The 115,343-nt window shown below is 46.3% G+C and carries 92 protein-coding genes, 3 pseudogenes and 1 riboswitch (1 of these 96 running past the window's edge); of the genes and pseudogenes, 72 read left to right on the plus strand and 23 right to left on the minus strand.

Annotated elements, in window-relative coordinates; all coding sequences use genetic code 11:
• The first annotated feature begins 432 nt into the window (after positions 1 to 432).
• From ACFPQ4_RS13350 to ACFPQ4_RS13390, 9 genes are all read left to right on the plus strand, one after another.
• Positions 433 to 759, plus strand: a complete 327-nt coding sequence (locus ACFPQ4_RS13350) for a helix-turn-helix domain-containing protein (protein WP_378112364.1) — start codon at positions 433 to 435, stop codon at positions 757 to 759.
• Between the two features lie 397 nt (positions 760 to 1,156).
• Entirely contained in the window at positions 1,157 to 2,110 is a 954-nt protein-coding gene (locus tag ACFPQ4_RS13355; protein WP_378112365.1) for a hypothetical protein, read from the plus strand.
• 26 nt (positions 2,111 to 2,136) lie between these two features.
• Positions 2,137 to 5,235, plus strand: a complete 3,099-nt coding sequence (locus ACFPQ4_RS13360) for a sacsin N-terminal ATP-binding-like domain-containing protein (protein WP_378112366.1) — start codon at positions 2,137 to 2,139, stop codon at positions 5,233 to 5,235.
• The gene (locus tag ACFPQ4_RS13365) at positions 5,232 to 6,146 is read left to right on the plus strand and encodes a hypothetical protein (protein WP_378112367.1); all 915 of its coding nucleotides are present in this window, start codon (positions 5,232 to 5,234) and stop codon (positions 6,144 to 6,146) included. The genes ACFPQ4_RS13360 and ACFPQ4_RS13365 overlap by 4 nt, the downstream gene beginning before the upstream one ends.
• A gap of 348 nt (positions 6,147 to 6,494) precedes the next feature.
• The gene (locus tag ACFPQ4_RS13370; RefSeq protein ID WP_378112368.1) at positions 6,495 to 9,242 is read left to right on the plus strand and encodes a type I restriction-modification system subunit M; all 2,748 of its coding nucleotides are present in this window, start codon (positions 6,495 to 6,497) and stop codon (positions 9,240 to 9,242) included.
• Between the two features lies 1 nt (position 9,243).
• Positions 9,244 to 10,488, plus strand: a complete 1,245-nt coding sequence (locus ACFPQ4_RS13375; protein WP_378112369.1) for a restriction endonuclease subunit S — start codon at positions 9,244 to 9,246, stop codon at positions 10,486 to 10,488.
• A gap of 16 nt (positions 10,489 to 10,504) precedes the next feature.
• Positions 10,505 to 13,657, plus strand: a complete 3,153-nt coding sequence (locus ACFPQ4_RS13380; protein WP_378112465.1) for a type I restriction endonuclease subunit R, EcoR124 family — start codon at positions 10,505 to 10,507, stop codon at positions 13,655 to 13,657.
• Between the two features lie 206 nt (positions 13,658 to 13,863).
• Positions 13,864 to 16,590, plus strand: a complete 2,727-nt coding sequence (locus tag ACFPQ4_RS13385; RefSeq protein WP_378112370.1) for a hypothetical protein — start codon at positions 13,864 to 13,866, stop codon at positions 16,588 to 16,590.
• A 19-nt stretch (positions 16,591 to 16,609) separates the two neighbouring features.
• Positions 16,610 to 18,151, plus strand: a complete 1,542-nt coding sequence (locus ACFPQ4_RS13390) for a DUF2357 domain-containing protein (RefSeq protein ID WP_378112371.1) — start codon at positions 16,610 to 16,612, stop codon at positions 18,149 to 18,151.
• Between the two features lie 836 nt (positions 18,152 to 18,987).
• On the opposite strand, the gene ACFPQ4_RS13395 is transcribed toward ACFPQ4_RS13390, so the two are convergent.
• The 4 genes from ACFPQ4_RS13395 to ACFPQ4_RS13410 form a co-directional block, all read right to left on the minus strand.
• Positions 18,988 to 19,362 carry a PilZ domain-containing protein gene (locus tag ACFPQ4_RS13395; RefSeq protein WP_378112372.1) on the minus strand — a complete coding sequence of 125 codons (375 nt, stop codon included), beginning with the start codon at positions 19,360 to 19,362 and terminating at the stop codon, positions 18,988 to 18,990.
• 33 nt (positions 19,363 to 19,395) lie between these two features.
• Complete coding sequence (locus tag ACFPQ4_RS13400) at positions 19,396 to 20,667, minus strand: diguanylate cyclase (RefSeq protein ID WP_378112373.1); 1,272 nt, start codon at positions 20,665 to 20,667, stop codon at positions 19,396 to 19,398.
• Between the two features lie 79 nt (positions 20,668 to 20,746).
• Positions 20,747 to 21,808 (minus strand): HD-GYP domain-containing protein, encoded by a 1,062-nt coding sequence (locus ACFPQ4_RS13405; protein WP_378112374.1) that lies wholly within the window; start codon positions 21,806 to 21,808, stop codon positions 20,747 to 20,749.
• Positions 21,762 to 23,627 carry a DUF342 domain-containing protein gene (locus ACFPQ4_RS13410; RefSeq protein ID WP_378112375.1) on the minus strand — a complete coding sequence of 622 codons (1,866 nt, stop codon included), beginning with the start codon at positions 23,625 to 23,627 and terminating at the stop codon, positions 21,762 to 21,764. Before ACFPQ4_RS13410 ends, ACFPQ4_RS13405 begins: the two co-directional genes overlap by 47 nt.
• A gap of 126 nt (positions 23,628 to 23,753) precedes the next feature.
• Positions 23,754 to 23,839: riboswitch (cyclic di-GMP riboswitch) on the minus strand.
• A gap of 275 nt (positions 23,840 to 24,114) precedes the next feature.
• Here ACFPQ4_RS13410 and ACFPQ4_RS13415 point away from each other — a divergent pair.
• The 4 genes from ACFPQ4_RS13415 to ACFPQ4_RS13430 all read left to right on the plus strand — a co-directional run bounded on the left by ACFPQ4_RS13415 (position 24,115) and on the right by ACFPQ4_RS13430 (position 27,906).
• The gene (locus ACFPQ4_RS13415) at positions 24,115 to 24,288 is read left to right on the plus strand and encodes a helix-turn-helix domain-containing protein (RefSeq protein ID WP_378112466.1); all 174 of its coding nucleotides are present in this window, start codon (positions 24,115 to 24,117) and stop codon (positions 24,286 to 24,288) included.
• Positions 24,289 to 24,880: 592 nt separating this feature from the next.
• Complete coding sequence (locus ACFPQ4_RS13420) at positions 24,881 to 25,813, plus strand: TOTE conflict system archaeo-eukaryotic primase domain-containing protein (protein ID WP_378112467.1); 933 nt, start codon at positions 24,881 to 24,883, stop codon at positions 25,811 to 25,813.
• Positions 25,814 to 25,916: 103 nt separating this feature from the next.
• Entirely contained in the window at positions 25,917 to 26,120 is a 204-nt protein-coding gene (locus ACFPQ4_RS13425; RefSeq protein ID WP_378112376.1) for a hypothetical protein, read from the plus strand.
• Positions 26,121 to 26,253: 133 nt separating this feature from the next.
• A complete protein-coding gene (locus ACFPQ4_RS13430) occupies positions 26,254 to 27,906 on the plus strand; it encodes an SCO family protein (protein ID WP_378112468.1) in 1,653 nt (550 codons plus the stop codon).
• 107 nt (positions 27,907 to 28,013) lie between these two features.
• Here ACFPQ4_RS13430 and ACFPQ4_RS13435 read toward each other — a convergent pair whose 3' ends face one another.
• A complete protein-coding gene (locus tag ACFPQ4_RS13435) occupies positions 28,014 to 28,817 on the minus strand; it encodes a class I SAM-dependent methyltransferase (protein ID WP_378112377.1) in 804 nt (267 codons plus the stop codon).
• A 453-nt stretch (positions 28,818 to 29,270) separates the two neighbouring features.
• On the opposite strand from ACFPQ4_RS13435, the gene ACFPQ4_RS13440 reads away from it, so the two are divergent.
• The gene (locus ACFPQ4_RS13440; protein ID WP_378112469.1) at positions 29,271 to 29,375 is read left to right on the plus strand and encodes a hypothetical protein; all 105 of its coding nucleotides are present in this window, start codon (positions 29,271 to 29,273) and stop codon (positions 29,373 to 29,375) included.
• Between the two features lie 224 nt (positions 29,376 to 29,599).
• On the opposite strand, the gene ACFPQ4_RS13445 is transcribed toward ACFPQ4_RS13440, so the two are convergent.
• Positions 29,600 to 30,016 (minus strand): OsmC family protein, encoded by a 417-nt coding sequence (locus ACFPQ4_RS13445; RefSeq protein WP_378112378.1) that lies wholly within the window; start codon positions 30,014 to 30,016, stop codon positions 29,600 to 29,602.
• A gap of 113 nt (positions 30,017 to 30,129) precedes the next feature.
• Here ACFPQ4_RS13445 and ACFPQ4_RS13450 point away from each other — a divergent pair.
• Together ACFPQ4_RS13450 and ACFPQ4_RS13455 are read left to right on the plus strand one after the other, a co-directional pair.
• Positions 30,130 to 30,519, plus strand: a pseudogene (locus tag ACFPQ4_RS13450) (Fic family protein); the annotation flags it as partial.
• A gap of 189 nt (positions 30,520 to 30,708) precedes the next feature.
• Entirely contained in the window at positions 30,709 to 31,848 is a 1,140-nt protein-coding gene (locus ACFPQ4_RS13455; protein WP_378112380.1) for a zinc-dependent alcohol dehydrogenase, read from the plus strand.
• 127 nt (positions 31,849 to 31,975) lie between these two features.
• Here ACFPQ4_RS13455 and ACFPQ4_RS13460 read toward each other — a convergent pair whose 3' ends face one another.
• The gene (locus ACFPQ4_RS13460) at positions 31,976 to 32,422 is read right to left on the minus strand and encodes a GlcG/HbpS family heme-binding protein (RefSeq protein ID WP_378112381.1); all 447 of its coding nucleotides are present in this window, start codon (positions 32,420 to 32,422) and stop codon (positions 31,976 to 31,978) included.
• Positions 32,423 to 32,535: 113 nt separating this feature from the next.
• Between ACFPQ4_RS13460 and ACFPQ4_RS13465 the strand changes: the two are divergent.
• Positions 32,536 to 32,820, plus strand: a pseudogene (locus tag ACFPQ4_RS13465) (DEAD/DEAH box helicase); the annotation flags it as partial.
• 258 nt (positions 32,821 to 33,078) lie between these two features.
• Here the strand turns inward: ACFPQ4_RS13465 and ACFPQ4_RS13470 are convergent.
• Both ACFPQ4_RS13470 and ACFPQ4_RS13475 read right to left on the minus strand, forming a co-directional pair.
• Entirely contained in the window at positions 33,079 to 33,321 is a 243-nt protein-coding gene (locus ACFPQ4_RS13470) for a GlcG/HbpS family heme-binding protein (protein WP_378112470.1), read from the minus strand.
• 42 nt (positions 33,322 to 33,363) lie between these two features.
• A complete protein-coding gene (locus ACFPQ4_RS13475; protein WP_378112382.1) occupies positions 33,364 to 34,206 on the minus strand; it encodes an aldo/keto reductase in 843 nt (280 codons plus the stop codon).
• Positions 34,207 to 34,359: 153 nt separating this feature from the next.
• Between ACFPQ4_RS13475 and ACFPQ4_RS13480 the strand changes: the two genes are divergently transcribed.
• Both ACFPQ4_RS13480 and ACFPQ4_RS13485 read left to right on the plus strand, forming a co-directional pair.
• Positions 34,360 to 34,593, plus strand: coding sequence for a hypothetical protein (locus ACFPQ4_RS13480; protein WP_378112383.1), 234 nt, complete (start codon positions 34,360 to 34,362; stop codon positions 34,591 to 34,593).
• Positions 34,594 to 34,731: 138 nt separating this feature from the next.
• Positions 34,732 to 34,857 (plus strand): annotated as a pseudogene (locus ACFPQ4_RS13485) (type II toxin-antitoxin system VapC family toxin); the annotation flags it as partial.
• A gap of 514 nt (positions 34,858 to 35,371) precedes the next feature.
• Here ACFPQ4_RS13485 and ACFPQ4_RS13490 read toward each other — a convergent pair.
• From ACFPQ4_RS13490 to ACFPQ4_RS13510, 5 genes are read right to left on the minus strand one after another with little or no spacing between them, the layout of a single operon-like run.
• Positions 35,372 to 36,427, minus strand: a complete 1,056-nt coding sequence (locus ACFPQ4_RS13490; RefSeq protein WP_378112384.1) for an aliphatic sulfonate ABC transporter substrate-binding protein — start codon at positions 36,425 to 36,427, stop codon at positions 35,372 to 35,374.
• Positions 36,428 to 36,457: 30 nt separating this feature from the next.
• Entirely contained in the window at positions 36,458 to 37,804 is a 1,347-nt protein-coding gene (locus ACFPQ4_RS13495; protein ID WP_378112471.1) for an LLM class flavin-dependent oxidoreductase, read from the minus strand.
• Between the two features lie 24 nt (positions 37,805 to 37,828).
• Positions 37,829 to 39,028, minus strand: coding sequence for an aminotransferase-like domain-containing protein (locus ACFPQ4_RS13500; protein WP_378112385.1), 1,200 nt, complete (start codon positions 39,026 to 39,028; stop codon positions 37,829 to 37,831).
• Between the two features lie 24 nt (positions 39,029 to 39,052).
• Positions 39,053 to 39,817 carry an ABC transporter permease gene (locus ACFPQ4_RS13505; RefSeq protein ID WP_378112386.1) on the minus strand — a complete coding sequence of 255 codons (765 nt, stop codon included), beginning with the start codon at positions 39,815 to 39,817 and terminating at the stop codon, positions 39,053 to 39,055.
• Positions 39,814 to 40,590, minus strand: coding sequence for an ABC transporter ATP-binding protein (locus tag ACFPQ4_RS13510; protein WP_378112387.1), 777 nt, complete (start codon positions 40,588 to 40,590; stop codon positions 39,814 to 39,816). Before ACFPQ4_RS13510 ends, ACFPQ4_RS13505 begins: the two co-directional genes overlap by 4 nt.
• A 142-nt stretch (positions 40,591 to 40,732) precedes the next feature.
• Here ACFPQ4_RS13510 and ACFPQ4_RS13515 point away from each other — a divergent pair, with 142 nt between their 5' ends.
• The 4 genes from ACFPQ4_RS13515 (at position 40,733) to ACFPQ4_RS13530 (ending at position 45,058) form a co-directional block, all read left to right on the plus strand.
• Positions 40,733 to 41,626, plus strand: coding sequence for a LysR family transcriptional regulator (locus ACFPQ4_RS13515; protein WP_378112388.1), 894 nt, complete (start codon positions 40,733 to 40,735; stop codon positions 41,624 to 41,626).
• Between the two features lie 480 nt (positions 41,627 to 42,106).
• Positions 42,107 to 42,973 (plus strand): SDR family oxidoreductase, encoded by an 867-nt coding sequence (locus tag ACFPQ4_RS13520; protein WP_378112389.1) that lies wholly within the window; start codon positions 42,107 to 42,109, stop codon positions 42,971 to 42,973.
• A gap of 82 nt (positions 42,974 to 43,055) precedes the next feature.
• Complete coding sequence (locus tag ACFPQ4_RS13525) at positions 43,056 to 43,772, plus strand: SDR family oxidoreductase (RefSeq protein WP_378112390.1); 717 nt, start codon at positions 43,056 to 43,058, stop codon at positions 43,770 to 43,772.
• Positions 43,773 to 43,948: 176 nt separating this feature from the next.
• Positions 43,949 to 45,058 carry an LLM class flavin-dependent oxidoreductase gene (locus ACFPQ4_RS13530; RefSeq protein ID WP_378112391.1) on the plus strand — a complete coding sequence of 370 codons (1,110 nt, stop codon included), beginning with the start codon at positions 43,949 to 43,951 and terminating at the stop codon, positions 45,056 to 45,058.
• Positions 45,059 to 45,159: 101 nt separating this feature from the next.
• Here the strand turns inward: ACFPQ4_RS13530 and ACFPQ4_RS13535 are convergent, their stop codons facing one another.
• On the minus strand, positions 45,160 to 45,348 hold the full coding sequence (locus ACFPQ4_RS13535) for a cupin domain-containing protein (RefSeq protein ID WP_378112392.1): 189 nt from the start codon (positions 45,346 to 45,348) through the stop codon (positions 45,160 to 45,162).
• 63 nt (positions 45,349 to 45,411) lie between these two features.
• Between ACFPQ4_RS13535 and ACFPQ4_RS13540 the strand changes: the two genes are divergently transcribed.
• Both ACFPQ4_RS13540 and ACFPQ4_RS13545 read left to right on the plus strand, forming a co-directional pair.
• A complete protein-coding gene (locus ACFPQ4_RS13540) occupies positions 45,412 to 46,185 on the plus strand; it encodes a DODA-type extradiol aromatic ring-opening family dioxygenase (RefSeq protein ID WP_378112393.1) in 774 nt (257 codons plus the stop codon).
• 1 nt (position 46,186) lies between these two features.
• Complete coding sequence (locus ACFPQ4_RS13545; RefSeq protein WP_378112394.1) at positions 46,187 to 46,972, plus strand: SDR family oxidoreductase; 786 nt, start codon at positions 46,187 to 46,189, stop codon at positions 46,970 to 46,972.
• A gap of 139 nt (positions 46,973 to 47,111) precedes the next feature.
• On the opposite strand, the gene ACFPQ4_RS13550 is transcribed toward ACFPQ4_RS13545, so the two are convergent.
• The gene (locus ACFPQ4_RS13550; protein WP_378112395.1) at positions 47,112 to 47,546 is read right to left on the minus strand and encodes an OsmC family protein; all 435 of its coding nucleotides are present in this window, start codon (positions 47,544 to 47,546) and stop codon (positions 47,112 to 47,114) included.
• A gap of 242 nt (positions 47,547 to 47,788) precedes the next feature.
• Here ACFPQ4_RS13550 and ACFPQ4_RS13555 point away from each other — a divergent pair, with 242 nt between their 5' ends.
• From ACFPQ4_RS13555 to ACFPQ4_RS13595, 9 genes are all read left to right on the plus strand, one after another.
• On the plus strand, positions 47,789 to 48,085 hold the full coding sequence (locus ACFPQ4_RS13555; protein WP_378112396.1) for a putative quinol monooxygenase: 297 nt from the start codon (positions 47,789 to 47,791) through the stop codon (positions 48,083 to 48,085).
• A 79-nt stretch (positions 48,086 to 48,164) separates the two neighbouring features.
• Positions 48,165 to 48,608 carry an ASCH domain-containing protein gene (locus tag ACFPQ4_RS13560; protein WP_378112397.1) on the plus strand — a complete coding sequence of 148 codons (444 nt, stop codon included), beginning with the start codon at positions 48,165 to 48,167 and terminating at the stop codon, positions 48,606 to 48,608.
• Between the two features lie 34 nt (positions 48,609 to 48,642).
• Positions 48,643 to 49,674 carry an NADH:flavin oxidoreductase/NADH oxidase gene (locus ACFPQ4_RS13565; RefSeq protein WP_378112398.1) on the plus strand — a complete coding sequence of 344 codons (1,032 nt, stop codon included), beginning with the start codon at positions 48,643 to 48,645 and terminating at the stop codon, positions 49,672 to 49,674.
• A gap of 210 nt (positions 49,675 to 49,884) precedes the next feature.
• The gene (locus ACFPQ4_RS13570; protein WP_378112399.1) at positions 49,885 to 50,820 is read left to right on the plus strand and encodes a DMT family transporter; all 936 of its coding nucleotides are present in this window, start codon (positions 49,885 to 49,887) and stop codon (positions 50,818 to 50,820) included.
• Positions 50,817 to 52,022 (plus strand): CynX/NimT family MFS transporter, encoded by a 1,206-nt coding sequence (locus ACFPQ4_RS13575; protein ID WP_378112400.1) that lies wholly within the window; start codon positions 50,817 to 50,819, stop codon positions 52,020 to 52,022. The genes ACFPQ4_RS13570 and ACFPQ4_RS13575 overlap by 4 nt, the downstream gene beginning before the upstream one ends.
• 40 nt (positions 52,023 to 52,062) lie before the next feature.
• On the plus strand, positions 52,063 to 52,212 hold the full coding sequence (locus ACFPQ4_RS13580) for an IS3 family transposase (protein ID WP_378112472.1): 150 nt from the start codon (positions 52,063 to 52,065) through the stop codon (positions 52,210 to 52,212).
• Positions 52,213 to 52,928: 716 nt separating this feature from the next.
• Positions 52,929 to 53,285: an ArsR/SmtB family transcription factor gene (locus tag ACFPQ4_RS13585; RefSeq protein WP_378112401.1), complete on the plus strand. Its 357-nt coding sequence runs from the start codon at positions 52,929 to 52,931 to the stop codon at positions 53,283 to 53,285.
• Positions 53,272 to 53,769, plus strand: a complete 498-nt coding sequence (locus ACFPQ4_RS13590; protein WP_378112402.1) for an SRPBCC family protein — start codon at positions 53,272 to 53,274, stop codon at positions 53,767 to 53,769. Before ACFPQ4_RS13585 ends, ACFPQ4_RS13590 begins: the two co-directional genes overlap by 14 nt.
• Before the next feature lie 27 nt (positions 53,770 to 53,796).
• Complete coding sequence (locus tag ACFPQ4_RS13595) at positions 53,797 to 54,219, plus strand: VOC family protein (RefSeq protein WP_378112403.1); 423 nt, start codon at positions 53,797 to 53,799, stop codon at positions 54,217 to 54,219.
• A 214-nt stretch (positions 54,220 to 54,433) separates the two neighbouring features.
• Here the strand turns inward: ACFPQ4_RS13595 and ACFPQ4_RS13600 are convergent, their stop codons facing one another.
• Genes ACFPQ4_RS13600 through ACFPQ4_RS13610 form a run of 3 tightly spaced genes read right to left on the minus strand, consistent with a single transcriptional unit; the run spans position 54,434 to position 58,254 of the window.
• Entirely contained in the window at positions 54,434 to 57,019 is a 2,586-nt protein-coding gene (locus ACFPQ4_RS13600; RefSeq protein ID WP_378112404.1) for a S8 family peptidase, read from the minus strand.
• Positions 57,012 to 58,028: an AAA family ATPase gene (locus tag ACFPQ4_RS13605; protein WP_378112405.1), complete on the minus strand. Its 1,017-nt coding sequence runs from the start codon at positions 58,026 to 58,028 to the stop codon at positions 57,012 to 57,014. Before ACFPQ4_RS13605 ends, ACFPQ4_RS13600 begins: the two co-directional genes overlap by 8 nt.
• Positions 58,015 to 58,254 carry a helix-turn-helix transcriptional regulator gene (locus ACFPQ4_RS13610; protein ID WP_378112406.1) on the minus strand — a complete coding sequence of 80 codons (240 nt, stop codon included), beginning with the start codon at positions 58,252 to 58,254 and terminating at the stop codon, positions 58,015 to 58,017. The genes ACFPQ4_RS13605 and ACFPQ4_RS13610 overlap by 14 nt, the downstream gene beginning before the upstream one ends.
• A gap of 139 nt (positions 58,255 to 58,393) precedes the next feature.
• On the opposite strand from ACFPQ4_RS13610, the gene ACFPQ4_RS13615 reads away from it, so the two are divergent.
• Positions 58,394 to 58,588, plus strand: coding sequence for a hypothetical protein (locus tag ACFPQ4_RS13615; protein WP_378112407.1), 195 nt, complete (start codon positions 58,394 to 58,396; stop codon positions 58,586 to 58,588).
• Positions 58,589 to 58,657: 69 nt separating this feature from the next.
• On the plus strand, positions 58,658 to 58,948 hold the full coding sequence (locus tag ACFPQ4_RS13620) for a hypothetical protein (RefSeq protein WP_378112408.1): 291 nt from the start codon (positions 58,658 to 58,660) through the stop codon (positions 58,946 to 58,948).
• A gap of 64 nt (positions 58,949 to 59,012) precedes the next feature.
• Here the strand turns inward: ACFPQ4_RS13620 and ACFPQ4_RS13625 are convergent, their stop codons facing one another.
• Positions 59,013 to 59,267 carry a helix-turn-helix domain-containing protein gene (locus tag ACFPQ4_RS13625; RefSeq protein WP_378112409.1) on the minus strand — a complete coding sequence of 85 codons (255 nt, stop codon included), beginning with the start codon at positions 59,265 to 59,267 and terminating at the stop codon, positions 59,013 to 59,015.
• Between the two features lie 126 nt (positions 59,268 to 59,393).
• On the opposite strand from ACFPQ4_RS13625, the gene ACFPQ4_RS13630 reads away from it, so the two are divergent.
• The 17 genes from ACFPQ4_RS13630 to ACFPQ4_RS13710 all read left to right on the plus strand — a co-directional run bounded on the left by ACFPQ4_RS13630 (position 59,394) and on the right by ACFPQ4_RS13710 (position 82,805).
• The gene (locus ACFPQ4_RS13630) at positions 59,394 to 60,557 is read left to right on the plus strand and encodes a copper amine oxidase N-terminal domain-containing protein (RefSeq protein ID WP_378112410.1); all 1,164 of its coding nucleotides are present in this window, start codon (positions 59,394 to 59,396) and stop codon (positions 60,555 to 60,557) included.
• 1,773 nt (positions 60,558 to 62,330) lie between these two features.
• Positions 62,331 to 63,257, plus strand: coding sequence for a hypothetical protein (locus ACFPQ4_RS13635; protein ID WP_378112411.1), 927 nt, complete (start codon positions 62,331 to 62,333; stop codon positions 63,255 to 63,257).
• Positions 63,229 to 64,497: a toprim domain-containing protein gene (locus ACFPQ4_RS13640; protein WP_378112412.1), complete on the plus strand. Its 1,269-nt coding sequence runs from the start codon at positions 63,229 to 63,231 to the stop codon at positions 64,495 to 64,497. Before ACFPQ4_RS13635 ends, ACFPQ4_RS13640 begins: the two co-directional genes overlap by 29 nt.
• A gap of 13 nt (positions 64,498 to 64,510) precedes the next feature.
• On the plus strand, positions 64,511 to 65,521 hold the full coding sequence (locus tag ACFPQ4_RS13645) for a DnaB-like helicase C-terminal domain-containing protein (protein WP_378112413.1): 1,011 nt from the start codon (positions 64,511 to 64,513) through the stop codon (positions 65,519 to 65,521).
• Between the two features lie 61 nt (positions 65,522 to 65,582).
• Positions 65,583 to 66,272, plus strand: coding sequence for a hypothetical protein (locus ACFPQ4_RS13650; RefSeq protein WP_378112414.1), 690 nt, complete (start codon positions 65,583 to 65,585; stop codon positions 66,270 to 66,272).
• 344 nt (positions 66,273 to 66,616) lie between these two features.
• Complete coding sequence (locus tag ACFPQ4_RS13655; protein WP_378112415.1) at positions 66,617 to 67,285, plus strand: hypothetical protein; 669 nt, start codon at positions 66,617 to 66,619, stop codon at positions 67,283 to 67,285.
• Between the two features lie 116 nt (positions 67,286 to 67,401).
• The gene (locus ACFPQ4_RS13660) at positions 67,402 to 68,298 is read left to right on the plus strand and encodes a hypothetical protein (RefSeq protein ID WP_378112416.1); all 897 of its coding nucleotides are present in this window, start codon (positions 67,402 to 67,404) and stop codon (positions 68,296 to 68,298) included.
• A 272-nt stretch (positions 68,299 to 68,570) separates the two neighbouring features.
• Positions 68,571 to 69,173 (plus strand): recombinase family protein, encoded by a 603-nt coding sequence (locus ACFPQ4_RS13665; RefSeq protein ID WP_378112417.1) that lies wholly within the window; start codon positions 68,571 to 68,573, stop codon positions 69,171 to 69,173.
• Between the two features lie 190 nt (positions 69,174 to 69,363).
• On the plus strand, positions 69,364 to 69,561 hold the full coding sequence (locus ACFPQ4_RS13670) for a hypothetical protein (RefSeq protein WP_378112418.1): 198 nt from the start codon (positions 69,364 to 69,366) through the stop codon (positions 69,559 to 69,561).
• Between the two features lies 1 nt (position 69,562).
• Positions 69,563 to 71,095: a recombinase family protein gene (locus ACFPQ4_RS13675; RefSeq protein ID WP_378112419.1), complete on the plus strand. Its 1,533-nt coding sequence runs from the start codon at positions 69,563 to 69,565 to the stop codon at positions 71,093 to 71,095.
• A 349-nt stretch (positions 71,096 to 71,444) separates the two neighbouring features.
• Positions 71,445 to 72,161: a nuclease-related domain-containing protein gene (locus ACFPQ4_RS13680; RefSeq protein WP_378112420.1), complete on the plus strand. Its 717-nt coding sequence runs from the start codon at positions 71,445 to 71,447 to the stop codon at positions 72,159 to 72,161.
• A 172-nt stretch (positions 72,162 to 72,333) separates the two neighbouring features.
• Complete coding sequence (locus ACFPQ4_RS13685) at positions 72,334 to 72,735, plus strand: (deoxy)nucleoside triphosphate pyrophosphohydrolase (RefSeq protein ID WP_378112421.1); 402 nt, start codon at positions 72,334 to 72,336, stop codon at positions 72,733 to 72,735.
• Between the two features lie 37 nt (positions 72,736 to 72,772).
• Positions 72,773 to 75,646, plus strand: coding sequence for a DEAD/DEAH box helicase (locus tag ACFPQ4_RS13690; protein ID WP_378112473.1), 2,874 nt, complete (start codon positions 72,773 to 72,775; stop codon positions 75,644 to 75,646).
• 211 nt (positions 75,647 to 75,857) lie between these two features.
• Positions 75,858 to 77,120, plus strand: coding sequence for a hypothetical protein (locus ACFPQ4_RS13695; protein ID WP_378112422.1), 1,263 nt, complete (start codon positions 75,858 to 75,860; stop codon positions 77,118 to 77,120).
• A 226-nt stretch (positions 77,121 to 77,346) separates the two neighbouring features.
• The gene (locus ACFPQ4_RS13700; protein WP_378112423.1) at positions 77,347 to 80,220 is read left to right on the plus strand and encodes a glycosyl hydrolase 115 family protein; all 2,874 of its coding nucleotides are present in this window, start codon (positions 77,347 to 77,349) and stop codon (positions 80,218 to 80,220) included.
• A gap of 110 nt (positions 80,221 to 80,330) precedes the next feature.
• Positions 80,331 to 81,878, plus strand: a complete 1,548-nt coding sequence (locus ACFPQ4_RS13705; RefSeq protein ID WP_378112424.1) for a glycoside hydrolase family 43 protein — start codon at positions 80,331 to 80,333, stop codon at positions 81,876 to 81,878.
• Between the two features lie 72 nt (positions 81,879 to 81,950).
• A complete protein-coding gene (locus ACFPQ4_RS13710) occupies positions 81,951 to 82,805 on the plus strand; it encodes an AraC family transcriptional regulator (RefSeq protein ID WP_378112425.1) in 855 nt (284 codons plus the stop codon).
• Here ACFPQ4_RS13710 and ACFPQ4_RS13715 read toward each other — a convergent pair.
• Positions 82,742 to 84,019, minus strand: a complete 1,278-nt coding sequence (locus ACFPQ4_RS13715) for a glycoside hydrolase family 27 protein (protein WP_378112426.1) — start codon at positions 84,017 to 84,019, stop codon at positions 82,742 to 82,744. The two genes, ACFPQ4_RS13710 and ACFPQ4_RS13715, sit on opposite strands and share 64 nt — an antisense overlap.
• Positions 84,020 to 84,190: 171 nt before the next feature.
• Between ACFPQ4_RS13715 and ACFPQ4_RS13720 the strand changes: the two genes are divergently transcribed.
• The 6 genes from ACFPQ4_RS13720 (at position 84,191) to ACFPQ4_RS13745 (ending at position 89,885) form a co-directional block, all read left to right on the plus strand.
• Positions 84,191 to 84,919 (plus strand): C40 family peptidase, encoded by a 729-nt coding sequence (locus tag ACFPQ4_RS13720; RefSeq protein WP_378112427.1) that lies wholly within the window; start codon positions 84,191 to 84,193, stop codon positions 84,917 to 84,919.
• A 206-nt stretch (positions 84,920 to 85,125) separates the two neighbouring features.
• Entirely contained in the window at positions 85,126 to 85,569 is a 444-nt protein-coding gene (locus ACFPQ4_RS13725; protein ID WP_378112428.1) for a HEAT repeat domain-containing protein, read from the plus strand.
• 235 nt (positions 85,570 to 85,804) lie between these two features.
• Positions 85,805 to 86,779, plus strand: a complete 975-nt coding sequence (locus tag ACFPQ4_RS13730) for a glycosyltransferase family 2 protein (RefSeq protein WP_378112429.1) — start codon at positions 85,805 to 85,807, stop codon at positions 86,777 to 86,779.
• A gap of 293 nt (positions 86,780 to 87,072) precedes the next feature.
• Positions 87,073 to 87,708, plus strand: coding sequence for a glycoside hydrolase family 11 protein (locus ACFPQ4_RS13735; protein ID WP_378112430.1), 636 nt, complete (start codon positions 87,073 to 87,075; stop codon positions 87,706 to 87,708).
• Between the two features lie 92 nt (positions 87,709 to 87,800).
• Positions 87,801 to 88,643, plus strand: coding sequence for a formylglycine-generating enzyme family protein (locus tag ACFPQ4_RS13740; protein WP_378112431.1), 843 nt, complete (start codon positions 87,801 to 87,803; stop codon positions 88,641 to 88,643).
• A 162-nt stretch (positions 88,644 to 88,805) separates the two neighbouring features.
• Positions 88,806 to 89,885: an AI-2E family transporter gene (locus tag ACFPQ4_RS13745; protein ID WP_378112432.1), complete on the plus strand. Its 1,080-nt coding sequence runs from the start codon at positions 88,806 to 88,808 to the stop codon at positions 89,883 to 89,885.
• 146 nt (positions 89,886 to 90,031) lie between these two features.
• Here the strand turns inward: ACFPQ4_RS13745 and ACFPQ4_RS13750 are convergent, their stop codons facing one another.
• A complete protein-coding gene (locus ACFPQ4_RS13750; RefSeq protein WP_378112433.1) occupies positions 90,032 to 93,880 on the minus strand; it encodes a TIM-barrel domain-containing protein in 3,849 nt (1,282 codons plus the stop codon).
• 36 nt (positions 93,881 to 93,916) lie between these two features.
• A complete protein-coding gene (locus tag ACFPQ4_RS13755; RefSeq protein ID WP_378112434.1) occupies positions 93,917 to 96,817 on the minus strand; it encodes a glycoside hydrolase family 66 protein in 2,901 nt (966 codons plus the stop codon).
• Positions 96,818 to 97,072: 255 nt separating this feature from the next.
• Here ACFPQ4_RS13755 and ACFPQ4_RS13760 point away from each other — a divergent pair, with 255 nt between their 5' ends.
• The 13 genes from ACFPQ4_RS13760 to ACFPQ4_RS13820 form a co-directional block, all read left to right on the plus strand.
• Entirely contained in the window at positions 97,073 to 98,719 is a 1,647-nt protein-coding gene (locus tag ACFPQ4_RS13760; RefSeq protein ID WP_378112435.1) for a response regulator transcription factor, read from the plus strand.
• A 206-nt stretch (positions 98,720 to 98,925) separates the two neighbouring features.
• Positions 98,926 to 100,296 carry an ABC transporter substrate-binding protein gene (locus tag ACFPQ4_RS13765; protein WP_378112436.1) on the plus strand — a complete coding sequence of 457 codons (1,371 nt, stop codon included), beginning with the start codon at positions 98,926 to 98,928 and terminating at the stop codon, positions 100,294 to 100,296.
• A 20-nt stretch (positions 100,297 to 100,316) separates the two neighbouring features.
• Positions 100,317 to 101,435 carry an ABC transporter ATP-binding protein gene (locus ACFPQ4_RS13770; protein ID WP_378112437.1) on the plus strand — a complete coding sequence of 373 codons (1,119 nt, stop codon included), beginning with the start codon at positions 100,317 to 100,319 and terminating at the stop codon, positions 101,433 to 101,435.
• A gap of 12 nt (positions 101,436 to 101,447) precedes the next feature.
• Positions 101,448 to 104,477, plus strand: a complete 3,030-nt coding sequence (locus ACFPQ4_RS13775) for an extracellular solute-binding protein (RefSeq protein WP_378112438.1) — start codon at positions 101,448 to 101,450, stop codon at positions 104,475 to 104,477.
• Positions 104,458 to 105,384, plus strand: a complete 927-nt coding sequence (locus tag ACFPQ4_RS13780; RefSeq protein ID WP_378112439.1) for a carbohydrate ABC transporter permease — start codon at positions 104,458 to 104,460, stop codon at positions 105,382 to 105,384. Before ACFPQ4_RS13775 ends, ACFPQ4_RS13780 begins: the two co-directional genes overlap by 20 nt.
• Entirely contained in the window at positions 105,374 to 106,276 is a 903-nt protein-coding gene (locus ACFPQ4_RS13785; protein ID WP_378112474.1) for a carbohydrate ABC transporter permease, read from the plus strand. Before ACFPQ4_RS13780 ends, ACFPQ4_RS13785 begins: the two co-directional genes overlap by 11 nt.
• An 8-nt stretch (positions 106,277 to 106,284) precedes the next feature.
• Positions 106,285 to 108,384 carry a YIP1 family protein gene (locus ACFPQ4_RS13790; RefSeq protein WP_378112440.1) on the plus strand — a complete coding sequence of 700 codons (2,100 nt, stop codon included), beginning with the start codon at positions 106,285 to 106,287 and terminating at the stop codon, positions 108,382 to 108,384.
• Positions 108,381 to 110,774 (plus strand): DUF5696 domain-containing protein, encoded by a 2,394-nt coding sequence (locus tag ACFPQ4_RS13795; RefSeq protein WP_378112441.1) that lies wholly within the window; start codon positions 108,381 to 108,383, stop codon positions 110,772 to 110,774. The genes ACFPQ4_RS13790 and ACFPQ4_RS13795 overlap by 4 nt, the downstream gene beginning before the upstream one ends.
• On the plus strand, positions 110,771 to 111,631 hold the full coding sequence (locus ACFPQ4_RS13800; RefSeq protein WP_378112442.1) for a carbohydrate ABC transporter permease: 861 nt from the start codon (positions 110,771 to 110,773) through the stop codon (positions 111,629 to 111,631). Before ACFPQ4_RS13795 ends, ACFPQ4_RS13800 begins: the two co-directional genes overlap by 4 nt.
• 21 nt (positions 111,632 to 111,652) lie before the next feature.
• Positions 111,653 to 112,570, plus strand: coding sequence for a carbohydrate ABC transporter permease (locus ACFPQ4_RS13805; protein ID WP_378112443.1), 918 nt, complete (start codon positions 111,653 to 111,655; stop codon positions 112,568 to 112,570).
• Entirely contained in the window at positions 112,567 to 113,334 is a 768-nt protein-coding gene (locus ACFPQ4_RS13810) for a hypothetical protein (protein WP_378112444.1), read from the plus strand. The genes ACFPQ4_RS13805 and ACFPQ4_RS13810 overlap by 4 nt, the downstream gene beginning before the upstream one ends.
• Positions 113,335 to 113,541: 207 nt before the next feature.
• Positions 113,542 to 114,153 (plus strand): CBM35 domain-containing protein, encoded by a 612-nt coding sequence (locus tag ACFPQ4_RS13815; RefSeq protein ID WP_378112445.1) that lies wholly within the window; start codon positions 113,542 to 113,544, stop codon positions 114,151 to 114,153.
• A 126-nt stretch (positions 114,154 to 114,279) separates the two neighbouring features.
• Positions 114,280 to 115,343, plus strand: the 5' portion of a protein-coding gene (locus tag ACFPQ4_RS13820) for a sensor histidine kinase (protein WP_378112446.1). It continues 760 nt past the right edge of the window; the window shows 1,064 of its 1,824 coding nt (coding positions 1–1,064); the start codon lies at positions 114,280 to 114,282; its stop codon lies beyond the right edge, outside the window.

The following is a 115,343-nucleotide window of genomic DNA, read 5'->3' on the forward strand; positions in this document are numbered from 1 at the left end:
TATATCGGTCTATGTTTGGACATCTTTTACCGGCTAATTTCGGTCATGGTAGGTTAGCGGAAACAACTTCTCATAAACTTTGTGAACAGCTAGACGATGCATATTATAAATATCTTCATTAAATTCTATTTGTTCCATTACACATCACCATTAATCATAATATCGCTTTGATGCAGGTTGGTTTAAATTCTTAATTGTGAGTTAAGTGGCGAAATTCGATGATTAGATTGGTGAAACTGATATTGAGGTTCACGATTGATACTTTCAGGCCAGTAGCTCAAAAATTTAGATACCGGTGATATCACCTCCTTAAAGAAATCAGAAATCAATCCAAGGTTGATCTTGTATTTTCAATGATTAAAGTGGGTGCCCCATAATTTTTTGGCACTATTTCTTAATAGCTGCAATGAGCTAAATCATGAGGTGATCAATATGAAAGAGTATGATTTGTTGCGAATTCAATTTCTCAAAACGCTATTGCAAATGGAAGAGAAGCTACTTACTGATTCCAAGAGTGAAAATGCTCAGACACATCCTGTTAAAAGTAGCGGACAGCTCATAAGTTATCCAAAAGATGAGGCCGAAACCAGAGCTGTGTTTTCTGTATCAGAGTTGTCGGATTATCTTGGTGTTTCGACTGACTCTATCTATACAATGGTGCGTGAAAATCAAATTCCTTTTGTAAGAATTCGAAGAAGAATATTATTTAATAGAGACTCGATCAATTCATGGATTCTCACTAACACACAAAAGACATGAGTAATAAAAGTCATTTCTTTCTAATAGGTTTCGCTAAATAGAAAAAACCACCACAAACTACTCCTTAGAAAAGGAGTGGGTTGTGGTGGTTGACTAGTTATGATTAAGAATACAATAAAGCTAGCGTAATAAACAAACGGTAAATAATTACTGTGTATCGGTTGAATAATAATACTCCAGTACAGGATTTATTATCTTGTACTGGAGTATTATTATTCTTAAATTTTGAAGGAGATTACTATGTGTTCATCGAACGTAATTCATGTAGGGATTTGTTGGAAAAGGAAAAAATATGTCAGAATCCTATGTGCTGAATAATTACATAATCTTTCTATAAATAAGAAGTAGGATTTTTATTAAAAGTGTAAAGCATTTAACGTTGAGGTGAAGTCCCTTGTTGAGGAAGTTGTTTTGGAGGCTAAAATTATATAAGAGTTATTTGCTTTATATTATTTTGATTGCGTTAATTGCTTGGGCACTATTTATGGTCTATAAACAGGAGGACAAAACACTTATTGGTGTATTTGGGACTATGATTGGTGTATTAATAAGTGGTTTTATGTCTATGTTGAATAACCGAAGCAATAAAGATTTTGATATTAATCGTGAGAATTCATTATATAGAAAAAATAATATTTATATTCCTATGTTTGATGAGCTTAATGCGTTATACAGAAAATCACTTCAACAAAGCGAGTTCAGCAAAATATTTGACTTCTTATTTATTCAGAAAACTGAAGAAATTGTTAATAGAAGCTTTGACATTCCAAATAAATCCTTAAACAAAAAGTTGCTCAAACTTGTAGAAGAACTTCGCGAATTATCGTTGATGAATTACAGAGCATTATTTCGTAACCTCGCGGATAAGTATATGGATACCATTCTTAATGAAATTTATGGAATACAAGGGAAGTATGAAGTGCGTGAGAGAGATGACGGTGTGGATATAGATCTTCGAGAAGGTGTGACGGAAGAGGAGTCATATTTACATGATGAAGTTATAAAGATCTTCAGAGATGAGATTGAAAATGACTTTATCTTTGAAAATTTATATGAGAATAAATATCCAGGTAATAACATGGATTTATATATCAAATTGATAGATGCTTTGACAGAATTGAAGCCGAATATTGAAGCAGTTCAAGAATACAAAGAATTGAAATCAAAGTATCAAATTGCTGATTTCATCTTGAATAAATTCTCCTTCAAGGAAAAGATAAACGAGAAAGTAGATATTAGTTCAAAATTGGAGCAACATCAGAAAATTATGAAATTGCTTCAAGAATGTCTCAATGAGATTCAAACTATAATCGTCTATATTAACAAAAAATATGATTTTTCGGATGTATGAAATATTAGAAATAAGGGAGGATAAAGATGGAGTTTTCACAAAAAATACAAAAACTACGAAATAAAGCTCAAGAAGCGCAAGCTGCAAATAAAATTATCGATATGTTGACTCAGTTAAAGTTGAAAAATGATGATACAACTTCTTATAGATGGATTTGGGAGCTTATTCAAAATGCAAAAGATGTTGTTAACTCTAGCGGTATGGTTGACATTATTATCAATTTCGATGAGAGCAGAAAAACTGTTGAATTTAAACATAACGGCAAACTTTTCTCAACGAAAAATATAGTTTTTCTTATAGAACAAGTTTCCACAAAAGATCGCACAGTAACCGATGCAAAAAATAAGAAGACTACAGGAAAATTTGGAACAGGGTTCTTAACTACGCATTTGCTTTCAGAAAAAGTGAAGGTTTCTGGATATTTGCAGGATGTTGGCGAACCGCCGTGTTCTTTTAGTGTTGTTTTAGACCGGTCTGGTACGGATCAACAGTCAATAATAAACGCGATACAAGAGAGTTGCTCTCAGTTAGATAAAAACACTACAATGACTAATGATAACACAATTAATGAGGATGATTTCAATACCTGCTTCAATTACGTTTTGGATGAATCTGGTGTATTAACTGCAAAGAAAGGTCTGAAAAATCTAGTTATTTCCGCACCTTACGTATTTGCTTTTGTTCCGGAGATAAATTCGATTACAGTCACAAGCGGTCATTTCATCCAGAAAATAAGTCGCGGGGAAACAATGGCTAGTAATCTTGAAAATGCATACGAAATAGAAGTTGTTGTTGAAACAAACAATAGTGGGAACCACACCCTTAAAAATAAGCGTATCTGTATTGTTGGCACTATAGATTTGTCAATTGCTCTTGAGATACAAAAAAATGAAAAAAGCATCATTATTGTTAAATACAACGAGGGACTGCCCCGTATTTTTTGCGACTTTCCGCTCTTAGGTACAAATGATTTCTCGTTTCCTGTGGTAGTAAATAGTCCGCTGTTTAATCCAACAGAACCACGAAATGGAATCCACTTAACGGATAAAGAACATGCACAAGTATTAGAAAACAAGCAAAAGTTAAAAGCAGCTTGTCAACTATACATTGAAATGCTGGACTTCTTCACAGAAAAAAGCTATGAAGGGATTTATAACATTGTTAAAATCCCTGAACAGTCTGGGAAGGAATGGCTATCCAATGAATGGTATGAGCAAGAAGTAATTAATCCACTAAAATCTCACATCAAAGGAATCTCACTCATTTACACACATAATGCTGAGAAAAAACCTCTATACGATGAATGGGGCAATGCCTGCGTATTTATTCCAAAAGATTTGGATAAAAATGCAAGGGAAAAAGTGTGGTCACTGTCAAGCAAAATCATTCCTAGTATGATCACAAAGCGCGAAGAACTAGAGCTATGGTACGATTCTCTATGGGATGAGTGTCGCAACTATGGCTTATTGGATTTAATAAAAAGAGTAGAAGAATTCGAAAATACTGATGCATTATCAAAAAGTGTTATTGGTGATGTAACTGATTGGCTAAATGAATTATTGGCATTATTTTATGCGAAAGAAGAATCATTCTCTAACAGCCTTGGCAGAAATCCGTGTATTTTGCCAAATCAGCATGGTGAATTATGTGCTATTGATTCAATATTGCTTGATTGCGGTATTGATGAAACTTATAAAAAAATTGCTGCTACTATAGATTTTGATTTTAAGAGGAAATTATTGGATGTAAAAATCAAACATGAACTTCTCCCTAACTTAAAAAAGTGTACGCTAGAAGATATTTTTGCAGAGATGGAAAAGAAATTGCAGAGATCGCATCCGAAAGAAGAAGAGTTTTATAAAGATATTATTTGCTTACAATCTGAACAAAGCCAAGAACAAGATGCCTTTTTAAGTCTTGTTAAGCATTTGTATTCTGATGATTCGTGGGGGAAAAGTAAAGTCTCAAGACATTCAAATGCGCTTCTTAGATCAGCATTGAAATTTTGGAGAGAAAAAATAACCAAGAACGTAAGCTCGTGTGGACGTATCGATGTATTCACTTCTCGCTATAGTTTTGCTAGTGAACACGAGGCAATTATTTGGCTGTCAGATTTTGTTCAAACTTTGGTGAAATATGAGCAAGGCCATTTATTAGATCGTATCGATATATTGCCTAATCAGCATGGTGTCTTCAAAAAAAGCGCAGAGCTGTCTATCGATTCTGGTGATATTGAAGAAACCCTTAAGGACGCATGTAATTACACAGGATATGACGTGCGTGAAACATTGTTATTAAAAGACATTTGTTTCATTCTGCCTGAAACTAGAACAGTTTACCTGGAGGGGATTTCCGAGAGGATCACAAAATATGTGAAGGAGAATAAGAACAGCTTAGGCCAATATAATGCTGATGAAAAAGAAGTCTTTAATAAGACCTACCTTTGGCTAAGAGAAAACTCGGGTAATGAAAAGGTCCTAAAGTGCTTTAAAGATTTATTAACCAATTTACATTGGTTTTATAATGACAATGACATTGCTGAAAATATGTCTATAGTGGAAGAATACAATGATGTGTTAAAGAAATATGGTGTTTCAGGGGTGCAAGAATTAGAAAAGATATTGTCTCGCTCTGATATCGAAAGTAGCTCAAGTAAAACGGTCGAGCTATCAAAAGAACTTCTTGCACAATGGGGTATTTCAACAGAAGAAGATTTAAAACGTGCTCTAGCAAACAATATACTTAACGCAGAATTTCTTCATGATTCTAAAAGTAACTTAGAGATGTTTAGTTATGTAAAAGAAATTCTTGAGCGATCCAAGAAAAAGATTATCGATTTTTTAAGTGAGCAATCGGATTATGATGTTTCAGATTTGGTAGAAATCAGCAATACTATCTTTGTAATTAAAAAATACAATACTGAAATTTATTTGATTGCTCGCCCGTCCGATTATGGTCAAATAATCTTATATTATGATTCTGAATTAGATGTTCTTGATTATGAAAAAGATTGCGAATTGTGGGTTGAAGATGGGAAAAGCGATCCGCAAAAAATAACATTTGGGAAAATGCTGAAGTTAACTGGAGTTAACAAAATTCCATTAAGGAGCATAAGAGAGAAGTGATCGACATTGATGAAGTATTACACTTACTACAATCCTCAGGCTCAAAGAATCTTATTTGTAGGGACTTAGAATTTAGACCGCAAAATTTGGCAATGTTTATCGCTGCTCTGTCAAACATGCCAGACGAGTACGGTTACATTGTAATTGGAGCTAATAAAAGTACAGATAAGTATTCTATAAATGGAGTAAGTGCTGGATTTAAGATAGATGAACCTATAAAACGGGCACTCGGTTTATTATCTGAGCAACCGATAATAGATTTTGGTCGTCTTACTATTGATGGTAAAAATATTTATGCAATCAAAGTAAAAAAGATTACAAGCTCCATTTTCTTCAAATCTACGCAGACTGTAGAATCACAGCCCGATTTATTTATTCGTGATCTTTACTTGGCTTGCATTAAGCTCCAAGCACGAAAACTGTTTGTGAATGCTACAGAAGATGAGCGTAATGACTTTATTGCAGACTTACTAGAAACAAACGGATATCGCCTTAAAGATCAAACTCGGCGCGGCAGTTCTGCCGTAGGAAAATCATCTGGCGAAGTTGATATATATATTGAAAAAAACGGCATGCCGTTTACCATTATAGAAGCTCTTAATTTAGATAGTTTGAACACTAATTATCTTAATACGCATCTTGACAAAATATATTCATATGATTCAGCAGGAAATATGTTCAATGTATGCCTGTCATACGTCAAAGTTAAAGATTTTGGTTCTTTTTGGAATAAGTATTGCTCCCATGTTAAAAACCATGAATACCCAGTAATGCTTATTTCATCAGATATGAATGCTGACAAAGATTATTCCTATTCTGACATAAGATATATGACAACAACCCATAATCGTTCGGGTAAAACTACATTCCTCTATCATATATGTGTAAAAATACAAGAAACGTTGTTCTAAAAGCGGATTTATCCTAAGGTATTGCGCAAAAGGAAAGACTTTCGACGGTACTTTGTCGACAGAATGGGATGATGTCTTAAGCATCATCTCTTTTTATTTCCGCAAGCGGCAAATACAACGCGCTTTCAATACGGCATCTAATCATGAGATCATTAAGGCATCCATACGAGAGGAGGGATGGCCTATGATCGACGGGACATTGGAAAGGGAAAAATCTTATGTTGTCTGTATATTGATGATATTATGGAGATGTTAAACAAAAACAATGTGTCTTAGTTTGAGGAACGGAAGAAAACGCCTTGTTGGTTGTTAAAATATATAAAGAGATGCAGAGAGGAAATAAAATTTATGAATAAGCAACAACTCGCCACGAAAATATGGGAATCAGCTAATAAAATGCGTTCAAAGATCGAGGCCAACGAATATAAAGATTACATTTTGGGATTCATATTTTACAAGTACCTTTCGGACAAGCAGTTAAAGTTTCTGAAAGAAAACAGCCTTACCCAGGAAGAGATCGAGGCTCTTGTTGAAGACGATGCCGAAACCGTAAAGTATGTTCGTGAACATGTCGGATACTTTATTGCCTACAAGGACTTGTTCTCAACTTGGCTCAAAATGGGCAAAGAATTTGATGTGTCTAATGTCACGGATGCCTTGTCAGCATTCAACCGTCTGATTAATCCCTCTCATAAGAAGGTGTTCGAGGGTATATTTAATACCCTTCAGACCGGTTTAAGTAAACTCGGTGATAGTTCCGGCTCGCGAACCAAAGCTATCAGCGATCTGATTCATCTGATTAAAGATATTCCTATGGATGGCAAGCAGGACTACGATATTCTTGGCTTCATATATGAATATCTGATTGGTATGTTCGCTGCCAATGCCGGAAAAAAAGCAGGCGAGTTTTACACGCCGCATGAAGTATCTCTTCTTATGTCCGAAATTGTTACAGGCTTTTTGAAGGACAGAACGGAAATCAAAATTTATGACCCTACGAGCGGTTCGGGCTCCCTCATGATAAACATCGGTCGTACTGTTGCAAAGCATATTGATGATGAAAACAACATTAAATACTATGCACAGGAGCTGAAGCAGAATACATACAACCTCACTCGTATGAATTTAGTTATGCGTGGCATCCTCCCGGATAATATCGTAACCCGCAACGCTGACACTTTGGAAGATGATTGGCCGTACTTTGATGAAGCCAACCCGGTTGAAACGTACAATCCACTTTATGTGGATGCAGTTGTTTCCAATCCTCCGTACTCTCAGAATTGGGACCCGAGTAATAAGGAAACAGACCCTCGCTACGCACGTTTCGGCCTCGCTCCGAAAACAAAAGCTGATTATGCTTTCCTGCTTCATGACTTATTCCATCTTAAGCCGGACGGTATCATGACAATAGTTCTTCCGAACGGTGTTTTATACCGTGGCGGTGAAGAGGGCGGGATTCGTAGAAATCTGATTGAAGGCAATCACATTGATGCTATCATCGGACTTCCTGCCAATATTTTCTTTGGTACGGGCATTCCGACAAACATCATGGTTTTGAAGCAAAAGCGTGCGAATACCGATGTTTTGATTGTTGATGCATCCAAAGGTTTTATTAAAGTTGGCAAGAATAATAATCTGAGAGCATCCGACATTAAAAAGATCGTTGATGCTGTTACTGCCAGAATCGATATTGAAAAATTCTCAAGAAAAGTCAGCCGTGAGGAAATCCGGCGGAATGAATACAACTTGAGCATTCCGAGATATGTTGATTCCACTGAAGGCGCAGAAAATTGGGACATTTATGCTTCTATGTTCGGCGGTATTCCCATGAGCGAAATTGCTGCACTTAGCGAATACTGGAGTGCTTTCCCGGAATTAAAAGAGTCATTGTTTACAAAAGGTGTAGGTCCTTATGTCGAGTTGGCGGTCGACAATATTGAACAGACTGTCGATGAGCATCCCACCGTAAAAGCTTTTATTTCTAATTTCATGGGAGCTTTCGGAGACTTCGACGGTTTCTTGAAAAGCGAACTTATAACGAATATGGCAAGCCTCAATATTTCAAAAGAAGAGGTTGTTTTGAGTGATGACATTTTTGCCCGCCTTGCTTACATTCCGCTTATTAACAAATATGAAGCATATCAATTGCTTGATGACGAGTGGGCAATAACATCTGTTGACTTAGAAGTAATTCAGACGGAGGGCTTCAACGCTGTTAAAAAAGTTGATCCCAACATGGTAGTCAAGAAAAAGGACGGCAAAGAGGAAGAGGTACAGGACGGTTGGATCGGTCATATTATTCCGTTTGAACTTGTTCAGCGGACGCTACTTTCAGCTGAATATGAAGCACTTAAACAAAAAGAGGGCCGCCTTGCTGAAATATCCTCTGAATATGAAGAAATACTTGACTCGCTTTCCGAAGAAGAAAAGAATTCAAGCGTGACTAACGATTCCGGCGATGCGTTTGTGGCAAAAGAAGTCGGGGATAAACTTAAAGAAATCTATGCAGATGTTAACACCCAGGAAATCAAGGCGCTGAACGCTTATGCTGCACTTTCCAGGAAAGCCGACAAACTTGCCTTTATCAGCGCACATGACGATGTAGTATGGTCCAATATGGAAGCGGGTAATGATGGCACATATTCTAAAAAAGCAGTAAATGCTTATTTAGCAGAGCTTCAATCCGCTTTTGAATTCCCTGAAGAATTCTTTGAAGCAAAAATTTTAAAAGTAAGCAATCTGATAACCGAAGAAAAAGAAGTAAAAGCACAGGTAAAAGCGGATGCCGCTGCATTGCATATGAAAACAAAGGAAACCATCGAATCGCTTTCCGACGAACAGGCGCTTGAACTGCTTGAGCAAAAATGGATTTTTCCTCTTGCGGAAAGTATTAAGCAGCTTCCCAATGCGGTAATTAATGTTCTGGTAGAGAAAATCAAAGCTCTGTCTGAAAAATACGTTGTCACCTACTCTGCTATCGAATCGGAGATACAGGAAACGGAGTCTACTCTCTCGGCGCTCATTGATGAACTCGTCGGCAACGAGTATGATATGAAAGGTCTTAGCGAGTTCCAGACGCTTTTAAAGGGTGAGTGATATGGCTGAAAAGGATAAAATACCAGAGATTCGCTTTTCCGGATTCACTGATGCTTGGGAACAGCGTAAGGTAACGGAGTTAGGTAAAGTGTTCATCGGTTTAGTAACAACAATGACCAAAAATTACTGTGATGAAGGAACATTACTCATCAGAAACTCTGATATAAAAGAAAACCATTTTGAGTTTTCGGAAACTCCTATTTTTCTTAATGAGAGTTTTGCTCAAGAAAACTCGACTCGTAGATTACATATAGGAGATGTCGTAACAATTCATACTGGTGATGTAGGAACATCAGCTATTATAGGCGAAAATCAAGAAGGTGCAATAGGTTTTGCGACCATTAACACAAGACCTAATCCTAAAATTTTGGATTCGGAATATTTGGCGACATTTCTTAATTCCGATGCACATAAGAATTTTGCTTACACAAATTCAACAGGCGATGGTCGCTCAAATTATAATTTGAAGGATTTCAATGAGGTAATTGTTCCTTTACCTTCATTGGACGAACAAAAAAAAATCGGGACCTTTTTCAAAAGTCTCGACCACCATATCACCCTTTATCAGCGTAAGTATGACAAGCTGGTAATCGTCAAAAAATCCATGCTCGTAAATATGTTCCCTAAGGATGGAGCTAATGTTCCGGAAATCCGCTTTGCCGGATTTACCGATGCTTGGGAACAGTGTGAGTTAAGCGATTATCTTGAAACATCGAGCGAAAAAAATTCAAATGATGATTTCTCCAAGAGTGATGTTCTATCTGTGTCTGGTAAACTGGGAATTATTAATCAAATTAAATTTCAGGGGCGTTCATTTGCCGGAGCGTCTGTTTCAAATTACGGGATAGTTGATAATGGAGATGTTGTTTATACGAAATCACCATTGAAGGCAAATCCATATGGAATTATCAAGACAAATAAGGGGAAACCTGGAATTGTTTCTACATTATATGCTGTTTATAAGCCTAAAAAAAACACAAATTCAAATTTTGTTCAATGCTATTTTGATTACGATTATCGCCTTAATAAATATCTTAAGCCATTGGTAAATAAAGGCGCGAAAAACGATATGAAAGTAAGTGATGATAATGCATTGACTGGTTTGGTTATATTTCCAAGCTATGAGGAACAAACTCGGATTGCTGAATTTTTAGAATGCCTTGACAAACTCATCACCCTTCATCAGTCTGAGTTAGAAAAGTTGAAAAATATCAAAAAATCAATACTCGAAAAAATGTTTGTGTAGGAGGTGTAAATTGGCAATGGTCTTTGACAAAGAATCTGACTTTGAAGAAGCCTTGATTGAGGTGCTCTGTCATAAAGGATGGGAACCTAAGGTCTTGAAATATCCCTCTGAAGAAGATTTGCTAAAAAACTGGTCGGATATTCTCTTTGAAAACAACAGAGGTATCGACCGTTTAAATGATTATCCTTTGACAAGCGGCGAGATGCAACAGATTATGGAGCAGATCAACACGCTGCGGACGCCCTTGAAACTCAACAGCTTTATCAACGGGAGAACTGTAGCCGTTACCCGTGATAATCCCGATGACACGCTGCACTTCGGGAAAGAGGTCAGCCTCAAGATTTATGACCGACGTGAAATCGCTGCCGGACAAAGCCGCTATCAAATCGCACAGCAGCCCAAATATAGGAGTAAGTCCAAAATATTAAATGATCGTCGCGGTGATTTGATACTCTTGATCAACGGTATGCCGGTTATTCACATCGAGCTGAAGCGCAGCGGCGTTTCAGTCAGCCAGGCATATAACCAGATAGAAAAATACTCCGATGAAGGGGTTTTCACCGGAATATTTTCTCTGATTCAGATTTTTGTTGCTATGGAGCCGGCAGAAACAGTTTATTTCGCCAGCCCTGGAATGGACGGAAAATTCAATAAAGATTTCTTTTTTCACTGGGCAGATTTTAATAACGAGCCTCTCAATGACTGGAATGATATTGCTTCTTCACTGCTTTCCATTCCGATGGCACACCAGCTTATCGGCTTTTACACCGTCGCCGATGACACCGACGGCGTACTGAAAGTCATGCGCAGCTATCAATACTATGCAGCAAACGCTATTTCTGACCGTGTTTCCAAAACCAACTGGGATGGTCGCGACAGGCTTGGCGGATATGTTTGGCATACCACAGGCTCCGGCAAGACTATGACAAGCTTCAAGTCGGCGCAGCTTATTGCAAACTCAAAAGATGCCGATAAGGTTATCTTCCTAATGGACAGAATTGAACTCGGAACACAGTCCTTGAAAGAGTATCGCGGTTTTGCAGATGAAAATGAGTCTATTCAGGCAACGGAAGATACCATTACTTTAATTTCAAAACTAAAAAGCGACAACCCTGCAAACACACTTATAGTCACCTCTATCCAGAAAATGAGCAATATCAAAGACGAAGAGGGAGGCGTAAATGCTCATGATATTGAGATGATGAGTTCCAAGAGAATCGTCTTTATTGTCGATGAAGCGCATCGCACTACCTTCGGAGATATGCTCAAGGGTATAAAGGACTCTTTCCCGTCTGCCGTTTTCTTTGGATTTACAGGAACGCCGATTCAGGATGAAAACCAAAAGAAAATGAACACGACATCAACTATCTTCGGTGACGAGTTGCATAGATACAGCATTGCTGATGGTATTCGTGATAAGAATGTCCTTGGATTTGATCCTTACAGAGTATCGACATACAGGGATAGAGATGTTCGGCAGGCTGTTGCCTTGGGACAGGCCAAAGCAGCTACCGTTGAAGAAGCCCTTGCTGATCCTAAAAAGAGCGAAGTCTATTATAAATACATGAATTCTTCACGTGTAAAAATGGCGGGCTACATCGGTGATGACGCAGAGTATGTCAGAGGTATAGAGAACTACGTGCCGAGATCCCAATATCAAACTGAAGAACATACGAATATGGTTGTTCAGGACATTGCTGACAACTGGGTTACATTAAGCCATAACAGCAAGTTCCATGCTATCTTTGCTACAAGCAGCATCCCAGAGGCGATCTGTTATTATCGGATGATAAAGAAAGCCATGCCTACTTTAAAGGTTACTTGCCTGTTTGACCCAAGCATCGACAATGACGGCGGAGTAGCTTTTAAAGAGGACGGTCTTGTTGAAATAATCGAGGATTACAACGCCAGATATAAACAGGATTTTAGTCTGAAGAACTATGATAAGCTGAAAAAGGACATTGCTACGCGGCTTTCTCACAAAAAGCCATATCAATTTATTGAAAGAACGCCTGAAATGCAACTCGATCTTCTGATTGTAGTCGACCAGATGCTTACAGGCTTCGATTCTAAATGGATTAACACGCTTTATATGGATAAGGTGCTTCGGTTCGAAAATATCATCCAAGCATTCTCCCGTACAAATCGTTTGTTTGGTCCGGAAAAGCCTTTTGGAACCATACGCTACTATAGGTATCCACATACGATGGAGCAAAATATCGAAAAAGCTGTGAAGCTCTATTCTGGTGATAAGCCTATTGGATTATTTGTAGAAAAGCTTGAGTACAATCTAAACAAGCTGAATTCAATATTTTATGACATCAGTGAGCTGTTCACCCGTTCCGGGATTCCGGACTTTGAAAGGCTGCCGGATGACCGTTCGGAGCGTGGGAAATTTGCTTCTCTCTTCAAATCATTCAACGACTATCTGGAAGCTGCAAAAATTCAAGGTTTTATATGGAAACAGTCTACGTACCCATTCAGTCATGGGGGTGGCAAGCCAAAGACTCAAGTCGACATGAAACTGGATGAAAACACCTATTTGGTTCTGGCGATGCGTTATAAAGAGCTTTTCGGCGGCAGCGGTGCAGGTGGCGGCGACGATATTCCTTTCGAGATTGATGGATACCTAACGGAGATTGATACCGGGAAAATCGACTCGGACTATCTGAACTCGCGTTTTGAAAAGTATCTTAAAATCCTTATACAAGCTGATGTGGATGTAGCTGAAATACGGAAGACGCTTGATGATTTGCATAAGTCATTCGCCGTGTTGACGCAGGAAGAACAAAAGTATGCAAACATCTTCCTTCACGAAGTTGAAAGCGGAAATGCTAGGATGGAAAGCGGTAAAACTTTCAGGGATTACATCACTGAATATCGATTCAAAGCAAAGAATGACCAGATCCACCGTATTTCACGATTTTTGGGGGTGGATGAAAAGAAACTCCGCAATCTCATGGCTGCAAATGTAACAGAGGCAAGCATCAATGAGTTCGGTCGCTTCGATGATTTGAAGGCTAGCGTAGACAAAGCCAAGGCAAAGGAGTATTTTGAAAAACTGGAAAACACAAAAATACCACCATTTAAGATCAACATAAGAGTACACAATTTGCTTCAGGAGTTCATTCTTAAAGGTGGGTTCGATATCGAAGAACCGAAAGAATAAAGGGGGGGACAACCGGTGAAGCCGGGCTGGCTATCGAATCGGGTTTACGATTCAAGCAAATAAAGTAGAATAATTGAATAGAAAAAGTAGAGGCACTTGTGGTTATCCATAGATGCCTCTTTTCGCGTATAATAGGGACATATTGCCAATAATAGATACTCGTGAATACAATCCAACCACCACACCTGTCCAGGAGGGCGCCTATCTTGCTCAAATTCGAAGCCGCTCGAAAAATATTTGCGAACCTGCTAGATCATCCATACGTGACAGTCGAAGTGGATCTGCTGAACGGCTGGAAGCTAAGTGCGGAAGTTGCTTCCCGGCAATCAGATACAGAAGCGCCTTATTTGGGCAGCCTTCATGTCCCCGTTACTTTCCGCAAGGAGCATGAGGAACCGATAAACTTCTTCATTCAAGTGCAATTTATTCGGAATAAGGGCATCCCTTCGCTAGAGGATCAGGACGATCAGAGGGGCGGTTACGCGATCTCGATACGTAGCTCGAAGTCGGAGCTTTTGTATAGAGCGATGCAAGCGGCTCGGTATGAAATTCAAGACGATGATATGACCGTGCATATGACGACGGATTTGAACTCGAAGAAAGGCGACGAGTCTTTCCGTCATCAGATGCTTCGATACATTCAACATTTCCTTCTTTTCTTCCAACAGCTGGGCGGAAAAAGACTAGGCGAAAATCAGTTCTTATTCGCAACTTATAATTCTACCAATGACGCATTTACCCAAGAACAACAAGGTATTTTCGAAATGTTGCTGCTCTTGTCAGTGTTCAAGGCGATCATCAAAGAAGAGCTTAAGCTGCCTATTTCCGCTCTTATTCCAGAGAAGAACGAAGATTTGCCGTCAGCGATATGGAAGGTCGCTCCCGGCAAACGGGCGGCATTCTGGGCGGATGCGTTAGAAGACGGCAATATTTTTATTGGATGGCCAGAGCTTGGCGATCTCCGGCAATACAATGACCAAACGCAACTAAAGGCTGCCTATTTTGCAGCGTACAATAATGAGCAAGAGCCAAGAAACGATATGGAATCCATTTGGAGCTTCTATCGTGAAATCAAACCCGGCGATATCGTGTTTGCCAATCAAGGGATGAAAAATTTTGTCGGGATCGGTAGAGTCACGGGTGAATATTCGCATGATCCAGACTTCGAAGACTATCCGAATACTCGATCGGTAGAATGGATCGTCACTACTCCGGTTCAGTTGAACAGCAACGCATTTCGAGTTCCGACCGTTACGAGAGTGGAACAGCGATTTTTGGAAGAAATCAAGCATGCCATTCTGGAGCAAGTGGTTGACGGTTCCGTGCTTTGGGAGCAATTATTCGGATTGAATCCACGGCAACCGCGCATCCAACTGTCCAATAATTCACTTTCGGAAAATTTTCATCTTTATTTGCGTTCGCGCCAATTTTGGTTCTCGTTCGAATTTGTTTCCCGGTTCGTGACGGCTCTTCAAGCGAAGCCTTTTGTTATCCTTTCGGGAGCTTCCGGTACCGGGAAAACCAAAATCGCACAATACTTCGCCGAGTATATGAAGGACACCGCATATGCTCAAAGCCCGGAAGTCGATTCGAAATTTAAACCTCCGGCTCGCCCCTTGCTTGGCGATACGTTTCATATTGAACTGCGCCCCTATACGTTCGATTATCAGCGAATGATGGTCACGGTCGAGATGCAGGACCGGATCGACATGGATTTGACGAGCGGCACTGAAATCGAGGTTCGCTTCGGCGGACAATCGGAACGTTCGTTGATCAAGTCGCAAGGCAATGCCGTACGACTCGGCTTCCGCAAAAACTTTATGACCTGGTTGCATGCGGAATGCAAGATCAGCGATCAGCTCCAACTTACGATAGCGGATGGAGGTCGAACGTTTCATTTTCAAAAGGAGACATCCCCTGAGATCTTAGCTCCGGACGCCTCCAACGCCGCGTTCGTATCGGTGAGACCGGATTGGCTGGACAATCGCGGCATGCTCGGCTATTACAACCCGATTACCGAAACGTATGAGCCCACGTCCTTCCTGCTCACGATGCTGCGAGCCGAGCGCCATCCGGATCAGCCTTATTTCGTGCTGTTGGATGAAATGAACTTGGCCAAAGTGGAATATTATTTTTCCGATTATCTAAGCTGCTTAGAGAGCCGTCGTATGGATGGAGACCGCCTGGTGCAGGAGTCGCTTTTCCTTCATCAACAGGCTAGACCGATCGAATATGCCGATGATCAGAATCGCGTCTGGTACATCCCGGCCAAGCTGGCGATCCCGCAGAACCTATATGTGATCGGCACTGTGAATATCGATGAAACGACATACATGTTCAGTCCTAAAGTTTTGGATCGGGCGAACGTGCTCGAATGCGGTGAAACGAATCTGTCCGGTTATTGGCACACTCGCAGTGACAGAGGTGACTTTTCAACGGCATGGACGCCGCTTCGAAACCGCCAAGTACTCTTTACGCAGGATGGCCAATATCATCTACCGCTTTATCGGAAAGATTTTCTGAAGACGGAGAACCGTTTGATTCTAAAGGCAGCTGTCGAAGAGGTGCTCAACCTTCATCGTTTGCTCGAAGAGCATGGCTACGCTTTCGGTTACCGCGTGTTCGACGAAGTCATGAGCTACTTACTCCTACGCCTTAGAACGGACGAAGAGCTACTCACGGAAGCGCTAGACGCGCAGGTCGTTCAGAAAATGCTGCCGAAACTGCATGGCAACCGCAAGCAAATCGAAGGGCTTCTTCTAAACTTGCTCGAGAAATTCGTAGGAGGTTCGATCAACGGAGATCCGCTTTCGAAAGAAAATCGAGAGAAACTGGAGACGGACGACAGCTATATTTATCCATTGAGCGGAGCAAAAGTGTACAGGATGTACAGGCAACTGATACAAACCGGCTATTCGAGCTTTATTTGTTAAAGGAGCGGAAGATCTGCCGATGTTCAGAGCACATGCGATTTACGACCAGGGCGCTCCAGTGAACGGCGTCTTGCAAGAATGGACCGATTACGTCGTAGAATTCGAAACTGAGCTTACCGAGGCGGACAAGAAGCAGATTTTGGACGACTATCGGAAAGTGCTAAAACCGCTCCGAAGAAATGTATTCTTGCTGAACTTTAGAAATTTCGTGGGACATACGAATTTTTGCGGGCAGTCGTATACTGTGAGCAGTGATAAAATGTCCGAGAAAGAGATCCTCAACATGAATCGTTTCATTAGTTCGCGAATCGCTTTGCTGCCCTATTACGACCATAATCCGGTAAGATCGTATTGGGCAGAGAAGGCCGACGAGGAAGCATATCGCCTGCATCAATGGCATTTGTTGCGAGAAGCGCTGTGTCGGGAGTGGGAAGGGGCTCCGCTAGGGGACTGGTGGAGATTGATTGACCGCGATCCGCACCATCGAATCGAAAACGAGGTCGTGAACTCGCCGATTTGGAGTGTCAGAACGGTCAATCCAGACACGCTCGAGGTGATCGCGCAACATCCGGGAACATGGGTGCCGATTCCGAAATCCAGCGGCTTGTCCCTTACCGCAATTGCAGGAAAGCTCATGATGCAGGGTCAGGCTTATTTTCCGGCTACGGCACTCGAACGGATCAACCGCCTTACTTTCGATACGGCCGAAAATCGCATGATGAAGCTGATATTGAGTCAGTCCGTGGAGATTACGGAATGGATGGCAGATCGGCTTTCAAAAGATAAAGATTCGATCCATGGAAAGTCTGCAATTCGGGAAGAAAACAAGAAAATGCAGGACGAATTGACGGAGCTGCTGATGTCCGGTTGGGTGCAAGAGACCGCTGAGCTGCATTCGATTCCACGGGCATCCACTGTCCTGCAAAGAAAAGCGGGCTATCGTCAATGGTATTCCTTTTACCAGCATTGGTTGTTGGGCGGGAAATTCCCGATGCCTGATGAATGGATTCGGACATTGGTCGATACGAGGGATATTGCTAAAATCTATGAATATTGGTGCTTCTTCATGGTGGCCGACATAGTAGAGCGGATTTGGGGGTCACCTTCCGAGATAAAGCGAATTGAAGGATGGGACGAGTCCGGACTATTGACGCAAGGCCTTCAAATGGATTTCGCCGCACCGAACAGAATGTTGTCGGTCTACTACAACAAGTGTTTCGTCGGTGGTCAGCAGTCGTATTCTCAAAACTACAGTCCGGACATCAGCGTAGAATCGGAGGGTAGATGGCATCATTTTGACGCGAAATTCAAGTTCCAACAAAGCCCTAACGGAGTGAAAGCCGCCAAGAAAGAAGACATCGATAAAATGCATGCTTATCGGGACGCCATACGGAACACGGAGACGGTATGGGTTTTGTATCCGGATTCAGTGTCATCGTCACTGCGTTTCCATTCCGTGAACGGTAGCAGCAGCTACGACGCTGGAGTGGGCTCGATCGCGTTATCTCCTAATAACGGCGCAGGGCTGACAGGAGTAATCGAGGAACTATTCAGCATCTAAATTGGAGAGACTTGCTGTGACTCGGATCGGGAAGAAAGTCATGTGATCGGACATCACAGCAGATCTAATCTTGAAGTGTAGTGGCTAACAGAGGGGGCTCGAGGTTTGAGCTGGTAGCCTCTAGGACCAATTTCCGATGTCAAAATGATAAACAAAAGCCTGAAGAAACCCTTCATACAAAGGATTTCAAAGGTTCGAGATTGATGTAAAATTGATGTAAAACATCAACAGAAGCCATCGGAATGCAGCCAAAAAGATCGGAAGCCAATTGGCAAAAAGCCCTTCAAATCAAGGTTTCTGCGGATTGTAACAGTCCAAATCCCAAGGCACTATGATCCCGCATACGGGGCATGTAGAGGCGGTCACATTGATGGTTCGAAAATGAGGCGTGGCAGGCTCGCTTAATTTATGTGTGTTATTTGTTGAGAAGAGTTTAAGTATAAAAATAAGTGCAGACGCATTTATTGCTTCTGTACTTATGCAATGGAATGATTGCTATTAATTTAGTGAGGTAAATTCGGTTTGATAGTGTTCGCCGCCTGATTATTTGGCGGGAAAAAGCCGTCTCTTCGCCAATTGGATTGGCGGAGCCAATCCGATTGGTTCACCGACATTAGCCTAATTCCTTCTGTACAATGGCGGAGGATTAGGCTATTTTCTGTGAAAATCAAATTGCACGCTTGATCTAAATTCGTCTTTAAAAGTTACAACGTGATGAAAAAGAGGCAATAAGATGCCCGACTTCGCCCTTGAGAGCGAGCCGTATCGCTAAGCTCCTGAATCCCGAAAGAGAAGTCATATCACATTCCTGTACCGCCATAATTGATGCCGTCTATTTACTTTTCCTTTACCAACTTCCAAGCGAACGCCTTTAGTTCACCTGTAATCGCCTCGCGGATCGCTTCATCTGTGTTCAAATGAATGCCGCAATCGAATCCCTGTCCATGAATCTCTTGATGGACAAGAACACCTGGAATCGAAAATTCAATAGACATGATTTGAAAATGCAAGGTCAGCTCAATTTCATTCCCGGTTATTTGAAAGTCGTATTCCGTAAATATTTTGGCTCCATGCAAACTAATATCAAGGATTTTCATGTTACCAAAATGGCTCTCCACCTCAGTACCATTTATTTTTGTGATTTGAAATTCACCCTTCAAAGGTTCGGGAAAGCAATATCGAAAGGGTTCATCACGTCTGCTGAAGTGCATTTTTGACCTCTCCTTGCTATTGATCGCAGCAATTTACTTCGACTTCCTCAAAAGTCTTGCGGTCAGCGCCTTAATCGGTTTTCGTTTTTCCCGGTATAATAAGTTATCGGCGTGTTTCAAAAGACTCTTTACGGAATCACCATGATGAGGATATATGGAATATCCAACACTCGATTTGATTTGGACGCTTTCTTCCTTATAAGGGATCGTATACGGCTCACGGAGTACTAGTTGAAACCGTCTGATGAAATGATGTATATCTTCACTCCCATTGATGGTTTTCAATATAACGGTAAATTCATCACCGCCTAAACGACCCGCGATGTCTTTTTCGCTTTTGCAGCCAAGAAGGCGGTGGGCGAATTCCTTCAATACAAGATCTCCAGTATCATGACCATACGTATCATTAATCCATTTGAATTTATCCAAGTCCATGATCAGTATAGCAAAGTGTTCGCCATTATTCGAAGATTGTTCAAGCGTCTCCTCCATTGCCATTCTCATTTTCCTTCGATTATACAGTCCTGTTAAGAAATCAAAGTACGCCATCTGTTCGAGCTCGAACTGCAACTGCTTTCTTTCCGTAATATCCCGCGATATAAGAACTATATCACGCACACTGCCATCGTCTGAAACGACAGGTGAGCATACGGTCTCAACCCAGATCCAATCGCCACTTTTCCCTTTTTTGCGCAGTTCCAATTGGCTAGATTCTCCGCTCTCTAATGTCTCGCTGATCAAACGCTTTAATCGAATCACATCCTCTGGATGGACGTAGTCAAAGACATTCGATTGATCAATATACCCCAGAACAGCTTCATGCGAAGGTGAGGCATATTCGACATTCCCTTCAGTATCCGTCACTTTGATCATATCTTTGGAATGCTCGGCAATGAGTCTGAATTGCTTTGCGCCCGTTGTGAATATTTCTTCTAGTCTTCTTTGTTCGGTCGTATCGATATACACGATCAGTGCACCCAATATTTCTTCAGATGGTTGACGCTTTAAGGATATAATTCGAATCAAAAAAGAATAATCATCATGAATGACCTTCTGACTGTAGGTCGTTTCCTTAGCCTGGAGCACGTGAGTAATACCAATTAGAAGATCTTCCTGATCCTTGTAAAACTCCAAATAGCTTTGATTCAAGTGCTTTCCTAGTTCTTGGAGATCATAAATCGGCGAGTCCAACCCAGTTCGATTGATAGATGTTATGATCCCTTCTTTGTTGATAATGACTGCGGGTTCGAGCATGGATTCAAAAACCAATTGATCCAGAGCGCTTGCATGAAAGAGGGCGTCCATAAGTGTAATTTCACCCGGTTAATCAGATTTTTTATTAAATGATACGCTCCAAAGCTATTGGTAATAGAGTGTCCATTCGTTACTCGTTGCTGGCAAAGCCCAAGATTTTATTTTTAGACAGCCGCAGATCATAATATTGTCCTTGGTACTCAACCAGTGGATTGATCAAGTCATCTGAATGGAGCATAACTATGCGAGCTACTCGACCGTCTGATAAAAGAACCAAATCCCCGATCATTCTGTTCATGACGTTGGTTATAAAGCATTGAACAATTATTGGATCGAATAATCCGAAAGCGCGTTGATAGATTTCTTGAAACACTTGGTATAAGGGAACTGGCTTCTTATACACCCGCTCGGAAACCATCGTATGGAAGACATCGGCAACCGCTACAATTTTGCTAAAGTACGTGATCTTATCACCACAGACCCCACAAGGATAACCGCTGCCATCTTCCCGTTCATGATGCTGAAGAGCAACTAAGGCTTGTTGTTCAGTCATGCCTGAAAGATTAGTAATCATTTCATACCCCAAGTAAGTATGGCGTTTCATTTCTGAATACTCTTCTGCACTGAGTTTATCTTCTTTTTTCAAGATCGAGTCACGGATCTTGGTTTTTCCAAGGTCATGTAGCAACCCCGCGACGGCGAGATCATTCAGTCCCTCATCTTTTAACCCCAACCATTGTCCAATTAAGTAGGAGATGACTGCAACACCGATACAATGTCGATAAGTATAATGATCCTTCTTGCTTAATTCCAATATGACGTTTAAAAGGTTTTTATTGAAACACAATTCTTTGATTTTCGGCATAACAATTTGACGGATAATTTGATTTGAAAGTTGACCGGAATTCTTCTGTATCTTTTCATAGATCGACTGAACCTCAGATATCGCTTCATCAACGATTACATCGGTAACTAGTTCGGTATCGTCTGCCCAGACCTCGATACCATGTTGACGTAGAAGTTCAAGATGGTGAATGTCCAAAATACTGTTTTTTGGCAGAAGCAAGCTGCCCTGCTCGGAATAGATATTGTTGTTTAATCTTCTCCCAATAAACCATGTATTATCGATAGGAATCACGTCTTTCTTATGCCATCTGTCTAATACTATTGCGGTCAAACGTTTTTTCTTCAACTGGTTCAAAGATGTCCATACTATACCGATCCACAATGATTTTTCCTTCAAACATTTTCTTCACAATAACTTTCTTAGCAGCTTTAAGGCTTGTCCATACCCCAGTCATCCCACCTACAAGCATTGCCGATATGGTATCTCCCGCCTCAAGTTTGGAACCCCGGCATACGGAATTGTCCAAAAAGAAAACAATGTTCCCCGCTGAATAGAGATCGCACTGGATCACTCCTTCTTTACGAATGAGAATGTCTCCATTCGACTTGAGGATTGATTTTTGCCCCTGATTGATGACAATTTGCACATTCGTTTCTTGACTTAATGCGACTCTCATATATGCTTCTTTCAGAATACGTAAGAAGTCTTCCATTCTTGGCGCAGTCATTATCTCAATCATTTTTGTTGGTTGCAGAAATAGTTCCAAGTAGTTGTTCAACTGTTGTAAATCATCTTTGTTGTAAGATCGAATACTAGAAATTACGCCTAACAATTCTTTAATAACGCTCTCAACTTGCTGATATTTGCTTTCCGTAATCAGTACTAAGACTTGTCCATAACGTACCTGCATATTTTTCTTGGCTAACTCATATAGCAATAGCTTCGTACTTTCCAGCATTTTTTCAAGTATTTCAATCAATTGTTTAGAACTGTTATAGAGCCGGTTGTAAAGCATTCCGAAATACCCTGAATACAAATTACTTCCTACTATGTTGCCTTTGACTGCGATACTGCCAGTCGCGGTCAATGTTGCATTGAAAACACTGCCAGCCACATAAATGTTTCCAAGTGACTCAATGATCATGTTGTCCGTGACATCGCCATACACGATCACATCACCAGCAAACACAATATTTCCTGTCTGCATATCAACGTTTCCTGGTACGATAAATGCCGTGTTGATATCAAAGTATTTGATCTGATTTCCAGTAACTTTAGGTCGACCTTCCTTTAGAGCAATGACGATGGAATCAGGCGTTACCTCGACAGTATCCTTTACTGCAATACGAATGTCCTTGACTGGTTCTGGAAGCAACACGTTTCCGAAAACGTCACACCCCGCCTGGCCTTCGACAGGAGGGGTCTTTTTGGCCATAACATCTCTGTTCTTGACGGAAGGAATGTTCATATGATTTTTATAGTCTATATAACCTCTGACCTCAGTGAATACGTTCTCGATATTTTTAGGGAAATATAGATCAAGTTGTGCATCTCGCCCTTGGACGGGGGCTTTACCCCTAGCAATGGTTACTGGTTGAAAAGAAGGTTGAAGTATTTCCGTTTGAATCGCTACAACATCAAGATTCATTTTTATCTTCATATTTTCAACTGCCGCAATAATATCTTGTAAACTCAACATTTCCAATACAATAGTTATATCTTCCTCAGCAGTCAAAGTCACTTTTAACGAAGGGGACTTCTCAGTTAATATCCAAGCATGTCTTTGTACCCGATTAATCGATAGATATGCTTCTATTTTGTCATCCGATATGGTTATCTCAAATAAAGGCTTTTCTTCAATTTCCCAGTTAATCACGCTTTCGGATGTAACCTTCGTCTCTTTAGAGACCTGTTTTCCATCCACCATTAACTTGACTGGTTGCGTTGCGTTAATAACCGGATACTTACCCCCATTGGAGGGGTTTCCAACAATAATCTTAGCTTGTTCAACCTTAATAGACCCATCAGTGACCACAGTATTTGCGTCTGCTGCTTGAGTAGTAGCTGAGAATGATCCAGCCTCTTCACGCACCTCAGAACTGGGAGCTTCGTCAAGTTTTTTCAACAAATTAATGATTTCTTGTTCACTGATATGTCCTGACATGGGAACACCTCACTACTAGTCAATTAGAATCTGGATTTTCGAATTTTCAATTATTGTACGGGTCTTGTGTAAGAGAAAATAAAAAAACATCCAAAGAAGTGATGTTTTAGATACGTTCACCTCACTTTCGGCAACTTGGCGACCGTAGAATCAACTTCCTTAGGCCCATAGTTTTGCGTCCCTATTTTTCAATAGGTTTGCCATTTCGATATGAGAAATATGGAGTTCATGTCATTTTTCAACAATTATCCGCATGACTGAACTTAATGCGACAATGCCCATAATAGTTAGTGTCATTTTGTATCGTTAGTACTAGTTGCGATTCAATATTACTACAAAGTTTTGCCAAAATAAACCCTTATTGTAGAGTATATTATGTGGAAATTTCCGACATTATGAATCATAATAAAAAATTTGGGGGGGTGTGATTTTGACTTTAGAATTATCTTTCGCCAAAATTCTTAAGTCCTTGAGAGTTAACCAAAAAATGTCCCAAGAGGAGCTTGCCTTTAAGAGTAACCTTGACCGGACATACATTTCAATGTTGGAAAGAGGCATTTGCCAACCGACCCTTAATACGATATTTTCATTGTCAAAGGCTCTTAACACTATGCCTTCAGAGATGTTCAAGCTTGTAGAAAATGAATATGAACTAGAATAACGGAGAGGACTGGCTATTCTGCTTAACTGATTCACAAATTGAATATCAGAGTCCAACATTAATCGAAGAATCCAAAATAAAGATCGCATTGATAAGGAATATCCAATATCAAAACGATCTTTTATCAAGTTGCCTCCTGACAGATTATAGTAACTCTCTCGATAACTGAACCCCATCCTTTAGTCAGCAATGTATAGCCACTGTTCTAGGAGAGTATTGCGAAAATTGATGATCTCTTCCATCTCAAGATATAATTCATAATGGGCTTGTGATAACTCACTTTTTAGTAAATTCTCAATCTCCCGCTGCATCCCACTATTAAATATTGATTCAAATTATGCTTAACCGTCTCTTCTACTATAAGTTGGAGAGTCGGTTATTCATATCAATCTTATCCCCTATGATAGAATAGAGATACGACCAAATCCTCTTATTTCTGGAGACAGTATGAGTAATGACCTGGAGCAACAATTATTTAAGGCTTTGAAAGAAATAGAAGCTCTTAAACAGGAGAATCGTTCCCTAAAGCTCCAACTTTCCAATTATACAAATCTAGAGGAAACGATACCTCCGACGCAATCTTTATCTAAAAATAGCCTTATTCCGTTCTCTATTTCGTGGGAGAGAGGATGTCTATCCCGTTCGATGGACGAACAAAGCCGGAAAATCCGGGTATTCACCAGCTTGTCAGAATGAGTGGACGGTTGTTTGCAAAAAGCTGCAAATCAAATGCTCGGAATGTGTACATCAAGCATTTGAATCTATTTCAAATGAAATTATCTCCCGGCATCTCGATGCTAAGAAAAATCGAACCATAGGTTTATATCCTATGCTTCAAGATGAGACTTGTTGGTTTCTTGCCATGGATTTCGATAAGCACAATTGGCAGCAAGATGCTGTTGCTGTATTGGAAACCTGCAAGGAATGGCAGATTCCGAGTGCACTTGAGCGGTCTCGTTCGGGAAATGGCGGGCATGTTTGGTTCTTCTTCAATCAACCGATTGAGGCCGAAATCGCAAGGAAATTGGGATGCGCCATATTAACAAAGACGATGGAACGCCGGTACCAGATTTCATTAGATTCATATGATAGATTGTTTCCGAACCAAGATACGCTGCCAAAAGGCGGCTTTGGAAACTTGATTGCGCTTCCTCTTCAGGGAGTCCCTCGCAAGGAAGGAAATAGTGTATTCGTAGACGAGACTTTCCAGCCATATGAGGATCTGTGGAGTTATCTAGCCGGAATGGAGAAGCTTCCGATAGATCGAGTTCAGCATTTAGTTTATGAAATGACAAAAGAAGGTTCTTTGCTCAGCACCGGTGCTTGGAACGAAACTGACGAGCAGGATCTGCCCTGGACAAAAACGGGGGCTAGTAAACATTCCGCTTTAATTTCGGGTGCGTTGCCGTCACAAGTAAACGTCGTCCATTCCAATATGATCTATATCGAAAAAAAAGGATCTGCCATCTGCCTTCATCAAGCAGCTTCAAAATTTGGCTACGTTTCAGAATCCGGATTTTTATAAGGCGCAAGCCATGAGGCTTCCCACGTATGGTAAGCCGAGGGTTATCGGTTGCTACGAGGATTATACAAAGTATATCGCCTTACCGAGAGGCTGTTTCGAAATAATGATGGACTTGATGAACGCCCATCGAATTGAGGTAATTATTACAGATGAACGTAACTGCGGAAATGCAATCGATGCTGCCTTCACCGGGACGCTTTCCATGCTGCAAGACGGCGTGGCGCGGTCTATGTTGGCACATAACACTGGAATACTTTCGGCAACCGCTGCCTTTGGGAAAACCGTACCACCTCTACTACAAGCGTAGAGTAGTTATAGAATGGTAATTCAGTAGTTCGGATGTAAAATTAATCATTGAATTTTACATATAAATAAAATAGATTATAGAAAAAATCATTAATTCAATGGTTTAAATCCATGAGGTGAAAGAATTGCGTAAAGTGATAGTAGGAAAGATAGTTATGGTGATGTTAGTTTTATTAAGTGTTGCTTGTTCGAATGAGAATGCGCCATCAAAAAATGGAAACAAGAGTCGTGGATTAGCTAGTGAGTTTAATGTTTATGGTATCGTTGTAGGGGCTTCTTCTGATGAACTCGTAAACAAATTAGGTGCTCCCCTTAAAAAGAAGTTAGTGAACCGAATGGGCAGTGAATATTTTGATTACATATACGAAAGCCTACAATTTGCTGTGATAGATGGGAAGGTTGCAATGGTAGGCTCTAAAGATGTAGAACTGAAGACCAATCAAGATGTGGGGGTAGGGAGTTCTGTAGAGCAAGTATCCGAGAAGTATTCTTCATATGGTAAATATGAAGATGAAGAGCACTACAGAGGGGTTGTCGTATATTTTGATTCAGAAGGTGCAATGTTCGTTGAATTTAATAACGACAAAGTATCAAAAGTAGCTGCGGCTAACATGAGATTTATTGAGGATTACTTCGAAGTTACCCAGGGCCAGCTTCGGTCGATATCTGCGTATTCGAAATATTCCGATGAAGATATTGAAGCTTTAGCACAAGATACAAAATCATTATCTAATAAGGATTTGGCTATCATAGATGATTCGTCCAGTAAGCAAATTAACATTGGTATGGAAAAGAGTAAGGTTGAAGAGATTCTAGGTCGGCCAGAGGAAGAAACTGAGTTTGGAACTAAGTATAATGGGGTCAGCATAATGTATGATGAGAATAACATCGTAGCAGCTATAACCACCCCATGGGATGATAACAGAGCTAAACGATTTCGAACAATTAGAGGAATAACGATTGGAAGTAGTGAATATGAGGTTGCTGATAAGTACGGTGTTGAAAAGAATGACGACTCAGTAAGCGATAATGAATACGGGTATTACTTTTACGTTAAAATGAGTGGAAATCAGTTAAAACGAGTTGAACAACGGGATAGTTCAGAGAATGGCTTAACGATTGGTTTTGATATGGATTATGAGAGAAAGGTTGTGAAAGGACTTACAATTGGTTACACAAAATGCCTGGTATATTTCAATTGCAAAAACACAAGTGATGAAACAGACGAACAATCTATACTATCGACCGAAACAGCAGGTAATAAGGCGTCATCATCAGAATTTAGTCCGGCACCGGATTTCTCCTTAACGGATATCGATGGGAATAAAGTAACATTGAGTGATACAAACGGAAAGGTAAGGTTAGTACAGTTTTTCTTTTCTAATAATCCTGACTTAGGCCCGCCAACGACCTTTTTGCTATCTCAGGTGCAGCAAAAACTTATAGATAAAGGTCTATTTGGAACTGACACAGAGATTTTCTCCATTACGATTGACCCGAAGCGAGACACAGCTGGGGCACTTAAGAAGTATGCCGAACAATTTGATGCTGACCTAAGTGGCTGGAAGTTTCTGCGTGGGGAAGAAAGGGCGACGGCCGAGTTGGCCAACAATTTTGGGGTTTTAGTTATGAAGGATGAGGAAGGGAATTTTTCTCAAACAAACTTAATAGCATTAGTTGATAAGGAAGATAAAATTAGAGAGTGGATAAACGCCAACGAATATATCGAGGGCGATAATAGAAAATCTGCTGATGATATCGTAACGGATATTGAGAATTTGCTTTAGTCCAATAGCGCGCAGCGCGGGCACGGAAAGAATTAAGGAGAGGCTAATGCGGCCCCTCCTTTTTAATTCAGTTTACCCTATCAATAGATACGGTGAACCCTATCATACTACCGTTTGGTAGCAACAATTTCCGCATAATCGCAAGGAAGCATAACCGACTCGTCGCCTGACTGGTTATATTTGTTTATGAGTTCAGTAAGGCCGCGAGCCATGGTTTCCTTACCATTAGAATCAAGTGATTGATAAGCCTTAAGCGTTGGGCCATAATAATTGAAAAATGTGTCCAGAAAATGCTCGGCCGATTGAAAACGGAACATCACGGTTCGACGTGTAAGCTGCAGCGATGAAATAACGTCAGAGAACAGTTCGCGCACATGTTCCTCCGATCCCCAAAGGACAACAGGCTTCAAACCTTGCGGCGGCGGCACAAGCTGGGATACAACGGTAAGCATCTGTCCAATAAAGGAATCTTTAGGCCAATTCGCCATGCCGATTATTCCGCCTGGCTTGCATACTCTGGCTAATTCTTTGGCCGTTTGCTCTTGGTTTGGAGCGAACATCGCGCCAAATGTAGAGAGCACAACGTCGAAAGAGTTGCTTTGGAAGGGCAGGTTTTCAGCGTCCTCTTCCATGAGGGTGACTCTTACACGTTCAGTCTCAGCCCTTTCCCGAGCACGACTTAGCAGTTCTGGAACATAATCAATGCCCGTTACATCACAATTGCGCCGAGCGGCGGCAAGCGCGGTGTTCCCGCTGCCTGTTGCTACATCTAATACTTTCTGGCCGGCTCGTAGCGCCACTGCTTCACAAAGTAATTCACTAACAATGTTAAGCTGAGTAGCTACGATTGCATAATCCCCCGATGCCCAAGTTTGTTGTTGACGTTGTTTGATTGCTTGGAAATCAACCATTAAATCTTCCTCCAGGTAAACCAGATTTATTATAAAAACCACATATAATTAATATTTCCAAGGTCATATTCATATTCCGGATTTGATGTGAGACTGAATCTGCCTTTAAACGCTTTATCTTGGGAGTTGGAGGCGCAAGTGAATTTATAACCGGAAATACCGGAACCCAAAAGAGCGGAAGTACTGAGAATCTTCAGCTATAGAAGGACGGTAACGGAGACGGAAATACAATGGGCAATGAATGAAACTGAGCATATTTCTAGTGGATAACATTCGGGGAATGATATGTTGACTCTGCCTATTCAACACATGTGGAGTGTGTAATATTGATGGTACTGAAAAAATAATTGAGATGTGACAGTATCGCTTAAATGGAATGTAAATGAAATTCAGGTTGTATCCGGCTGCGGAGCAGCAGACGCTGATCGACAAGACGATCGCAGCGCTCGGTTCGTGTTCAATCACTTCCTGGCTCGTCGGAAAGAGGTCTTTGAACAGGAACAGAAAACGTTGAACTACGTTGCCTGTTCTGCCGAACTGACCGAGTTGAAGGACTAAAAAGGTTGGCTGCAAGAAGTGGACAGCACCGCCTTGCAGCGCAGTCTCAGGGAGCTCTTTCGGAAGCAGAACGAGAATGTATGAGAAGCGGTTGGCCCGTTTAACTCCGTCATGATATATCAATCATTTCGGGCAGTTAAACTAACCAATGCGGGAGAGCGCATCGCTGGCAGCGATGGTGGACGGTTCCAATATTTAGCATTGCACACACGCAAAAATGCGAATCACACAGATACAGCTTCAATCTCACTCAGCGTCACTGGCGTCCCGACACGCAAAGTGTTCTGAATCTCGGCAAGGCGATCAGTCTCACTGCCAAGCAAACGGATGACTTCTTCGCTGGCATGCGCTGCAATCTTCGCGTGGTAGCGCACATTCTTTGCCGGCTCGCCATCTGATCCAAACTCACCAGCAACCTCCACCTCCACGGATTCGATACGAATGCCCTTTTTCGCCGCTTCCCTATAGATGTCATTACAGTAGCACGTGGCTAAGGCCAAAAAGAGTAACTCGCCTCCGTTGGCACTTGATCCGAACCCTGTCGACTTAGGCGAAATGGCCAGGGTATGGACGTTGTCGTTTGTACAAAGGCTGACCTGATGATTACCTTCACGGTTCTGTACGAGCGCGCTAATTATCATTTCTACTGCCTCCTTGAATTTATATACATGCATGGCGGTCGTTGATTTTCCATAAGATACCTACTGATATCCTACCATACCTATCTTTTCCCGGTAACACCTCTATAGTGGACATTGCGGAGGATCTGGTAGCTTGGGTCAATTCCCCAGAAACTTATACGATTCCAGTTACGATTAAGGCAGGCATTTTTATGTGGCAGTTTTTGATGATCCATCCCTACATGGACGGAAATGGAAGGACGGCACGCATGTTAACCACTTATCTCCTGCGCCGCGACGGGTACGGCTTAAAAGGAATGTTCGTGCTGGAGAACTTCTATGATCGAAATTTGGCAGAATACTACCGCAGACTTCAATTAGGACTGCATCACAATTATTACTTCAGGAGAAATGAGGCGGAATTGACCCCGTGGCTTGGGTTTTTTGTCGATGGTCTGGCGGAAGTATTTCAAGAAGCAGCAGCAATTGTTTCCGAGAAATCTACCCAGATGATGCGCCTGAAAAGTTTCCGCAATGGAACTACCTTCAGAATTTACTTTCACGTGAATCGTTCCGTCTTCCGTCTCCTTTCTTGTTCTTAGGCGCTCCGCTCTGTCGAAAATACCGTACATCAAATGTATGCTCCTCACTCTCCGATTCCATAATAGAATCATGCATGCAAATTCAAAGCATGTCATAACAGGAGGGCGATTATGAAGGCTGTAACTTTCCATGGCATGAAGAACATGCAAGTGACGCAGGTAGCGGATCCGACGATTCAGAAAAAAGACGGGATTATCGTCAGGATCACCTCGACCGCCATATGCGGTTCCGATCTCCATATATACCAGGGGGCGATTCAAGCCCAAACCGGATACGTGGTCGGACATGAACCGATGGGCATCGTCGAAGAAGTGGGCCCTGAGGTGACAAAGGTCAAAAAAGGGGACCGGGTCGTGCTCCCGTTCAATATCTCGTGCGGCAGCTGTCATTACTGCCAGCATGAAATGGAGAGCCAATGCGACAACTCCAACCCCAATCCCCAAGTAGATACGGGAGCTTACTTTGGGTTTACCGAACGTTACGGGAATTATTGGGGCGGACAAGCCGAATTGCTTTACGTGCCGTACGGCAATTTCATGCCGTTCGTTATTCCGGAGTCATGCGAATTGGAGGATGAGAAGCTCCTGTTCCTGTCCGACGTGCTGCCGACGGCCTACTGGAGCGTGGACAACGGCGGCGTGAAGCAGGGGGATACAGTTGTGGTGCTCGGCTGCGGCCCCGTCGGCTTGATGGCGCAAAAATTCGCCTGGATGAAAGGGGCCAAACGGGTCATCGCGATCGACAATCTCCCGTACCGGCTGAACCATGCCAAAAAAATGAATAACGTCGAAATCTTCAACTTTGAAGATTTCAATGACATGGGGCTGCATATAAAAGAAATAACGGGTGGGGGCGCGGATGTCGTCATCGATTGCGTCGGAATGGACGGCAAGAAGACGCCATTGGAGGAGGAAGAGCAGAAGGCCAAGCTGGTTGGCGGAACGCTCAGCCCGATCAACATCGCGATGAATGCGGTGCGGAAATTCGGCACGATTCAGATGACGGGGGTATACGGTTCTAAATACAACCAGTTCATGTTCGGAAACATTTGGGAAAGAAACGTGAAGCTGACCATGGGACAGGCGCCCGTGATTCATTACATGCCGATGCTGTATAAAAAAATTATGGCAGGCGAGTTCGATCCGACGGAGATCATCACGCATAAAATGCCGCTCGATCAGGCGCATAACGCGTACAACACCTTTTACAACCATGCGGACGAATGCATTAAATTCGTCCTGAAGCCTTAAATGATGGCATGAGAAGAGGGGCTGTGCCACAGGGTATTGTACCCTGAGGCACAGCCCCATGTATTTAGCCGATTTTTCGTCAATATTGGCGGGACCCAGTTTCGTTATAGGGCTAAAACCGCCAGGTTTATAGCAAGCTCCCGGAAGACCCGATCCGCGCCTTCGGATAGGTTTCGAAAGCCCGCACCGCCGCTTTCGCAACCTCAATGTCGTTTGCGACCGTACTGCCGCTTGCGCCGACCGCCCCGACGATTCTCCCTTCGAACGACAACGGAATCCCCCCTCCGAACACGACCACGCGTCCGTGGTTTGTCGTATTGATCCCGTACAGCTCCCCGCTCGGGACCGCCAACGGAGCAAGGCTCGCCGTGGGCATTTTTAGCGCGACCGCCGTCCATGCCTTATTGTGGGCGATGTCGACACTGGCCAGCCAGGCATGGTCCATCCGATGAGAAGCAACGAAATTCCCGCCATCGTCTACGATGGCGATCACTTCCGCGATCCTGAGCTCCCTTGCCCGGAGTTCCGCTGCGTGAATCAACACTTTGGCGACTTCCAGAGTGATTTTCAACATCTGCGTCCTCTCCCTCTCGACTGATTCGATACATGATATGTACGAATCATACGCTTTAGGTATGCATTCGATCCCGTCATCATAGGAATTCGTACATCCATGAATGGAGCGGGATTCCGCTTCTTTTCTTGCTCATTTTAAAAGCTTTAAGCAAAGAGAACTATACTACGCCGACCCCCATACAGGAAAAGGCGATCCCGGCTGTGTTAGCCTGCAGAGACTTATTTGGCTGCGCTCAAACGGGAACGGGGAAGACGGCCGCATTTGCCGTACCGATTGTCCAACTGATAAGCGAACAGCAAAGTAGACCCAATACACAACGCCGTATCCGCTCATTGATAACGCCGACAAGAGAACTTGCTTTTCAGATTGATGAGAACATGCCGATGCTGTATCAAAAAATTATGGCAGGCGAGTTCGATCCAACGGAGATCATCACGCATAAAGTGCCGCTCGATCAGGCGCATAACGCGTATAACACCTTTTACAACCATGCGGACGAATGCATTAAATTCGTCCTGAAGCCTTAAATGATGGCATGAGAAGAGGGGCTGTGCTACGGGGTATTGTACCCTGAGGGACAGCCCATGTGTTTGGCCGATTTTTCGTCAATATTGGCGGGACCCAGTTTCGTTATAGGGCTAAAACCGCCAGGTTTATAGCAAGCTCCCGGAAGACCCGATCCGCGCCTTCGGATAGGTTTCGAAAGCCCGCACCGCCGCTTTCGCAACCTCAATGTCGTTTGCGAACGTACTGCCGCTTGCGCCGACCGCCCCGACGATTCTCCCTTCGAACGACAACGGAATCCCCCCTCCGAACACGACCACGCGTCCGTGGTTGGTCGTATTGATCCCGTACAGCTCCCCGCTCGGGACCGCCAACGGAGCAAGGCTCGGCATCAAACAAGTCTAACCTGCGGGAACTTTCATGTGAAAGCTTTCTTAAATAATGTCGAGCGGAACCTTTCTAGTCGGTTTGGGGAACGCCTCATCCAACATACCCAAGACTTCCTCGGTAAGCTTAATCCGTTCTGCCTCCGCATTCTCTTCGACATGCGCTACTGTCGACGCCTTAGGAATGGCAATCACGTCACCGCTTCTAATGCACCAAGCCAAGAGAATCTGAAGCGGATTCACGCCATGTCGATCGGCAATCTCCTTAACCGCTGGATTCTCAACCAACCCTCTTCGTAAAGTTCCCGCCTGGGCGAGCGGACTGTAGGCCATCGTCGGGATTTTTCGCTCTCTCAACCAAGGAAGCAGGTCGTATTCTACGCCGCGGGAACCGAGATGATACAGCACCTGATCGACCATGCAATGCGTCCCTCGCGCCGCGTCGAACAGTTCTTTCATATCGTCCGTGTCCAGGTTCGAGACGCCCCATCGCAAAATTTTCCCCGCTTCGACCAACCGCTCCATCGCTTCTACCGTTTCGCTTAGAGGAATGCTTCCTCTCCAGTGAAGAAGATAAAGGTCGAGGCGGTCCGTCTTTAACCGCTTCAAGCTTTGTTCGCAGCTGCCGGCGATGCGATTCAGTCCCGCGTTGTGCGGGTACACTTTGGATACCAGAAACACTTGATCTCGTATCCCTTCGATCGCTTCTCCAACCAAGGACTCGGATCTGCCGTCGCCATACATTTCAGCCGAATCGATCAGGTTCAATCCAAGCTCCACACCGCGTCTCAACGTGCGAAGCTCTTCATTTTTCTTGGACGGCTCATCCCCCATATACCACGTACCTTGACCGATTCTGGGCAAAGAGGTCCCATCAGGAAGGGTTACCACGCTCCCACCACCTTATTTTTTTATAATATTTTTCCCGCAGCGCCCCGTCCTATTCTCCATAGAGATCTACTCGTATTGAGGGAAATGGTAATTATTGAAACAGTCTCACCTATGTTATAATTGATAATTAAGTGTGATAATGGAGGGATAACAATGATCCCCAAAAAAATGGATCAACAAGCCGCGAGTGCGATAAAATCCATCCTTCAGAAACTCAACATAGATAACCCTCGTGTATTGATTGACCTTGAAAAGCAAACTGTGGAAGCTCAAGAGGACGACTATTCCGTTGATGATCTTTTGGAAGCGGCCGGTACATTAACGCCTGAACGAGGGAAAGAGCTTCTTGAAGAAGTCAACAAATCGCGTGAGGAATGGAATGCATGAGTAAAGGGTATCTCCTGGATACGAATATTGCGATTGCGATTTGTTTACATCAAAGAGATGTATAGATATTACGTCAGAAATTGCAAAGTTGGCCGGAACGCTTCGTAGGGATCTTAAGGTAAGGGACGTAAGTTAAAAACTCCTGATGCTCTTATAATTGCGACAGCGTCCGTTCATGAACTTACATTAGTTTCTAGAGATTCCGACATGAACTTCGTCCAGAACGAATTGGATATCCCACTATTAAATATTGGTTCAAATTAAGCTTAACCGTCACTTCTACTATAAGTTGGAGAGTCGGTTTTTTCGTATCAATTTAAGCCCCTTTGATAGAATAGAGATACGACCAATTCCTTTTATTTTAGGAGATCGTATGAGTAACGACCTGTAGCAACAATTATCTAGGGCTTTGAATGAAATAGAAGCTCTTAAACAGGAGAATCGTTTCCTAAAACTCCAACTTTCCAATTATGCAAAGCTCGTGGCGCGTCCGGACAAGCTAACATCACAGGCGCAACAGGGAAATTGGGATCACTTGTAGTAGAAACTTTAAAGGCCACTTGCTGGTATTTGAGGGCGAAAGCTACAGAATGAAGCATGCGTTGATGAAGGAACGTTAAAAAATACCCATGACGATAATGGGTAAAAATGCACGATTTTTTTGGGTAAATTAGCTTGACGAAATACATACGAGCACTATGCGCGGCAGTCGTGCCGATAGTAGAAAGAGCGCCTTGCGGCGCTCTTTCGGTTATACTTTTTGAAGAAGGGAATTTACTTATTTCGCTAATACTTGTTCGATATAAGAGTTGTCAACAACCTTTGATACATCAAGCTTTTCTTTCAACTCGCCAAGCTCAAGCAGAATATCAGCTGTTGTTTGTTGGCTTGCAGTTGCTTCAGCAGAGATTGGCAGGTTGGTTGCGATGTTGTTCTTGAGAGAAACGCGAATCGTTTCAGGATCCAGTTTTTTTAGCCCTGCCAATAATGTGATTGCTTCTTCCAGGTTTTCATTTTGCCATTGCAGACCACGCTCATAGGCTTTCAGGTAGGCAACAACGAGTTCGGGATATTTCTCGGCAAATTTAGTGCGGACGATATTATAAGCAGGGGTGAAAGCGCCGATTGTTTTGCCTTCTGCAATAAGAACGGCTCCCTGAGTATTGATTTGGGTGCTGCGGAACGGCTCCCAGATGACCCAAGCATCAATGGCGCCGCTTTGGAAAGCAGGCTGAGCTTCATCCGGCTGAAGATTGATTTGTTGTACGTCGGATGCCTTTAGTCCTACGGAATCTAGTGCGCGAAGCAATAGTCCCCAGGAGCTGCTTCCCTTCGATACGCCAATCTTCTTGCCCTTCAAATCCGCTAGAGACTTAATGGTGCTGTCCTTCGGAACAATGATGCCGTCTCCACCGCCATTGCTTCCCTCGCTGATAGAGGTGAATCCGACTTTGGCGGCTTGTCCTGTTATCGTACCGATATAACCGATGCGTACAAAATCAAGACGGTCGGCAGCAATCGCCTCGAGGAACTGCGAGGAGCTTTGCAGCGTCTGATAGTTGACTGTTGCCCCAAACTTACCGAACTCTTCTTCGAAGAATCCTTTCTCCTTGGCGATCAGAAGCGGTCCAATTTGACTGGCTTCCACATTAACGACCACATCTTTATATTTGGTTGCGTCGTCTCCGTTGCTTTGTGCTGTTGCCGTGCTTTGGCTTGGTTCAGAAGTGTTTCCTGCATTCGTATTTCCGTTGTTGTTGCCGCAGCCAGCTACAATCGCAATAATCAAGATAAGAGCTGCTAGAAGAGTGCTTTTCGTAAACTTTGTCTTCATGGGTGTGTTCCTCCGTTGGTTTTTTTTATGTTAAAAGCTTGTCCTGCTGTCAGGTTGTGCGGTAAAACGGCTTACAGGCCGTGTTAGTCCAAGATGCTCTCTTAATGTATGTCCGGTATATTCGGTTCGAAATAATCCCCTTTGCTGCAGAAGGGGCACAACCTTATCAACGAATTCATCGAGGCCATCCGGCAGCAAAGGCGGCATGACATTAAAGCCATCGCAAGCGCCGCTTACGAACCAATCCTCTATACGATCCGCAATCTGCTGCGCTGTCCCGGTGATCGTCAGATGACCGCGGGCGACGGAAAAGTGTAAGCCGAGATCACGAATCGACATTTTCGTATGTTTGGCCATATCCATGATCATCAAGGCACGACTCGTATTGCCCTCCCGTGGCAGCTCAGGCAATGGACCGTCAAGGGGATAACCGGATAAATCGACATTGATCAGCTTCGAAAGATACGTTACAGCAGCATCGGGATTTATGAACGCATTGAAAGCCCGTTCTTTTTCCCTCGCATCCTCTTCTGTGTCCCCTATGAAGGTAAGCAAGCCCGGCATGATCTTCAGTTGGTCAGGCGTTCTGCCGTATTGAGGAAGCTGCTCTTTAAGCTGGCGGTAAAAACGTATCGCTTCTTCCTTGTCCTCGGTTGCTGTAAAGACGACATCGGCTGTTTGCGCGGCTAACTTCTGACCGTCAGGGGAGGTGCCTGCTTCGATAATGACAGGCCTTCCTTGCGGCGATCTCGGGATATTTAGCGGTCCATCCACTCGGAAGTTGCTTCCTTGATGGTTAATCGGATGAATGCGGCTTGTGTCTGCAAATCGAGGCAGCTGTTTGTCCACCACCGTTGCTTCATCTTCCCAGCTGTCCCACAAGCCTGTTGCGACCTCTAGGAATTCCCTAGCCCGTTCATATCGTTTACTGTGCTCCAGCAGTTTATCAGCATTGAAGTTGCGCGCCTCTGTTTCTTTGGTCCCCGTTACGACATTCCATGCCGCTCTCCCTTTGCTTAGGTGATCCAGTGTAGCGAATCTGCGAGCAAGATTGTAAGGCTCATTGAAGGTGGTCGAAACCGTTCCAGCAAGGCCAATACGCTCTGTCAAGCCAGTTAAGGCACCAAGTACGGTAAGGGCTTCTGGATAGATGAAGCTGACATTAGTTTCAGCATCCTGAATGCTTGGAACGGAGCTGCTGTCGGCTAGGAAAACCATATCGAATTTACCGCGTTCAGCTGCTTGTGCGGATTTCTTATAAAATTCAAGATCAATGACGCCGTTCACTTTCGAATCCGGATGACGCCATGCTCCATAGTGATGACCATAATTAAAGAGGAACGCGCCTAGGCTCATTTGTCGCTGATTAATTCCCATCATGTCCACGCCTTTACGATCGATTTATTTGATCTTGCTTAAATAGCTGTTATAGGAGTGAGCGAGAATCTCAACACCCTTGCGAATTTGCTCCTCGTTGCAATAGCTGAAGGAAAGTCTGGCATAACGTGCCCCCTCAGGCTTTACAAAAAATTGGTTGCCAGCGATGAAGCTGACGCCGCGCTCATTCGCATCTTGCACGAGATCAGCGGTATTTACATGGTCCGGAAACTTCAACCAGATGAAGAAGCCTCCATTCGGGATTTGAAAGGTGATTCCATCACCAAAATGTTGGCGGAGCGCCTCAACCATGATATCGCGACTTGACTTGTACCTAGTAATTAACATCTCTAGATGATCTTCGAACGACAGCTTCTGGAACAATTGGGCAACAATTTCTTGGGAGAACACGCTTGCCATGCTTCCTTGGAAAAAGGTGTTTATCCGTCTGATGACATCTGCCGATGCTATGGCCCAGCCTAGTCGAATACCTGGAGCAATAATTTTGGAGAAGGAGCTCAAATAAATCACTCGTTCTGGTGCAAAGTTATAAATGGCTGGAATATGCTCCCGTTCGAAGGCGAGCTCTGCATAAGCGTCATCCTCTAATATGAAGAAATTATATTCGTATGCAAGCTCCGCCAACCGTTTGCGCCGAGAGAGTGAGAGACTCACGCCGCCTGGATTATGGAAATTCGGCATGACGTAAACAAACTTAGGAATCGGCTGTCCGACGCGTACTGCTTCTTTCAGCGCTTCCTCGACGAGCTCAATCTGCAAGCCATTCTCATCAATCGGGAAAGAAGTAATAATAGCTTCCGCGGCTTTGAAGGTGTTGACCGCACCAAAGTAGGTTGGCGCCTCCACCCATGCATGATCGCCAGGCTCAAGCAGCGTTCTGGCTGCATAGTCAATGGCTTGCTGAGAGCCGTAAGTAACGAGAACCTGATTGGATTGAACATGAATGGAGCGAAGCTTGGAACGGTTAGCGATCCAATCCTGAACGATTTGTGGACCATCTGCTCCAGCATATTGCAGAGAGTCTCGTCCTTCTTGCAGAATCGCAGCAGACGCCGCTTCCTGCAATTCCTGGTAAGGAAACAAATCGGATGAAGGCGTCCCATAGGAGAATGGAATAAGATCAGATCGGCTTGTTGCTTGTGCAGCACCGATTGGACTCAAGGCAGGAACACGTTTAGCGAATGAATAGGGTTGCAAGGACATGATATAAATCCACCTTTCAATTAGTTATCCTTTATAGCTGTCTCGCCAGCTCAGCAGCCTGCGTTCCAGAATTTTTACGAGGGAATCAGATAGCTTGCCTACTAATGCGAAGATGAAAATACCGACAAATACAACACCGGTTCTCATAAATGATCTAGCATCTTGAATGAGATACCCAATACCTTGATCGGCGCCCATCAGCTCAGCAACGACTAGGCACAGCCATGCTGTGCTTAACGAAAGTCTAAGTCCTAGCAATACTTGAGGCATTGCCGCTGGAATAATGAGCTTCGTAAATTGCTTGTAGCGGCTGAACTCCAACACACGTGCCACATCGAAGAACTTCGCATCGACATTGCGTACACCCAGAAACGCATTCACATAAAGCGGGAAAAAAGCACCCATTGCGATTAGAAGAACTTTCGATAGCTCTCCGAATCCAAACCATAAGATAAAGAGCGGCGTGATGGCGAGCAGCGGAACGGTGCGCAGCATCTGAACGGTCGGGTCAAGCAGTTGCTCCACACGGCTGAACATTCCAACCAGCATTCCGATTAGCAGTCCGAGACCTCCTCCAATCACAAACCCAAGCGCAGCCCTCACGACGCTAATTCTTAAGTGGTGTAACAGCTCGCCAGATAGAAGCATGGAATAAAAAGCTTTAAATATGGATATCGGAGAAGGAAACAGCATCGGATTCACAAGCTCCAATAATGAAGCAAGCTGCCAAAGGATTAGAACGAGCACCGGAAGGATGAGACCAAGTAAGATGGGGGTTTTCCTAGTCATATTTCCCACCCTCCATTTACTTCTTCTGGATGGTGCTCCAGTGCTTTGAGCACAATTGTTCGAAGCTCTTGGAATGAAGCCCCAATGCGATTTCGTGGATAAGGCAGGTCAATGGAAATGGTAGCCTTGATTGTACCAGGACGCGCATCCATCACAATAATTCGATTGGAAAGAAAAACAGCTTCATCGATATCATGTGTAACAAGCAGCATCGTCGTATGGTTCTGACGCCATATCTCCAACAGAGACTCCTGCATATGAGCTCTTGTGAAAGCATCTAGCGCTCCAAATGGCTCGTCCAGCAGCAGTACTTGTGGATTGCGAAGGAGCGTTCTGGCTATAGCCACTCTTTGGGACATACCGCCGGATAACTGCTTTGGGTAAGATTTCTCGAAGCCCTTCAAGCGAACAAGCTCGATCATTTCATCTACCTTCTGGCGCACCTCTTTATTTTTTAACGAGAGGTCCGCGGCAATATTTTGCTCAACAGTTAACCATGGGAATAAACGATGCTCTTGAAAAATAAACCCTTTGTCCTGGCTTGGAGACTGAATCTCCGACCCGCTTAGCCTAACTGAACCGGAGTCGCCACGGTCAAGCCCAGCGATGACTTTGAGCAGCGTACTCTTGCCGCAGCCGCTTGGACCAATGATGGTAACGAATTCCCCTTGCTTCACTTCAAATCCGATTTCGGACAAAACAAGCTTCGCTTCACCTTCATGTTCAAATGACTTATTCAACCGTTTAATATCTAATGTGCCGGTTAATGTCACGGTATCACCTCTATTCAATCCTTTTCCGATGTGTTTTATCGGATTAGTCGTATTACTATTAACACATATAAACGATTGTGATGTAAAATATGAAATATCTATGTTATTATAAATATTATTTATGGATAGGGGTTGTGTGCACGTGCGCATAGAGCAATTACAATATATTATCGAGGTTGCTCGCACAGGTTCTTTTACATTAGCAGCGGAGAAGCTCCACATATCGCAGCCTAATATCAGTTATTCTATCTCATTGTTTGAGAAAGAAATTGGCGCAATCCTATTCACACGAACGCGTTCGGGTACCAAGACGACAGAGGTTGGCAAACAGATTATCGATCAAGCGCATGAAGTTATGGCATTAATTACCGACATGAGGGAAACAGCGCAAAGACATACGACTCTTATTCAAGAGAAGCTGATGATTGGGGCCATTTCAGGCATCTGTACAAGCTTTCTTCCTAAGGCTTTGTCGAGCTTCAGTAATAAATACCCAAACGTAGAATTGGATGTAATAGAAGATCATTCTGGAGAGATTGAGGAGGGGGTTCTGCAGGGCACGCTTGATCTCGGACTAGTCGGTATCCCCGGTGAGTACGATTTCAAGCATCTTAACGCGCACAAATTTCTGGAATGCAAAATACTCGCCTGCGTTGGAACTAGCTCGCCCTTTGCAAGCAAGAAAAGCGTATCCTTATATGATATTGTGAAATATCCCATTATCGGAACTTCCGAGTATATGCGGAAGGAATTTATGAAATATGGGGAGCCGAAAGAGATGTTCAATTCAAGCCGTTCGGAAGCAGCCAAGCGTGTCACTTCCGAAGGGTTGGCGACCAGCTTTTATTTGGACATATCACTTCGGATTGATCCGTACGTTTCTTCGGGGCAAATGATTCCGATCCCAATCGAGGAGGAGCCATCAATAAACCTGTACTGGTTGCATCCTAAAAAGGTACAGTCGGCGGCAAGCTCTGCATTTATTAAGGAGCTTCTTCTCCAGGCTTCCCATTTCCAGCGCTGGAAGTCATTTTAACCCTTTCCTTGATCCTCTCCCAGGATCCAATGGATTGATATTGATGTGAAATTGATGTAAAACATCAACGGAGTCATTGGCTAATTCGTGTTCGAAGTGTTGAAATGCTTTTTTCACTTCACGCTGAATGAAAAGCTCGAATTATTTCAAAGGTAAGTGCACACTCATAAATGCTTCGTCAACAGGATAAGCTAAAACCAGGTTCGGTCATGGGTTGACATTTCGTTGCGTAGTAACTACAATGGTTACAACTGTGGTGGTGCTAAGTGAAGCAGATTAGTAGCAGATTTTCCATTGCTGTCCATATCCTTTCCCTGATCGCCAGTCCGCGATGGAACAGAGGTTGGCTCAAGTGAACTTAAGCCAGCTGGCAGCTCAGTTCGTGTAATGAAAGCTCTTAGAGCTTTTTTATGCCATCGTTGTAACCAAAGTTATTATAACGATGGGGCAAATAGATTTGTCAAAATTGGAGGAATTACGATGAAATTTTTGGTGACAGGCGCAACAGGGAAATTGGGATCACTTGTAGTAGAAACTTTATTGGAAACCGTACCGGCTAAGGATTTGGCCGTCAGCGTTCGCAACCCGGAGAAAGCGGAAAGCCTTCGTGCACGCGGCGTGGACGTGCGACATGGGGATTTTGACCAACCGAATACACTAGACAAAGCATTCGCGGGTATCGACCGCCTCTTGATCGTGTCCTCAGACGGTGACAACGAAACGCGGATACGCCAGCATGCTGCTGCAGTAGCGGCAGCTAAGCGCGCTAATGTCGGCTTTATAGCGTATACCAGCCTAGGAAATGCAAGCGAGAACCCGATTTTCCTTGCACCGGTGCATCGTGCTACGGAGGAAGCCATTAAAAACACGGGAATTCCTTATTCCTTCCTGCGTAACAACTGGTACTTGGAGAACGAGACCAGCAGCATTCAAGCGGTCCTCGGAGGAGCGCCTTGGTTGACGTCGGCGGGATCCGGCAAAGTAGGCTGGGCAACCCGTCGCGATTATGCGCAGGCAGCGGCAGCGGTACTGGCTGGCGCAGGCCACGAGAATACTGTCTATGAGCTGTCCGGAAAGCTTGCTACGCAAGAAGAGTTGGCTTCAACTCTTGCCGGCGTCTTGGGCCGGGAAGTTCCCGTTCAACAAGTCGATGACGCCGCTTATGCCAGCATCATGAGCAGCGCAGGCGTACCTGAGCCGGTCGTTCCGATTCTGGTTGGCATTCAGAGCGCTATTCGCGAAGGCGCATTGGAAGTTGAGAGCAATGATTTTCAGAAGCTGCTGGGACGCCCGGCCACGCCGCTCGAAGAGGCTGTCCGTCAAATTGTAAACGAAATTCAGTCTTAATTAAGCGCGCAAGCACGCCAGGGTTTCAATAGCCTCTATAATGGGATTATCTGCAAAACATTCTTCTAAGGGGGGTATTTGTATGTCATTGAACGGGAAACGCGTCGTTGTAGTAGGAGGCACTTCAGGAATCGGATTGTCGACTGCCAAAGCATTTCTGGATGAAGCGGCGCAGGTGATTGTAGCCAGTCGCACTGCTGCAAAGCTTTCAGAAGCTAAGCAAACGCTTGGCGGGAATGTCGAAGCGTACGAGCTTGATTTTCGGAGTGAAGAGAAAGCAGCGGAATTTTTCAAAAAGGTGGGCCGGTTTGATCATCTGGTGATCACGGCGGGCGAAGGCGCGATGGGTGAATTCCGCGAATTGCCGGTTGAACAGGCGCAAACTGCTTTTGACAGCAAGTTCTGGGGCCAGTATGTCACCGTTAAAGCGGCGATCCCCTATTTGAACAAAGAAGGCTCCATCTCCTTGACTTCAGGTGTTTACGGCAAAAGGCCCCCGAAGGGAGCATCCACGCTGGCCGCGATCAATTCGGCGCTGGAAGGTTTGATGCGCGGATTGACGGTTGACCTTGCCCCGATACGGGTCAATGTGGTTTCTCCCGGAATCGTAGATACGCCTATCTACGCAGGCATGCCTGAAGAACATCGGAAATCCATGTTCGATGCCATTGCGAAGCAATTGCCAGTGGGACGGGTGGCACAGCCGGAAGATATCGCCGAAACCTATGTTTACCTTGCGAAAAACGGATTCACTACAGGCTCCGTTATCCTCATCGAGGGCGGGGCGCTTCTGTCCTAAACTCGGAACAATAAACACCATAATAGGTGCACCGATTAGGCCATAAACTTTTACGCGAGTAGAGTTTATGGTCTTTTTGATAAATAAACAATCATGATCTCCCGAGCGCAAACCTAGCATGAAAATAGCGGTTATTGGAACCATGCTCGTGAAATCCTTGAGGTGAGGTTTTCCATATGAGTAACGACAAGAACGGCGAGTATGTAGGGGACTTCGAGATTGGGCTGTACACGTTCGGCGATTTGGCCCCCGATTTGAATAAAGGCGGGGCGGCTAACGCCCATCAGCGCGTCAAAGAAATCGTGGCTGCTGCCAAACTGGCCGACGAAGCCGGTCTAGACGTCTTTGGCATCGGCGAGCACCACCGGCTCGATATGGCGGTTTCTTCTCCTCCGGTTGTTTTGGCCGCGATTGCCCAAGCGACCCGTAGCATCCGTTTGATTAGCGCGACAACAGTTTTGAGTACGGCGGATCCCGTTAAGGTGTTCCAAGACTTTGCCACTGTGGACCAGCTGTCGGACGGACGTGCCGAAATCATCGCCGGACGAGGAGCTTTCGTGGAATCTTTCCCGCTGTTCGGTTACGATCTAGATGACTATGAGCAGCTGTTTTCCGAGAAGATCGAACTGCTGCTTAAGCTTGGCAACAACGAGCATATTAGCTGGAACGGCCGATTCCGTACCCCGCTGGACCATGCGGAGATCGCACCACGTCCTGTTCAACAACGCCTTCCGGTATGGATCGGCGTCGGGGGAACACCGGAAAGCGCGGCTCGTGCCGGGAGGTTGGGAACGGGAATGTCGCTGGCGATCCTCGGGGGAGATCCGGCACGGTTTAAACATCTGGTCGATATTTATCGGCAAGCGGGAACTCAGGCTGGGCACGACTTACAGGACCTCAAGGTTGCCGTAGCGACCCACGGCTATATCGCGAAGACGACGGATCAAGCGTTGGATGAATTTCTTCCCCATTACATGGCTTACTTTGGGAAGCTGATGAGAGAACGCGGACGCGCGTTCACCATGTCCCGCGATGAATTAAAGCGGATGACCGGCGCCGATATGGCGCTTGCCGTGGGCAGTCCCGAGCAGATCATCGAGAAGCTCCTTTATCAGCATGAGGTGTTCGGACATTGCCGCTACATGGCTCAGATCGATATTGGCGGACAGCCTTTCGCCAAGGTTGCGGAAGCCATCGAGCTGCTAGCGAAGGAGGTCGCCCCGGTCGTAAGGAGAGAAATTCGCCGGCGGCAAGCGGGAACTCGGGATTCAAAGAACGGCGTGTAACGAATCGTCTTAACTTATCGGGGAACGGAAATAATAAAAGCAGTTGTCACGGCTCGAATTGTCCGTGACGGCTGCTTTTTCAGTTACAGCACACAAACCCCCTACAGAAAATCCTGTTCCTGGGCATCGCTAATATTGGATACCCTATGGGGAGTGCAGGCATTCCAGCTGAAGGAGTCGCCTTCTTCGCCTGTAGAAGAGCCGGGAGGAAACTCGACGAGCATCAATTTTGCGCCTTTGGCTGAGCTTAGATGCTCGACCTTGAGCTTCTCGATTCCGCTTGTCGTCACCTTGCGGTCTGCTTTGCGGACAATGATGCGCAGTTATCTACGAATAAGGAGTGAACAGACCTAATGATTCCATCCTATTTTTTCGCTCACGGAGCGCCGTCTCTTGTGCTTGAGCAGCATGACTATACGGAATTCCTGAAAAAATTCGCCGCTTCAACGCCTAAACCTAGAGCAATCGTGCTTTTCTCAGCGCATTGGGAGAGCAGGGAGCAATCGATCAGCACCGTGGATACGTACTCCACCATTTATGATTTTTCCGGTTTTCAAGATGAACTATACCAGATGACTTATCCCGCCAAAGGAGATCTGGCTATCAGTGAGGAGATTCAACAGCTTTTTGAGAAGAATGGTATCCCTAGCGTCATGAATCCGGAGAGAGGACTTGATCATGGGGCTTGGGCCGTTCTTAAGCTGATGTTTCCCGCCGCGGATATTCCGGTCGTCGCTTTGTCCGTCAACCGGTTTTTATCGAACGAGCAGCAGTACCAAATCGGGAAAGCTCTGTCGTCGCTGCGAGAGAAAGACATTCTGATCATCGGAAGCGGAGGCATCGTTCACAATTTGAGGATGCTGAATTGGCGTGGAGGAAATACACCTGAGGAGTGGGCAGTCGACTTTGACAATTGGATTCAGGAAAAACTGGAGAATTGGGACTTAGAGGCGCTGTTCAATTATGAAAAATTAGCTCCTTACGCCAGAGAGGCTGTTCCGACGAATGAGCATTTCATCCCATTGCTGCTTGCGATGGGGACCGGAGACAGCAACAGGCAAGCGAAGTTGTTGCATCGAAGTTATCAGTTGGGAACGTTAAGCCTAAGTTGCTGGGAGTTCAACTGATATGAATCTGGGCCTGACAGGGAAATCCGTGTTCGTAGCCGCATCTAGTAAAGGTCTGGGGAAAGCCGTCGCGCTCGAATTTGCCCGAGAGGGAGCGAGTCTGACGATCGCAAGCCGCAGTCGGGAGCAGCTTGAACAAACCCGAGACGAGATCCGGGCGGCGACTGGGCACGAAGCCGCGATTGTGCAGATGGATGTATTGAACAAAGAGGAGATCCGCCGCGCAATCCAGGCTGCTTCCGCAGGCGGGGGCCTGGATATCCTCGTCACCAATGCGGGAGGACCTCCAAGCGGTTACTTTTCGGTTATGGAGGACGAGGATTGGGTAGGCGGGTTTGAGCTCAGTCTTCTGAGCACCATTCGGATGATTCGAGAAGCTCTGCCCCCTATGCGGTCTGGGGGCGGCGGCAGAATTGTTAATCTCGCCTCCTCCTCCATTAAGCAGCCAATCGAAGGCCTTATTTTATCCAACGTGTTCCGGGCCGGCGTTCAAGCGTTGACCAAAAGTTTAGCATCGGAACTAGCAAATGACGGAATTCTCATTAATACGATCGCGCCGGGGAGAATCGCGACGGACCGGGTGAACGAGTTGGACAGCAAGAGGGCGGTGGACCGGAACACCTCGATCGAGGAAATTCAGGAGCAGGCAGCCTCGCTAATCCCGCTTGGCCGGATGGGCACTCCAGAGGAGTTTGCCCGTTATGTCGTATTCTATGGCTCATTTGCCAACACCTACGTAACCGGGCAAACCTTGTTAGTCGACGGCGGGATGCTGAAGGGAATTTAAATCGTATATGAATTGTATGCCCGATGTTTTTCTATAACAGAAAGAGACCCACAGACCGGTTGGTTGCGGTTGCTTTGGGTCTTAATGTTATATTAAAAAGGGAGTCACCATTCTTGAAAAAAGCGAGATAACGTTCACACTACTTGGAAGAAACTTTTCCTTGAACTTCAATTTTAACATCTGCTTTTTTCAGCATATTCCCCACTTCGCACCCCTTATCTGCAGCTTCCGTCGCTCTCTGTGCTGATTCTATCTGTTCTGGTGTTGCATTAGAAGATAAAACAATATGAGGATGATGTGTAATCTTAAACTCATTATCAGATATGTTTGCCTCAGAATGCACCGTAAGCTCCGCTACAGGCAGTTTTCTGCTTTCGAGCATGAACACAAGAGTTGCTGTATAACAAGTTGTCACAGACGAAACAAGTACCTCTTTTGGATGTGCTCCATTCCCGCTTCCCCCTAAAGGTGCAGGTATCGCAATTTTGGTGTCAATGAAATCTGTTTTAAGCGTTCCATTCCCCTTTACTCCACCATCCCAGGCACCATTCACCTTTACTTTCATGTCAGGCATCTCTATCACTCCTTCTGGAAAATAAATAACGTTCCTTATTATGCTCGTCATGTATGGTTCTTATTCGAGTCTGTCGTGAAACGTCGGCAGGAAGACCATCGTCAGCGAAAAGACAGTACATTGGTGTACCTGTTTTGGGGAAGAGTAGATACTGCAGCCTATATCAAAGCTGGCGGAAATGACTCGTTCTAGTTGTTGACCCCGGATGGGTGCATGAAATCACTGTAAAGAGGGGATTTTCTATGGAGAATGCGATTACGATAGTTGCCATTCTGAGTGCTAAAAAGGGAAGCGAACAGGTGCTACGGAATGAACTGATGAAAGTCGTCCCGCCTTCACTCGCTGAAGAGGGATGCGTTGAGTATATTCTGCATGAAAGTAAAGAAAATCCGGGGCAATTTGTATTTTATGAAACTTGGAAAGATGCAACGGCGCTTCAGGAACATCTCGCTTCTTCACACTACCAGGCGTTTCGCCAAGCTGTTGACACATTGCTGGTCAACCGGGAAGTACACCAGTTGAGTAAACTCATTAATTAAAACAAGGGAAGGGTACGGAAAGTCTGGAGAATGTTTGGGGAATAGTACTTCATTATGAACAGTAATGGAGCGTAGAGGAATGAAAGTATTATCCATGATTCAACCGTGGGCGACTTTGCTTGTCCAAGGCGAGACTCTCTATGAAACAAGATCCTGGAAGACCCGGTATCGCGGACCGTTGGCCATTCATGCAAGCCAGAAAGTCGATAAGCAGGCCTGCAAATATGAACTCATCCGTTCTTTACTCGCCAAGAATGGCTATACGGAACAAAACCTCCCTACGGGGGTTATCCTTGCAACCTGCGAGCTTACGAATTGTTATCAAGTCATCGACGCTAATCATACTTCAGCCATTCTGGATTGCGGGAAGGTCGTAACGGGGGATGACTTCCTGTTAGGCGATTACAGTCCAGGTTATTTTGCGTGGGAAATAGCGGGTTTCCGCCTGCTGAAGCCCTATATTCCAGTGAAGGGAAAACTGGGACTATGGGAATATCCGATCGGTGAAGAGTTAATGATATGACCTATGTAAACAATCAATTAATGGAGGTTCTGACTTGACCAATCACTTATTTTCTCCTTATGAAATTAAAGGTTTACAATTGAAAAATCGGGTAGTCATGGCCCCCATGTGCCAATATTCCGTAACCGCTAGGGATGGCAAACCCAACGAATGGCATTACGTTCACTACCTTAGCCGCGCAATTGGCGGTGCAGCCTTGATCATCATGGAAATGACGGACGTTGAGCCGGATGGTCGAATAACCGACTTTGATTTAGGGATTTGGTCCGATGACCATATTCCGGCATTTGCCAGAATTATTGATGGGGTTCATGCTCACGGGGCCAAGATTGGGATTCAAATTGCTCATGCCGGCCGAAAAGCGGAAGATGCTAAAGAGCCAGTGGCCCCTTCCGCTATACCATATCCGGGATCCCGCTATAAGATGCCCCGCGCACTTACAGTCGATGAGGTAAATCAGATGGTACAGCTCTACGCTGATGCAGCCCGCCGGGCTGTTCAGGCAGGCGTAGATATGATTGAGCTTCACGGGGCGCACGGATATTTAATTCATCAGTTTCAATCGCCTTTTACCAACAAACGCGAAGATGCGTATGGACAAGACCTGACCAAATTTGGGGTAGAGGTCATACAGGCGGTCAAAAAGGAAATGCCTGCAGATATGCCGTTATTTTTCCGAATCACTGCCGTAGAGTACGCGGATGGGGGCTATGGTATGGAACATGCCATTAAGTTATCTAAAGCTTACCATGCAGCAGGTGTAGATGTCTTTCATGTAAGTTCTGGCGGGGAAGGACCCGTAGGGGAAAGAAAGCCTGGCAACTACCCAGGTTATCAAGTTCCTTTTGCGCGCAAAATTCGGGAGGCTCTTGGGGTGCCCGTCGTAGCTGTAGGCATGCTTGAGGACCCGGCACTTGCTCAATCCGTCATCTGCAGCGAAGATGCGGATTTAGTGGCGATCGCCCGTGGCATGCTTCGAGATCCTTACTGGACTATCCATGCTGCTAAATCGCTTAGAAGTGAATATACCACCATTCCAAAGCAATATGAGCGGGCTTATCATTAGATATTGCCGAAGCTTATGTTTACTGCACTGAGAAGGTCATGAATATCTACGCGAGTAGAGTTCATGGCCTATTTTTCAAACAAGCTTGAACCAATATATTCAAAAATAGGGTAACTAAAAAAAAGTAATTTGATAACTAAAAAGAAGGGGCGTATGATTGATTCTTAAGATAATTTAATTAGATTAGAGAATAGGAGAATGGTAGCCAACATGAATAAATTATCACGATCCAAAACCATAAGTCTGGTCACTTTTCTTGTTATTGTATGGGGAATATCGTGGCCTATTTATAAAATCGCTCTTGAATATACGCCTCCTCTTCTATTCGCCGGATTGCGCACGTTGATCGGAGGAATATTATTAATCGTCGGCTATTGGCCCAAACGGAAAGAAATACGCTGGCAAGAAAACTGGCCGGTCTATCTGACTTCATCCCTGTTTAACGTCGCTCTGTTCTATGGGCTGCAGACCGTCGGGATGATGCATATGCCATCGGGATTGTTCTCGGTTATCGTTTATCTTCAGCCTGTCCTTGTCGGGATTTTGGCTTGGTTATGGTTAGGAGAATTGATGACGGGATTAAAGGTGACGGGCTTGATTATCGGGGTCCTTGGCGTGGCGGCTGTAAGCGCGGGAGGGTTATCGGGGCATATAGCTGTCCTGGGTATCGTATTGGCGCTTATTACGGCATTCAGTTGGGCTATCGGCACGGTGTATGTCAAAAAAGTGAGCTCGCGGATAGATTCCATTTGGCTGGTGGCCTTTCAATGTACAATCGGGGGAATCGCGCTGACTTCTGTTGGTTCGATTACGGAAAAATGGTCGGATATCGTGTGGAATGGGCATTATTTATTTGGACTTGTATTTGGGATCGTTTTTGGGATTTCGGCCTCTTGGGTTGTTTATTTTACGCTAGTGAATGCAGGCGATGCCAGCAAAGTTGCTTCTTATACGTTTCTCGTCCCGGTCATCGCCGTTATTAGCGGCGTGCTGTTTTTGAACGAAGCTTTTTCCAGCTACCTTTTGGTCGGGCTTGTTCTCATTGGAATCAGCATTTATCTGGTCAATCGCAAGCCAAAATCAAGCTTATCCCGGCCTCGTAAAGACAACTTAGCGACGGAAGATAGGAGGAGGTATTCGCTTTGATTATTGATAACGTTAATAAAGAAGTAGCCGTACGTTCCCGAGTCAGTATAGTTTTGCTGATTTTGGGGATTTTATTCATTGCAGCGAATCTTAGGGCACCCATCACTGGACTGGGTCCGTTGGTTGGATATATTCATTCCCAAACCCATTTGTCTAATACAATTACGGGCCTGCTTAGTGCTTTGCCGCTGCTCGCTTTTGCCATCCTTTCTCCGCTTGCACCCAAAATAGCGCACCGGATAGGGATGGAATTTTCCTTGATGGCAAGCTTGGTATTGTTAACGGCAGGCATCCTATTGCGATCGTTACCCTCCGTTACGGCTTTGTTTGTTGGGACTCTGGTCATTGGGCTTGCAATTGCGGTTGGGAATGTGCTTCTGCCTAGTTTAATTAAAAGGGACTTTCCTGACCAAGTTGGACCCATGACTGGAGCCTTCTCCGCATCCATGAATATATTCGGAGCGCTGGCCTCAGGAATAAGCATACCTCTCTCGGTTGGAGCCGGATTAGGTTGGAGAGGGTCATTAGGGTGCTGGGCATTGTTAGCAGGACTCGCGGTTTTGTGTTGGCTGCCGCAGATGCGGAGTCGCCGCACCTATGCCTCTATTCCAGCTAAAGGAGGCTCTGTCTGGCGCTCGAAGCTGGCCTGGCAAGTCACTTTGTTCATGGGTCTGCAATCTTTTCTGTTCTATATCAATGCCAATTGGTTACCGGAGCTGCTTCATGAGCGGGGAATGAGCATCGCTACCGCCGGATGGATGTTAGCTGGAATGCAGTTCATTAGTCTTCCGTTTTCTTTTATCGTTCCGATTATTGCTGCCCGGAATAAGAACCAAAGAGGTATTGTCGCGATGACCGTTCTCTTCCACCTTATCGGATATATTGGCTTGCTGACGGGGAATACGGAATTGACATGGTTATGGATGATTTGCATTGGAATCGCCGTAGGGTCAAGCATTAGTTTGGCTCTCGCTTTCTTCGGACTTCGAACAAAGGACTCCAGGCAAGCGGCGGAATTGTCAGGGATGGCTCAGTCGGTCGGGTATCTTCTGGCGGCGGCCGGTCCGATTCTGTTCGGATTTCTTCATGATGTCACGCATGCTTGGTCGTTATCCTTGATGACTCTTGTAATCGTCAGCGTGCTTTTGCTTCTTGTCGGTCTAGGAGCTGGGCGCAACGCTTACGTTTCTCAGGAAAGCTAACTTTTTGTCACAACGCGGCAATTGTTTAGATAACGCCGCAATGGAGAGTTTCTTCTCGCATCTCAAAGCGGAAGCACTCTACCCTCATGATATCCATTCCAAAGCAGAGGCACAACGAAGAATAGAGCAATTCATCCGTTTTTATATCGAGGAACGAATCCAAATCAAATTGAAAACTGACGCTGATTGAGTATCGACGTCAGCTGGCTTTATAGTGTTTTTCTCAATGCCCACAACTTGGGGTCTTGACCACAACAACTCCCATGTGGTTTTCTTTTTCTTTCTGGGAAACACAAAAATTTAAATCCAAAGGCGAGTTCCAGTTTCCCAGAAACTGTTTGTGTCTAAAAAGGTAATCGTTAACATAAAGCGGTCGTCGATGCAATTATTCTCAAACATCAACGAAGACCATCGGAATGCAGCCTAAAAGATCGGAAGCCAATTGGCTAAAAGCCCGTCAAATCAAGGTTTCTGCGGATTTCAACAAACCAAATCCGAAGGCAATTTGATCCGCGCATACGGGGCATGTGGAGTGCTGTGTGTCGCTTATAAGGGAGTAGTAATCCAAGAGCCGCATTTACCTAAACCATTGCCTAATCAAGCTTAAGTGAGAACAATGCTTGGGCTTTTTTTATGTGTAGAAATTACTTGCGATAACTTCTTAGCATAAGGATAGAGAACAGAATGAGCATTTGCTCAATAAAGAAAAACTGGAAGCCGCACTCTCAACAACAGTTGATACGGATGCACTGGGAGTGACCTGCATCCTCCTGGAGCCTTTGTATTGTGTTTCGCTTATATTATTGATTAAAGAAAAGTATTTACGTATACGTGGTACGCAATCAAAATTAACAAATTCGTTAATTAACAATTGACTTAAATAATAGTATACTTTACAATACCACTATGGATAAATTTACTGCAATTGCCGATCCATCAAGGCGGCGTATTATCGAGTTGCTCGCCGTACATGGCGAGTTGTCTGCAACTGAAGTTTGCAGCCATTTTCAAGTCAGTCCTCCGGCGATCTCGCGGCATTTGAAACTACTTCTTGATTCGCATGTCATCACAATGGAAAGGAGAGCACAACAACGAATTTATCGTTTGAACCCTGAAGCTATGCACTCCATTGAGGAGTGGGCCAAGCAGTACCGGCAGATGTGGGTTGAACGGTTTGACGAACTAGATAAACTTCTGCAACAAAGAGTAAAGAAGTTGATCTCGTTAAAAGAAGAAGGGAATGGGAACGATGGGGACAAGTAGCGAAACCAAATTAAACGTAGAACCGAGTAAACAGATCATTACGATTGAACGGGAGTTTGACGTGAACAGGAACATTGTTTTCGATGCTTTCACTGACGCTGAACTATTTGCCCAGTGGATGGGACCGAGCAGGCTTTCTTTAAAGCTGGAAACATTCGAGCCATACAATGGCGGATCATGGAAGTACGTTAACCAGGATGAATTCGGGACTTCTTATGTTTTCCGCGGTGTATTTCACGAGGTGACGAAGCCTGAACGTATTATTCAGACCTTTGAGTACGAAGGATTGCCTGAGAGGGGGCATGTAAAACTCGAGACATGGACTTTTGAGGAGCTGTCTGGAGGATGCACCAGGATTGTTATGGAATCAGTATTCCGCTCGGTTGAAGACCGTGACAATATGCTGCGATCAGGAATGGAAGAAGGCGTTATGGAATCCTTCGATCGGTTGACACTACTGTTAGGAAAATTAAAATCCAATTGATTTTATCGAACAAGGGAGAGGATAACATTGTCTATTCGTTTAACTCCATATGCGATAATGAACGGCAACTCCAAGGAAGCAATTAAGTATTATCAGGATGTATTAGGAGCAGAACTACTTGTCATGCAAACCTACGGCGAACTGCCGGGCGACGGTGGCACAATACCTGAAGCCGCGAAAAATATTGTCGCGCATGCCATGCTGAAAATTGGGGAGTCAAATTTCGTCATTTCAGACGCATTTCCCGGGGAGCCTTACATACAGGGTAACAATATAACGATTATTATTGGGATTGATGGGATCGACCAGACTAAAGTGATTTTCGAAAAGTTATCGAGTGATGGCGGACAAGTGGTGATGCCTTTGATGGAAACTTTTTTCACCCCTGCTTACGGCAAAGTAACCGATAAATTTGGAGTGAATTTTCAAATCATTTGTGAGAAAAAGTAACGATGTTACAATTTACAGAGATTACTTTCATTTAGCCAATATTGAGCATACAAACCATGTGGAGTGCTGTGTGTCGCTTAGAAGAATGTAGCATTTTGAGAGCCGCATTTACCTTATTGACAAGGGTTCAAGCTAAAAATATGCTTGAGCCCTTTTAATTTGCTATTTGAACTAAGTGCAGAAGCATGTTTACTTCTGCACTTATACTATGATATCAGTTGGGCGAACTTGGTGTAATAGGGACAAGTTCTCTAATTTTTGTAGTTATGCTTTCGTATACATCGATGTCTAGTTGCTCACATATTTCTTCAGCCAACTCGAATGTGACAAGTAGTGCATATTCAATATCTGGTATTGTGTTTTCTGCGTCCTCACGACAGTTTACCCTTATATTAACATAGTCATTGGGGTTCCACGCAGTTGCCTGATCTCCACAAAATATTTCATGTTGTGTAGTACCTCTTTGTACAGCTTTATAATCAGTATTAAGCCTGTTAGGCGTAAGTTTGTTATTCTCTATATTAAACCATAGATGAGCTGACCGATACTTTTGTTTGGATGGAGTAGTAGGTGAAAAGTAAGCAAGAGTCACTGTAAGCTTCCTGAAAAAACGTCTTGTGGTAAATTCAAATGGGACTGGAAGCTGATATACATGAGCCTTACCTTTCTGAAGAGCACCGTATCCGATTAATGTCATTCTGTTTTTAGCACATTCCATCACTCGGCTAATGTCAGGAACGCCATTTCCTAACCATCTATAAATTCGATTTTCTGCAATTCCCACAGCATTGGCAATAGCATAGTTATGATTCCATGTTGCTCCGTGAACAAGCATTGCCTTTATTAGTAAGGCATTGTAGTTATTCGGAACATCATCTCCAGTTTGTGTTAGAAAAATTTCTCGTAAGACAGAGTGGCATTTAGCCCCCTCATGTGAAACCTGCGCAGCAGCATCGCTAGTTCCAAATGAATAAGCAACTTCATTAATTTCATTGCTTTGACCTGGAGTGGCTACACAACATCCCGGTGGCTTTGTAGGTAACGGAATCCAACTAATTACTGTTGAACCTAGTGATTCTCTTACAAACTTTCTGCCACCATTATAGAAGATATCTGGTTTAATCGACCTATTATAACCTAGACCGATTGCTGAAACAGGACTAGGTAACGGTTGTTTATAAGGAAAAATAAATCTTTCATTTTCTGCAGCATCGGAAAAATCATTGAATAATGCCCCAATAGCAAGATTGTTAATACTCTCGGCTGGAGATAACAATCTGATGTTTCTGCTGTTGCTGTTTAAATTTTGTAAGATCATGGACTCCCTTTCATCGGGAGCAAGCTTCTTAAATTCGTCAAAAGGAATTCCGATATCAATTCCATGTTGATTATGATTTCCGGCACTAATAATAAACAAGATTTTATAAGTGTAGCTCAACCAATCAAGTAGACGCGCGAGAGGGCTCATCATGTTGATAAACACTCTGGAAGGGTCACCGAATGACAAATTAATTACTTTTATAGATGTGATGGCTCTACTGTTTTCGTCTCCAACAACAATTCTTCTAACAGCAGCATGTATTAAATCAATTAATAACACATCGTCAGGAGCGCATTCAGTTAGATTGTCATTGAAATCTCTCATGGGTTTTAAGATAGGTCTAATATAAACTTTGCTATCTAGGGGGGGACTGTTGCCATTCAAATCTCCATGAATTACTAGTGATGCCATTGCAGTACCATGGACTCTATCTCTAACAACATATTCATTTGCCCAATTATCAGGATCGTCAACAATTAGTCGGTTCGCCAAAAGAGAATGATTCTGCATAGGAAAACCATCTAGGATTGCCACAATAGGATTTTCGCTAATGTGATGTTCGGATACTTGGTGGGGAGTCTTAGTTGTGGTTTCTTGATCAAGTTCTGAGCGATAGAAGGGAAATGCAATTTGGCCGACAGGTCTAAAAAACATAATATCATCAACACGTGTTAGTGCAACTTCCTCGTAACTATTAACCAATAATTCAATCTGATTTCTGGGCAAAGTAACAAGAATAGCGTGATACATGATATCCGGAATGGCACATTCCGAAAGAACACGCCCTCCCATACTTTTTATAGCATTTGCTACAACTGAACAAGAATTATTTCTCTGTTCGGGCGTTTTTCTATAAAAGAGTTCAATTTCAAAATTGACATTTTCGTCTCCATTAAACTGAAGGCTTTCTTGCCAGTAATCTACTACTCTTGTTTCGTCAATGCGATCTTGGGGGCTCCAATACCTAATTTCTTTAAGTTGGTTAAACATATCCTTGACTCCATTAAAGCCCCGCCGAAATGCTATGTTGGGATTTTGAATATATTGTTTCCAAAGAGAAATTAGTTGATCTAATGCCTTTTTGTTTGTCATTACACAGTATAACTTCCCAGGCAGGTCGCCATCTTTTAAGTTACCTTTATTGTCGATTAAATAAAAGTCCTCATCTTTTTCTATTCCATCTAGGGTTATATCTAACATTAATTCTAAATCTTCAATGTTCTTAATCACGCTATAAAAACTATCTACTGATCCCACAGTTTCGAGGACCAGTGCGCTATCTGGGTTAATGCCTGAAGGTGAATTTTGAATCGCGATAGTCTTACTTTCAATAGCATTCTGTAATTCTTGGAATTTTGGAGATAGTTTAGACATCTGTTTCTCCATTGATGGTATTGCAAATTTAGGTGGTCTTCCATTAAGGTCTGCTTTTTTGGCTTCTTCAAATTTTTTGAATAGAATTAGTGGTCTTTCAGCCATTATCGTTCACCTCTGAATTATTGGTCGCTCTTTTAACTTTCTTTTGCGCTTCCCATAATCTGAGTGTACTTGATGTTAGATTTTTAGTATCTGTATTAGGAAGTTGCAATATATATTTTCTGTAAATTGACATTGCCAATTCTTCAGCTTCAGCGTAACTACACCCTAAGGCTTTTTTTGCTAATGTGCTGGGTTCAAAACCGAACTTGAAGCCCGTACGTCTCTCAAATTGTGAAAACCAAGATTCTAGATTAGCCCTGCTAGGATACGGTAACTCTAAGTGTAATTGGAATCTCCTCCAAGCGGCTTTATCCAGTAATCCTTCATGATTGGTTGCTCCAATAACAATTACATAGCTTGGTAACGAATCGATATGTAGTAAGAGTGAGCTAACAACCCTTTTTATTTCTCCTGTTTCATGTACGTCTCCGCGTTCTTTCCCTAATGTTTCGAATTCATCAAAAAACAGAACACAATGTCGAGTCTTTGCATAATCAAACAGCTTGGCGAGTTTAATTGCAGTTTCACCTAGATAGGCTCCAACGATACTTTCATACTTTACCGATAAGAGGGGGATCATCAGTGATTCAGCAATAGCTTCAGCTAATGAAGTTTTTCCGTTGCCCGGAGGACCAACAAATAACAATCTATTTCTGGGTTCCAGACCATATGAACGTAATAAATCTGCACGATTTTGTTCTTCAATAACTTCTTTACATGACTGCAAAACTGGTTCGGGTAAGATGAGTTGATCAAGTCTTTTTTTGGGAACTAGTTCGGAGAAAAAATTTTGCTCATTAGACACCTGTTTAACGAGTGGGAAACCAGCTTGATTGTTACGTATTTCATTTTTGGTGTTCTTGAGTAATTCCTCAATGCGATTAGCCACGATAGTATGCTGCTTTGCCCGTTCTTCAGCACATATTGCTTCTACTGCTCGTCTTAAATGTGGCATATCTCCAGAAAGACCATGTTTGATTACTTCAAAAAGCAAATCAGCTCGTGCCACTTGTTCCACCTACTAATTGTTTTTTTAATTCTGTAATAACTCCCGAGGATATTGATTTATTTTCACAGAAAGCCCATAGTCGATCTTTTGCCAAACGACTTGGGTTACTTTTATTATTTTCCCAGCGATTTATTGTTGAGAAGCTTATGTTCAATTCTCTTGCCAGTTGTTCTTGGCTAATTTCAAGTTCTTCCCTAATTTTCTTAATTATATTACTCAAAGACATTGTTTCACCTCCGAGTCTATAATTCATTATAGCATTTGCTATAGCATTATGGATAGTTCTGATTATGGCAAAATGACTTGCAGACGCTCCAAAATAGAGCTAACATACAACAAACTCAATAATTGGAGGGATTTTACTTATGGACAAAGTTATACCTTCAGTCCGCTATTCCCTGATAGGGCTCGAAGTGGACGGCACGACACTGGCGGAATTATTAGAAATGGCAAGACGCCATTGTAGGCTCATCCTTGAACATAGCAAGCCTCAAACTACTGTTGGCGGCGGGAAATCCGCGAAGAAATTGAGAGCTTACGATCTGAAAGGGAATCGTTAGTCGCTCAATTGAAAGTATCGCAAAAAAACCGCCAAATAGCGTGAACTTGATCGGTTGGGAGGGACTTTTATGGAAAGACATCTTTGGCTTGAATGGCTGAAACCCGCCTTTGATCAACGGTTCAATGAATTGGCGAACGTGATCGGTAAATGCGATGCAGGAAGAGCCTATCATCACCAGCAGCGGGACATAGAGCAACGATTAAAAGAAGAGCTTACCAATAACCAGTATCAGATTATTCTTGAATGGGAGGAGGCTCTAAATTATCGTAATGCAGTCGAGAAAGAAGCCATGTATATGGCAGGAGTCAGAGATGGGATGAGGCTAGTGAAGCAGCTTCACGACTGGATATCAGAATGAATGATGAAACCCGCCAATTTTCAATGATGGCGGGCTTTTACTTTTTCGTCTTGATGAGTAGTCATCAATCTTTTTTATTCTGCTCAGCGTATTCCATTTCAACCAGTCGAATGAAATCTGAAGGCTTGATGTTCAGTCCTTCGCAGAGATCAAACAACTTACTGATAGACGGCTCAGTTCTTCCGACTTCGACCATAGAGACATGCGATCGATCGATCTGACAGAGACCGGCAAGATCCTCTTGACTTAATTTTTGATTCTTTCGTAAACCTGCTATATGTTTCCCAATTATTAGTTTCAGTAGACGATGGTCGTTCAAAAGAAAAACTCCTTCTTTTAGACCATTGTCAAATAAGGTATAATATGAATACTAGATAAAGTAACCAACAAAATACCAATTAATGTATATTATCAATAATAGAACAAACGTTCAGAGGCTGATATTATGTCGTTGTGTATAATAAGAAAGAGGCTTTCCCTTACATTTATTGTGGTGCTATTATGTACGCTGATGTTGTCGGGCGGCGTTACAGCGGCGCAAGCTGCAAGCGCTTCTAAGCAAAGCAACGAGGTCAACGTTGTTATCAACGGTGTCAAGCAGAAGTTCGATCAACCCGCAGTTTCCGTTGAAGGTCGCACCCTAGTGCCATTAAGGGGTATCTTCGAAGCCCTTGGCGCTAAGGTAGAATGGAATGCCGCAGATCAAGTGGCACGAGGAATCAAGGGAGATATAGAGGTTCTCGTTCAACTCGGAAATAAATCGGCTTATGTAAACGGTTCGGAAGTCAAGCTCGATGTTCCTGCACAATCGATTAACGGCTCTACAATGGTACCGCTTCGTTTTATCAGTGAGTCGCTTGGGGCTGAGGTCAAGTGGGATGCCAACACAAGCACAGCTACCATCATAAGCGATGGAACAGCAGGACATGTTGTCGAGGGCAGCGGTATTGAGAATGCTCAGGTGAAATACGGCTCTGATTACTGGAAGTACGGGGTACAGATCAAGGTTCGTTACGGCGACCATGATTACGGGGTCAGAAGCCAAAAGGAATACGATGAGTCTATGAAGATTGTAGATTCAGCGTTAAAAAGCGACTTCGATGCAATCAAATTTGGTGGGGATAGGTATAACGAGTACTATCTTAAGTACTTGCAAGGAGATAGAGCGTCCAATTATGAGGAAGGTTCTGACGCACATTGGAAGCTGACTATAGCAGATAATAACTTGTCTGCCTTGGTAAAAGCGGGTGTTGACAGTAAAACCATCATTGAGGTTAGTAGACTCCAAGGATTGGCTCTTAGCTATACTTCAAAAGCCAGTTCCATTAATGGAGACGGTTCCCCGAGGTCAGTTTACGATACTTTAATTAACCTCGATGACGATTGCGATTCTTCTGCACAAACTCTTTCAGCTTTCTTCGATGCAAAAGGTTACACTACCGCAATCGTAGCAGGTAGTGGTCACGCAGAGGCGTACTTGAAGTTGAACGACACTTGGTTTCAGCTTGGTTCAGGAAGCTTCAAGAAGGTTAGTAATAGCTTAGAGAATCTAAGTTTCAGACCGGGCGTATCTGGAAGCACTTGGTTGATGTCTAAGCCTAACTTTTAATTGGTACTTTATACCTAGTAAGAGAGATGGTGTCTATTTAGACATCATCTCTCTTTATTTTTCCTGAATATTTAGGAGATCATTTGACTTTGGCATTTATATTTAAACATAAAACTATTTTATTGTAGTACAAATTCACCACCAATTTAAGGAGGAGTTTATGAGCATGAAGAGGTATGCGTCTTTTATCTTCGCTGTCTTCTTAGTGTTTTCTCTGTTTGCTTCTGTAGCCAGTGCTGAAGAAGCTACCGTAGCTTCTTTCTATTGTCTATAACTCTGTTCTATGGCTCTCTGTGGCTTTTACGGCTCGGGGATTAGCTTTCTCCTCCCCTAGTTTCCTCTCCCTTACACGACGGTTTTGTGGCGTTACTGGGCTTCTATAATGACGTGCTTACTTTATTGCTTTTGAATAAGCTACATGGGAAGTGGTATTTTATTTTGGGAACTGGTATCGGTGAAACTTGAAATCCCTTGATACTACTGGGTTTATCGGGGGTTGGAAGGTCGCTAATAGGAATTAATGAAGAATTATAAGGAATGGAATGGAATGGAACCAGCTTCGCTAGTTCCATTCGGAAAGGCAAGCCTATAAAAATTAGGGGTTTTGGAGGGCGGTAGCCCTCCCTATTTTTATAGGCGTTCCTTTATAGGCTCTCTTGGTATTTGGCTTTTAATAATATAGGCAATAGGGGTCGGTTTTAAAGTTAACAAGTACTAAGCCATGAGTTCTTAACCCTGCATCCGAAAGTATGGTATATGCACTCCATGATGATTTACTGTCAACGGCGCGAAAATTAATTTGGCGGTGCGAGATGGCAAGAAAACTGTGGAGTTTCGGTTTGATGGCTCAGTGTATGTAGGCTGAGCGAGCTGAATGGGTCAGCAAAAGATCGCTGGAAATTATGGCATCCATGCGCCATAATGATCTTTCATTTTCGCGATAAAATTGTCCGACAAATCAGGGAGTCGGATCATGGCTCGAGCCTTGATAGGACAGAGTTTATCGCGATAACGCTATCTAATGGAATGTACAGGAAGATCCCTCGCACAACAATATTATAAATTCTCCAGCTATATCCTCGGTTTGTGTATATTTCATCTCTCGATAGATTTAATGCGTAAAAACAGCAGTATAATGGCGACAAACTTGAAAATTACGGTAACATTGCAGTTTCACTTGTTGCTGAAATCTATAATAGTTGGTTCATATGAAGCGTACAAATCCGGCTGAGAATATTCGGTTATTCGGGATTTCTAAACAGGTAGCAAACATCGAATAATAGGTGACTCGACAAAGTCGGGTCGCCTATTTTATTTTGTGTTTTTTCCGAGATTCACGATCTGAAATGCTCGATGAGCGAGATACTTTTATATTCAGTTGCGCGGCGCAAGAATGGAGTACGGAAAATTCTGTTGAAGTATGGTCTTGGTAATTATCAGGGCGAGTTGGACGTCGGATTATTGTTGGCGCTTTATGGGGTAGTTGTTGCAAAAACCGGATAGCTTAAAAAATCTTCGTTTTGGAGTTGTTTGCGGAGAGCGCTTATATAAGTATCCGGCACGAAATAATGAGGCGTGTAATTGAGGAGGTGCGGGGGGTTGTTTAAGCAGGACTATGCCGGAAAAGGAACGAGTTGTTGGTTGCGTATGGCGAGTGTTAAATCCGCTCATGTGATGTTCCCAGCTTGAGGATTGTTGAAAACGGATTGGTCTTCTCGTCAGCCATGACCTCTCGCTTATTTATCTAAATATATTGGAAAGGACGTGACTTTATTGACCGAGCGTTTACTGATCCCAACATTAAAAGGTTATCGGGATATGTTACGTACAGCCGTAACAGAAGAAAATGAGTCTAAGGCGGTACTTTTTCATCCGAAGGTTGATGACTATGTACTCAAAAACGGTTGTCTGTATTGTCGGGGTTCTGCTCTGAGCTACGAGCAGATTATTTCACTCGTTTCAAACCCCGAAGTTAACAAGTCGTTAAAGGAGCCCATTTTACCTTATGCTCTTTTCTCTTTTATGTACAGCAAGGGCGACGTGCGTAACAATGCCCGCTTAGAAACGACAGAATCTGAACTTTGCTCATTCCTAGGTGTGAGTACAGGGGGCAACGGATTTAAGCTCATTGAAAAACTTCGTCACCTTCAGTATGTCTACGGTGAAATTCCTACTAGAGGCGTATTCCCCTTTCTGCAGATAGAAGAGCAACAAGCCGGCAGATACGTTCTAACCAGTGAATATCTCCACCATGTGCTGAATATGATGCTGGCTGAAAGTTTTGAGAAATATGGTCATCGGGCAAGGTATTACACGAATAAAGTTCACTCCGATATTGTAGCGGTACGAAATAAAACAGCTGCGGTGATTGTCATTGAACTCTCACACCTGATTGTGACTGCCGGACGTCAGGGCAAGCCGCATATGACGCTTCAAGAGCTGGTGTTGCGGATTCCACAGTTACTTGCTATCTGGACAAGTACACAACATAGGACAGGCTTTCGGAACCGACAGTTAAAACGCGCATTTGAACCTGTCGTTGATCTAATGAGAGAAAAGACCGCGCTTTATGATGAGTTGCTTGATCTTGACATTCAGATTCCTCGACTTGATGTAACGAATCCGAAAGCAGTCATTCGTATTTTGCATAATGGATACCGGGGGGCTAGATGTGGCGGGACCGAACAAATCATTCAATAAAAAACCGGATGTTATCGTAAATAACCGAGCCACATGGATACGCAAGCTCGAAGAATTCTTGAGAAGGTTGGAGATTGATGGGACGCATTCGTTCCTTCGCATCCCGAAGCATAGGTTCCAAGGTGCGGAGAAGAACAAACAAGTTCAGATGCTGAAAGCTCTACTGGACACTTTAATGAAGCAAGCGCAAGTTCCTACTGAACGCAACTTACATTGCCCCTTCCACGATGACCGTCATCCTTCTATGACGATGAGAAATCATGTGCTCCATTGCTTTTCGTGTCATGAGCCGGGAGAGACGAGAGACTTGTTCGATTTCGTCAAACTGTTCTTTGGAGCTAAAAGCTTCGCAGAGCAAAAATTGAAAGCTATTGAGTTGTTGGTTGAGGATGGCGCAAACATTGCTCGGACAATGCGTGTCAATACCAAGGCGACTCCTTCGAGTAAGAATACGGTTTCTAATATGAAGCGCCCGGCTTCAGCAAGTCGATCATTCTCGGCGTTGAACAGTCCATATTATAGGCGAGCATGGAATGATGAGGACAGTCGAAACTACCTCATTCAACGAGGGATTTCTGCGGGTAGTGCGGCACAGTACAACCTCAAGTGTTGGGAGTACAAAGGCACCAAATATTTGGTGATCCCATGCGACTCTTCTGACTTCATCGTGAGGAGGAATATGTTCGATTCAAAGAAAGAAAAGTTTTGGTTGATGAGAGGGGTGCCCGTTTCCCTGTTTAACAGCAACCGTCTGCAAATTAACGAATCTTGCCTATTCGTAGTCGAATCCGCGCTTGATGCGATCACCCTCGAGCAGATCGGTTATCCTGCGATCGCCCTCAATGGAACAAAGTTATATGGAAAACTGCTCGAAAAATCAAATGTGATCCGTTCGAATGGTTTATACCCGATTCTATTGATGGATAATGACGCTGCCGGAAAAGATTCGGGTAGAAAGCTCTTGGAGCAACTACGGGCAAAAGGGATTCGGGGTTATTTGCATGAGTATTCGGATGCAGGGATCGGAAAATTTCTTAACTCCACCAAAGATGTGAACGAGTCCTACCAACTTGATCCTGATGAAACAACAAATTCAGTTCAAGAGATTTTTCAAATTGCAAGCGAACTTAGCCACATTCAACCTGCAAATCCAGTGCATCCGGTTACGACTACATTTTCTAATCCACTACTGAAGTTCGGTATTGCGGATATGAGAATCGAATTTCCTAAACAAAAGTAAGGAGCGAGTTGGAATGGAAAATATCGTTAATATTCTGACTAATGATGAAATGTCACATGAAGAAAAAGTGAAGAAGGCGCAAGAGCGCCTTCTTGAGAAGAACTTGGGCAATGGCAACAATTTAATGATGATGCTTGACCGGATCAAAGATTATGGGAGAGCGATTCCAACAGGTTATTCAGAAATTGACGATTTACTAAATGGCGGCTTTCGACAGGGAGTTAGCATTGTTGCCGCACCGCCGGGAATGGGAAAGTCTACGTTTGCCATCCAGCTTGCAGAGCAATTTAGCTCTGCAGGCGTCCAAACGGTGTACCTCTGTAACGATATGTCGGAGGAGGAGACGATCAGCAAAGCCGTTAGTCGACATACGTATCATGGTGCAGGCGAACAAGGCTTTAGCGCGGCGCAAATTCTCGGAGGGCAAGTTATGGCTTCTCCCCTCTTCCATCAAGCATGCGAACAGTTTCAGAAAAATGCAAAAATGTTGCGGATTGAAGGTGATGAGTTCAGCCGAGATCTCCAACAGATCAAAATGTTACTTGAAGTATACGGCGCCTACGGAACAAACGATTATACAGTTGTGATTATCGACTACCTCCAAAACATTCAAGTGGAGCAAGCCAGCAACGCCAAGGAGCGCCTCGATATTTTGGTCAAAGAACTGAAGTCCTCAGCCAAGAGACTGGGGCTGATCATCATTGCGATTTCGAGTGTCAACCGAGGTTCGTACCATTACGGGATCAAGATGGAAAGTCTCAAGGAATCTGGAGATATTGAATTCGGCGCTGATCTTATACTCGGCATTCAATATGAAGGAGTCGAAAATGCCGATTTTGATGAACGTGCAGCCGCATTAGAACCAATCCGCAATATGGAGCTAGTCGTTCTAAAGCACAGATTGGGTGGCGCTGGAACATCCGTTCCGATCAAATTCTATCCTAAATACAGTGCTATTCCTTGGTACGATCAAACACCGAAGCTTCGAAAGACATCGCTTGATAGGCTGCTCAAGCGGAATTAACAGCAGGGGACTGTCTACGCTTCGGCGTAGACAGTCCCCCATCCAGAGGAGGCTATGCAAAATGAATGAATATAGCAATCCGCTTAAGGTAGACGAAAAACTCATTGAAACCTTGATTGTACCGGATTGTTTTAGAAGTTATCTGGATTTCCATATTGGTTCGTATGCCAGATCAAAGCGCAACCAAACAGTCGTCTTTGAAGATTTGGCACTGGGGTTCATTACTCAGGATCAGCACGAACTAGCCGCTATTTATGAAAATAGAAATCCGAACTTGGGGAGGTTTATCGGAGAAAGCAGGATTATTCTAGATCCGATCGATCGTGTTACAATCCCTTCTTATAAAGTGGTTAATATTATAGCTGACCATATACCTCATCTGAGGTTCACGCGTAGTTTGGGCAAGTTATTATTATTGGCAGATGGACAACGATTTAATCCTAACGATGTCCCTCATCATAAGCTTCATCCTATGCTTAATCTATATGGTGAAGTGGTGAAAGTGACAAACAGCGAAAATGCAAAGTTGATACCTGAATTTCAGCATCAAGTCGAATGCTTCGAGTATATCAAGCAGCACATCCTTCAGACAGATGATGTTGGTTATGCTAATCTCCTGCACAACATTCGATTTATCACGCAGTTGAATCCGAAACGTAGAGGCTTTTATGTTAGTGGGTTTCACCCAACCGCAGTACGGCTTGATCACGAAAACTTGAAGCAAATCAGGATCGAGACTTCAAAAATGTAAGCCAATAATGAGACGACGAATATCTCAATGATCTGAAAACTGTACCTTTGGGTATCGTTTTCAGATCATTTTGTATGAGGAGAAGTTACTGTGGACGGCGACTCGAATCAGGAGAAAAAGTTGTATTACTTAAATCGGAAACTTAGTCAAATGGACTGCTTTATTTGTTAGCTGCAATATATTTACCAGTTGCGCCGCAAGAACGTGCGGCTATGTTGATTCACGGTCAACTATGGCTATTAAAAAACACCAAGCTTTTGTTTAAGTATTGCTTGGCGCGGCGGGTGCTTTTTTTAAGCCCATGCTAGATGTTGTTTAATCTGAAGGACGGGGAGGTATGACGGATGAATATGTTCCGAAAGCTCGATCAGGAATTTCAGATGACGAAAGAGAAACTGGAGACATTAACGCAACCGGAAGAACTGCGGTTTGAAGCGAAGAAGCTTCAACTATTAACGACCTTGATTGCATATGTGAACAGCTTCGAATGGATTACTCATCGACAAACCAAAGAGAAAATTAGGGTATTTTTAAGAAGCAATTTTCAATATAAAGCGGTAGCTCAGAAGCTTGGCATATCACTGAACTCATTACAGGTTTCGGTCTCTTATGCTTCCAAGAAACTGCAAGAAAAAATGGGGACTTCCCTTTTGTTGTTGCAACGGGGTGACTTGGAAGCAGCAGAACGGGAATTTTTGATCGCGATTGGTCGCAGTGAGCCGTTTGATCTATGTTTGGAAGGATTCTCAGAAACCATGCCGGACGCTGAGGAGATTCCAGATGTTGATCTGACGACTTGCTTAGGCGAGTTAAAATTGCTTGTTTTTTTCACGCGATGGCACGTACAGAAGTTGGTGGGATCGTATGATGTCAAAAAACTTAAAATGTTGCTCCACATCATAACTTCGCTTGATCCGATGTACGTTCAGGAACGGGATACATTGATCCGTTGTTTGGACGGTAACATTAGCGTGGCAGAAGCCATAGGCAGATTGAAGCAAGCGCGAGGATAAGGTCAATGGGCGGGGTCAGATTCTTGACGATGTCACGGATAAACTGTTCGTCTTGGGAGTGGACGGCGAATAAAGAATTATATTTATCGAAAGGAAAAACGATTGGGGGTTCTGACATGGTGGTTGTTAAACATAATCAGGTCAGCAATGAACATGCTTATTTTCGGATCAATGGCGTACCGAATGTGCCTGCACTTAGTGTCGATAATGCTTTTCATCGTGACATGTATTCACGAGGCGTGGAGGAGGGGCTGCTCATCACGTGCGGTCGCAAGCCGATAACCCCCTTTCGCTCTGTGGATATCTCTGAAATGATTACAGAGCGGGGAACACTGGACGATGGGGTTGCTTTTTACAGTGCAGTCGAGCTAAGGCAAAGCGGTTTGCCGCTTCCAATTGGGTTCGAGCAACGTTATAAACTACCGCTTATTTACGCTTATATGCTCAACAGCGCACTTTGTTATGTCGAGGTTAGCAGGAAGAACGGGATGGATACGTTTTTTGCAACAAAGAGTTATGAGGTGATTCAAGCCTTTTCGCATGAATTGGCGGAGACGGAGAAAAGAAAGAAAGTTGAAGATTATGAACAGCAACTGCTAACGAGCCATACGGAGTTACAAAGCGGTATATTTGAGTTCGTGAAGTTAGTGCCGGATCGCGGCGGGTTTAAGATCTTCAAGGCGAAAGTCAATACCAATAAGAAGGACACCATCGTCATCCCGATGTATTCAATTGCCAACTTTATTGACAGCATCATCCGATTTTTGGGCAGACACCATGTGATGATCAAGTATGTGGAAGACGGGCAGGAATATCAGTTCGTGACTTCGTTGCGTGAGGATATCCTGTTTCAGTGGTTGGATACGAAGAATTCGGCGGATGTGAAGAAGGTACAGGAGTCGTGGCAAAATCCGTTTTCCTTTACTGAAATGACCTTGCCAGAACTATCGCGCGATCATACATTCGTCACTGTTCGCGCTTTGGATATTACGTCTATCCGTCCGCTCGATTAAGGCTCAATTGGCTTTACTTTGTCCGCTCCCTTTCGCTAAGGTTTAAGGGGAGTTTTTTCTGGCACGGGCTTGTCTCAAACTGTGGTTTGGGGTGAGGGCGCGATTTGACGTATATGTCGGGCTTTCTCGGGGTTCTGGCTTTGCCTGAATTATTGTCTAAAACAAATTGTCTTGTACTATGTTTCGGGCAATGTAGCCTGTTGCCTGTTTCGGGGATTGCGGCGCGGCGCTCTGGGGGCTAATTCCAAAAGTTGGGCTGTGGGGTGATGATCATGACTGGCAAACTGTTCGGTTATGCAAGAGTTTCAACGGACGCACAAAGCTTGGAACGTCAGTTGGATATTTTGAAGGAATTCGGAGTGTTGGAGGCGGATGTGTTCACTGATAAAATAAGTGGAACCAAGTTGCACCGTCCTCAATTGGATCAACTCCAGCGCATATTAAGAGCGGGCGATACGGTGATCGTGGAATCGTTGAGCAGGTTGTCTCGCTCTACAAAAGATTTACTTGCAATCTTAGAAGATTGGCAAGTTCGTAATATCGCCTTCATTTCCATTAAGGAACGTTTGGACTTCTCGACGGCAACAGGGAAGCTCATCCTGACGGTACTTGCGGCTATTGCGGCTTTCGAGCGCGATATTACGTACACGCGAGTAAGAGAAGGTCTGGCATCCGCTCGGGCGAGAGGTAGAGTCGGGGGACGCAAGCCCATGGATAAAAAGAAATTGGAACAAGCCTTAAAGCTCTATGATGCGAAATCTCTAACCTTATCTGAAATTCGAGAGGCAACGGGCGTAAGCGCATCGGTCATTTATCGGGCTTTGTGGAAAAGGCGAGATCGGGATGCTTCAAAAGAAAATCCTCATAATGGATGAAAAAGAACAGCTAATCACCAAGGATGTGAGTATGTATCCTTGTCGTGACAGGCTGTTCTATTTTTATTGGTATATCAGCGATGATATCGGGTAGCTACGACCAAATTCACGTCAGGCATCTATCCTCGAAGATTTTTTACAGCACTCAGGAGTTCATTACTCCCCATTTCATTGATGGAGTGTGATACGAATGAATGCTGGTACTGACGTAACGGAAAGTTTCAAGGAAACACTTCCTAAAGTGGAGCGCTTTTTTAACGATGATAGCGCTGTTTCGTTCGAAGCAATTCTTGACAGCTTTATAAAAGAATTAGTGGAATTTTCTGTTCATCCGAGTTATCATCACGACACGGTAAATGCGGCTACTTCTCATGAGGGGGTAGCCTAGCATGAAAGCAGCGATTGTTAGACGAGTATCGACGGAGAAAGAAGTGCAGGAAAATTCCTTGCAAAACCAAAAAGACTATTTTGAAGACTATTGTTTGGCAAAGGGGTGGGATGTCTGCAAGATCTACACGGAGTCCGAAAGTGGCACCAAGTTTAATCGAAAAGAAATGAATCGGCTTATTGCCGACGCCAAAGCTCGAAAGTTCGATATTATCTTGGCGAAGGAACTATCGAGACTTGCCCGGAACCAACGACTCGCACTGGAGATTAAGGAAGTCATTGAGAAGCATCATATTCATTTGGTCACGCTGGATGGCGCGATTGATACGACGACGGGCAACACGCATATGTTTGGTTTATTCGCTTGGATTTATGAGCAAGAAGCCCAGCGTACCAGTGAACGGATCAAGATGGCGCTGGAGACAAAGGCGAAGAAAGGACAATTCAAAGGTTCGATTGCTCCTTACGGCTATGTAGTGCGTGAAGGCAAGTTGTACATTAGTGATGATGGCTCAGCCGAGGTAGTAAAACGGATTTTCCAACATTATCTTGAGGGAAAGGGTTTTGATGCCATTGCCCGCGAATTGTTTGAGCAAGATGTACCGACATCTTCAATGCTTGCAAATAAGAAGAAGCAAACGATTTATTGGCATGGCTCCTCCGTTCGTAAGATCCTTGAGAATCCTCATTATACGGGGGACATGGTACAGGGACGTCAAAGTACGATAAGTGTTACAAATAAGTCCCGTAAGAATAAGCCGGAAACGGAGTTTATTGTAGTAAAGAACACACATGAGCCGATTATTTCTAGGGATGTATTCGAATCTGTACAGCAATTAATCGCGTTCAATCGTAAGAAGTCTGTCAGTAATCCAGATGTATGCAGTAGACCGCATCAGAATGTGCATCTCTTTACAGGGGTAATCTTTTGTCCCGATTGCGGTAGTGGATTCCACTATAAGCGGAATGGCGCATGCTACATATGTGGTCTCAGTGACAAGCTTGGCGATAAAGCTTGTTCCAAACACCGCATTAAGGAGGATACCCTGATTTCAATCATCAGAGGGGATTTGCAGAAGCTTTCCAAACTTTTGGATGATCAGTCGTTTTACAATGCTGTAAGGGATAGGTTCATAAAGGCAAAGGTCAAACTTGAAAAAGAACTTAAGGCTTGTGCAGTTAAAATCGAAAATATCAGAAAGCTGAAGAGTAAAGCTCTTTCGAAGTATCTTGAGGAAGCAATCACCAAAGCAGATTATGACGACTATATAGCCGCGCAAGATGAAGAGATTGAAAAGCTATTGCATAATAAAGAAAAACTTGAGGCTGCGTTGACAACATCGGTAGACGCCAGTGTATTGGACAAGATTAAAGGAATCGTAGTGAGCGCTTTGGAATTTAAGGAGATCAATCGTGAAGTGATTAGTCGATTCATTGAAAAAATCGAAGTTACTGCAGACGGGACTGTTAAGTTATATTATCGCTTCGCGGGCACGTCTAAAATCCTTAATGAGCTGCTTGCTGATGTAAGTTAATGTAAATAAATCGCCGGTATGTCGGGCGGTTATATTTTTAAAGTAATGCGCTACACTCGGCACTCGACACATGTGGAGTGTGTGGCTTCTTTGATATATCAGAGGATTGAGTGGTTGAGATAGCAGGGGGACGAAGTGGGACGCGAAAGAATCGCGTCTCCTTTTTAGTTGGAAAAGGGATTACAACTATTTTGTCGAATTTACCCTCATCATTCCGATATATGCATATGCTTGTCAATTGCTGAATATTGGAACACCGTTTTAGAATGCATCAATTGGATGCTCGAGTATTAGACAAATTATTAATATCAATTCATTTAATCAGACATTACAGAGGAGACTCTTCATCATGTTTAAGAAAATACTAGATTGGTTCAAATCAGCAGATGAGCTAAAGAACAAAAAGAAGTCAGTTATTAACTCTAAACTTTCGAAGACAGATTCTCCAAAGAAAAGGAAAATTGAATCATCCAGGATTGGAGAGCTAGGGGAATATAAAATTAATATTCAGTTAGATCAACTTCCAAAAGGCACAAAATACATAAGTGATATTATGATAAATAATCAAAAATCACGCACCGGTTATTCCCAGATTGATCATGTTGTAATTTCACCACAAGGAATTTTCGTCATTGAGACAAAGAATTACAATGGAGAAATTAAAGGTGGTCGATCTGATAAGTATTGGCGCGTCAATAATAGATTCAACATGTACAATCCTTTAATGCAAAACTATGGACATATCAAAGCGCTTGAACAAGTTTTGAATGAATACTCTGATCTATTATTCATTTCCTTAATTTCATTTACAATGCGTTGTCGCTTTAGTATTGATCCAGAATTACGAAAAATCGAATCAAATGAGCTGATTGCTTATGATACCGAACTTTCCGAGTTTATTAATCGTAAGTCTAACCGGATTCGAGCAACTTCGGACAGAGCATTATTGACTAATGACCAAATTCAAAAGATATATGAAATAATCCAAAGCTCAAATATTACAGACAACGTAATAAGAGCTGAGCATATTAGCAAAGTAAAGGATAAAACCAATGAGTCTAGTTAAATTGTTCTTAGAGTCTAATATATTTGATTAATTGTTATTATTGGAGGCTATCCCCTGATAATGAGGTCAGCGAATACAACGATAACAACGATTGGCAATTTAACCATTAGTATTTGCCCTCGCCCCCTAATCAGAAGTATGATTATTGAAAAGTTTACCTCCAGGAGGAAGTATGAAAAAACAAATATATGTAGTTGGTGCGGTAATTGTGCAAGATGGTCGAATTTTGTGTGCACAAAGGGGAGCAAATCAATCACTAGCAATGAAGTGGGAGTTCCCTGGAGGCAAGATCGAAGCGGGAGAGACTCCTCAGGAAGCACTAAGAAGAGAAATCTTAGAAGAAATGAACTGTACCGTGGAGATCGGCGAACAAGTCGAGTATACCGCGTATGAATATGATTTCGGAGTTGTACATTTAACGACGTTCTATTGCAAGCTTCTCTCGGGAGCACCTACGCTGACTGAACATGCGAGCATAGAATGGCTTCATGTTTCAGAACTGAATTCATTGGATTGGGCGCCTGCTGATATACCGGCCATAGCGAAGATTATGAATCAACCATTGCCGTTCTGACAATTGTGACGAGGTGTTCAATGTGACCAGCGAAGCCATAACCATTTACGATCAATTAGTACCTCAATTAAGAGGTCAGCAATTGAATTCTGCTCCCAGGCTTCTGATCAACGATCCGAATACGCAAGAGAACGTGCTGAATGAAATTATTGAAGAACTGACCTCCTGTAAGTCATTTATGTTCATCGTTGCGTTCGTTACGGAAAGCGGTTTGGCCACATTGAAGGCACAACTCCTCGATTTGAAGAGAAAAGGGATTAAGGGAAGACTCCTGACATCTACGTATTTGAATTTTAATCATCCTAAGGTGTTTCACGAACTGCTTAAAATTGAAAACTTAGAGGTCCGTTTATCCGATTTAGCGGGCTTCCATTCCAAAGGCTACATCTTCAACTCACAGGAGGATTATGCCTTAATTATTGGGAGTACGAACCTTACGGCTAATGCCTTAAAGGTAAACTATGAATGGAATGTAAAGCTGCGTCTATTGCCGACCGAGTATTTTATTGAGCAAATTCGCAACCAATTCGAGTTCGTTTGGGCAACCTCAATGCCTTTGTCAGAAGATTGGATAAAAGCCTATGAGACCTCTTATGTGCAATTCGCAGCCAAGAAAGTTATTCAGGAAGAACTTGCGCTTGTATATGAGAAGTACATAACCAAAAGTGAAGACGTTCAAATCATCGAGCCCAACAAGATGCAAAGTGCTGCACTAAGCAATATTGCAAATCTTCGTAGTCAAGGCCATTATAGGGGACTCGTTATCTCGGCAACGGGCACAGGGAAGACTTTTCTTGCGGCATTCGATGTAAGAAGTTATTCTCCGAAACGGATGCTGTTCATTGCACATCGGGAGCAAATATTAATGAAGTCAAAGTCTGATTTCATTAAGGTTGTCGGTGGGGATGAAGGGGAGTATGGTCTCTTATCAGGTACGAACAAAGATACCGGAGCCAAATATCTCTTTTCTACCATTCAAACAATCTCGAAATCGGATACGCTTTCACAGTTCGATCCAAGTGCATTTGATTATATATTGATCGATGAAGTACATAAAGCTGGAGCAAGTTCCTATCGTAAAGTTATCGATTATTTCAAGCCGAAATATCTTATGGGCATGACTGCTACCCCTGAGCGCACGGATGATTTCAATATCTATGAATTGTTTGATTATAATGTTGCTTATGAGATTAGGTTGCAGGCAGCGCTGGAGGAGGACATGTTATGTCCATTCCATTATTTCGGAGTGACGGATTTTGAATTCGATGGGGATATAATTGACGATACCACGATGCTGTCTAAACTTGTGACACATGAACGTGTGGAACATATCGTCGGTAAAATTGAGTATTACGGTTTTTCTGGCACTCAAGTTAGGGGCCTCATGTTCGTAAGCCGTAAGGATGAAGCGGTTGAGCTCTCGCGGAGATTAAATGCGAGAGGCTACCGGACGATTCCATTAACAGGGGACGACAGCATTGAGCACCGGGAAAAGCAAATCAGGGCCCTTGAACAAGGTGAGCTAGAATATATCATTACGGTGGATATTTTTAACGAAGGGATAGACATACCTGCTGTTAATCAAGTTGTGATGCTACGGAATACGCAGTCCAGCATTATCTTTATTCAGCAACTTGGTCGTGGACTACGTAAGCATGATTCCAAGGAGTATGTCACCATTATTGATTTTATTGGGAATTACAAGAACAATTATCTAATTCCGATTGCATTGTCAGGAGACAAATCGCTCAACAAAGATAATATTCGTCGACATATGAAAGACACGAGCTATATCAAAGGGATTTCCAACATCAACTTCGAAGAAGTGGCAAAAGCACTGATCTATAAATCGATTTCAAACAGCAATCTTACCGAGTTCAAAAAGCTTAGAGATGAGTTCGTTGAACTCAAAAATCGTTTGGGACGATTACCGTATCTGTACGACTTCATCAAGAACGATTCGATTGATCCAGTCGTACTCGTAAAAAATTACGATAACTATCAAAAGTTTCTAGAACGACTGAAAGTAGAGATTCCTGAACTAACGGATTATGAGCACAAGGTTCTTATGATGCTTTCTAATGAAGTGATGAATGGCAAGCGTCTTCATGAAATCATTTTATTGGAACAATTACTTGAACAAAGAGAAATCACTGAAGGGGAATTTACTCGCAGGCTCATAGAGGAACAATGTGCAGTAGACTCATCTACTCTAGCGTCCGTGCGCAGAGTTATGGATCTTTCGTTTTATATACAAGCTCATCAAGCTAAATTTGGTGAACACCCTATCTGCATGTATGGAGCGGATGGTGTAATTCGCTTCCATGAAGCTCTACAGAACAAATTGGATTCGAGTGACCATTTTAGAGACATGTTCGTTGATGTGGTTCGTACTGCAAGGGAAAAAGGCACCGCTTATATTAAATACGAACCTTTAACACTGCATCAGAAGTATACTCGTAAAGATGTCTGCAGGCTTCTTAACTGGGAGAGCGACGAAAGCAGCACAATGTATGGGTATAAGACCAAGTATCAGACATGTCCGATATTCGTGACCTATCATAAGCACGAAGAAGTGGATTCAAGTATAAATTACGGAGATGAGTTGCTAAACCCGACTACTTTTAAGTGGTTTACGAGAAGTAACCGTACGTTACATTCCGATGAAGTTAAGAAAATAATTGATGCGCAAAGCAATCATACTTCCATTCATATTTTTGTTAAAAAGGACGACGACGAAGGTAGCGACTTTTATTATTTAGGCAAAGCTGCTCCTGATGTTGAGACCGTTAAGGAAACGACGATGGCAGGTAAGGATGGCGGACAACTGCCTGTTGTAACTATGAATATGATGTTAGAGCATGCCGTGGAAAATAAGCTGTACCAGTATATAATGTCTAGCAACGCTTAATATTAAGAGGGAGGCACCTATTCAAGGTGCCTCCTTCTTTTGCATGGGCGCTATCAAAACTTGTTCGCGATCTTATTCCTCACTCAAGCTAGACTGCGCTGGCTGAGGTCTTCTTTTTTTATAGTTGTGTCATCTATTTTGATTATAACGAAGGAAATAGTTCGATATACTAACATCTAAAATGCAGGATTGAAGAAATGGAGATGTATATATGGATTTCTTTTTTGACGGATATATATCGAGAGAAGTTTTAAACAACTATCTGTCGCGCGCGGTAACCCATTGCGGCATTGGCGAGGATAACAGTCTGGCTTCGTCAACCTTCGAGGACGATATTCGGATGCTGAAGAACGAGGGCGCCAAGTTTATTGGACGAGCTTCCTATGTATGGGACAGCACGGATGATGAGCGGCATTACCGGATTGCGAAGGAACGTGCAGACCGCGCGCATGAGGTGGATCCGGATTTTATATTACAAGCCTGCGTATTCGAATGCATTCAACAAAGCTTCGTAAACTCGGTAAAAATACCCGCATGGGTGTTTGAAGCTTTCGGGCTTGATAGGGAGGACCGTACTTTCTCCTATGAAAGTATGATTTTTGAAAATGGCAGGTATCTCAATCAATGGGGGAAGGACTCCTCGGTGGAGGATATCAACCGTTTGGAATCCCGTTTATGGATTTATTACAGAGCATGTTCTTATATCCATGCAGGCTTTGAAGGCATTCATTTCGGACAGGTGCATCTGATCGGCGCGGAGGATGCGGGCTTCCGGTATTTCAAAGAAGTAATGGCTATGATACGGGATTATGCCGCCAAGCATGCTCGCCGCCATTATGTATTATGCGATGCGCATACGCACGGAATCAGCGTGGACGGTGTCAGTCTGTTTGACTATAATTGCTTCCCCATCCGCTTGAAGGAAGTCATCGATAGTCCAATGGAATGTATCTGCGAAGAGGGATATTCGGACGGGTTGTTCTCACGCAGCGCGGCGGGAGTATCCCCAAGCGGCTGGGCGGCCGATTCGATGCCCTTTATCGTGGAGTTCGATAATTTCGGTCGCAGTCGTGCTCGCGGGGTGCCGGATCATGATAGCCATTTTGCCTGGGGCTATGACGAAATCACATGGTTTGCGCTTCTCAGAGACGATGCTCGTGCGGAGTTTCTCCGCTACATAGATCAATGGGTGAATGAGCGTTATCCTGAGGGTTGGGTTCAGATGCCGTCCCGCCGCATCATGACGGAAAGCCTCAAGAGGACCTATGCTTCGAATACGTTGACTGCAGATAGACTTGCAGAGCTTGCGCCGGTTGAATATATTACTGCATACGCCAAATATGAGGACTCCTATGATATTTACCGTTGGTATTACAGCGCGAACCGTCCTTCTGATGCTTGTCCCTATGGATATGGCGATGAGGATGTTATAAAGGAATTGTTTGCCTCAAGGAGCATCGTGGAGGAGAAATGAATTCTTTGTTTTCGTCAATGTTGCAAAAATACGCCTCAGGTATACCGGATGAAGTGAAGGAGCAACCCATCAAAGGGTTGTTCTTTTTTTACGAACCGAAACTACTTTAATTTATACCCCTTATTCTATACTTAACTAAATAATAGATGAGATCAATGCTTGTATAATAAGGCTATTGGACACGTGGAACAGCAGCATAGCGTGAATAACATCTAAGGAGAAAGACATGAATTTTACAATTAATGAGCGAATAATAAATGAAGGCGCATTGTTTCTTCGGGAAAAGGAAGCGTATAGCGGGGTTCACAAAGTCGCCGACAAGGTAATGAAGGATATCGAATTGGTCTTTGGCATTCTCCCGACGTGGGCAGAGGAACTCGATCAACTGGCCTCCTGTGCGGTCATCTATGGAACGATCGACCGAAGCCCTGTCCTTACGAGTCTGTCAGAACAAGGGTTGATTGACCTTGAGGAGATCAGAGGTAAGAATGAAGTCTATTTATTTCAGATCATAGATGCTCCCGGGACAGAAGCAGGCAAAGCGCTTGTTATTGCCGGAAGCGACAAGAGAGGAACGATATACGGTCTATTCCGTCTGTCGGAGATGCTAGGGGTTTCCCCGTATGTAGACTGGAGCGGCGTTAAGCCTCGGCGCCAAGAGGAATTTGTTCTAGACGACGGTTACAAGGTTGTATCGAAAGAGCCGTCGGTCCGTTACAGGGGATTTTTCATTAATGATGAATGGCCTGCTTTCGGAACTTGGTGTCATCAGCATTTTGGCGGATTTAATGCGCAAGCGTACGATCACATGTTTGAATTGCTGCTTCGTTTGAAAGGGAATTATCTGTGGCCGGCGATGTGGTCGGCTCGGTTCCACGACGATGGCCCGGGACTGGCGAATTCGGAGTTGGCGGATGAGTACGGCGTAGTGATGGGAGCTTCCCACCATGAACCGTGTCTGCGCCATGGGGATGAGTACAAGTATTTAAGAGGCAAGGATTCGATCTATGGCGATGCGTGGAATTTCAGAACCAATGAAGAAGGCATCACCCGGTTTTGGGCGGATGGTCTGAAACGAAGCGGGAAGTTCGAGAATGTCATTACGGTCGGGATGCGCGGCGAGGCGGATACGGCGATTATGGGCAAAGGAGCCACTTTTGCGGATAACATCAACCTGCTTCGCGATGTGCTGCGGACGCAAAATCGCTTGATTAAGGAGCATGTTAACCCTGAGCTGGATCAAGTCCCTCGCATGCTGGCGTTGTATAAAGAGGTGGAGCCGTTTTTCTATGGGGATGAAAATACACCTGGCTTAATCGGCTCGGCGGATTTAGACGATGTCATTCTGATGCTTTGCGACGATAATTTCGGTAATTTGCGAACGTTGCCTACCGAGGAGATGCGCGCTCATAAGGGCGGCTATGGGATGTACTATCATTTTGACTACCATGGCGGACCGATCTCTTATGAATGGGTTAATAGCGCCTATTTGCCGAAGGTATGGGAGCAGATGAGCACGGCCTACGATTTTGGCGTCCGCGATTTGTGGATTGTCAACGTGGGCGACATCTGTACGCAGGAATTCCCTTTAGCTTATTTTCTGGATTTAGCCTATGATTTCGACCGATGGGGAACCAATGCCATTAATAAGACCGATGAATATACGCGGTTATGGATCGAGCAGCAATTCGGGTCTGTATGCGAGGCACAAGATCGGGCGAAAATCCATCATCTTATAGACGGGTATACCAAACTCGCGCACAATCGCAAACCGGAGGCCATGAATGCGGACGTGTATCATCCGGTTCATTATCGGGAAGCCGACAACCTCCTTGCCGAGATCGAGAACCTCATGGATGAAGCCAATGAACTGTATGCGAAGATGGATGACGAGGCGAAGTTCGGCTTCTTCTCCTTGGTGTATTATCCGGCGATGGGAAACCTGAATCTGAACAAGATGCAGCTGCTGACCGGCAAAAATCATTATGCGGCAAAGCTTAATCGCATGGAAGCGAATCAACTGGCCGAGCAGATCAGAGCGTGCATGCTGCGGGATCGGGAGCTTGTGGATGAATATCACGCGATCGATAACGGCAGATGGTACGGCATGGGATTGTCGGAGCATATCGGCTTCACGAAATGGAATGAGGATGAATGCAGGTATCCTGTTCTCATGCATGTGATGCCGGCCAGAAAGGCAAGATTAAGCGTCTCTATAGACGGCACTGAACAGCGTTCGGAGGGTAGCGCTTGGCATGTCCATACGCTATATATGAAGGACTTCAGACAGCCGGATATTACGGAGGCTTCTTTTACCCTTCATAGCTTAAGCGATCTCGATGCTCCCTATGAGATTTCTTGCGAAGCGCCATGGTTAACTTGTTCCGGTTATGAGGGGATGTTAGACGGTACCCACAAAGCCGTGGACAAGATTACGGTTCGTATCGACCGCAGTCAAATGAATCATGACACCGAAGCGACTATCGTGGTGAAGATTCCGACCGGACAATGTACGATTATCGTAGATGCCAAGCAGCCGGAAACAAGCGGATTACCGGACAAAACTTACGTGGATACCCATGGTTATGTATCCATAGAGGCTGAGCACTATTATGCCAAAGCAGCCGAGTTTCAGGTGATCGAAGGGTATGGCAGGACATTATCCGCACTGAAGGCATTCCCGACTACTCGGTATTTTACGGCTGGTGAAGATGCGCCTTATCTGGAATACCAGTTCGTCGTTCATGAAGCCGGAGCCTATGAGGTCGAATTGTATATGCAGCCTTCTAATCCGGTAACGACGGACAATACATTATATTACGGTGTTCAAGTTAATGATGGACTGATTGATGTGGTGAATGCCGTATCCAAAGGTTTGAAAGTAGGAGAATCTTCAAGTCGCGAATGGGCTGCCGGCGTACTCGATAATATTCGACGTCAAAGCTCTGAGGCAGTCTGCCGTAACGGATTGAATAAAGTAAGGATCTATGCGGTGAGTCCAGGATTCGTACTCGAGAAGTTGGTCATCTACCCAATCGGCAAGAATCCGCCGGAGAGCTATCTGGGACCGCCGGAGACTTATTATATCGGAAAGATATAATTCCAACTGCGGTTCGAATGACTGAAGTTAGACAGGTTGTCGATTGTCGTTCCATACCGTAACTTCTATAGATAGAGAACATAAATTTAACACGAAAAAGAGTGATGGATATGACAACGTTCAATAATCCGATCTTGCCCGGATTTTATCCGGATCCTTCGATGTGCAGGGTTGGCGACGATTACTACTTGGTAACTTCCACGTTCGAGTATTTTCCGGGCATCCCGATCTTCCATAGCAAGGATCTGGTGAACTGGAGACAGATAGGTCATGTGCTGGATCGTCCGTCGCAGCTTGATCTAGATGGCGTTCGTCCGTCCGAGGGCGTATTTGCGCCAACGATTCGTTACCATGAAAGCACGTATTTCGTAATTAATACGATCGTGGGCAAGAAGGGCAACTTTGTCGTGACCGCGACGGATCCTTCCGGTCCGTGGTCTGATCCTTACTGGTTGGAATCCGAAGGTATCGATCCCTCCCTGTTCTTCGATGACGACGGCAAAGCTTATTACACCGGCACAAGACCCGCTCCCGAAGGAGCGAAATATTTCGGCAACTGGGAAATCTGGATGCAAGAGCTGGATCTGAAGACGATGAAGCTGGTCGGCGAGAAGCATTCGTTATGGCGAGGCGCTCTGCGCGACGCGGTATGGCCGGAAGGACCGCATACCTACAAGATCAACGGCTATTATTACCTGCTGATCTCGGAGGGCGGAACGGGACCGGATCACGCGATCTCCGTCGCTCGCAGCGAGCACATATACGGCCCCTATGTCGGCTACAAGAAGAATCCGGTATTGACGCATCGGCATTTGGGCAACGATTACCCGATCGTTAACGTCGGTCACTCCGATATCGTAGAGACGCAAAACGGCGAGTGGTGGATGGTATTGCTGGCTTCCCGCCCCTATGGGGGGTATTACCGGAATCTTGGCCGCGAAACGTTCTTGGTCCCGTTTACTTGGGAAGAAGGCTGGCCGGTCGTCAAACCGGGAAAATCCATCGTCGAGATGGTAGAGGTTAAGCCGAACTTGCCTGAGCAGCGGTGGGTAGCGACGCCAGCTTGCGATAACTTCGAAACCTCCAGATTAGGCATGCAATGGATGTTCATTCGCACGCCGAGAGAAGCGTTCATGAGTCTCGATGAGCGCCCCGGCCATCTTCGACTGAAGCTGCGTCCGCAGACGCTGAAGGACAACGAGCAACCTAGCTTTGTCGGCAGACGCCAGTTGCACCTCCGTTTTAACGCGCGCGCGGCAATGGAGTTCGTTCCGCAAGCCGAGCATGAATCGGCAGGGCTTGTCGTGCTGCAAAGCAGTCAGTTCCACTTCCGATTCGAATATTTGCTGTCGAAGGGAACGAAAGTGCTGCGCTTGACGAAATGCTCGAAAGGCGAAGACGAAGTGTTGGCCGAACAAGCCGTAGATGCCGGCAAGCTATACTTGACCATCGAGGCGCATGAGCAGGATTATTCCTTCTATTACGGTACGAGAGCGGATGAGTATCTTCCGTTAGCGGATAAAGTTGATGGACGAATCCTCAGCACGGACGTGGCCGGAGGTTTCGTAGGCGCATGTCTCGGGATGTACGCGAGTGGCAACGCGCATGCTAGCGACAATGTCGCGGACTTCGACTGGTTCGAATATACGGGCGTTTGAGTAAATATTCAAGGTCGCCGCACGGTTTCCGATGACGGAAGCCTGCGGCGACTTTTCTTGTAGGAGAGAGGAATGAAGCAGTTGGAGCAGAAGCCTGCCGTACGTGCTTACAGCAATTACGATATAGGTTACGTTGCCGGCGGATACAAGCCGCCTAACCGGCACGAATGGGGCCCCGGCGTTCGGGACGTGTATGCGTTGCATTATATCGTCAGCGGTAAAGGGGTATTGGAAACGCGTAAGCGCGTGTTTCACTTAAGCGAGGGAGAGAGCTTCTTGATCTTCCCGAATACGGAAGTCTATTACTATCCGGATTCGCGGGACCCTTGGGCCTATGTGTGGAATGAATTCAAGGGCGAAGAGGCGCGGCGATGGATCGCGATGACTTTGCTCGAACCGGATCGTCCGACGGTTACGGGCATTGTCCATCCGCTGCAGCCTTTGTACCAGTCATCCGGGAACCCTGGAGCAAAGCTATGCGACCAAATACGTTCCGATGCGCAATTACGGCTGCTGCTCTCTTATTATATGGAGTACTATCCCAATGAAAAGACGACCGCCCCGACGGACTACGTGGGGGCGGCGATCAAGTATATCGAACATCATTATTGGAAATCGGCGTTAAAGTCCGCGGATATCGCGAACGCGGTGAACATTGAACGGAGCTATCTGTATCGTTTGTTCAAGCAAGCGACGGGCATGTCGGTATCCGTCTATCTGCTGGCTTACAGAATCGAGCGCGCCTGCGAGCTGTTGAAGACGGTCGGTTGGTCGGTCAAATCCATCGCGTACTCCGTCGGCTTTAACGATCCGTTATATTTCTCCAAAGTATTCAAAAGAGCAACGTCCTACACGCCTTCAGCTTATATGGCGTTGCTCGCCGAGTCGGACCGTACCAGCTTAGCCCGTACGACCAGGCAATCATGAGCCGGAACGGTCGGAGAGAACCGTTCCTTGAACAGGCCTAGCTCCTTGTGCTCCCAGCAGTCGTAGAGCGACAAGGCATATCCGGCTGCGTATGGCAGCCCCATGTCCCAGAATAGCAGCGGGATCTCTCTTTCGTTGTCGCTCAGATTGAAAAATCCGATCGCCAGGTCGCCGTCCGTCAGCACTTTGACCAGCATGAACACGTCTTGCGAATGGAACCAATTCGGTTCAGGCTTGATGCGATAGGCGCCGCGGGCTTCGATATCCTGATTGATCGCGATCAGATCGGGATTCGTCAAGATTCGTTTCGTGAACGGGGTGGCTTTGCGAATGTCGCAACCCATCATTAACGGAGACCCCATCATACTCCATAACGCGAAATGAGTCTTATACTCCGTATCGGTGCAACCCCCGCTGCTGCCGATGTAATCGTTATTGCTGCCCCCGTACATTCCGACGATTAGCATGTCCATATCATTGTGGCAGAACGACCCGGTGTAGCATTGTTGATCGAGCTGCGACAACGTCAGTTCTTTAATGGAATCCCAGTTGTCCCGTATATCGCCCGTAGATCGGTACATGTGCGCTCCCGATTCGCGAATCCACTTGTACACGTTGTCCTCTCCCCAATTGCAGGCGGAGAACAGGATGTCTCGTCCGGCGTTCTTCAGAGCAAGGCTCATCCGTTTGTACATAAGCTCTCCAGATACTTGACGCGGCTTAAAGCAATAATCGTACTTCAGATAATCGACGCCCCACTCGGCGAAGCGCAAGGCATCTTGAAATTCGTGCTCAAAGCTGCCCGGATAGCCGGCGCAAGTGTGGGTGCCGACGCAGGAATACATGCCGAACTTCAGCCCTTTGTCATGAATGTAGTCCGCGAGCGCCTTCATGCCGCTAGGGAATTTGGCCGGATCGGCGACCAGATTTCCGTCCGAGTCGCGTTCCTTCAAGCTCCAGCAGTCGTCGATCACGATATACTCGTAGCCGGCATCCTTAAAGCCTTCGGACACGAACAAATCCGCGATGTCTCGTATTAGTCGTTCGTTGATGTCCCAGGTGAAGGTGTTCCATGAATTCCAGCCCATGGCTGGCTTTAATCCCAACAGCTTGTCTTGGTTCATTCCGATTCTTCTCTTCCTTTCGGGATTGTCCTGTGGCGTTACGCTGATCTGATTAAACCATGCGCCTCGCGCTTCGGCCAATAGCTTCACGTTGCTTGCCTATGGAGAGTTGTTGCCTATAGTAGATTAAGAAATTCTCAATCTTTTCTAATAAATATCAATACTGCCCGCCCTGACAGCGTTTTCTTCCTTCGTGGGAAAGATTAGGCGGCTGAATTTGTGGTATCGTGGATTCCATCAGTCATCTATGGAGGGATTCACTTGTCTACAACAAAGCCTATTATTCGTCGCATCTTGGCCGCCAGCTTGAGCGCTGTCATTGGTTTCGGAGTCTCCGGCATCGGACAAGCCCAGCTTACGCCGAAAGCTTCTGCCGCTACCGCACTTGAGACAAAGGTTACTCTCGGCGTTAACCTTCGCGTCGGCCCGAGCTCAAGCACCGGCGTCATTCGCATGATTTCGACCGGGGAAATGGTACACGTAGTCGGGCAGGCGAACAGCTATTGGCTTCATGTCTTTGATAAGTATGGGAATAGCGGATACATATCGGCCGACGATAAATATACGAATTACGGCGGTCCAAGCGTTTCCGCCCCGAGCAGCTCGAGAGGCGCCCAGGTTGTTAATATTGCCAAGAGCTATCAAGGGCGCGTACACTACTCCTTCGGGGTGCGCAATACGTCCAAGCTGATCTTCGATTGCTCGTCGTTCACGGAGTTCGTCTTCGCCCAAGTCGGCGTGGATTTGAAGTGGGGCACGAGTGCTCAGAAGAATGCGGGCTCTTACGTAGGCAAGGGCAGCTTGCGCGCGGGCGACCTCGTCTTCTTCGATACGAAAGGCAGCAACAACGGCGTAATCAACCACGTCGGGATCTACATGGGCAACGGCCAAATGATTCATAATACGCCGTCCAAAAACGGGATCGCGATCAATTCGATCAGCTCCGGTTATTGGTCCCAGCATTACGTCACGGCGCGCCGCATACTCTAACTCCTATATCGCATAATTTAAAAAGGTTATCCCGTTAACGCTCAATCGAGACGTTTCTGGGATAACCTTTTTTCGAGGGCTACCAAGCATGTGTTGACACTGCATACCAGACACGTGTACAGTATTGTACGTTGCTGACGTATAAAACAACAACGGATTGTTAATTTCATTATAGAGACGATTAAGTCACGAAGAGGATGAACAAGATGAGCGATATTGAACTAGGAAATGAACTACCTGACAATTATGAGCAGCTGAAGTCAGCCGCGAACCGGACGTCAAGCTGGAAAGATCGTTTAGCGGCCGTGGAAGAGTTAGGTCAGTGGAAACACGTGAAAATTATTGACGTTCTTAAGCATCGAATGAATAACGACCTCGTGTATTCCGTACAAGAGGCAGCCTTCCGCAAGCTCCAGCAACTTGGAGAGGATGTACAACTGCCGCCCAAGAGACAAGGCGAGGCCATTGGCGGAATCACCAAAATTTTGGTGAGAATTAAGAAGAGCTTGCCGAAGGATCATTCCTTTGAAGCGTTCAAAGAGAAGCTCCAGAAAATGAGATCCGATATTTACGACACCTACGAAGGCGATAAAGGCGCTGATTTTGAAAAGTGGTTGGAGAACAAATGGGCTGAATTATCGATAAGATAGGAAACATAAAGATGACGCCAGGAATAATCCTGAGCGTCATCTTTCTTGTCTGGAGGCTTTATTCTATTAACCCAGACTAACCTGATTAGCAATTAAATCCCGATACCAATGTCCGCTGTCGCTAAATGACGATATCCATTTACTAAGTTTTTATTAATAGAAGGTAATACAAAACGTATCGCGAATGTACAATGTGCATCAATTTATATTTTGTTTACGCAAAGGGGAGAATTTTATGTCACAAATCGTTCCGGTAAGTATACTCATTCCTACAATGAACCGTAACCAATCATTCAAACGAACGATTGAATGCCTCATGTCTAAAGAGTACATACCCGCCCACATTATTGTCGTTGATCAATCTCCGGATAGCGAAGTGCGACAACTAAATCAAAATATATTAGATAAGTACTCGAACCTAACAAAAACGACTTATTTATTTCAAGAAATCCCATCGCTTACTAGAGCGAGGAATTTGGCCATTAAGCACTGCGATGATGAAATTATGATTTTCTCCGACGATGATGTTGATGTAAACGATGATACGCTAATCAATATTTATAAGGTGATGAGTAATTCTAAAATAGCTATGATAGCTGGAATTGATGAGAATGAAGAGGTTTCAGATAGAAGCTCGTTAATGAGCTATATTGGTTACTTTTTTTGCACAAAATCATTTAAAAATCGCAACATCGGTCATGTAACCAAATCCATGTTAGGGCGTTTTCCACACTCTGATGTAAAAGGCGAAGTTGAAACCCAATGGGCTATGGGATACTTCTTCGTAGTAAGAAAATCACTTATAGATAAGTGGAAACTTAACTTCGACGAGAAATTTTCCGGTTATGCATACGCGGAAGACTTGGATTTCTCTCACTCTTATTATCAGAAGGCAAAAACCGAAGGCTTAAAATGCATTTTAATAGATAAAGTTAAAGTAAAGCATATGGTTTCAAGGGAATATAGAACACCCTCCTCGAAAAGTACCTTTATGTTCGTAATTAATCGCGAATATCTTAGTTATAAGCATAAAACGGGTGTACTGTCGCGCATGGCGATACGATGGAATAATATCGGAATTTTTATGTTTCGGTTAGCGAGAAACGGTAAATCGGGCAAATCGATGGACGTTATTAGAGCGCAATGGAAATGTGATTCCAACAGAAATAAAATAAGATCTGGCGATCTGGACGACATGATGTATCGTTAGGTTTTCCTCTACTGAGGCGTACTAGAACAAAGAAGAGACGCGCGGGACCGTCCCAGGCGTCTTTTTTTGTGCCTTCTGTTAAGATTAGTTAAAAAAATGGGGGAACATCTTTAGTTTGTCCCGTTTTTATGTATGCGCTTACCTTCTATAATTTTCTAGGGAGGAGGTGGAAGCCAGAAGTTGACGGAATATGACACGGCATGAGTTATGTACTGCAAGAAAAGCATCCGACAGGTAGCAGGTAGTACGTAGGGAAGTAGTGTCCGAGTATAACATTTTGGGAGGGAAAGATTATGTTTAAGTTTAATAAGAAAGTGTTAACGGTGTGTCTAGCAGCTTCCATGAGTTTGGGTTTGTTTGCGGCAACGTCGAGCGCAGCGACGGATTACTGGCAAAATTGGACTGACGGCGGTGGAACTGTAAACGCTGTCAATGGTTCTGGTGGTAATTATAGTGTTAACTGGTCGAATACGGGCAACTTCGTTGTCGGTAAAGGCTGGAATACCGGTTCGGCAACTAGGACGATCAACTATAATGCCGGCGTCTGGTCGCCGAGCGGCAACGGCTATTTGACTCTCTACGGGTGGACGAGAAACTCGCTCATCGAATATTACGTCGTCGATAGCTGGGGAACATACAGACCTACCGGAACGTTCAAAGGCACCGTGTCCAGCGATGGCGGCACCTATGACATCTATACGGCTCAACGCGTCAACGCGCCTTCGATTGACGGCACCAAGACGTTCACCCAGTTCTGGAGCGTCCGCCAGTCGAAGAGAGCGACCGGCAGCAACGTCGCGATCACTTTTAGCAACCACGTTAACGCATGGAAGAGCAAAGGAATGAATCTGGGAAGCAGCTGGTCTTACCAAGTGTTGGCGACAGAGGGGTATCAAAGCAGCGGCAGCTCGAACGTAACGGTCTGGTGATAGCTCTTTAATATCGATAAGGCCGGACGGTCTCGCAGCCGACGGCCTTATTGTTTCAACGAGATTCCTATGCCTTTAAAGGAGATCTATCAATGAGAAAACTATGGATATTCCTTTTAATAGCTATGATGGTTATAGTCAGCGCTTGTTCGAAAGATAAGACCGGGAAGACAGAAGATAATGGTAGCCTTGTATTCGTCAAAGGGGGGAGTTTTAAGAACGCGAAATCCACTTACTATGGGAAACCCGTAACCTTATCGAACTTCTATATCGGCAAGTATGAGGTAACTCAACAAGAGTGGAAAGCGGTAATGGGGAGTAATCCGTCGAAGTTCAAAGGCGACGATTTGCCGGTTGAGACGGTAAGCTGGTATGACGCCGTGGAGTACTGCAATAAAAGGAGTATCCAAGAGGGCTTAAAGCCCGTTTACCATATAGACAAAACGAACAAAGACCCGAAAAATACGAGCGAATACGATAATCTAAAATGGACGGTTACGATTATAGATGGCGCTAACGGTTACCGATTGCCAACTGAAGCGGAGTGGCAATATGCCGCAGGCGGTGGTCAGCTAAGCAAGAGTTACGCCTTCAGCGGAAGCAATAATGCGGATGAAGTCGCATGGTATTGGCAGAACGCCGGAGATAGACCGTTATCGGGTGATTGGAATTGGCCGCTTGTAGAAAACAATCATAATCGAACGCAAGGGATCGGAGCCAAGAAACCGAACGAGTTAGGGCTTTACGATATGTCGGGCAACGTAAGGGAATGGTGCTGGAACGGGTACGGAGACTCGGAGAGTACTAGCAATTCTACCCGGGTCGTGAAGGGCGGTAGTTGGATGGGCGAGGTCGGCGAGCTCACGTATGTGAACAATTTCGAGGCGAACGGTATCGGTCCCGACCAAGGCTTTCGCGTGAGTCGCGGGGAGTAAAGCAAGAGTCGAAGGGAAAACGAGGGGTTACCTGACGGCGGTTCAACCAACCGCTGGAGGGTAACCTTTTTTAGTTGAAAAGCGTCACGTTTGTATTTTAGCAGGCAATTCGTTAATGTTAATAATAGGAAGAAAATATCGTTGCAAGGGGGGCATGTCCATATGCCGCAAGGCAAGTGGTTTCGTACCGGTTATGGCATTATCGTCGTCTTATTGATCGCCTTCTTGGCTTCCAAGGTCGACTACGTCTTCGATCCGATCGGCAAGGTTCTGGCCGCTTTGTTCGTGCCGCTCTTGATCTCGGGCTTGTTCTACTACCTGTTCCGGCCGTTCGTGAGGCTTCTCTCGATCAAGCTGCCGAAGACGCTAGCCATTATACTCGTCTACCTAGGCGCCCTCGGCGTCTGTTACTTGTTCTTCTTGATGATTTGGCCGCCGATTCGGGACCAGTCGATCAACCTCGTGGACAATATTCCGCAGATCGCCGATTCGATTCAGTCGTGGCTCGAATCCGTGCAGCAGCACCAGTGGCTGAAGGAAATCGGGCAGAAGGACGCATTATCCACGGAAAATCTTACTTCCAAGCTGACCGGGTCGATGGACGAAATTCTCAATTCCGTCGTAGGCAGCGTGCGAGGGATGTTCAATGTCATCATGAACTTCTTCTTCCTGCTCGGTCTCGTGCCTTTCATGATCTACTACTTGCTGAGCGAAGGGGATAAATTTCCCCGCCTCGTCATTCGCATGCTGCCGGAGCGCTATCATGAAGAGATGAGAGGCGCATTGAAGGAAATCGATGCGTCGATCGGTTCTTTCATCCTGAGCAAAGTGTTAACGTCGCTTCTCATCGGCATGCTAACCTTTATCGGATATGTGCTGATCAATATGCCCTATCCGCTGCTGCTCGGCTTGATTGCTGCAATTACGAACTTCATCCCGTATATCGGACCGCTGATCGCCTTCATTCCCACGGCCGTCGTCGCGCTCACCGTCTCTCCGATGACCGTGCTCCTGGTCGGAATCGTACTCGTCGTCTCGAACCAGATCGAAGCCAACCTGATCGGGCCGCGGATCATCGGCAAGCAGATGAACGTTCATCCGCTCACCGTCATGCTGCTCGTCATCGGCGCCAGCGCGATTATCGGTCCCGTAGGCATGATCATCGTCGTCCCCGTCTACGCGATTGTCAAGATTATCGCGGTGCGCGTTTATAAGTTATATAAGCTTAACCGGATCATGTAATGTTCGTCACAGGAAGGAGGTCAGGGGTAGACGCTCGCAAGAGCGGCCCGGGCCAAGGCTTTCGCGTAATTCGCGACGCATGAAGAAGATCGCCCCCCACCCGACCTTATAGGCCGGATGATCAGGGCGATCTTCTTCGCTTGGAGCTATTGTTTCGTAATTCTTACGTCATCCATATGAAGCACGGTCCCGCCCGGCGAATTCACGTAGAAGCCGACGTCGATCTGTCCGTTCGTCACGTAGATGTTATCGATGCTGATATACTTCCATACGCCGTCATTGGAGATGTTTCCATAGATCGCGCTGCCGCCGTAGTTCGAGATTTCCGCTCTGGCTGTCGTAGGGTTCGTATATTGCAAGCGAACCCAAGCCTCGAATTTATAATTCGCGTTGTTGACGGGAACGGCAACGACCTGATGGATGCTCTGTTGATACGCGCTGCTTGCGTAGAAGTAGGCGCGATTATCGCCGGTCCACGGAGATTGCGGCGGGTTGGATCCAGAACCGCTATCGATCCCGTAAGCGAGAGACTGTCCGCCCGGATGCCATTCCGTCCAGTTGCTGCCTTGGCCGGTATTCCGCTCGAAATCCCCGTTATCCAGTAAGTTCAACTCGGACTTCGGCGTTCCCGGCGAGGTTGCGGATACGAGTAACCTGTCGAGATTCACGTATCCGCTGTCCGCGGCGTCGTACTTATACGCGATCGTATTCGTACCGGCGACCAAGGTCAGCGTCTGAGCCTTATCCTGCCACACGTCCCAGCTTGCTCCAGGGCTGGTGAGGCTGGCTTGCGTGACGTCGACGCCGTTGACGTAAGTGCTTAATGTCTTCGTGCTGCCGTTGCCGTTCGCATACCGGAGCGCAATCTCGTAGTTGCCCGCTGTAGGCACTTCCACCTTGAACGCCACCTGGGCGCCGATCGACTCGATGCCGTCTACGAAACCTTCGCCGGAGTACAGCTTGTGGTTCTGATTCGTATCCGCTCCGCCGGACAATGCGGCGCTCTCGGCTTCATACTTGCCGATCGTCGGGTGAAGCGTGACGGTGACATAGTCCAAGTTGACGTTGCCCGTATCCCCCGCGTCATCGTAATACTTGTACGTGATCGCATTACGTCCGGCAGCGAGCGGCACGGTCTCGCTCTGCGTGGCCCAAGTGTTCCAGTTCGCGAGATTCGCAAGACTTGTTTGCTTCACTCGCTGGCCGTTGACGAATATGCTCATCGTCTTAGCGCTTCCGGTCGAGTTGGCATAGCGAAGAGCTAAGGTGTGATCCCCGCCGGCTATCGTGTCCGCGTAGAACGTGACGGCTGCGCCGTCCGTATCGATATTGTCGACGAAGCCGGTACCGGAATAGCCGGTATGGTTCGTGTTCACGGTCGCCATCGTGCTCGTCGTATCGCCCGACAGCGAAGCGTCTTCCGCTTCCAGCTGTACCGTCGTCGATCCGACCGACCCGGTTCCGGTTACGACGATGTTCTTGGCAGAACCGCTAGCCGCGGCCACCTTCACGTACGTCACGTTGCCGTAGACGTCTTTGCCCGTCGACCATCCTTCGCCTCCGGCGGCTCTCAAAGCGTTAAGATTTCCGTAGGAGCTTGCGGATGAGCCGCCGATAGTAACGCCCGTGCCCACCTTGCCGTGGATTTTCACGATGTAATATTGAAGGGCCGGCGAGTAGGTGCCCGACTTCGCGCCGATCGAGAAGCTAATGCCGCTTCCTCCGTTATCTTGGGCCGTCATCGCCTGTTTGAAGTATTCTCCGCCTTCATAATCGTAGCTAGCGCCATCGTCGTCATAATACGTGAAACTGGTCGAAGACGTATCCGGGAAGACGTCTACGTCGACGCTCGTCACGGCGCTCTGGCCGACGTAATCCTGCGCTTCCTGGGTAGGGATAATCGCGCCCTTCTTAATGAACAGAGGAATGTCGGACCAGGTTTCCGAGTTGACGGGATACTTGATCGTCTGACCGCCCGTATAGGTCGTGCCTTTGAAGTAGTCGGTCCATGTGCCTGCGGGCAGATAAATATCCTTGACGGTCTGACCTTTGTCGACGACCGGAGCCGCGAGCAGCCAATCCCCGAACATCCAGGCGTCCACGTAGTTGGCGACGGAAGAATCCGTCGGGTAATCGAAGATCAACGGACGTACGAGACCATTCCCGTTCTCGAAGGCGCTTCTCTCGTAAGCATACATATATGGGATCAGCTGATAGCGCAAATGGATCGCGCTCTTGGCGGCCTCTTCGGCCGAATTCCCGAAGTACCAAGGTTGTCTCTGTTGATAGAGGTTGCCGTGCACCCGGAATACGGGCGTTAACGCCGCGAACTGCATCCATCGCGCATATAGCTCGGGGCTTGGATTGGAGTCGTTCGGATTGAATCCGCCCGTATCCATACCCCACTTCGGTTGACCGTTGTTAATGGAGGATAGCATGACGGTCCGCTGCTCCTTCATGCCCGACGCCCAACCGACTTTCTCGCCCATCTCGAATTGGCCGCCGATATCGCCCGACCAGAGCGTCGTCGCATACCGCTGCGCGCCGGGGTAGTAGGTTCTGGCGGTCTGCCATACCCGTTGGGTATCGTTCGTGTAGTCGCGTTGGCCTTCGTACATGCCTTGCGACAGATGGCCCGTCGTGAAGTTGCCGAACCAATATTGCGCGGGTCCCGAAGCGACCTTATCCGTCTCGTCGTTCCACCAGCCTGCAATGCCCTTGTCGAAGGCATCCTCGGAATGATCCCAGTACCAGGCTCTCTCGGCGGCATTGTACGGATCGATGCTTCTGACCAAGACAGGTACGAAGTAATCCTCGTATTCGGAATGTCCGGGGTACCAATAGCCTCCGGTATTCGCATCATAATATTGGGTCGTCCTCGCATTGCTGCTATCTTCGGTCACGATCCGGGGCTTCGTGATCCCGATCAGCTTCACGCCCTTCGCATCCATGTTCGTCTTAAGCGTCGTCGAGCTTGCGCCGGGGAAATTCGTCGTATTCCAGGTGAATTCCCCGTAGTTCGTATCGCCGTAATTTTTCCAGTCGTAATCCAGCCCGTAGGCATCGAGCGGAATGTTCTTGGCGCGATACGTATCGACCATGTTCGTGATCTCCGTCTGGTCGGAGTCCCACTCGAAGTTCATGAAGCCGAGCGACCACTTCGGCAGCATCGGCGACTTACCCGTGATTTCCGAGAAGCCGGACATAATTCCCTCGGGCTCGCCGACGATCGCGTAATACTCGACGTCCGTCTTGCTGTATCGGCGTCCTTCCGTGGGCGTGCCGCCATAATAGAATTCAAGCTGCCCGGTACTCGCGTTCGTATACGGATAGCCGCCGTCGCTATCGACGAGAATCCCGTAGCCGTCGGTAGACCACATGAACGGTCCGCCGGAATCGCCCTGATTGCCAGCGTGAGCCGGATGGTTGCTCGTGTTACGAGTAATATCGGGGGCGGACTCGTTGGCGTTGTAGCTTCGTATTCCGTAAATATTGTGACTAGTACTGTGCAGGAATCTGACGCCGTCATAGAAGACGCCTCCGCCGGAAGGCTCGTAGAGCAGCGTCGTTCCGTCGGCTTTCTTGATCGTGACGCGGGTCGGCGTCTTCGCGATGGAGACGATCATCTTCGAAGTCGTGATCGTAATCGGATTTCCGGCCGTATTGATGGTCGCTCCGACGGCGCTCCACGTCTTGTTCGGGTCGATCATGGGCGTGTCGGCGCTCGGCGAAACGTTATTCGGCCGGTAGGACACCTTAACGATGTCCGACTGCAGGACGTCGAAGATGAGGATGTCGTCATTCGGTTCGGCGCCGTTATCGATGGTCAAAGTCAGCTTGTCGCTCGTCGCGGATATTCCCGTGACGTTGCCGAGCGCGCCGGCATAAGCGAGCGCGGGCTTCGGCGGGAAGACCAGCAGGAGGGAACTGAGGAGCGAGAAGATCGCCGCATACGAGATCGTTCTTTTCCAATGAATCGGATTCAGGCTTATCATCGTATATTCCACCTCTCTATTATCGAATATGGAGCATTAATCGACTTCGATCTCGAAGTCCGTGCCTTCCCAGCGATCCGTGCCGTACTCCGCGGAGCCGTTGTTGTTATCGTCCCAGAGGAAGGTGAAGTCGATGTCGCCGGAGCTGAACGGACCGACGGATATCTCGTAATCCAGATCGCCGTTGCTAGAGCCGTTGCCGCGCAGCTTCGTGTCCGTTACGTTCGTCCAGTTGTTATCGCTCCAATGAACCCATCCGGGCAATCCGGCTTGGAACGTAATCCGATAGCCGGCTGGAATAGACGTAATCGGGACGTTGAAGTTCCAGATATAAGTTTTGTCCAGATCCAGATGGTCGAGATTAATCGCGTGCGCATTGCTGCCGGAATACCAGAGCACGACCGTATGATAGCCTTGGTCGAGTTGGGCCGTTAACTCGCCGTATCCCCAGGAATTCCACGAACCCGTGTTATCGAATCCGATCGTTCCGGCATACTTGCCGTCGACGAACACGTCTCTCGTCGCGTTCGTTCCTCCGTTGGCATAACGGAAGCGCAGCGCGTAGTCGTCGCTCGTATCGGCATGGACGACGAACGATACGCCGTCATTCGCGGTGGCGAACCCGTCGACGAACCCGCTGCCCGTGTAGCCGGCATGGTCCGTATTGGTGGAGACGTTCGTCTTCACCGCGGTCTCGGCTTCATAGATAGCATTGGAAGGCGCGCTGAACGTCCGCTTCATATAGATCATGTCCCAGTACTTCAGATTCGGAATCGTAAAGGAGACGTACTTCCCGTTGCTATCCGTCCCCGTCGAGAAGGAAAGTTCTTCGGTCGTGCCGTGATCCAGGTCGGGAGATGCAACGAATACGTCCGTAATCGTCTCGTCGTTGCCGATATACACCTTCGTGGCCAGATTCGTCTTGAACGTCGGCTGCGATGCGCTGTTGCGCCATTGGTTATCGTTGTTCAGCAGGTTGATAAGATGGACGATATTGTAATCCGGGGTCCGCTTCTGAATTTGCCATACCGTATTGCCCGTCGCGTCGCCGCTCGTCGTTACGCCCGTAATGTTCAAGAACTGGCTGCCCGTGTCGTTATTGACGACGTCGGCATCGAACAGCAAATTCTCGTAGGCGGTAATGAAGGTGTAATGATCCTTCAACGCGTCCTTCAAAGAATTGCGCACGCTCTTGCTCCGGTTCGGATAGTACTCGTGGGCGAGCATCTGGCTGTCTTCGCCGAGCTCGAGGTGCGTCGCGCCGCTCGCGGCCATCATGGCGTCCGCCAAGCGGATGGAATGGTCGTCGAAGGCGCCGAGCGTCAGGCTGTCCAAGTTGATCGCGCCGCTGTTGCCGACGTCGTAGCGCACGTCCACGGTATGCGAGCCTTGCGTCAAGTACACCTGCTGATACGTGTCGTGGGACCAAGTATCCCAGTTGGCGAAGTGGTAGAAGTTCAATTCCTTGTTGAATACGTTATCGACGTATAGGTTGCGCTTCGCTTCGCTGCCTGTCGCATTGGCGAATCGGAAGACGAGCGAGTAATAGCCGTCCTCCGGCGCGCTGATCGTGAAGGACGCCTTATCCCCGGAATTCGCGAATTGATCGACGAATCCGGAGCCCGTATAGCCGGTATGGTTCGTATTCGTGGATACGTTCGTCAACGAGGCGCTCTCCGCTTCATAGCGCGTTCCGATATTCTCGCCGTAATTCATATAAGCGGCGAGCACCGCGGCCTTGCCGCCGCTGTTGGCCCGGATGTCGTCGATATAATCCTTGAGCTGCTTGTAGCTGTTCGACAAGTACCAGATTTCGCTATAGAGGAAGTCGACGTCCGCGTTCGTGCTGACATCGTCGGCCGCCCAGCCGTCTACCGTGCCGTCCACGATGTTATAAGTGATATGATCCTTGGCTGCATTGTTCGTCGTCAGGGCGCTCTTGGCCGCATCGAGGAAAGGCGAGAACGACTGGGCCAGATTAACCGGATTGCCATTGTAATCATAGACGTTGTTGCGCTGACCGAATTGATCGACGTGTATGCCGTCGAAATCCCCGGCATTGATCGCATCCAAATATTCCGTGAAAATATAATTTTGCCAGTTCGCGTTCAGCGGATTGAACCAATGAAGAATAGGCCCGAATCCGAAGTTGAAGTCGAACTGCTTCGTATGGGTCGCATCCTCGTACAACCCCCACTGAGCGTTGACGCCGTAGGTCGGATAGTTCTCCCTGGCGGCGTAGATCATCGCGTAGGCCATCGCCGCGCCATTCTGGTCATGCACGGCATCGATCTGATTGCCCAGCGTGCTCCAATCGATCTGTCTGTTGAACAGATCCTGCCAGGTAGAGTCGATCACGCCGCCCGTACGCTTGATCACTTTCTCGTGCCGCCACATCCAGTCATAGAACTGCCAAGCGTTAATATGATAATCTTGCGCGAGTTCGTTAACCTTGTCCGTGCTCATCGTCGACGTTTCCGCAGACGTCATCTCGCTAATGAAGCCGTAGCGCGGATATTTGGCCATATCGCTCGAGACGTCGATCGCAGTCGCTCCCGAGCCGGCCGTATCGGCATCGATTCGGACGAAGTATCCGCGGTAATCGGTCGCCGGCGCCGTCCAGCCGAAGGTGATGTCGTCGGACTGGCCGTTCGTCAAGGTAACGGCTTGCGATGAAGTGTACACTTGGGTTTCCAGATAGAAGATACGCACGACGACGTCATCGCTCCACGTCGATCCGGTCTGATTGTGCAGCGATACCGTAATGGTAACGCTGTCCGACGGATCATACCGGGACTTGTCCGTGTAGACGCGCTCGACGATGCCGCTGGCTGCCGCCGAAGCACGCTCGGCCGGACCGGTAAGCGGGACGATGCTCAAGACCAGTACAAATAGCAGCAACCAACTGATCGACATTTGTACTTTACTTGCTTTCATCTTTACGACCTCTTTTCATAGGAAATTTGTGAAGCGCTTACATTATCGTCTACTTCCCTCCTTCGAACAATCGAGTAGCTTACTAGTTTCATTATCTATGAAGCATGCGGATTCGGAATAGGACCTTATTTTCGGATTTGGTATTCATTATTCCATATTTTGGCGAGGTCCATTGTTGAATGCGGTTGTTATGGTATGATCCAGATATAGCCCTTAAAAAGTAATAGATTTCCATCCATCGGGGGTGTCGATAAAGTGCGGTACAACGTATTGATCGTGGATGACGAACCGATGATACGCCTTGGCCTTTCTTCATCGGTTCGATGGGAGGAGGAAGGCTTCGAGCTCGTGGGGGAAGCCGCGAACGGCGAGGCGGCGCTCCGGATCGCGGAGCAACAGGAAATTCATGTGCTGATCACCGACATCAAGATGCCGCTCATGGACGGACTGGAGCTGACGAAGCGGCTGAGCGAAAGTTATCCCAAGATCAAGGTCGTTCTCGTGAGCAGCTATAGCGACTTTGATTACGCGAGGAAGGCCGTGAAGCTGGGCGTCGTGGTGGATTATATTTTGAAGCCGACGATGGAGCCGGTCGATTTACTGCGAATTATGCGCGTCTGCAAAATCCAATTGGACGAAACGTCGGCCCGCTTGCACGAATCGGGTTACTATATGAGGGAAGCGGAGAAGAGCAAATCGATAGAGTTGGAAGCTTCGCTTCGGAAAGTATGGAGCGGAGAAAAAATCGCATTGAGCTCACTTCCGGAATGGTTGGACGACTCTCTGGTTCTCGTCGTATGGAGGCTAGAGAGCGCCTCTCCCGGAGACAAGGATTCTGCCCTCGAACGAATACTGAACATCCAGACGACGAAGGACAACCTCAAGCAATGGTGCGAGCAAGTGTTGAGCTTCGATACGGATCAACAGGAGTTCGTCACGATATTGCCCGATCATCAGGGAAGCGCCGGGCCGATCGTCGAGAAGCTCCATCTTCGGCTGCTATCGGAGGGCATCTGCTACACGGTCGGAATCAGCCCTTCCTTCCGGCAAATCCAGTACATGCCGGATGCTTACTTGTGGGCGGGCAAGGCATTGGAGCAAGCCTTCTTCCTAGGGAAGGGTAAGCTGTATATGGGGAAAATAAGCGCGCGTCCGAATAGAGAACCGAAACGTACGGAGGAGGATGAACAATGGATCTCGCTCCGGGAACGATTCTCGCAGATGCTGGCCGTATCGAATAAAGAAGGAAGCGAGCGAATCATCGAACAGTGCATTGCGATGTGGATGAATCGAACGCTTAGCAGGAAAGAGATCATCGTGCAATCCGAAAGCCTGTTAACGTTAATGTGGACAGGGAATTTCAGGATTAACACGGAGGAAACGATCAGACTCATTATCGAGAAGCTCCAAGAGGTTAAACAGCTGGACTCGCTTGCGGAATTATGCCAATTCATTCGATACGAGTTTCGAACGCTATGGGAGGACGGCAGATTGCCGCTTGTCGTCGCGGACTCGGGGAGCACCCACGCAATCCAATTGGCCATCTCCTATATCCAGCAGCGCTATCATGGAGAGTTGTCGTTGCAGGAAGTGGCGAATCATGTTCACATGAGCAAAAATTACTTCAGCGAGCAATTCAAACGGCTTGCCGGCGTAAACTTCATCGACTTCGTCATTCGGCTGCGGATCCAGTACGCCAAGCAATTGCTGAATACGACGACCTTGCGCGTGTACGATATCGGGGTGAAGGTCGGCTTCAACAGCTCCAAGCACTTCCTGAAGCTGTTCAAGCGGGAAGTGAATTGCACGCCGGCCGAATATCGCCAGCTACATTTCGCTAGACAGAAGCAGGGAAGCGGCGAGGTCGGCGAGGTTAGCGAGACAACTCCGCGTCCGAGCTGAGATAGCGGCACCGCATACAAGCTAATACTCCACACTCATCATAAGGTCTCTTATATTCATCCTAGGATGAATATAAGAGACCTTATTTAATTTCCGCGGCTCAAAGTGACGAATATACGATACCAAAACAGAACGTAGGTTATCTGAATGTTTAGCGCTTTCAAGTAAACTACAACTGAATCTAACTTCATACGGAGGTCGATGGAATGCCATTCAAGAGAGTGTCGATTGTTATGCTCGCTATGGTCATGATCTATTCGCTGGTTGCTTGTTCGGGGTCGAATTCCGACGGGAAGGAAAGCGCGGCGCCGACCGAGTCGACGGCGGAGAACACGGAGACGGCTACGGAGAGCGCGCCACCGGAGACGGAAGCCGAGCCTGAACCGATCACATTGAAAATAAACTTGGATTGGAACGACGAGGATTTCGAACGGGTATGGAAAAAGCCGGTGGAGGACAAATTCCCCTACATCACGTTGGAAAAAATTCCGGCATCGGAGACGAACATCGAGGAGCAAGTCGCGCAAGGGAACATTCCCGATATTATTCAAGCCCAGAACCATGAGCACGTCAGCTTCCTCGAACAGAGAGGGTTGACGATGGACATGACGGAGCTGATGAACAAGTATCAATTCGATATCAATCGGCTTCAACCGGGGTTGATCGCGAGAGCCAAAAACTTCGGCAAAGGGACGATTCCGACGCTCCCCTTCGAACGCGGCGTGCATGCGATGTACTACAACAAAGACATTTTCGATAAATTCGCCGTGGATTATCCTACGGACGATATGACGTGGAGCCAGGTCATCGAGCTTAGCAAGCAAGTTACGGGCACGATCGGCGACATCCAATACCGCGGACTGGATTTGGACGTGCCGAATATGGCCTTCAGCCAGTTGAATACGAACTATGCGGATCCCGAGACGGGCGAGCCGCTCTATACGAAGGAGCCGGCGTTCGTCAAGTATTACGACATGCTTCATGAAGTATGGTCCATTCCCGGCAACTTGTACGGGGAAGATCCGGGCGCGTTAATTCAAAGCTTCGGCGGCAAATTCATCGTGGACCAGAACGTCGCGATGCTGCCGATCTGGAATATTACTTCCGCGCTGGCGACCGCCGAAGAACAGACGGGCATGCAATGGGATATGGTTACCTATCCGGTATGGGACGATCTGATCGGCGTAGATCCGATGGCGCAAGGTCCGGTCATCGGCGTAAGCGCGGCGACCAAATATCCGGACGACGCCTTCAAGGTGATCGCTTACATTCTATCCGACGAATATCAGGCCATGCGATCGAGAGAAGGCAAGCCTTCCGTGCTCGTGAGCGAAGAGGTCAACAGTCAGTTCGCGGCGGATATCCCGGCGCTCGCCGATAAGAACCTGGCGGCATTTTTCAAGCATTCACCGGCCCCGGGTCCGCAATCTTACCATGAATTCGAGCACATCGTCGAGAATACGTCGTGGAACATGATGAAGGATTTCGCAAGAATGAAAGCGGATACGAACACGCATCTTCGTAACGTTCAAGAAGCCGCCGAAGAGCGCGTGGAGAACGAGAGACAGATGAAATAGAAGCAGACGGAGGCGTGAATATGGCGAGCATTTCGTTCCGGCACGTATACAAGAGATACGGGAAAAATAACGAAATAGCGGTCAGCGACTTCAACTTGAACATCGCGGACAAGGAATTCATCGTGCTCGTCGGCCCCTCCGGCTGCGGAAAGTCCACCTCGCTGCGCATGCTCGCGGGATTGGAGGCGATCAGCGAGGGGGAGGTCTATATCGGGGATACGTTGGTGAACGACTATCCGCCCAGAGACCGTAACATATCGATGGTGTTCCAGAACTATGCGTTGTATCCGAACATGACGGTGTACGAGAATATCGCGTTCGGATTAAGGCTGAGGAAAGTCGCGAAGCACGAAATCGATCTCAGCGTGAAGCGGGCGGCGCGCACGCTGGAGATCGAGGGCTACTTGAATCGCAAGCCCAAAGAGCTTTCCGGCGGTCAAAGGCAACGGGTGGCGCTCGGGCGGGCGATCGTCAGAATACCGGAAGTGTTCATCATGGATGAGCCGCTGTCGAACTTGGACGCCAAGCTGCGTGTGCAGATGCGAGCGGAGATTATCGCGCTGCACCGCAAAATCGGCGTAACGACCTTGTACGTGACCCATGACCAGATCGAAGCGATGACGATGGGGGATCGAATCGTCGTGATGAATAAGGGGGTTATCCAACAGGTGGATACCCCCGAGAACGTATACTATCGTCCGGCGAATCTATTCGTTGCGGGCTTCATCGGTTCCCCGCCGATGAATTTCATCGAAGGCACGGTAGAAGATAATGGCCGATTGGAATTCAGGTCCCGACGGTACATTGTTCCTATCGTAGGAGAAGCCGCCCATTCCTTGCGGCAGTCAGGGAAGGTCGACAAGACGGTCGTGCTTGGCATCAGACCCGAGCACATTCGCTTGGTTGCCTCTGATAGTTCCCTAGACGACCGGTACAACATGGAGGGACTATTGGAATATAGCGAATTCATCGGCTCGGATCGCTATTGTTACATGAACATGCACATGGACAGACGCATATCCGTCCGCGTAGACCCTACCCATGCGTTCGCGAACGGAGATAAGCTGTCGATGGTTTTCAATATGGAGAAGGCATTATTCTTCGCCCACGGCAGCGGTGAACTGATCAATAGAGGTTAAGGGGGGAGTAGCGTGGACCGTGGGTTCTCTATCATACGATTGCCCTATCTATACAAGGGGTTCCTGTTATGGCTGGCCATAACGTTAAGTCTGCCTGGTTCGATCAACCCTCTCTTATCCGCTGACGGGATCGAGGAGCCTGCCGTCGCGATGGAAGAGATCGTATTCGATAGCCAAGCCGAGCCCTACTACTATCAAGCATTGGATGAATGGAGAGCATCGGGTCTGCAGGATGCCGACTCCGATTTCGTCGTTAACGCCGATAGATATACGCAGCTCTCCGACGATGCAGAGGCGCGAATCGGTTCGTTCCAAGGCGAGGACCGCGCGTTAATCTGGTCCAATCAGCGAGGCTACGTGGAATACGAGGTGGTTGCTCCTAAGGCGGGTTTATACGCGATGGAACTGACCTATTACCCGCTCACGGGCGATAACCAGGCTAGCCTCGGTCCGGTGACGTTCAGCGTGGAGATGAATCGGGAGACGCCGTTCCGAGAGGCGAGAAGCCTGGAATTCGAAAGGGAATTCAAGGACCTGTGGCCGCTAACGCAAGATGATAACGGAGACGATATGCGCCCCCGCACGGAAGAGATCGGAAGCTGGCGAACCAAAGCCGTACGAGATTCGGAGGGGGCTTACCCGCAGCCTCTCTATTGGCATTTGCAAGAAGGGATCAATACGATCAAGCTTACGCATTTGCGCGAACCGGTAGCGCTACTCGCTTTGCGCTTCACTGCGCCCGAGCCCCTGCCGACCTATAAGGACGTAGCGATCGGTTATCCGGGCACGGCGGACAATGAAGGCGATATCGTAATCATCGAAGCGGAACAGCTGACGACGAAGAACGCGACCTCGATCCAGGTGCGCAATGATCGCGATGCCGGAACGACCCCGGCCTCTTCCAAGGACAGGAAGTACAATACGGTCGGCGGATGGCGGTGGTTCAAGGGCGGCGAGTCCGTTACGTGGACGTTCACCGCGCCGAAGACGGGCCGATACAAGATCGGCATGCGCGTGAAGCAGAACTTCAGAAGAAATTTATCGGTATTCCGTACGCTCTATATCGACGGCGCGATTCCTTTCGAGGAAGCGTCGGTCTATCCTTTTCCGTATCACGGGGGTTGGACCGGAGAAGTACTGGGAGACGAGAATCAGGACTATGAATTTTATCTTGAAGAAGGACGGCATACGTTGACCTTGACCGCATCCAATGCGCCGTTCAGGAAAGTATTCAGCCAGCTCGATATCGTATCCTCCGAATTAAGGGGAATCGAGGTCGATCTCAAGGCGGCAACAGGCGGTCAAGGAGACGAATACCGCGTGTGGAGCGTCGAGGAGGATATGCCGGATTTGCTCGGCCGCTTAGAGCGGACCCGGAATTTGCTCAAGCAGATGGCCGCGCAGGTGATCGCCATTAATGGCGCGAGGGAGAACGTATCTCAGACGCTCGAGTCCGCCGTAAGCGATCTGAATGCCTTAATCAAGAAACCGAACAAAATTCCTAATCGGCAGGCGCAATTCGTGTCCATGCGCGAGAGCATCGAGTCGTTGCGCAGCTTCTTGATCGATAGTCCGTTGCAGGTCGACAAGCTGTACCTCATTCCGGCAAGCGAGTCGGCTCCGGACATGACGGCGGGCTGGACCGAACGGCTATCGGCTTCCTTTCGCTCGTTCTACCATTCCTTCGATAGCGATAATAACTTGAAGCAAGAGGACGAAGAGACGCTGAACGTTTGGATGATGTGGGGTCGCGACTATGTGAACGAGCTGCAGCAATTGGCCGATGAAAGCTTCACCCCCGAATACGGGATGAAGGTGAAGATCAACCTGGTGCAGCAGCCGGAGCTGCTAATCCTGTCCAACTCCGCGGGAAGTATGCCCGACGTGGCGCTAGGCGTGCCCGGGGATATGCCCTACGATCTTGCCCTGCGGGGTGCGGCGAGAAATTTATCGGATATGCAAGGCGCGGATGCGCTCTTCTCTTCCTATAGTCCCGGGTTTCTATTGCCGTTCTACCACGAAGGCGGCTATTACGCCATACCGGAAACCGTGCAATTCAAAGTTCTATTCTACCGCAAAGATATTATGAAGCAGTTGGGCTTGCAAATTCCCGATACGTGGGATGACGTGTATGCGCTGCTGCCCACCTTGCTGCAGAACGATTACAACTTCTATATCGAGCCCAAGGACTTCTCGACGATCTTCAATCAGAACGGCGTTCAACTATATGAACGGGACGGCTTGAAGTCCGGCTTGGATCGCCCCGAGGCTTACGCCGCGTTCGAGAAGTGGACCGATCTCTATAACGTGTACGGCTTGGAGAAGTCCGTGCAGAGCTTCTACAACCAATTCAGGAAAGGCTATATGCCGCTCGGCATCGCGGACTTCAATCAATTTCTGCAGTTAACGGTAGCCGCTCCCGAGCTAAGAGACTTGTGGGGCATCGCACCCGTTCCCGGAACGGCGAGGGAAGACGGGACGGTCGCAAGGTGGTCGGGAGGCATCTCCGACGCCGTTCCGGGACATGTACAAAGCAAGTCTGCGGGATCGAGCATGTCCGCGGCCATGATGTTCAGCCATTCGGATCCGGACAAGGAAGAGATGGCATGGAAGTTCCTGCAATGGTATACGTCCTCCAAGGTACAGACGGAATTCGGACTTCATCTAGAGCAGTTCTACGGAGAGCAATTCAGATGGAATTCCGCCAATGCTCAAGCATTCGCGAACATGCCTTGGAAGCCGGAAGAATTGCAAGTGCTGCTGGAGCAATGGCGATGGTACAAGGATCTGCCGGTCGTTCCGGGCGGTTATATGACGGCGCGGGAATTGAACTTCGCATGGATTCGCACGGTCATCGACGGCGTCAACCCGAGAACGTCCATGGAACAAGCGATCCAGGAAATCAATCGCGAGTTGCTTCGCAAGCAGCAGGAATTCGATATGGTCGATCGGCGAGGCAACGTGTTGAAGACGTTGAATTTGCCGGAAGTTAACGACCCATGGACAGGGGTTGATCGCTATATTGAAGAGCTGGTTCGCTGACGTTTGGAAGTGGCGAATTTCGTATTTGTTCATTGCGCCGTTCTTGATCGCATTCATCGTCTTCACGATAATCCCCGTTGCGATGGCGGTCGGACTTAGCTTTACGTATTTCAATGCGATCGAGTTTCCGACCTTCGCCGGTTGGATGAATTATCAAAGCTTGTTCTCTCAGGATTTGGTGTTCCTGCGCGACGTTCTTCCCAATACGTTCAAGTTCGCCCTGTTCGTCGGACCCGTCAGCTATATGCTGGCCTTCTTGCTCGCTTGGCTGATCTCGCAGCTTCCTCGGACGATCAGAACGGTATACGCATTGGCAATTTATACCCCATCGTTGACGATGGGGGCCGCGATGGTTATCATCTGGCAAGTCATGTTCACCGGCGATCGAACGGGGTACATTAACGCGATGCTGCTTCGCTGGAATATCGTCGACAGTCCCATCCTGTTCGTGACGGATAAGGACTACTTATTGAACGTCATGATTACGGTATCGATCTGGTCCGGCATGGGCGTAGGCTTCCTAGCGCTATTGGCAGGTATATTGAATATCGATAGAACGTTGTACGAGGCAGCCAGAATCGATGGCATGAAGAGCCGCTTGCAAGAGATTATGTACATTACGATTCCGATGATGAAGCCTCAGATGCTGTTCGCCGCGGTTATGTCCCTCTCGCAGACGTTGAAGGCCGGGGATATCGGCGTCCAATTATCGGGTCAGAATCCGACCCCGGGATATGCCGGTCAGCTCATCCTGAACCATGTGCAGGACTATGGATTCATCCGCTATGAGTTAGGCTATGCGTCGGCGGTGTCCGTCATCATGCTACTAATGATGCTGCTCATTACGAAGCTATGCTGGAGCTTGCTTGGGACGAAGGAGGATGGGCGTGATACGGATCGTGAATAGCAAGGCCGTGTATCTGTATGCAAGGAGAACGTTCTCCCTCAGAACCCTAAGAAGAGCGGATCCGTTCTTGATCGTTCTGTTGTTGTTCTTGACTCTTCTTGCCGTCATCATGCTCCTGCCGATCATCTACTTATTCAATCACGCGCTTAAACCTTTTCATGAGCTGTTCTTGTTCCCGCCGAACCTGATCGCGAGAAATCCGACGCTGCAAAATTTCGTCGAGCTTTTTACGATTTCGGAGGATGCCTATATTCCCGTTAGCCGGTACGTCTTCAATTCCATTATCGTAACCATGCTGGCAACGGGAGGCATGATCACAACGAGCGCCTTATGCGCCTATCCGCTATCCAAGCATAAATTTCCGGGTAGAACCGTGCTCTTCTCCGTTATCGTAGTATCCTTGCTCTTCGTCGCGGAGGTGCTCACGATACCTCGTTACGTAGTCGTCTCCAATCTAGGCATCATGAACAGCTACTGGGGCCATCTATTGCCGATCGTCTCTCTTCCCGTCGGCGTATTCCTGTTGAAGCAGTTCGTCGATCAGGTTCCGGCAGAAATAATGGACGCCGCGAAGATCGACGGCGCTAGCGAATTCGGGATATTCGCGAGGGTTGTCCTACCGATCGTCTCTCCCGCGCTCGCCACCGTCGGAATTTTAGCGTTCCAGCTCGCGTGGAATAACGTGGAGACGTCCAGCTTGTTTATGCAGGATGAGGCGATGAAGACTTTGGCTTTTTATATGACTTCGTTGACCTCCAACCTTAGCAATTCCGTTGCCAGACAAGGAGCCGCCGCCGCAGGGGGACTGATCTTGTTCGTGCCTCAGCTCGTCGTGTTCCTGATCTTCCAACATAAGGTCATCGCGACGATGGCTCATTCGGGTATTAAATGATGGCGGCGATGAGGGTTGGTATTCTGTTCGTCGTCATGTTGTTCGTCAGCTTGTGCATGGCTTGCGGCGTATTCGCGAACGTTCCGTATGAAACGTTCAGCAGAGATCATTACAATCGTTCCATCCACACGCAGCCTTTTTATACGCCCGTGGCCGTTTTGGGCGGCGCGCTCTTCATACCGTCCAAAGGCCGAGATGGCGGGACAGGGACCCAGACCCTGTTGTCCCCCTTCAAACAGCCGCAAGATATGTTCATCGACCATAACGATGGGATCTACGTGCTGGACTCGGGCAATAATCGGGTCGTCCGTCTGGACGCGGCGGGCAATTTGATCCGGGTGATCGAAGTCGCGGAGAGCCCGCTGAACAACCCGCAGGGCATTTTCGTGCAAGAGGATGGACTGATCTACATCGCGGATACGGGTAACGGAAGAGTCGTTAAGATTAATGAAGAGGGCCGAATAGTACAAGAATTCGCCCGGCCCGACAGCAAATTTCTATCCGAATCGTTCCAGTATGTTCCGACGAAGGTGACCGTGGACCGTCGCGGATTTCTATATATCGTCAACAAGGGGAGCTACCACGGATTAATGCAGTTAGATTCGAAGGGGCAGTTCCATGGGTTTTTCGCGAATAACAAAACCCAGGCCTCGTGGATGGACATCGTGAAGCGCATGCTGTATTCCGAGCAACAATTAAGCAGGAAGGCCCGGCTATTGCCGAATCCGATCACGAACGTGGACATGGACGATACGGGGTACATCTACACGACCACCCTGGGCGTACAATCGGAGCAAATCAAGAAGTTCAATATTAGCGGGGATAACCGGTTGAGCGGATTAAGCTTCGGAGAGATTACCGCGACCGAGGAATATCCGTCCGCGGACCTTGTCGACGTGGACGTGGATATCTACGGGAATATGACGACGATAGACCGCAAGTATAACAGGGTCAGCCAATATGACAAATTGGGCAACCTGCTCTTCTATTGGACGGGATCGGGGCAAGGCGGGAGCACGAGACTAGGCGTCATCGATCAAGCTTCTGCGATCGGGACCAACTCGAAGAACGAGCTGTTCATTATGGATGCCTCCCAAAATCTCATTCATAAATTCGAACCGACGGCATTCGGGAATCTGGTGCACGAAGCGATTCGTCTCACGCAGAGAGGTCAATACGCGGAGAGCGAGAGCTATTGGCGCGAAATCGTACGCTTGAATGCCAACTTTTCTCCTGCATACTACGGTTTAGGCTTAGCTGCCTATCATGATGGGCAATACGAGCTTGCGATGGACGACTTTAAGCTCTCGGGCCATGCGAGGGGGTATTCGGACGCCTTCTGGCAAGTTCGGCTGCATTGGTTTCAACGGCACTTCGCAACGTTCGCCAATGCGCTGATCATACTGCTGGTCGCCTCATGGGCAGCCAAGAAATTCGGCCTTCTTGCCAAGGCTGGGCCAATGGCGAGAAGACTGTATCCGCGCAAGGTCAAGCTGATCGAACAGTTGAGATTCGCCTTCTCTATTCTCAAACATCCCATAGATGGATTTGCCGATCTGCGATATGCCAACAAGGGTGGATATGCGAGCGCTTGCCTGCTGCTGTTCGGCGTCGTAGTCTCCCTCATGCTGAAGTCGGTATATACGGGGTTCTCCTTCCAGGCCGTCCCCGAGGGAAGCGTGAGTAGCAGCACGATCGTCATTCAATTCGCGGCCGTATTCTGTTCCTGGGTCGTGTGCCATTACTTAATCAGTTCGATTTACTTAGGCGAAGGGCGATTCAAGGATGTTTTCGTCGGCAGCGCCTATTCTTTGTTCCCGGTTATTCTGCTAGTCGTTCCGATTACCGCGATATCCAATCTAATGACGCTATCGGAAGCTTCGATATACGCGTTCATGAATGGACTCGTCGTCATCTGGTGCGGATTGTTGTTCTTCTGGCAGGTTCAAGCGCTGCAGAACTATAGCGTCAAGGAAACGATCATTAATCTAACGCTCACGATCATCTCCATCGTACTCCTGTGGGTATTGATCTTCATCCTATTCGGGCTTAGCTCTGAATTCATCAGATTCCTGAATGCGGTATACAAGGAGGTGTCGATCCGATGACGTACTTGCGCAAGTATAGGCGTATCGGCGTGAAAGCCGCCGTCATCGCGTTGATCCTCCTGATCGTCTATACGCAGGGTGATGCGCTCACCCCCGATGATCATGCGCTGAAGGCGCTGACGATGGAGAATACGGTGCTGGAGAAGTCGGTCAAATCCAAGGTCAGTTCGTTGCCGGGAGACGAACAATTCGAGATCGCCGCGGAATCGTCCCTCTTGCAACTGAAGGTGGACCGTTCGACGGGCCATTTTATCGTGTTAGATAAACGAAGCGGGCAGCTGTTCCGGTCCTATCCGGATCCCGAGCATTGGCAATCGGAGACCATTAAGGGGATATGGCGCCAACACCTGATGTCTCCCGTGATGTACAGCTACGTCCAGCTGGACATCAGAAAAGATCTGGAGAAGGAAAGCGACTTTATTGCCGATAGCGGGAGGATCAAGGACTTCAAGCTTATCGAGAACGGCTTCCGGCTTACGTTCGACATACCGGAGAGGGGCTTCGAAATTCCGGTCCAAGTCGTCATCGAGCACGATTACGTAGCGACGACGATCGTAGACGATCATCTCGTGGAGCGCAAAGTGAATCTCGCGGGGATTAAGAACGAGTCGCTGAAGCAATCGCTGATCGCTGGAGACAGCGTGGACATAGCGGCGATCGAAGACGAGAAACTGAAGGATTCGGTTACGAAAGCCGTACGCATGATTAGCAGTCTGGTATCCATCCGGCTGTATCCATTTTTAGGCGCGGAGCAATCCGTCGGCCAAGACGGTTATCTGATGATTCCGGATGGACCGGGCGCGCTTATTCGGTTCAATCCGAATCGGGGGAACGTGAAGGATTATTACGATGAGAGAATATACGGCGAGGATATGGCATTCAGCTACAATAAGCAGTTGTCGCAACGAGCCGCTATTACGGCACCCGTATTCGGCATTAAGTCCGGGGACAAGGCGTTTCTAGCCCAAGTCATAGAAGGAGAGGCGTACGCGAGAATCTTGGCCGCTCCTTCCGGCAGCTTAAGCGCGTACAACTGGGCAACGGTCGCGCAGCTCTATCGTTCCTCCTTCTATCAACCGACGAGCACGGATCGCGAGGAAGGATTCACGACCTTCACAGAAGACAGGTTTCGCTACGATCGTGTAACCCGTTATTACTTGTTGGACCCGGAGCATGCGGATTATTCCGGGATGGCCGAACGCTATAGAACGTATTGGATCGAAGAGGGGGGCATGGAGAGGCTGCAAGATCTACCGGACAATATTCCGATGCAGATCAGCTTGCTTGGCGGAGGTCCGGAGAAGGGGTTCCTGCGGGAAAATTATGTCCCCGCTACGACAACGGAGCAAGCCAAACGCGTCATTGACGAATTAGTAACCGCAGGGATCAAGAATATGTCCGTCAATTATATCGGATGGGAAGCGGGAGGGTACGGCAAGTATGGGCGGTCGTTCCCCGTTGCAGGAGAGCTTGGCGGGAATATAGGGATGGCTAGCTTCATTGCTCACGCTCATTCCCGGGGGATATCCGTATATTTGGAATCGGAATCGTACGCCTTCAATAATACGGGCAAAGGCGGGTTCGACCGACGGCGCGACGGCCTCAGAGATCTTGCCGGCTCAATCATAGCTGTTAATGTTCCCGGCGGCGAGGCAACACTCGTTAGCAGTCGATTCATCGAGGGGCGCGTTCGCTCCGACATGGAAATGTTTAAAGCGTTAGGTGCGGATGGGCTTGCGTTCGATAACGATAACGGTCGGCTCTTGAATAGCGACTTCAATAAGAAACACGCCGCGGATCGGGAAGAAGCGAAGCAAATTCAGCAGGCTACGATACAATACGCCGGACAGAACCTCGGTCATGCCAAAGCTCGCCAAGCGAATCTATATGCGTTGCCCTTCGTGGACCATCTCAGCGATATTGCGCAGAACTACTCCTACGACCTGTTCGTCGACGAGACGATCCCGTTCATCCCGATGACGCTGCATGGCTTAGTCTCCTACTCCGGCGAATACGCGAATCTTAGCGATGATGATACGACTTCGTTTTTACGGGGGATGGAGTATGGGATGCTGCCGTCCTTCGTGCTGTCCTACGCCAAGTCCCAGGCGCTACTGAACACGATCGGGTTGAATGGATTCTATAGTACGAACTACCAAGATTGGCGGCAGGAGATGGTTGCTCAGTACGAGCAATTCAACGAAGCGTTATCCGATGTGCAGAACGAATGGATCGTAAGGCACCGCACGCTGGCCGAAGGGGTTAAGGAAACGACTTATTCGAACGGTAAGCGGATTATCGTCAATTACAATAATGAGCCCTACAGCATGGATCGCATGACCGTCCAAGGCGTCAGCTACTTGGTCATTGAAGGAGGGAGACTTCCATGAAGCGGAGAAGGCTAAGCAGGCATACGTTGAGCAACCTGGAGGGTATGCTGTTCATCGCGCCTTGGATAATCGGCTTCATGATGTTCCTAGCGTTCCCGTTAGCGTATTCCCTCTATATGAGCTTTCACAACGTGAGAATATTGCCGACTGGACCGCAAATCACCTATAAGGGCTGGGGCTATTACAATGAAATCCTCTTCTCCGGCTCCGCTCTGTACGATGAGTTGATTCCCTTCATGCAGGAAGCTTTAATCATGATCCCGATTATACTCGTCTTCTCGTTCCTGATCGCCATTCTATTGAATCAGAAGTTTCATGGCAGATTTTTTTTCAGAGCCGTATTTTTTTTGCCGGTCATCTTCTCCACGGGCTATGTCGTTACCGAGTTCGTGAATCAGGGGCAAGGAAGCTTGGGTTTTCTGGAGAGATATCATTTTGACGCTTACCTGCAATCGTATTTGGGCGATAACGTATGGACGAGATCCATGATGGAAGTGCTAAGCCGGTTCGTGCTCATCTTATGGTACTCGGGGGTACAGATTATTATATTCCTGGCCGGTCGGCAGACGTTGGCTAGCTCCCTCTACGAATCCGCGCGGATTGATGGCGCGTCGCCTTGGGCGATATTCTGGAAGATCACGTTGCCGGCGATGGTTCCTTTCATTATGTTGAACCTGATTTATACCGTCGTCGATATGTTCACTTTTCCGTTCAATCCGATCATCAAGCTCATCGGCGTAGGAAATTACGGATATAATAGCGCGCTGGCTTGGATCTATTTCAGCATCATTATCGTCTTCCTGCTTCTGTTATTGTTCGTTTTCCGACGGATAACGAGGAACACCTATCGAGCTTAACGTGGAAAAGAGGGATGTCCGGTGCGGGGATGGAGAAGGTTTCGCTATTTTATCGTCGGCAGAGAGTATGATCAGGGCATCGTGTTCAAATGTTTTCTCTATCTGATATTCATCTGTACTGCCTATATTTATCTCAATCCGATATTTTACATGTTATCTACCCTCTTCAAGGGCTACAATGATCTGCTCGATCCGACGGTGACCTGGATTCCCACGGAGTTGTTCCTCGGCCATCTGGAGTACGCATGGGACGCTTTGCATTATAGCCGATCGTTCATGATCAGCCTGGGCGTCTCGGGTCTATCTGCCGTCTTTCATTGCTTCTCCTGCGCAGTGGCTGGCTATGCGTTCGCAAGATTGCAATTTCCGATGAAAAAATTATGGTTCGCGTGTTTGATCTTGTCCTTCATCATGCCGGCGCAGGTCATTATTCTCCCGACGATATTAGCCTTCAACGAGTTAGGGTTCTCGAATTCCATCGTTACGTTGATTATCCCTTCCCTATTCGGACACGGCGTTCGAGGCGCGTTGTTCGTTATCATCTTCCGCCAGTTCTTCATGACCCAGCCGAAGGAGCTGGAGGAGGCGGCCAGAATGGATGGAGCGAATGCCGTTCGCATTTTCCTGAAGGTCGTGTATCCGTTAGCGAAGCCGGCCATCCTCGTCGTCTTCTTGTTCACGTTCGTCTGGACCTGGAACGACATCTATTACCCGACGATGTTCTTAACCGGCGCGGAGGTTGTTCCATTATCCGCCCAGATGTCCAGACTCGACATGGCCATTCAAAGCTTGATGCAGAAGGGGACGGCGCCCGCGATCTACTTCGAGCCGATCAAGATGGGCGCAAGCTTCCTCGTGATTATGCCGCCGTTAGTGCTCTATACGTTCGCGCAGCGATGGTTCATCGAGAGCGTGGAAAGAACGGGGATCGTGGAATGAGAAGCGCGTGGAGGCATCTGCATCGCCATTATTGGATGTTGATCATCCCCATCGTCGTCGATGCGGGTGCGCTTATGATCGGATTGACGATGATCGGATTCGATGGCCATCCGCAAGCCTCGTTTCAGATTCTATTGGACGTCGGCTTGCCCTCCGTCAGCCATGTATTGAATACTTCGTTAATGGCGAATTCGATGCCGTTCTTGCATTCGCCGCTCGGGATATCCGGAGCCGTAGGCGGGATATTCCTCGCCTATTCCGTCATCGATGCTTTCTCCAAGGGCGGATATATCGGGCTCATGTATAAAGCATCGCGGAACCAGGCCATACGATTCAATGATTTCCTAGCCTACGGTCGCAAGTATGCGATGAAGTTCATCCTATGGACGCTGCTCGTGAATCTAGCGATTACGGCCGTCTCGGTGCTCCTCATGTCGTTGTTCGGGGTGCTCTCTTACTTCTTAGCGCTTCTCGTCTTCTTTCTATTGCGAGTCGTCTTCATCTATGCGGAGCTCGTTATCGTCATTGACCAAGTCAAGTTCGGCGAAGCCTTCTCGTTAAGCAGGGCCTACTTGAAGCAATCCGCGCCGTCGGTATATTTAGCGATCTTCATGATGTTCGTGCTGGCGGGCGGAGTCGGCTGGTTGGTTCATCGGTTCTGGACGCCGTATGCCGTTTTCCTCGGTATTCCCGTATATGCGTACCTTATTAGCCTCGTCTATATGGTGTTGATGGCGAAGCTGAACGAGGCCAAAAGTTATTAGATTCGCTCTTCCGCGCGCAACGATCGTTCCGGTATGTTATTTTCGCCTCCGGATCGTAATTTACGATACTAGAACGAATAGAGCCGACGAAGCCCTCGATAACTGCCGAATATTAGATACCAGAACAGGAATGTAAACGGTTAAATACGGTGGATTCGATCCTGTAGAATGTGGATGTAGTCATAATCCGCCTGGAGGGATCAAGCAATGAAAAAAACAGCATTTCTCGCTCTGCTGCTTATGGTGTTCGCATTGTCCACTGCTTCTATCGCATTCGCCGATGACATCTATGAAGCAGAGGATGCCAAGCTAGGCAATAGCGAAGTATGGATCGGGGACAGCGATTCGGCATCGGGGAAAAAGTACGTCGGTGGAATCGACCCTTCCGAGGGTAACGCGAGGAACGTTGAATTCACGGTTAATGTACCTGCCGACGGTACATACCAAGTCGAGCTGTCATACGCGAACGGCGGCGGCGATGCGAAGCTGGGTCTATTCGTCAACGGCTCGGAGACGGGTCAGGAGATCGTGACGCCGGCAAGCGCCGGCGGATGGGGCGCTTTCGGCGACTACATCGCAAAATTCGAAGTGGCTCTGACAAACGGAGCGAACACCTTGAAATTCGCGAATACGGACCAATATACGCAGATCGACTGGATCAAGATCATCAGCAACGATGCTGCGGAGCCGGCGGTAGAGCCTACGGCCGAGCCGAATCCGAAGACAGGTGATTCCGGTATTGCTCTATATGGCGTACTGGCGGTTATCGCAGGACTCACGTTGGCCGTAACATGGAAAAGAACGAAAGCCATTAAGTAACGACAATGATTCGTAAACCTAGCGAAGGGCGACCGCAAGGTCGCCTTTCTCCTATAAAAGGGTGCGATGTTAATGATATATTAATTGTACCAGCCTAATAAATTTCGATTGAGCGGTGTATGGGGCATGAGAAATGTGTTCAGTCGGTTATTTTTGCGACATTTGTCCACCAAGCTGATCATGACGATCCTGTTGCTGCTAGTCTTCTCGATTTCGTTAACGAGCTCGTTCTATTACAGTTCTTCATCCGCTGTCATCGCGAAAAATGTAAGGGCTTCCACCAAACAATCGGCGCAGCAATCGGCCGACTATTTGTCGTTAATCCTAACCGTCGGTAGCGATATCGGGCAGCAGATCTTCCGCGATTCCCGCATACAGGAAGTCATTCGGGAGGAACGACTTGGCAATCTGTCTATCGAGCAGAAGTATGAAATGCACGAAACCGTCAATGGAATCATTAATAATGTCATGTACACTAGCTCGTTCGTAAAAAGCATCTATCTTTTGAAAGAACAAGGCAGCAGCTGGGGCAGCGGACCGTTGAACTTCTCGAAGGTCAAGCGCTATACCTTAAGAGAGCATCAGTGGTATTTGGATGTGATCAACAATAAGAAGGATGATCTATGGCAGCCGTTGCACGACGACCCGTTCCGAGGCGGAGGGGAGAACTCGGAGCTTGTCATGAGCTTAGTTAAGCCGTTCCGGGATCTTGAGTCGGGCGAGACGCTCGGCGTGATCATGATTAATTTGAACGGCAGCTTGATATTGGAAGCGATACAAAGAATTCAACTGGGCAAGACGGGCCGGTTCTTCGTCATCGATCCCGACGGGATCGTGATGATCGATGCTAATCCGGCCATGAGGGGTCAATCCATCGTGGATACCCCGCTGGGGAAGCGAGTGATGTCCGATCAAGCTTCCGACCTGTCCGAGTTCGAGATGGATATCGAGGGCACGAGCACGTATGTCGTAACGACGAAGCTCAAGAACGACTGGACGATCATAGGGACGGTTCCCGTCCATGAGATCGTCGGAGATATCCAGAAAATTCAATCTACCATATGGCTGTACGCCGTATTCTTCCTCCTGATCGCCTCGCTCATCGGGCTACTGTTCTCCAATCGGATCACTTCGCCTCTGAAGCATCTGATGAGGCAAATGAGTCTTATCGAGAAGAGTAACTTCCAAGC

Source organism: Cohnella yongneupensis, assembly GCF_042655785.1.
In the GTDB taxonomy this organism is placed as follows: domain Bacteria; phylum Bacillota; class Bacilli; order Paenibacillales; family Paenibacillaceae; genus Cohnella; species Cohnella yongneupensis.

Excerpts from the sequence above, each read along its gene's own strand:
- ACFPQ4_RS13360 (WP_378112366.1), top strand. The coding sequence starts at position 2,137 with ATGGAGTTTTCACAAAAAATACAAAAACTACGAAATAAAGCTCAAGAA.
- ACFPQ4_RS13585 (WP_378112401.1), top strand. The coding sequence starts at position 52,929 with ATGGATAAATTTACTGCAATTGCCGATCCATCAAGGCGGCGTATTATC.
- ACFPQ4_RS13675 (WP_378112419.1), top strand. The coding sequence starts at position 69,563 with ATGAAAGCAGCGATTGTTAGACGAGTATCGACGGAGAAAGAAGTGCAG.
- ACFPQ4_RS13685 (WP_378112421.1), top strand. The coding sequence starts at position 72,334 with ATGAAAAAACAAATATATGTAGTTGGTGCGGTAATTGTGCAAGATGGT.
- ACFPQ4_RS13590 (WP_378112402.1), top strand. The coding sequence starts at position 53,272 with ATGGGGACAAGTAGCGAAACCAAATTAAACGTAGAACCGAGTAAACAG.
- ACFPQ4_RS13390 (WP_378112371.1), top strand. The coding sequence starts at position 16,610 with ATGTTCAGAGCACATGCGATTTACGACCAGGGCGCTCCAGTGAACGGC.
- ACFPQ4_RS13610 (WP_378112406.1), bottom strand. The coding sequence starts at position 58,254 with ATGTCTTTGAGTAATATAATTAAGAAAATTAGGGAAGAACTTGAAATT.
- ACFPQ4_RS13435 (WP_378112377.1), bottom strand. The coding sequence starts at position 28,817 with ATGGTTGATTTCCAAGCAATCAAACAACGTCAACAACAAACTTGGGCA.
- ACFPQ4_RS13705 (WP_378112424.1), top strand. The coding sequence starts at position 80,331 with ATGACAACGTTCAATAATCCGATCTTGCCCGGATTTTATCCGGATCCT.
- ACFPQ4_RS13555 (WP_378112396.1), top strand. The coding sequence starts at position 47,789 with ATGGAGAATGCGATTACGATAGTTGCCATTCTGAGTGCTAAAAAGGGA.
- ACFPQ4_RS13745 (WP_378112432.1), top strand. The coding sequence starts at position 88,806 with ATGCCGCAAGGCAAGTGGTTTCGTACCGGTTATGGCATTATCGTCGTC.
- ACFPQ4_RS13415 (WP_378112466.1), top strand. The coding sequence starts at position 24,115 with ATGTCCCAAGAGGAGCTTGCCTTTAAGAGTAACCTTGACCGGACATAC.
- ACFPQ4_RS13545 (WP_378112394.1), top strand. The coding sequence starts at position 46,187 with ATGAATCTGGGCCTGACAGGGAAATCCGTGTTCGTAGCCGCATCTAGT.
- ACFPQ4_RS13395 (WP_378112372.1), bottom strand. The coding sequence starts at position 19,362 with ATGCACTTCAGCAGACGTGATGAACCCTTTCGATATTGCTTTCCCGAA.
- ACFPQ4_RS13800 (WP_378112442.1), top strand. The coding sequence starts at position 110,771 with ATGAAGCGGAGAAGGCTAAGCAGGCATACGTTGAGCAACCTGGAGGGT.
- ACFPQ4_RS13550 (WP_378112395.1), bottom strand. The coding sequence starts at position 47,546 with ATGCCTGACATGAAAGTAAAGGTGAATGGTGCCTGGGATGGTGGAGTA.
- ACFPQ4_RS13400 (WP_378112373.1), bottom strand. The coding sequence starts at position 20,667 with ATGGACGCCCTCTTTCATGCAAGCGCTCTGGATCAATTGGTTTTTGAA.
- ACFPQ4_RS13615 (WP_378112407.1), top strand. The coding sequence starts at position 58,394 with ATGGACAAAGTTATACCTTCAGTCCGCTATTCCCTGATAGGGCTCGAA.
- ACFPQ4_RS13650 (WP_378112414.1), top strand. The coding sequence starts at position 65,583 with ATGAATGAATATAGCAATCCGCTTAAGGTAGACGAAAAACTCATTGAA.
- ACFPQ4_RS13655 (WP_378112415.1), top strand. The coding sequence starts at position 66,617 with ATGAATATGTTCCGAAAGCTCGATCAGGAATTTCAGATGACGAAAGAG.
- ACFPQ4_RS13570 (WP_378112399.1), top strand. The coding sequence starts at position 49,885 with ATGAATAAATTATCACGATCCAAAACCATAAGTCTGGTCACTTTTCTT.
- ACFPQ4_RS13810 (WP_378112444.1), top strand. The coding sequence starts at position 112,567 with ATGAGAAGCGCGTGGAGGCATCTGCATCGCCATTATTGGATGTTGATC.
- ACFPQ4_RS13620 (WP_378112408.1), top strand. The coding sequence starts at position 58,658 with ATGGAAAGACATCTTTGGCTTGAATGGCTGAAACCCGCCTTTGATCAA.
- ACFPQ4_RS13735 (WP_378112430.1), top strand. The coding sequence starts at position 87,073 with ATGTTTAAGTTTAATAAGAAAGTGTTAACGGTGTGTCTAGCAGCTTCC.
- ACFPQ4_RS13740 (WP_378112431.1), top strand. The coding sequence starts at position 87,801 with ATGAGAAAACTATGGATATTCCTTTTAATAGCTATGATGGTTATAGTC.
- ACFPQ4_RS13660 (WP_378112416.1), top strand. The coding sequence starts at position 67,402 with ATGGTGGTTGTTAAACATAATCAGGTCAGCAATGAACATGCTTATTTT.
- ACFPQ4_RS13755 (WP_378112434.1), bottom strand. The coding sequence starts at position 96,817 with ATGAAAGCAAGTAAAGTACAAATGTCGATCAGTTGGTTGCTGCTATTT.
- ACFPQ4_RS13520 (WP_378112389.1), top strand. The coding sequence starts at position 42,107 with ATGAAATTTTTGGTGACAGGCGCAACAGGGAAATTGGGATCACTTGTA.
- ACFPQ4_RS13770 (WP_378112437.1), top strand. The coding sequence starts at position 100,317 with ATGGCGAGCATTTCGTTCCGGCACGTATACAAGAGATACGGGAAAAAT.
- ACFPQ4_RS13645 (WP_378112413.1), top strand. The coding sequence starts at position 64,511 with ATGGAAAATATCGTTAATATTCTGACTAATGATGAAATGTCACATGAA.
- ACFPQ4_RS13730 (WP_378112429.1), top strand. The coding sequence starts at position 85,805 with ATGTCACAAATCGTTCCGGTAAGTATACTCATTCCTACAATGAACCGT.
- ACFPQ4_RS13350 (WP_378112364.1), top strand. The coding sequence starts at position 433 with ATGAAAGAGTATGATTTGTTGCGAATTCAATTTCTCAAAACGCTATTG.
- ACFPQ4_RS13525 (WP_378112390.1), top strand. The coding sequence starts at position 43,056 with ATGTCATTGAACGGGAAACGCGTCGTTGTAGTAGGAGGCACTTCAGGA.
- ACFPQ4_RS13530 (WP_378112391.1), top strand. The coding sequence starts at position 43,949 with ATGAGTAACGACAAGAACGGCGAGTATGTAGGGGACTTCGAGATTGGG.
- ACFPQ4_RS13470 (WP_378112470.1), bottom strand. The coding sequence starts at position 33,321 with ATGCCGAGCCTTGCTCCGTTGGCGGTCCCGAGCGGGGAGCTGTACGGG.
- ACFPQ4_RS13455 (WP_378112380.1), top strand. The coding sequence starts at position 30,709 with ATGAAGGCTGTAACTTTCCATGGCATGAAGAACATGCAAGTGACGCAG.
- ACFPQ4_RS13370 (WP_378112368.1), top strand. The coding sequence starts at position 6,495 with ATGAATAAGCAACAACTCGCCACGAAAATATGGGAATCAGCTAATAAA.
- ACFPQ4_RS13490 (WP_378112384.1), bottom strand. The coding sequence starts at position 36,427 with ATGAAGACAAAGTTTACGAAAAGCACTCTTCTAGCAGCTCTTATCTTG.
- ACFPQ4_RS13725 (WP_378112428.1), top strand. The coding sequence starts at position 85,126 with ATGAGCGATATTGAACTAGGAAATGAACTACCTGACAATTATGAGCAG.
- ACFPQ4_RS13425 (WP_378112376.1), top strand. The coding sequence starts at position 25,917 with ATGATGGACTTGATGAACGCCCATCGAATTGAGGTAATTATTACAGAT.
- ACFPQ4_RS13665 (WP_378112417.1), top strand. The coding sequence starts at position 68,571 with ATGACTGGCAAACTGTTCGGTTATGCAAGAGTTTCAACGGACGCACAA.
- ACFPQ4_RS13445 (WP_378112378.1), bottom strand. The coding sequence starts at position 30,016 with ATGATAATTAGCGCGCTCGTACAGAACCGTGAAGGTAATCATCAGGTC.
- ACFPQ4_RS13700 (WP_378112423.1), top strand. The coding sequence starts at position 77,347 with ATGAATTTTACAATTAATGAGCGAATAATAAATGAAGGCGCATTGTTT.
- ACFPQ4_RS13710 (WP_378112425.1), top strand. The coding sequence starts at position 81,951 with ATGAAGCAGTTGGAGCAGAAGCCTGCCGTACGTGCTTACAGCAATTAC.
- ACFPQ4_RS13670 (WP_378112418.1), top strand. The coding sequence starts at position 69,364 with ATGAATGCTGGTACTGACGTAACGGAAAGTTTCAAGGAAACACTTCCT.
- ACFPQ4_RS13460 (WP_378112381.1), bottom strand. The coding sequence starts at position 32,422 with ATGTTGAAAATCACTCTGGAAGTCGCCAAAGTGTTGATTCACGCAGCG.
- ACFPQ4_RS13375 (WP_378112369.1), top strand. The coding sequence starts at position 9,244 with ATGGCTGAAAAGGATAAAATACCAGAGATTCGCTTTTCCGGATTCACT.
- ACFPQ4_RS13380 (WP_378112465.1), top strand. The coding sequence starts at position 10,505 with ATGGTCTTTGACAAAGAATCTGACTTTGAAGAAGCCTTGATTGAGGTG.
- ACFPQ4_RS13495 (WP_378112471.1), bottom strand. The coding sequence starts at position 37,804 with ATGGGAATTAATCAGCGACAAATGAGCCTAGGCGCGTTCCTCTTTAAT.
- ACFPQ4_RS13695 (WP_378112422.1), top strand. The coding sequence starts at position 75,858 with ATGGATTTCTTTTTTGACGGATATATATCGAGAGAAGTTTTAAACAAC.
- ACFPQ4_RS13765 (WP_378112436.1), top strand. The coding sequence starts at position 98,926 with ATGCCATTCAAGAGAGTGTCGATTGTTATGCTCGCTATGGTCATGATC.
- ACFPQ4_RS13580 (WP_378112472.1), top strand. The coding sequence starts at position 52,063 with ATGGAGAGTTTCTTCTCGCATCTCAAAGCGGAAGCACTCTACCCTCAT.
- ACFPQ4_RS13795 (WP_378112441.1), top strand. The coding sequence starts at position 108,381 with ATGACGTACTTGCGCAAGTATAGGCGTATCGGCGTGAAAGCCGCCGTC.
- ACFPQ4_RS13630 (WP_378112410.1), top strand. The coding sequence starts at position 59,394 with ATGTCGTTGTGTATAATAAGAAAGAGGCTTTCCCTTACATTTATTGTG.
- ACFPQ4_RS13540 (WP_378112393.1), top strand. The coding sequence starts at position 45,412 with ATGATTCCATCCTATTTTTTCGCTCACGGAGCGCCGTCTCTTGTGCTT.
- ACFPQ4_RS13505 (WP_378112386.1), bottom strand. The coding sequence starts at position 39,817 with ATGACTAGGAAAACCCCCATCTTACTTGGTCTCATCCTTCCGGTGCTC.
- ACFPQ4_RS13500 (WP_378112385.1), bottom strand. The coding sequence starts at position 39,028 with ATGTCCTTGCAACCCTATTCATTCGCTAAACGTGTTCCTGCCTTGAGT.
- ACFPQ4_RS13790 (WP_378112440.1), top strand. The coding sequence starts at position 106,285 with ATGAGGGTTGGTATTCTGTTCGTCGTCATGTTGTTCGTCAGCTTGTGC.
- ACFPQ4_RS13680 (WP_378112420.1), top strand. The coding sequence starts at position 71,445 with ATGTTTAAGAAAATACTAGATTGGTTCAAATCAGCAGATGAGCTAAAG.
- ACFPQ4_RS13560 (WP_378112397.1), top strand. The coding sequence starts at position 48,165 with ATGAAAGTATTATCCATGATTCAACCGTGGGCGACTTTGCTTGTCCAA.
- ACFPQ4_RS13600 (WP_378112404.1), bottom strand. The coding sequence starts at position 57,019 with ATGGCTGAAAGACCACTAATTCTATTCAAAAAATTTGAAGAAGCCAAA.
- ACFPQ4_RS13750 (WP_378112433.1), bottom strand. The coding sequence starts at position 93,880 with ATGATAAGCCTGAATCCGATTCATTGGAAAAGAACGATCTCGTATGCG.
- ACFPQ4_RS13410 (WP_378112375.1), bottom strand. The coding sequence starts at position 23,627 with ATGTCAGGACATATCAGTGAACAAGAAATCATTAATTTGTTGAAAAAA.
- ACFPQ4_RS13815 (WP_378112445.1), top strand. The coding sequence starts at position 113,542 with ATGAAAAAAACAGCATTTCTCGCTCTGCTGCTTATGGTGTTCGCATTG.
- ACFPQ4_RS13480 (WP_378112383.1), top strand. The coding sequence starts at position 34,360 with ATGATCCCCAAAAAAATGGATCAACAAGCCGCGAGTGCGATAAAATCC.